We start from the raw sequence: 81,210 nt of genomic DNA on the forward strand, positions 1-81,210 counted from the left end.
AACTAGTATTTTTACCAGTCTTTTTTTCCAGAGAAAAAGACTCGATAATTTGCTGTTGCAATTCTTGAGACATTCCAGAACCATTGTCAGCAATCCGAATTAAAACCCAGCGAGAATCGGGTGCATCGGGGTTGCTTGCTTCTTGTGAAATAACTTCTGTGGTAATCTCAATTCGGGGTTTTTGAACAGTCTTTGTATCTTCTAGATGCAACTGCTGTCGCACGGCTTCATTGAGTAAAGTATCCACAATTTCGCTGAAAATATTCATCAAAACCTGATTTAACTGCCCCATAAAGCAATATACTGGCGGCAATTGACCGTAGTATTTGACGATTTCAATTTCTCCTTGAAGACGACTATTAATTAATAAGATAATACTATCTATGCAGGCGTGTAAATCTACCGGCTTGGGATAAAGTTCATCGATATGACAGAAGTTTTGTAAGCTGGTGACAAGTTTTTTTAATCTTTCCGCTCCAGTGCGGATACTAGCAAGCGATCGCGACAAATCTTGTTCTAAAAAATCAAATTCAATATCTTCTTTAATCTGATTAATTGCCTGGGAAGCTGATGGTAATTCTTTGTCGTAAGCCGCTATCAGCTTGAGTAAATCTTGGCTGTAGGTTGAAACATAAATTATATTACCCCAAATAAAACCTACTGGGTCTAAAATTTCGTGTGCTACGCCGTCTACCAAACGCCCCAGATTTGCCATTTTATCATTTTGAATCATTTGGGCTTGGCTGCGTTCATACCGCACCAGATTGTCGATTCCCCGAATTTGCCAAGAAATAATATTCAATTCTTGAACATCCAACAATCTATAAGCACCAGATTGTGTTTGTACTACAATTGGTTCTGCTAATAATTCTGGCGATCGCTTTAAGCTCAGTTGCATCGCAGTTAAAATCGATGTTGTATCAGCCAGCAGCAACATCGGTATCCGCGCATAGCTGTAGAGAACGGTTAATGGTTGCTGAACAAATAACTCTTGTCCATAGGGGCGAATCAAAAATTCCAGCAGTCGTCGCCGCGAAATCATCCCAATGAACTTTCCCTGTTCTACCAAAATTACTCCTGGTAGCAGGGGGTATTTTTCCAAAAAATGAGCCACTTCCATCCCAGTGCGGTTGATTTCCACTGGGAAGTTATACATGGGAAGTTCTTGGAGGGTTGACTCTAAACCGAGATCGCGATCGCTACCAAGAGACAAAAATGGCGGTGAGATTTGGTAACTGAATTCTTCTGACACTAGACACCCTGATTTTTACAAATATTACAAATATTAGGTAAACAATAAGTTAATATTTTACATTTTGTCACCCTCTAAATTCGGTTTCGCTTTAGGTATCTAGCACGACTAGTACCGCAAGGCGGAATTCGTAATTCGTAATTCGTAATTCGTAATTAATTGTTTGCAAGGGTTTGAGACATTTCAAATGGGTGGCTTATTTACGCCGTGCGGTACTAGCCCTTTCAAGGTGAAAATCGTTTTAATATCTTGCCCTAGGCGACTGGAAGCAACTGGCGGGCAATTTCTCATCTGGGTGGAGAATATAAAGAAGTGCGATCGCAAGCTACACTAAAAACAACCTTTACAAAGAGTGCAAAGGTAGCGTTATGACCTCTACAACCAATCCACCCACTGCTCTCACCCTTTCCCTGACCATACTCAACTTCCAGACTCTGATCGCACGTTTGTAAGCCAGTCGCTTGCGGGGGTTCCCCCCGTTGTGCGAACTGGCGCGAAAAATTGGCAAGAGCATCCTCAAAGCATCTTACTAACTGACTCGATTACACCCGTCCTCAAGCAATTAAATCCTGAAGATCAATATTGTATTGGCCAGGACTTAGGCATTTACTGGCGCTTGACTGATCCCCCTGAAAAAGGCGCAGAAGCACCAGATTGGTTTTATGTACCGAATGTACCGTTTTTGCTAAATGGGCAAACGCGACGTTCTTATGTGTTGTGGCAAGAGTCTATTGCCCCGTTGATTGTCTTAGAATTTGTCTCTGGCAATGGTGTAGAGGAACGAGATAAAACTCCTTGGAAGGGTAAATTTTGGGTTTATGAGCAGGTGATTCGTCCTCCCTTCTATGGCATTTATGAAGTGAGTAAAGCCAGTATAGAAGTTTATCATCTGATTGAAAGACAGTATCAGGTGTTACCAGCAAATGAACGAGGACATTATCCTATAGTTTCTTTGGGTGTTGAATTAGGCTTATGGCAAGGAGTTTATCAGAATGTGGAATTACCCTGGCTGCGTTGGTGGGATTTACAAGGTAATTTGTTGTTGAGTGGTGATGAAAGAGCAGAACAGGAACACGAAAGAGCCGAACAGGAAGGTCAAAGGGCAGAACAGGAACGCGAAAGAGCAGAACAGGAACGCGAAAGAGCCGATCGCCTAACTGCCCAATTGCGATCGCTCGGCATTGAACCAGAAGCCTAATAGGTTTACTATGAATTACGAATTACGAATTACGAATTAAATTTGTGGCTTAATTTGTTTAGACACAAATTTTACTGCTATCAGGGTAATCACGATGACAAATAGACCTCCCTCCGAACCGGAGTCATCCCAAAAAACTCCCCTTGGCTTTGATGAATTTATAGCGATTCTGGTTGCCTTCACCACTATCGGAGCGATTCTTTTTTGGTCATTGTCCCGCAGGGATTCTAGCTGGAACTTAAACGCGCTACTGTCGCCTTCTTCCACTCCGTCTGGTAGTGTTCAACCAAATCAACTATTGCCCTCCCCTACTCCCAAGGTAGAACCAAATGCAGTCCCTAGATTCAACGTTTTGCCATCATCTCCACCAGAGGCTGTTGTTGATCCCAAGACCCCTTCATTCCCGACTAACAGCGCAACTCCTGACCGCGCAGTGTTACCATCTGCTCAGGTAATCCCAACTCAATCCCCACAACCACAGACACCTGTATCCTCTTCAACAGGACTTGAGTCATCAATTAGATCATCAGCGTTGCCTTTAGTAACTCCGGCAAAACCAAAATCAATCATTCCACCACCAATTGCATTTAACGATGTGCCCAATAATTTTTGGGGTCGGCCTTTTATAGACGTTCTTTCTTCCCGTGGTATTCTCAAGGGGTTTCCTGATTATTCTTTTAGACCAAATCAGGCTGTAAACCGCGCCGAATTTGCTGCTATACTCCAAAAAGCTTTTGAGCAAGAACCGTCTAAGACTGCGATCGCATTTCAAGATGTACCACCAAAATTCTGGGCAACTCCAGCAATTGACGAAGCCATCAGTGCCGGATTTCTCAAAGGCTACCCGAAAAAAACCTTCAAACCACAACAAAATATTTCACGAGTGCAAGTTTTAGTTGCCCTTGTCAGTGGGTTGAATTTGAAAGCACCCACTTCCCCAAATCAGATATTAAGTGTCTTTAAAGATGCTAAAAATATTCCAAACTATGCTAATAGCAAAATAGCCACTGCTACAGCCAATGGTCTGGTAGTTAACTATCCAAATCCACAAATTCTTGATCCCAACAAAGTAGCTAGTCGATCTGAAGTGGCGGCGATGATTCATCAAGCTTTAGTAAAACGTGGCAAGTTGAAGGCAATTCCATCTCAAAGTATAGTGCGATTGCCCAAAATCTCTTCAGAACTTTCGCAGACTCCAAAACCGAACCCAAAGGGGAAATTGTCCGACAGAGGTTCGTCTCATTGAAGAAGAATGCAGAATCCAGAATTCAGAATTCAGAATCAATACTTCGGAAAGTGGCACAGTGAGCATTGGGAAATTTTCAGAGAAGTGCGATCGCCGACTTCCGGCGATCAGACTTCTGTGATTTAGAATTAGAGCGTACTCCTACACAGGAGCAAGCTAGCAAGAGCGTCTGGTAGAGAAGCGATAATTAGATATTAAGCTTCTGGAATTTCTTTACCGACAACTTGTGATTTCAGAACGGTGATTTCACCAGTTAACTCTTTCCTGGTTGAGGCTTTGAGTAAATAGCGGTAAACAAACCAAGCAGAGTAACCAATACCAATCAACTCAAAAGTAGGTGCTACCAAGGGGATATCATTCAAAGCATCTAATATTGCCAAGAGTACTTTAACCCCAACAATTGATCCCACAATTAAACCAACTGTTACCAGGGGTTGCTTATATTGATTAAAGAAGCTTCCCAGATATTCTGGCAATGTTGCTAAAAAGCTAGAAATTTGCTCTCCGTATTTTAGCCATTCGTCTTGAGACTGCGCGGGAGGCTGAAGTTTGGTGATGCTTCCCGTTTGGTTGTTGATCTCTGCCACTGTAGTCTCTTTGGATGCGGTTTCGGTAAATTCTTGTTCTGGCATTTTCACTCCCATAAATTTGACAGTTGAGTTTTTCTAATCTGGATAATTACAACCAAAAGCCTGTTGATTAGGTAATGCACTTGTGCATCAGTACAATTGGGTAAAGGGTACAAAAGGGTTTTAGTATCCTATAACCATAATCGCCACCTAATACCTACTGCATCAACTACAAGGTAGACAGTCAGTAGGAGGATATAACTCAGAAGGCAGCAGGATGTATTATAATCAACCTTCTGAGTTCTATTTTTTGGAATCAACTGGAATCCTCAGGTTGTGATTATCCCATTCCGTGTCATTTGCTCATAATCGTACTAAATCTAAGTACAAATCATGCAAAAATCAGTCTACCTCTCATTTATATAAGCCTAGAAGCCGATTTGATCTGATATTAAAGCTATCTTAAGCCGCGTTCGTCAATTAACGCATTCGTATTGATATTAATACGTAATAAAACTTTTTGTGTATTCAGATAGACTAGACTTTTAACCTATTTTATGATATGCGTACCTGGGGGACTGGGAAGACGAGGGGGATAAGGGAGATGAGGGAGATGAGGGAGAAATAATCAATGCCCAATGTCAAAGCTTTTGTTTTTTTCCTGATTGTATTAATTTTATAAGGAAGCAGTAAGGTAGAGTAGTGGCATACCTGATGGCAAGAACTCATTGCTATCAACTGTATATTCAGGAAAGTGGTGTGGTAAGAGAAGACGGTCTTAGACAGGTCTTTAGTGCAGGAAATTATTCCTTGCTGCTGCAAAAAGTAAATTCTATTCGCTGTCAGTAAGTGTACTTAGCAGCATTGCTATTTAAATCACTTATACTAGATTATAAGATTATGCTAATTATCTAGTGAGCAATGATTTGCTCTTACTATAAAAGAGGATAATCTAGATGTTAATCACCAATTGAAGTGTTTGCACAAGCTAGACTGATTTGGTGATTTTTGCGGGAAGGCAAGGAGGTTTGAGAAATGCCTTCCTCAAAAGCCAACCCCGATCGACAAAAGTTCAGAAAGCAAAAAAGTGTCAGCCGAAGAGCCATCGACAGACGAACTCCCAACCATAGAATTCCCCTCACGAGGGAAACTCAAAGCTAGTTCTTGGCGCATCCATCAAAAAATTGGCTATGGGTACTTTGTAGCGATCGGAATTGGTTTTTTTGGCTCACTGACTGGGTTAGTCATCGCCAGCTACTACCGGGGAAAGGAAGTTAGGCAATTCAATCAAGCCTATGAACAAGGGCAACTACTGAGTAATTATAAAGATGCAGTAGTCGGGGCGCAATTACATAGCTCTAACTTAGTTGCGGTATTGGAAAATTCCCAACAGCTACAAAGCAAAAAAGCCGATTTTCTGAAAAATGTTGAAAAAGCTAAAGAATTAGAGTCAAAAATTGCCGGATTTATCGATAGTAAACCTAAAAGACTAGCAGCAACAAGTTCGACTTTACAGACGTTATTGCTGGATTACAAGAATAATTTAAAAGCTTACGTTGACCAAATCGAGGTCGTCTTACAGAAAATTAACTCTCAACAAGTGCAGCAGAGGCAAATTTCTTCTGCCCGATCGCAGTTATTGACAATTATGCGTGGTGAAACAGCCGTGCGGCTAGAGCAGCTTTCGCAAAACTTGACTAACATCCTGCAAACTGCCGAAGATCAAGAGCAAGAAAAGCAAAAAGCCGTTGAGCAGGCAAAAGTAGTTGAGCGATTGATCGTGATGATCAGTATGCTGGTTTCGGTGGCGATCGCAGCCATTGTAGCTTGGCGAACCAGTCGCGCGATCGCTGAACCAGTGATCATTGTCACCCAAGTAGCTGAACAAGTTGCCAGAAAATCTAATTTCGATTTGCGAGCGCCCGTCACCACTGAAGATGAAATTGGCCTACTTGCCAAATCTCTAAATCATCTAATTGAGCGAGTATCTGAGCGAACAAAAGAACTACAACAAGCTAAAGAATTAGCCGAAGCTGCTAGCAAGGCAAAAAGCATATTTCTGGCAAATGTCAGCCACGAATTACGCACACCGTTAAATGCTGTGATTGGCTTGAGCCAACTTCTAGAAGACGACGCTACCGATCTGGGTTTATCGGGAGACTTTATTACAGATTTAGAGACAATTAACTCTGCTGGTAAGCATCTACTGCACTTGATTAACGAAATCCTCGACTTGTCAAAAATTGAAGCGGGGAAAATGACCCTCTATCCAGAGATATTCGAGATTGCGACGCTGATTCATAACGTCGTCCTTACAGTCAAACCAGCTATAGAAAAAAATGCCAATGTTTTAGAAGTGGATTTGGATCAGCAACTTGGCACCATGTACGCCGATCAGACTAGGATGCGGCAAGTGTTGTTAAACTTACTCAGCAACGCCAGTAAATTTACTACAAACGGTAAGGTGACGCTGACAGTAAACCTAGAAAAGGATGAATTCCGACCAGAGGCACCTTTGGGCATGATTACTTTTACCGTTAGCGACACAGGTATAGGTATGTCTAACCGTCAACAGCAGCAGTTATTTCAACCTTTTACACAAGGAGATACCTCCACTACGAAAAAGTATGGAGGTACAGGACTGGGGTTAGCAATTAGCCGCCACTTTTGCGAGATGATGGGTGGTGAGATTATTGTCAAAAGTCAGCCGGGAGTCGGCTCTATTTTCACTATTCGTCTACCAATGACTGTTCAGGATTGAATTGGGCATTGGGCATGGGGCATTGGTAATTCCCTCATCTCCCTCATCCTAGGGTGTTGACTTTGTGGGAAAATCGCCCAGAAAAGTTCATGCAAATTCTGTGTCGTCATTTGATGTGGAAAATACGATTTTTCTTTTTGAGAGCATGGACTGTCCAAAAACTTGAGACGACCAATCCTTAAGGTCTATATAGCTAATATTTTCTAACGCCTGCTTAACCACAGATGTTGCCAAATTCATCGTACATAAAGAAATGCTTAAAATCATCTGACCTATCTGTTTGAGAGGGCATCTAGAGGAAAAATGTTTGTATTTACCAAAAAGAGATTCAATGATATCAGAAGTTGCCAAAAAAGTTTTGCCCTTCGGAATTTGTTCGATTTGAGTTTTAATATATTCCCCAATATTTTGTGGGAAAGTTATATGCAGAAATGTTGAATTGTTTTTTAGCTCGAATTCAGCCAATATCTTGTAAAGGTAATCCACAGAAGTGCAATAAGTTCAGTTCGGATATTACCTATGCTAGTACTGCCGCTATAACAAAAGAATTATCGCAAAAAATAGAAGAGGCGATCACACGTAAAGAATATGAGTTCGCCACAGATATATTTAAAGCTGCTATTGATAAATTTCAGTTACCGGAAGACAATAATATATTTTGGATTAACCAAAAAGGTCAGAGGAATCGGGACAAGACAAAGACAGGGAAACAGTTCTCGTTCAAATTGAATGATGAGCAGAAGGCTAAAATTGACGAATTTGTTATGAAAAAGAAGAAGTTGCTTGAATCTTCTGGTAAAAAGCGGTTTATATCGCAAACAGAAGCACTGATAATTATCTTAGATGAGTTCTTTAACCCCACAGCTAGAGACGCGCTACGGGGTGAGAATTGGGGTTGTGAGGGAATGGGTGATTGATTGGGTTTGATGAGGTTAGGGCGGTTTTTAGGGTGTTGAATCCGCTTGTATTCTCTTCCTAAATTCAATTAGGGCTTGTTCCTCTGTACTAACTACAACCCTGTTAGGTTTTGCCCTCATAATTGTTAAATAATGTTGAAAAGCCTCCTCATCATCTGGATGTGTTTTTACATAAGTTCTCAGCTCGGCTTCGCTTAATTGTTGATAGTTACTCATTGAATTAATTCCTCACCGTTACTTAAAATTTCTACTTGAATTGTTTCGCCTATTAACACTACGATTCTTTGAGAGCGTGTATCGTAGCGAGTTAATTCAATTGTTCTTAATAGATTGCTTGCTCGTACACATACGCGGTAGAAGGTTTCTAGCTGTTCTATTGTAGGATGCAGTGGTTTGATTCAAACCTCCTCAGAATTTTTATTTTTTGTACTACCACCTCTAGTTTCACCTAAAGATCAAACAGTTATGCAAATCATGTGTCAAAACGTCGTAGGCTGAGGGTTACAGGGTCTACGTCTACAGTCTGCCAATGAAAATCAATCGGCACGGACGCGCTAAGGTTCTAACGCAGTCAGAGATACAGCTAATCTTCAGTCATGGGTTAGAAAATGACCGCGCTCACCCAGATGAGTAATGCTGGTATACCCCTGAGAGTAGGCTGTTGACTTTGTGCATTTTTCGGGAATTTTTGGGAAAATTATTCGTGTTATTTTTTGTTTGACCTAAAGTGCCTGTTTCAGGCACTTTAGGTCAAAAACAGGCGACACATTTTTTGCATGAAGTCTTATGGGCTAAAGGGTACAGAGTCAACACCCTACCCTCATCCCCCTCATCTAGCAATTCTCCGACGAACTAAGTAATAATACTTACTCTTCCTGTATCCAAGTCGTAACGACCCCCGACAATTTTCAATTTGCCCGATCGCACCTGCTCAGTTAAAAGCTTTGAGTGTTTCAACCGTTCAATTTGATATTGGACATTTGCCACCACAGCATTTTCAACCGCATCACCCGGCTGATTCTTGACCTTTTTCAGGGCTGGCTTAATTGCCTTAACAAAAGTACTAATATCACCGAGTAACGATTCATTTTGGACAGCTGCGGTTACAGCCCCACAACGCTCATGACCCATCACCATCAGCAGTGGAGAACCTAACAAGACAACCGCATATTCAATACTGCCGATCGCTTCATGGGTGGCAATATTTCCGGCAATCCGCACATCAAAGATGTCCCCAATGCCCTGATCAAAAACAATTTCTGCGGGTACTCGTGAATCCGCACAACTCAGAATAGTTGCAAATGGATGTTGAGCTTGAGCAACTTCCTGCAACCGCAGCGCAGTTTGATCGGGGTATTGGGGTTGATGAGCAACAAATCGCTGATTCCCCTCCATCAGCTTTTGCAACGCTGCATCGGGATTGAGGGATTCAGGGGAGTTTGAGGGTATTTCGGCAGCTTTAGCCTGTTCAACCTGCCAGAGTAAATCGCTGGCAGTTAGCATCATTCCAAATGCCCCGGTCATTCCTAACTTCAAAAAGTTACGACGTTCCATGAAATGCTTCATTGAATTTACAATTTTTTACAGAGACGCGACACATCTGACAGAGCGAATTTCCATCACATCGGAAACGTAACAAGTACCTCCGAACTTATTCAGGAGTGGTCTGATATTTTCTACAACACGCTTGAGTTCTTCTGGCATACAAAACGCCAGGATGTAAACATTATCAAGCATGGTCATGTCTAAATCTTCTGTCGTTCCTCGTAATCCTTTACCAACAACATTTCTAATTACGGCATGGCTATGTACACCCGACTTGTCTAAACTCTCTAAAATTTTGGCAAGCTCAAAGGAGTTGGCGATAATTTCTATCTTTTTAACTACGTGCATATTATTACCTCCAAAATAGGTTAATTCCGTAGAGATATAACGGAATTCCCACAATAATATTGAACGGGAATGTCACTGCTAGAGCGGTAGAAACATACAGGCTGGGATTTGCTTCGGGAACAGTCATCCGCATCGCAGCTGGGACAGCAATGTAAGAAGCACTGGCACACAATACAGCGAATAACAGCGAATTTCCTTGAGGCATACCGATGAATTTGGCAATCACCAACCCAATGCCTGCATTGAGTATTGGAATTAGTATCGCAAATAAAATCAGGAAAACTCCGGTTTTTTGCAAGTCTTTAATTCTTCTAGCTGCGACTAGTCCCATATCCAGTAAAAAGAAGGTGAGAATGCCATAAAACAACCCTTGAGCAAAGGGTTCTAAGACGTGCCAACCACGTTGTCCTGTCAAGACGCCGATTAAGAGGCTACCGACTAATAGAAAAACTGAACTATTAAGAAATGCTTCTTGCAAAACTTCCGACCAAGAAAACTCTCGTTTTTCATCGGCGGTGAATATACTCACCAAAATCAGACCAACAATGATTGCTGGAGATTCCATCAGAGCAAGAGCTGCTACCATGTAGCCATCATACTGAATACCAAGCTCACTCAGAAAAGCGCCAGCAGTGATGAAAGTAACGGCACTGATAGAACCGTAGGTTGCTGCGATCGCCGCAGCATCGTAAGTATCCAATTTCAACTTCAGGATAAAAAAGGTGTAAATTGGAACAAAACAAGCCATCAACATTGCTGCCAGGAGCGTTAGAATTACTTCCTGATTGAGTCCGCTTTTGATTAGTTCTACCCCTCCTTTAAAACCAATGGCAAATAGCAGATACAACGAAAGGAGTTTGGGTACTGGTGGGGGAATTTCCAGATCAGACTTGACAAAAACGGCAGTCATGCCTAAAAAGAAAAACAGGATTGGCGGATTCAAAATGTTGGATACAATTAAGCTAAAATCCATATCCACCCCTCTTTATACTGGTGAAACCTGCAATTAAAGAAATTTTTCATCTTTAAAAATTTAACGGTTCAATGATGATGTATCGTGTATTGCTACCCAATGTCAATTGGGTACTCAAGGAGTGAATAGTCCTATTGGTGACTATACTCTCAGTTAGGTATTACAGCGTTTTTCAAGCAAATAAACCACGGGCTAGGGAACATTGATGTATCCCTATGGGAATGTGTAGTTCAATTAACTGAAAATAGCTGTAAGCTCTGTTGACAACAGAACAAGTGAGAGTTTGCCCACCATGTTTTGATGTTTGATTCCCCGTCGCTGATTTTACGACACAACGCGCAGGAATAACTAGCGGCTAACTTTTCTACGTAGAAAAGTTAACGTATTGTCGGGACATGAGCCGGAGCAGCCAAGTGCAAAACGGAGCTAGAACAGTTTAAACTGATAAAATGCTGGAAGACCCGGAAAAACCAAAGGAAATCTGGACTGATTATGTTTGGGCTGACACTGAAGCAGAAGCTATGCAAAAATGTCAAATAAAAGCACAAGAAGCGACTGTGGAAGGGAAAGCACTGGTGAAGTTAATTGGTCAACCCAAGAAAGTAGGTAAAGGAAAACGTTACGAATGCCAATTTGAGGGGGAGATTTATGAGGCTTGAGCTTCCAGTCATTCCGAAACCTGGAGAAGTATTTTTAGCAGTAGAACTGACTGCTGTGCAAAATATGAGTCTTGCACAAACCCTGAAGTTATTGGAAGATATGGGCTACAACCCGTCTTTGCGATATCGGCAATCCCCAGATGGTAGGGTTTGTGTTTATGCTCTGCTCAGACATGATTTTGTCAATCCAGAAATCTTGCAAAATTCTGATTATCTTGGAGAACAACTAGATGCCTTAGCTGAGGTAATTGAACCTGCCGATGCTATTACATCACCTCGTGGCATTAGTAGCGCCAAAATACCTGCTGTTGTATAGAAGACATCTGGTTAAGAATATTGCTACACAATGTTTATTGACCAAGTTTCGTTAAGATGTTGTAACCTGGGCAATAGCGACTCTCTCAGGCGATCGCTTTTTCACATCCATGACTACAACCCTCGACTTTCTCAGTCACCTTAACCCTAGCCAACGTCAAGCCGTCGAACATTACTGCGGCCCGTTGCTAGTTGTTGCTGGCGCAGGTTCCGGTAAAACACGAGCGCTGACTTATCGCATTGCGAATCTGATTCTGAAACACCGCGTTAATCCAGAAAATATCCTGGCGGTTACTTTTACCAACAAAGCCGCACGGGAAATGAAAGACCGGATTCAACGGCTGTTTGCGGAACAACTGGCTATGAAACAACATGGTCAGAAGTTTGATTTGTTGACAGAATATCAACAAATGCAATTGCGATCGCAAGTTTACAAAAATACGATCAAAGACTTATGGTGTGGCACTTTCCACAGTCTATTTTCTCGCATTCTCCGCTTTGATATTGAAAAATACGTAGACGAAAAAGGACGCCGTTGGAATCGCAATTTCTCTATCTTTGATGAATCAGATGTTATAACTCTGATCAAAGAAATCGTTAATAAACAGCTAAATTTAGACGATAAGAAGTTTGACGCTCGCTCTGTTCGCTACGCTATTAGTAATGCTAAAAACCAAGGTTTATCACCTCAAGAGTTTGAGCAAGAACAACCCAATTATCGCGGACGAATAATTGCTCAAGTATACAATTTATATCAAGATAAGTTAGCACAAAACAACGCTCTCGACTTTGATGATCTAATTCTTGTACCTACTAGATTATTTCAACAAAATGAGCAAGTATTGGGTTACTGGCATCGCAAGTTTCACCATATTCTCGTAGATGAATATCAGGATACTAACCGCACTCAGTATCAACTCATCCACTTATTAGTTACTAATGGCGAAACCAGAAAGAGTGAATGGAAATGGGAAAATCGCTCAGTTTTCGTTGTCGGCGATGCAGATCAATCGATTTACAGTTTTCGGATGGCAGATTTCACCATTTTGCTGGGATTTCAGGAAGACTTTGGTGATGGTTTGGTAGATGATGACACCCGGACAATGGTTAAGCTGGAAGAAAACTATCGTTCTTGTGAAAACATTCTGCAAGCGGCTAATGAACTGATTGAAAATAACACCCAACGGATTGATAAAATCCTGAAAGCGACGCGGGGGCCAGGTGAGCAGATTACTTGTCACAAAGCCGATGAAGAACTCGCAGAAGCGGCATTTGTAATTAATCAGATTCGCACTTTAGAAAACCAAAATCCAGAGTTGAACTGGGGTAGTTTTGCCATACTTTATCGGACAAACGCCCAATCTCGCCCTTTTGAAGAATTGTTGGTGAAATATCAAATTCCTTACACAGTTGTGGGCGGAATGAAGTTTTACGATCGCAAAGAAATTAAAGATGTCGTCGCATATTTAAGAGCGATCGCTAACCCAGCTGATACAGTCAGTTTATTACGAGTCATCAATACTCCCCGGCGGGGAATTGGCAAAACCACTATTGACGCTTTGGTGAATGCTTCCCAGCAATTAGGGACAACCTTGTGGGAAATACTCAGCGATGAGACATCAGTTAATACATTAGCTGGACGGGCGACAAAAGCTGTAAATAGCTTTGCCGAAATGATTAGCCGTTGGCAAAAACAAATCGCCACAGTTCCCGTAACTGAGGTTTTGCAAGGAATAATAGAAGACTCTGGTTACGTTCAAGACTTGATGAATCAAGGCACAGATGAAGCCACAGATCGGGTACAAAACGTCCAGGAACTTTACAACGCTGCACTGCAATTTCAAGAAGAAAACGAAGAGGTTTCCCTCCGAGATTTTCTGAGTAGCGCCGCCCTCAGTTCCGATTTGGATAACTTAAAAGAAGGCCAAACAGCCGTTTCTTTGATGACTTTGCACGCTTCCAAAGGTTTGGAATTTCCAGTAGTCTTTTTGGTGGGATTAGAACAAGGTCTATTTCCCGGCTATCGATCGCTGAGTGATCCCGCATCTTTGGAAGAGGAACGCCGCTTGTGTTATGTGGGAATTACTCGCGCCCAAGAAAGGTTATTTTTATCACACGCGCGTGAACGTCGTTTGTATGGTTCTCGTGAAGCCGCCATGCGATCGCAATTCCTCGACGAATTACCAGAAGAATTATTATCTACTAAACGTCTGAGTCGTCAAACTTATACTAAAAGTGCCGCTAATCCTAGTGAAAAACAAGATGCAAAGCAGAATTGGCAAGTGGGCGAGAGAGTATTACATAAAACTTTTGGGCTTGGTGAAATCACTCATGTTTTCGGAACGGGTAATAAGATGTCTGTGGCAATTAAATTTGCCAGTTTGGGACAAAAAATTGTTGACCCAAGAGTAGCGCAGTTGCAACGAGTAGAGTGATACAGCCACAAATCCCCGACTTCTTTGAGAAGTCGGGGATCTTGTTTTTCATATTTCAATTTCTTCAAAGTGTTCAACAATGGGAGATGGATCATAAAAATGATGCAGAAGTTTTTTCCACTCTTGAAACTCAGCAGAGCCTCTAAATACAACAGTATGAGCTTCTAAATTTTCCCATTTAACAAGTAATAAATATTTACCTTTGACTTCTATGCATTTATGCAGTTCATGAGATAAATATCCGTTGATTGAGGAAATAAGACTAGAAGCTTTTTTAAAAGAAGCTTCAAAATCAGATTCTAGCCCTGGTTTGACATGAAGAATAACTGCCTCAAGAATCATAAGCTTTTTTGGTGATAATTAAACTAATCTTATATTGTTAAGGGAGAATTTATTAATAAAACCTCCCTCAACTTTTGGGGCTACAAAAATAATGCAGGTGATACATGGAAAAAAGTTCCTAGTGCTTTGGCTTGACTTTTACTAATACTTCTTTTTCCATTTATTACCTCTGAAATAATACCTTTGGAGCCAAAAATATCGACTAAATCCCTAGGTTTCCAATCATCATTTTCTAGACCCTTCCACTTGGTAAATGTTTCTGGTTCCTGACTCTTTTTGATGTGCTTCATCGGTTGAGAATTTCCTTGCGCCGAATGAGTACATCTGCTTTGACAAACTCTGGCTCATCTGCTCCAATTTCATTAGCCAATTGTTGACGTAATTGCCTAGCACCTTCAATATTTCCAGCATCAATTAGTCGAAAAAGTTCTAAAAGACTTTCCTTAATTTCCTGCGGACGTTCTGGAACACCCATGAGGTCTTCTAATATACGATTGCTGTCTCTTCCAAAGGAACTTTCTGGTCTTTTAGCAACAACACCTTCGTCTGTTTTTTCTAGAATGTAAATTCCTTCAGGCTTTACTTGGCTAATTACTTGAGGTGAATGAGTGGTGACAATAAATTGACAATTGGGGAATGTTCTTGTCAACGCCGGAATAATTTCTCGTTGCCATTTTGGGTGTAGATGTAGTTCAATTTCATCAATTAAAACAACACCACTACCTTGGAGTGGATCTGGTAAACTAGGGTTAGCGATCGCTAATCGTCTTGCTAAATCACCCACCATTGCCAACAAGCATTTTTCCCCATCAGATAGCTGATTAACTATCAGTTCTTCACCTTGTTTTTGCACAGTCATCCGCAGGGGAGAACGACGCACCCGTAAATTAGAAAAACCTGGAATTAGTGAATAAATAGATTGTCTTACTGCTTCTATCTGCTGGGTTTTAAATTCAGGGTTATCCCGCCTTTCTTCATTTTCTAAATCTTCCAAGGATCTAAACCATTGAAAGAACCTATGAAAACCAATTTGTACTCCGTTTAGCGCTTGATCATAAGCATCTATCTGTTTCAATGAATGCGTTTCTGTAATTTCCATGTCAATCCCAAGAACCGAACGTTTAACCGGGTAATAAATGGCTAAAGGCAAGTTAAAATTAGGATTTGCTTCCCACTGACGGTGAATATCTTGAGCAGCTGTGTTTAAGTCTGTATTTTCTATGTTTGGTTCTTCGCTGCGTTCTTTACTAAAGGTTGTCAAAAACCAGCTTACTTCCCTCGATTGCAGAAATATTTTAATCTCGTTATGTGTCTTTTGATGTCCGTTTGTAATATCGTCTTCGCTGAACAAACGTTTTTCGATATCTGGCTTTCCGGGAATAGATTTTTCGTATTCATTGATAATTTTAGGACCTAAATAAAAATTTACTCCTCCTTGAATCCTATTTCTCCTTCTTGACTCTGCATATGCAATCTCCCTTATCATCTGTGACAGCAGAATAGCGAGACAATCAAGAATACTAGATTTGCCCACGCCGTTAATACCAATCAGCGCCGTTGGACTCGTTTGATCGAACTCAAGCGTCAAATCACCAATTCCACGGAATGATTGCATTGTCAAGCGCTTGACTTTCATAATAATTACGCTGATTTTAATTGAATAATACCTTTATCAAAAACGCGATTATCAGTAGCGATCGCACTTATTTCTATTCTATCTTTATAGACCTCATAAGAAGCAAAACTTAAATTACTAGTTGAATACTCTGTCCACTCAGAACGCCCTACAGGACGATTACCTGCACCTGCGCCACAAATTAAATAAGTTGTACCATCAATAGCACGAGTGCGTTCGTAACTATGTTCGTGGCCATTGATGTAAAGTTGAACGCCGTATTTTTGAAATAGAGGAGTGAAAGTTTTAATAAAATCTGGATTACTCCCATACTGACCCGATGAATAAATTGGATGATGTCCAAACACCACTTTCCAGGGAGCATTACTAAGACTTAATTCTTTTTGTAACCAAGATAGCTGGTTTTTCCAATTAGCATTACTGTTAGTATCTAAAGCAAAAAATTGTACTTGATTACGTTTAAATGTATAGTAACGTCCCTTCATATTAAAGCCTACATACTTGACTTGTGGATCACCATTATCAGTACGAATATCGTGATTACCTAAACAAGCCTGAAATTTCACACCAAGCTTTAGCAAAGCTTGATAGGGACGCTCAAAAACTTCGCCTATTTTTTCAATTTCGCCGTTATTATAAATGTTGTCTCCAGCTAAAACGACTAAATCATAAGGATTTTGCTTGTGATAAGCATTCATTGCCGCAGCCACAGCATACTGTCCTTTAGCGCCAGTCCCCGTATCAGCCACAGACACAAAACGTAATAACAAGTCTTTTTTGGCTGGGTTGGCGGCTATAGCTGTTGTTGAATCCGCAATATCAGCACTTTGATGATTTCGATGAGCTAACATCCAGCCGAAAAAACCTGTACCAAAGGCGCTGAGGCTAATTAAAAATTGACGGCGTTTCAAGTTCATAATTCACCAAATTTAATAAATAGTCAGTTTAGCGGAAACAATGAGCAATGAAGTGATACATTAAGGCAAAAGAGGCAGCACCAGTAATAATGTACGTTGTTTGTCTTTGATTCGCTGCTTTTGGTGAAAGTTCCATGTCACAAGACAATCAATCAAAACCGACGGATGAGCAGGTAACTCAACCTCCCCAAAAACCTTACCAGAGAGTTCAGCCATTTTGGAAGGCTAAAATTATCCAACTTCTCCAAGGGACGATTGGGGTTTTAGAAGTAACGGTGGAGAAACTGGAGACAGCACCACCACCGGGTACTGAGGAAAAACCCAGTTTTTTCCAGCAGTTTCAGTTGCGATGGGGTGGATTGTTAAGGACAATCCGCTTGTTTATACCATCAAATTTGTCAACAAAGTTATCAGATACAGCTTTGACGGGAATTGTTACTGCAATTGCTGTAATTCTTGTTTGGACAACTACGACTCTCTTTACTGGTAAACCTACTGAAGTAGCAACAGTTCCACCAGTTGAGGAGGTTTCTGTACCGACACCAAGGATAACTACTCCACCGGAGTCAGTCGTATCAGAACCACAGCCGCCACAGCCACCAGAGGAAATTACGCCAGAACCGGAACCGGAACCAATTCCCACGCCGACACCAATCATAGAATTGACGCCAGAACAAGCCTTGATTGCAGCGATTGAAAATCAGGTAGCGGAAATTAGCGATCGCATTGCCTCTGGTCTGATAAAGTCAATTCAAGCCAACTTCCGCACGAGTAATCTAACTGTCAAAATTAATGATGATTGGTACACTCTCAAAGAATCTCAGCAGGACAAACTAGCTGCGGAGATATTACAACGCTCTCAAGAACTTGATTTTACCCATTTAGAAATTATCGATTCCCAAAATAGGCTGATAGCGCGTAACCCAGTTGTTGGTACTGAGATTGTGATTTTTAAACGGCAAACGGCAAGTTCAAATAATTCATAATTCGTAATTCAGTTTTGCAAATATACCAGACGATAAACAAGATTCTTGCTCCCTCTCCTTACCAAGGAGAGGGTTGGGGTGAGGTTTTAAAAGGCTTTTTACACTCATTGAGATGCTCCCGTAAGAATTCATCTAAAAATTTTCTTAGGACGTTTAACTTTAAGTATTTATGTTAGACAACATTTCGCTATTGCTCCAAGCTTGTGAAAACTTAAACATCAGCTATGAAATTATTCATCCTGCTGAAAACTTAGTCAAAATAAAACTGAATAGTAAACCGCATTATTTTTGTAACTTTAGCACTCCGTTAATTAATCAAGCAGTAGCACACCTGATAAGAGACAAAGAATATACTTACCATATTTTAAAAGAAAAAGTTAAACTTCCTCGGACAGTAGGTTTTCTTTCGCCTTTTTGTGATACCCAATATAAGATTTACTTAAAATTTCCAACTATTCAAGATATCGTATTAGAAATCAAAGAAAATTTTGAAACACCAGTGATTATTAAAAGGAATTCTGGTTCGAGCGGACATAATGTATTTTTATGCCAAAATCAAGATGAAATTGAAACTGCTTTAAAAGAGATTTTTAATATCAATTTTAAAAAGTATGATTATGTCGCTCTCGCTCAAGAATTTATTCACATAAAATCTGAATATAGAGCGGTTTTCTTAAATAAAGAGTTAGTTTTGCTGTATGAAAAAGATATAACTGATGCAAAATTTGAGGGTAATCTCAGTCCTCTGCACTGGAATGGTGCAAAAGCAAAGTATATCAACGATCCACAAATATTGTTAGAGATTACTAATTTTGCTAAACCAGTTTTTGAAGAATTAGACCTTGATTATGGTGGTTTAGATATCGGATTAGATCGAGATAACCAATATTGGTTAATTGAAATCAATTCTCACCCCAATTTTAGCATTTTCACTAGAGACAATGGAAAAGAGTACGCGTTGAAACTTTTTGAAAAAATCCTAATTAGCCTAGCCTCAAAATAAATAGAAGTCAGAAGTAATAAATCAGAAGTCAGAATATTTTACCGATAAAGGGATAGAGTTTTATTTAATAAGAAACTTCCAAGAAATAAATTATGCCTCTTGTGGGGTGGGCATCCTGCCCGCCTTGAATATGGGATGGGTGTCCTCACCCGTCCCACAAGAAAATTTTGGATGTTTTTCGTTTATTTGGATAATCTATTTTTTGGAAATTCCTAACCAACAGTTTAAAACGGTAAGACAGAATTATGCATCGTATAAGTAGCACATCGGGTGGATGGAATCAATCAGAGGGTTTAATTTTTCTAGAACAAACTCCAGCGCCTTTCGTGTTGATTACGGCTGCTGATACCGACATTCAAACTTTGGCAGCTGCGGTGACAAAATTACCTGCAAGCTTTCCTGCATTAAGAGTCGCCAACCTGTTGCAGTTGCAGCAACAATTAAGTGTAGATAGTTATGGAGAGCAAGTTTTGGAACTTGCCGAAGTAATTATTTTGCGCCTGTTAGGGGGACGCTCATACTGGGGTTATGGCTTAGAAGTAGTGCAGGAAATTGTACAACGTAATGGTAGAAACCTGATTGTAATGCCAGGGGACGACGCTTTTGATCCCGATTTAATTTCCCTGTCTACCGTTCCTTTGGGTGTTGTTAACCAGATATGGCAGTATTTTAGCGAAGGCGGCGTGGAAAATTTTGTTAATGCTCTGCAATTTATCGCCGACGCTTGCTTGTTAACTGCATACAATCCCGCGCCACCCCGGACAATTCCGCGTGTGGGATTGTATGAGTGGGGAGTGGGGAGTGGGGATGAGGGGGATGAGGGGGATGAGGGAGAGTTAGAATCTTGTTCATCCACCTCGGAACTGGATTCATCCACCTCAGAACTCCGTTCATCCACCTCAGAACTGGATTCATCCGCCTCAGAACTCCGTTCATCCACCTCAGAACTGGATTCATCCACCTCAGAACTCCGTTCATCCACCTCAGAACTCCGTTCATCCACCTCGGAACTCCGTTCATCCACCTCAGAACTGGATTCATCCACCTCAGAACTGGATTCATCCACCTCGGAACTCCGTTCATCCATCTCGGAACCTCAAGGCTTACAATGCCCAATGCCCAATGCCCCATGCCCAATGCCCAAAGTCGGCATCCTTTTCTACCGCGCCCATTATTTAGCGGGAAACACTAAGGTAATTGATGCTTTATGCGAAGCTTTGGTACAGAAAAATTTACAACCAGTGCCAGTGTTTGTTTCCTCATTGCGTGAACCTGATGTTCAAATTGAGTTGAGTGAATTTTTCCAACCCAAAGAAGCCGAATCAATAACTGTGCTGCTGAATACCACCAGTTTTTCTCTAGCACGCTTGGAAACCGAAACACCCCAAACCGACCTGTGGCAAAATTTAGATGTGCCTGTGTTGCAGGTGATCCTCAGTGGCGGGTCAATTGAGCAGTGGGAGTCACAGTTTCAAGGGCTTTCTCCCCGCGATATTGGGATGAATGTGGCGCTACCAGAAGTAGATGGGCGGATTATTACTCGTGCTGTGTCTTTTAAAGAAGTGCAAACTCGTAATCCTCATCTAGAGACAGATGTGGTAATTTATGAACCAGTGAGCGATCGCATTGAGTTCGTTGCTAAACTAGCAGCAAATTGGGCGCGTCTAGGTTCCAAACCACCGCAAGAACGGCGAATTGCCCTAATTCTGGCAAACTACCCCAACCGAAATGGCCGCCTTGCTAATGGTGTGGGACTCGACACCCCAGCTAGTTGTGTAGAAATCCTGCAAGCTTTACATCAGGCTGGTTATCAAGTAGAAAATCCACCTGCTCAAGGAGATGAGTTGATTCAACGGTTGACAGCTGGCGTCACAAATGACCCCGAAGGTCAAGAATGGCTTCCGGTACACCAAAGTGTTTCTTGGGAAGAGTATCAAGAGTATTTCGCTTCTTTACCGCCAGCAGTCCAGCAAGGTATTAGTGAAAGGTGGGGAGTGGGGAGTGGGGAGTGGGGAGTGAAAATTGGGGATGAGGGGGATGAGGGAGATAAGGGAGATAAGGGAGATAAGGGAGATAAGGGGAATAACCCATGCCCAATGCCCGTTTCTGGAATTCAACTCGGTAACATTTTTGTGGGAATTCAGCCACCAAGGGGTTATGATAATGACCCCAGTTTGAATTATCATGCGCCGGATTTAGAACCAACCCATGCATATTTAGCTTTCTACTATTGGGTGAGAGAATGTTTTGGTGCTGATGCTGTAGTTCATGTAGGGAAACACGGAAATCTCGAATGGCTACCCGGTAAAAGTGTGGCTTTATCCAGTAATTGTTATCCAGAAGTAGCTTTTGGCGCACTTCCCCACCTGTACCCGTTTATTGTGAATGACCCTGGTGAAGGTTCCCAAGCCAAACGTCGCGCTCAAGCGGTGATTATAGATCATCTCACGCCACCGATGACTCGTGCGGAACTCTACGGTTCTTTGCAACAATTGGAAAATTTAATTGATGAATATTATGAAGCGGACAGTTTAGATCCTTCGCGTTTGCCAGTGATTCGCGATCGCATCCACGAACTGGTGATCAAAGAAAATCTCCATCTAGATTTAGGAATCCAAAATGAAACCGAAATTTTTAATTCTGAATCTTTAATTTTGAATTCCATCGGTGGCTATCTTTGTGAATTGAAAGAAGCTCAAATCCGCGATGGCTTGCACATTTTTGGGCAATGTCCCCAAGGACGCCAGCTACGAGATTTAATAGTAGCGATCGCTCGCATACCCAATCGCCATTCTTCAGGTATTACCCGTGCGATCGCTCAAGATTGGGGTTTAGATTTCGACCCTCTCACAGCAGATTTGTCAATGCCTAGTGGTGAATGGTCGATAGTCAATGGCACAGAATGCCGTACCCTCGGCGATATCGTCGAAGTCCTAGAAGAACACGCCGCCCTCTTAGTAGAACAACTCATAATTCAGAACTCAGAAGTCAGAATTCAGAATTCAGAATTTAGAAATCAAAATTCTTGTACAGACGCGATTCATCGCGTCTCTCCCCCCAGCACAGACGCGATGAATAGAGACGCGATGAATCGCGTCTCTACCTGGATACGCGATCGCCTCCTTCCCGCTTTACAACAAACCCACCAAGAAATCACCCATTTATTACACGGACTTGATGGCGGTTATGTCCCAAGCGCTCCATCTGGCGCACCCACGCGCGGACGCCCAGAAGTTCTACCAACAGGGAGAAACTTTTATTCTGTCGATATTCGCGCCATTCCTACAGAGACAGCTTGGGATATCGGTAGAAAAGCTGCTGAAACTCTCGTGGAATATTACACTCAAGAGCATGGTGAGTATCCCAAAACATTAGGTTTATCAATGTGGGGAACTGCAACCATGAGGACAGGCGGTGATGATATTGCCGAAGCATTGGCTTTACTTGGAGTCCAACCTGTATGGGATGGTGCAGCACGGCGAGTAGTGGACTTTGAAATTTTGCCCCTAGCGATTTTGGGGCGTCCCCGTGTAGATGTCACCTTGCGAATTTCGGGATTCTTTCGAGATGCTTTTCCCAACTTAATTGATTTATTCGCTCAAGCAGTATCAGCAGTAGCAGACTTGGATGAACCGCCAGAACAAAATCCCCTTGCAGATGCAGTTCGCCAAGAAACTGATTTGTGGACTAAACAAGGATTAAGTTTAGAAGCAGCAGTGGTGCGATCGCGCTATCGCATCTTTGGTTCTCGTCCAGGTGCTTACGGCGCCGGACTCCAAGGTTTAATTGAATCACAAAACTGGACAGACGACCAAGATTTAGCTCGCGCCTACATCAACTGGAGTTCTTACGCCTACTCCTCAGGAAGCCGAGCAGGGGGAGATGAGGGAGCAAGGGAAGCAACAGTAACATCCCCCTCATCCCCCTCATCCCCCTCATCCCCCTCATCCCCCTCATCCCCCTCATCCCCCCACTCCCCACTCCCCACTCCCCACTCCCCACTCCCCAATACCGAAGCCTTCGAGCAACGGTTGGCGAAAATGCAAGTTGTCCTGCACAATCAAGATAACCGTGAACATGACCTACTCGATTCTGATGATTATTACCAATTTCAGGGTGGTTTAACAGCTGCGGTGCGTTCTCTACAGGGGAAAAATCCCCAAACTTATTTTGGTGATAATTCCATACCCGCCCAACCACGCGTTCGCCAACTGAAAGAAGAAATTGCACGGGTATATCGTTCTCGCGTAGTTAATCCCAAGTGGATTGCCGGAGTCATGCGCCACGGTTACAAAGGTGCCTTTGAAATGGCAGCGACGGTAGATTATCTATTCGCATACGATGCAACAGCTAAATGTGTCGAAGATTATATGTATCAAGGCATAGTAGAGGCTTATTTACTCGATCCAATTGTCTCGGAATTTATTCAGGAAAAGAACCCTTATGCTCTGCGTGATATTGCTGAAAGATTATTAGAAGCACACAAGCGCAATTTGTGGGAGGATGTAAATATCGGAACACTAGAAGCTTTGAGGAACCTAGTACATCAAGCTGAAGCAGTTATCGAAGAAAAATCAATGGTGTAGGAAACAAATATGGAAAATCTTGCGTATTTGCACCTAGCTTTCGCCTACGAAGACAGTACACCCAGTGAATTGGTCTCCCTCAGTTCTTTGTTTAAGGACGCAGCTGCACCAGACTGGAATCGGCTTTCTGGTAGGGCTTGGAAGTATATGATGCCCCTTGCTCTGTCTTTGTCCATTCTTAGCGCCGTCAGCGGCGTTATGGCACTGGAAAAAGGCGATCAAGGTCCTTCTGTCAGAAATCTCCAACAACAGTTGAAACGAGCAGGCTTTTATCAAGCTTCTGTTACCAAAGTATATGACGTATCTACAGAAGAAGCTGTGCGGCGCTTCCAAAAGGCCGCTGGTTTACCAGTAGACGGCATTGTGAAAGCAAGCACCCTGCAAAAATTAGAAAATTGGCAAGCGAAAAAGCCCACAACTGCGGCTACACAAGCTAAAAAAACTACTGCTGTAAGTACACAAGCCAAAAAACCCAGCACTACTAGTTCAGCTAGTTCAGCCACTAGCAAGCGCCGCAATTCCAACTACCTTGCGAAGGGAGATGAAGGTGAAGATGTCAGGGTTTTGCAAGAACGCTTAAGAATCGCAGGCTTTTATTACGGAAACGCCACAGGGATATTTGGCCCAATTACCGAAGAATCTGTCAAGCGGTTCCAAGATTCTTACAAATTAAGCGTTGATGGAATTGTTGGCCCAGCAACAGCGCGTAAATTGCCGGGAGTTGGCATCGGTGATGGAGAAGATGCTCCCAAAAAGATAGTCAATCGAGATAAACTCCGTGTAGGCGATCGCGGTGAGCCAGTTAGAATTGTCCAAGAACAATTGATCCAGGCAGGATATTTAGAGGGAGAGCCAAATGGCTACTATGGCCCCTATACTGCCGATGCTGTACGGAGATTCCAGGCAGCTAATTTCTTAACAGCAAGTGGCGTTGCTGGCCCAACTACGCGAGCTAAGTTATATAGCTCAGTTAATACTGCTAGCAAAAGCGAATTTAATACCCTAGAAATCCAAACGCGACTACGGGAGCGGGGTTTTTATAAAGGCAAGCTGAACGGTGTGATGGCAGATGACACCAAAAAAGCAATTAAACAAGCCCAGGAATTTTACGGCATCAGTCTCAAGGATCTTAAGAGCGGACGCTTTTAACAAACAGAATTCAGGAGTCAGGGGTCAGAATACAGTTGGGTATTCTGTACGACTAGCCGATGAATCAAGGGGTTTAAGTCCCCCACTCATGGTTACGTAGCTCTGCCGAAGTATTGATTCTGACTCCTGAATTCTGACTCCTGAATTCTGACTCCTGAATTCTGACTCCTGAATTCTGACTCCTGAATTCTGACTCCTGAATTCTGACTCCTGAATTCTTCTTTAGCTTTTAACATCCGCTTTGGTGTTCTTAGTATCAGTCCGCAACTGCTTGCTTGCCTCCAATAACAGTAAATTACGAACTGCTCAAAATTCCACTTATTTGGTTAATTTGAGTAGTTTCGTTTTGTTATCCACCCAAGTGCTAAAGCGGCATCAGCGCCCGTTGGCACTTGGGACACACTGCATGAATGGTCATTTGACAGTCAAGCAGGTGAAAACCTTCTTTTTGAGCCGTTTTCGACCCAATTTTTAAAATTGAGTCGTTTTTAAACTCAATGGTTGAGTTGCACCTGACACAAATTAGGTGATGGTGATGATGGGGATAAGGCTGGTTGATCTCATAATGCTTATGTCCCTCGCCCAGTTCTAATTCCCTTAAAATTCCCATCCTTGCCATCAACTTCAAAGTCCGATAAATAGTTGACAGACTGATCCCTTCACCATCAGTTTCTAGCCGATGATAAAGATCCTCCGCACTCAGATGTTGACCTTGCGGAAGTTCTTGAAAAATGTGTAGAATTGTTTCGCGCTGGGGAGTTAAACGCCAGCCTCGTTCGTTCAGTTCTGCCTTGAGTGAAGTAGTTGTGTAGACAGTCATACTAATATTTCTCAACAAAGCTCATTAGTTGAGAATATAACAAATCTTGGGAGCAATTTGCAACAATCATTAACTATTGAGAATATTTACTAAATATTTAAGAACAATTGATCAATCTTGAGCAAAATTCAACTAATAAGCTGTAGTGCATTTAATTTGCATACAGCTAATAGTTAGGATACTTATAACGATTGCATCCCTTGACTTTGAATTTTGAATGAATGAATTTTGAATTGCTTAGTTGATCCCCACCTTCAAGATATCTGAGCAAAAGTCTAGGGAAACTCTTGTGCAATTAAATGCAAATTATTTGCTACAAGCTTCTAAAAGGCTTTTGAACTGGGGATCAAATCAGCCTTTTGTCCCTAGTTCCTCGTTCCCATACTCCGTATGGGAATGCATTCATTGAGTCTCTGACTCAATTCTGACTCAATATTTAACTGGAGTCAGCAGCCATTCCCATGAAGAGCATGGGAACGAGAGACTTTGAAGAGGGTTTTAACCTGGGATAAAATCAGTTTTTTGTCCCTAGTCATTTGCCAAGTATAGTTTTCTAATGACAAATGACTAATGACAAATGACTAACTTAGAGACTCCAAATAGTCGCGGATGAGATTGCGGCGCTTGGGTTGACGTAGCTTTTGCAAAGCCTTGGATTCAATTTGCCGAACTCGTTCCCGCGATAAGTCGAGCGCGCGGCCAATTTCTGCTAAAGAATAAGGATGGCCATCTGCCAAACCAAACCGCATCAAAATTACATCGCGCTCCCGGCTAGTCAAATCTGACAAAAGATGATGCAAATCTCTTTGTAAAGATTCTCGCATTAACATCTCTTCTGGGGTTACACAGTCAGTTTCGAGTAATTCGCCTAACTCAGTGTCTTTATCCTTGCCTACTTTGGTTTCCAAAGAAACGGAGCGAGGCACCCGCAACAAAACTTCTCGTACTTGGGTCGGTGTCATCTCTAACTCAGTTGCTAAATCTTCTAGAGTCGGGGTGCGACCTTTTTCTTGAGCAATTTTGCGTTGGGCTTTTTTGATTTTGTTTAACTTTTCGGTAATATGAACCGGTAGGCGGATCGTCCGACTAGAAGTAGCGATCGCCCGTGTAATTCCCTGACGAATCCACCAGTAAGCATAGGTACTGAAGCGATAACCCTTAGTGGGGTCAAATTTTTCTACAGCCCGTTCCAAACCGAGTGTGCCTTCTTGGACTAAATCCAACAATTCCAAACCGCGATTTTGATACTTCTTAGCAACAGACACAACTAGGCGAAGATTAGCCTTAATCATGTGTTCTTTTGCTTGGAGTCCTTGGGACTGAACTTGCTCCAACTCTTCTACTGTCAACTTGCCAATTTCAGCCCAGCGACGTTTGCCATCTGCCAAAGTTGGTCTAAGATCCGATAAAATTATGTCAGCAGTGGCAGCCCATCTTTCCAAAGACGGGCGATGTCCGAGTTCGGAAGTCAAACGTTCTTGAACTTCAACTAACCGAAGATAGGGCGTAATCACTTCATCCCCTTGCTTGGCGGCGTTAGCAAGCACTATCCGCATCCGCAAGTAGCGTTGGACTTTTTGAGCTTCTGAAACCTCTTCATCGCGCCCTAACAAGCGAACTCGACCAATTTCCTGAAGATATAAACGTACTAGGTCTGTACTACGACGGTTATTGTTAGCAGCAAAGTTAGCGTGGTCAACAGAAGCCATCTCCAGCTCCTGTAGGTCATCTGCCGATAACTCACTTTCATCAACAGTGAGATCGGAATTCAAAGCCTGGCGGGACTTTTTGGTGTTGTAGGGGGCATCTGCATAAAAAGATGTTGCTGGCATAAAGATTGTCTCAATGGCTCCAGGTAACAATAGATTACGGTCAGCTTAGATTACGGTCAGCTATTCAACTGTTGCTATTGTTCCCGCGATTCACGATGAACTAACACAGTTGAAGGTTCCATTACAATTTTTTTACAAATTAAGTGTAATGGTTCTATTGGATACACTATTACTGAACTTAATCGGCTAGTAAACTTTTGATTCAACCAATAGCTATTCAAATCCGCAGCTAGGTTTTCAATATTTAAACTACTTAGTTAACATTTCAATCTTCAAGGGTCGTGATAGTAACTTTTGTAACACCGTATAAACATACTTCAGTGAATATCATGCTTTATAATTGGCATAGTCACATTTACATGGCTACAAAAGTAATATCCTGACGATTTACCAATTTTTTCTCAGGATTATTAAGTTATAAGTATAACTAATAGATGTCGGGGTAAGTGATTAGTATTAACGGCAAAAGTTTTATTGATACGGAGATAGAAGACGCAAAGAGTGGGTGATGTGTCTTCTTCCGTGTCAGTCTTAACTCGTTAATTTCAACTTGACAGACCACTAGAGTCTGTCCCATTAATTTTGATGGATAAGAGAACGAACCGCAAAGGACGCAAAGAGCGCGAAGTAAGAAGGAAAAAAGAGAAATTGAAGAATTTATTTACTCGTCTAAGTTTCCTTGACAGACCACTAGTACAGCACAGGGTAAATAAACCACTCATTCCAAATCAATAAAACGCTTACGCTGTATACCTGTTTGAATTTTGAATGAGTGAATTTTCAATTCCGCCTTGCGGTACTAGTAGTTGTACTCTGGCTTGATATCTCGCAGCATCAGTTCATCAAGTGCTTGTCGGGGTGTGATTTCGCCTTGAAGTAACCGATAAACTTGCTCGGTAATCGGAACAGCAATGTTTTGTTGCTTGGCTCGTTGCATCAAAACTTGGCAAGTGTTCACTCCTTCAGCAGTTCCTTGTAAATTTGCAAGAGTTTCTGTAAGTGACTTACCACTAGCTAGCTGGTAGCCGACTTGGTAATTGCGACTTAAGGGACTATTGCACGTTGCTAACAAGTCTCCTAGACCTGATAAACCATAAAATGTTTCTGTCTTTGCACCCCAGTCATTGCCGATGCGAACCATTTCTGTAAGTCCACGGGTGACTAAAGCAGCTTTGGCATTGGTTCCCAGTTGTAAACCATCGCACACACCAGCTGCGATCGCAATCACATTTTTCAGTGTTCCCCCCAGTTCCACCCCCAAGGGATCGGCATTGGTATATACCCGGAAACGTTGAGACGAAAATACTAACTGCACTACTTCCGCAGCTGTGGGAATATTACTGGCTACCACCGTTGCTGCTGGTAATTCCATTTGAATTTCTTTCGATAAATTAGGCCCAGACAAAACAACCACTGCATGGTTAGGGAATACTGTTTGCCAAATTTGTGACGGCGTGCAGGTGGTTTGGGGGTCTAAGCCTTTCGTCGCTGTGACAAAAATTGTCTCTGGAGAAAGGGGGAAAGAGTGGACTTGCGAAGCAACATCTCTCACACCAATCATTGAGATAGCAGACAGAACTATTTGGACATCTTTTAAAACTGCTGGGAGAGTTTGGGAACCCCGACGCGACCAGACGCGCACCTGATGACCATTCGCCGTTGCGAGATTTGCCAGAGATGCACCCCAAGCACCTGCACCCAGAATTGCTACAGATTTTGGATTAGTCATTAATCAAGAGTCTCACCAATCTAAAATCTAAAATCGTTCGACTGAACGCTCACGACAAGTCTAAAATCTAAAATTGGCTGCGGGGGTAACGTTCCATTAATTCCCTGACTTGTTCAGCATGATATGAGCTTCTTGTCAAGGGTGAAGAAACAACTTGTAAAAATCCTATTTCTTCGCCGAATGCCTTCCAAGCAGCAAATTGTTCTGGGTTGACAAATTCATTTACTTGCAAGTGTTTTTGACTGGGTTGGAGGTATTGCCCAATTGTCAAAATGTCGCAATCCACAGTTCGTAAGTCTTGCATAACTTGGCGGATTTCGGCATCAGTTTCACCGAGTCCAACCATGATGCCGGATTTAGTGTATGTGCTCTTGAGAAGTTGGCGAGTTCGCTGCAATAATTCTAATGTGCGATCGTAGTTTCCTTGGGGACGCACCCGGCGATATAGGCGTGGGACAGTTTCGGTATTGTGGTTTAATACCTCTGGCGCAGCTTGTAGAATCAACTCTAGAGCATTCCAATTACCGCATAAGTCAGGAATTAGCACCTCAATTGTGGTGTTGGGTGAAACAGAGCGAACCGCATTAATACACCCCACAAACTGAGATGCACCACCATCAAGCAAGTCATCTCGGTTTACAGAAGTGATTACTACATGATTCAGTTTTAGGCGGCGAACAGCTTGGGCCAGTCGTGCAGGTTCCGTGGGGTCTAGTGGTTTGGGTTTTTTCTCAAAATCAATATCGCAGTAGGGACAAGCGCGTGTACAAGCCGGGCCCATAATCAAAAACGTAGCAGTCCCAGCGTTGAAGCATTCACCAATATTCGGACAGGACGCTTCCTCGCAAACTGTATTGAGGGCTAAATCCCGCAAAATTTCTTTAACGTTACCGATGCGCTCACGCCCAGGTGCTTTCACCCGCAACCAGTCTGGTTTTACAGTCACAATCCGCTTTTACCATTAGAGTTATACAAATTTAATCGTAGCAAGCAAAGCCTTTGATGAAGTGATCATATATTCATATATATAGATATAATTCTCTGATTTGGCATCGGTTGTGATATTCTTAATTTATAATGCCATTTTTATGGCGGGATGTGGCGCAGCTTGGTAGCGCACTTCGTTCGGGACGAAGGGGCCGCTGGTTCGAATCCAGTCATCCCGATTTTTTTTGTCGAATAACTAATTATTTGTCGTCGTTAACAAATTAATGTCGTGATTAACGAATTAATATCGCTGTTAACAAATTAATGTCATCAAAGTTGCTCTTGCAAGCGTTAACAAATTAACTAGAAGCCCGTCCAAGCACAAAATCAATCACAAAACATTGAGCTAAAAGGTCAAAGAACATCATCGCACAGAAATTCGCTGCTGTTGGTCTGTTCCGATTTCGTCTCTTGGTGAACTTTACCAACCCAAAATCTGGGCTGGACTGCAAAGTGTTGTCATGGTTGTTCGGGAGCGTCGTCTTTGGAACAAAACCACTCGTGAGGTTCAATTTTATCGAACAGCAATATTGGCGCCAGTCGTCAGAATTCAGTTGGGTATTCTGACCGAAAAAGCGGATGAATAACTGGGTTTAAGACCCCCACCAAATCTATGATTTGGTGGTCAACTTTCGTAGTGGCGAGTCCCAATCCCCGACTGAAAGATTGGTGAATTCTGAATTCTGGATTCTGCATTCTTCTTCAACTTTCTTCTTTACACAGTGATGCTCAACTTTTAGGTCGAGCTATCCGCAAGCATTGGGGGATTGAACCCCATGAACAGCAGAAAGTGTGGTTAACGGCAGTGGAACAAGCTGGCGGGAAAGGTTAATAATCAAGAGTTAAGTTGATGTGCAGCTAAATTGTATAACACGAAAACCCAAAAATATTGTAGTGCGGGCATCTTGCCCGCGTCCAATATACAAATTAAATACGCAACAGCTTAGGAGTAGAGAATTACAACCTAACTTTTCACGGCATCTGGAAAACCTCACTTCTATTTCTCTCTCCTAAAAGGAGAGAGACTTTGAATTTTCGCCCAACCCTGGTAGGGAAGGGGGTTAGGGGGTTAGGTCAATCGTTAGCTTTTCCACATAACGTGAAAAGTCAGAATTACAACCAATTGCCCAAAAGAACATAAGGTGCCCAGAAATATGGACGATTTTCTTTAGCTAAAATTGCAAGTTGGGCGCGTTGCAGAGCTTGGGCTTTAGTTACCCCAGCATCCAACTGTCGGTACAATTCACCCATAAAGTCGCTAGTAGATTCATCATCTACTGTCCACAAAGTTGCGATCGTACTGCGTGCACCAGCCCGCACCGCAACTCCAGCTAATCCTAAAGCAGCTCGTTTGTCTCCTGCGGCGGTTTCACAGGCACTAAGAACTAGTAATTCAATTGTTTCTGGTCGGCTTTCACTCCTAGCTCGTAGTAAATTATCTAACTGTCTAACCTTCAGTAGAGTATCCCAGGTAATAATATAGGTTTGTTCAACATCTGAACTAAATTGCCCGTGAGTAGCCAAGTGTACTACTGAAAAAGGAGTAGATTGAATTTGCTTTTGCAGATTAGTTTCAGTAAAATCCTGATTTAAGAGTTCTTTACTTGTTTTAACTTCAGACTGGACTTGTTTTAATTCCTGTGTCACATTTGAGAGTTCGGGAAAGAATTTACCTTCAATCAAGCGTTCTTGCTCGACTCCAGCCACTAAAGCGTTTAGCCGCACGTTGTGTAAAGGTTTGGGATCAACAAGTTGCAAACCAGGGGTCAAAGAAATAGCATACTTTTCTATCAAATATTTCTGCTGTTGTTTATCGTAGAGAATCGCCATTGGGATATTCCGCAAAGAACCATCTAGTACAAATATCAAAGTTTTTATACCTTTGTTTGCTAAATTTGATTCCGTGGGTCTAATTAGCCAATCATATAACTGTTGTGAGTGCTGCTTAACATCTGGCTCCCTGGTAATATCGGGTAAATATTTCTGTAGTTGTTCTACAGTGTTTTCTAATACATCTTTAGGTATTTTAGTAGTATTGCAGATTGGATCTTGCCCTGGCAGTCTAGTAATAACTTCTAGTCGGCTATCTAAAATAATTGGATAGATAACAGCTGTAGATTTTTCCTTTTCAACTAATTTATCAAGGTCAACTCTTGGTAACAAACAGGGCGAACGAAAGAAGTTATCTAATTCCGCTAACTGGAGAGATTCGATTACCTGACGCGCTAACTGGAGATTATCTGACTTTTTTTGAAGAGTATTTTCCGGTTCTTGCAACAGTAAATCAACGTACTGTCGATACACAGGTTCTATGCTCTCGCGGAAAGAAAATTGGACATCAGGATTAATCGCAACTAAATCGTTACGAAGAGATTTGAGAGCGTTATAAGCTTGATGATAAGCAGCTGTTGCTGCTGGAATATTGGATTGCTTTTGCAGTATCCGTCCCATTTGCCAATGCCATTGATAGGCAATGTCTTTAGCATCAATAGACTCGGCTTTGATCAAGGCTTGCTGTGTGAGACTTTTGGCATCAAAGAACTGTCCGGTTTTTTCGTACAGTTCGCCGAGAGTGCCAAGGGCATAAGATTCGGTTCGCTGATCTTTTAAACTCTTAGCCACTTGCACAGCTTGCGCTAGCATTTGAGCAACATCTTTTGGCTGAACTTCGTTCTGGATCATTTTGCTCAGAGTCTGGGCAAAGTTAATCCGGTAGTTAACAGCCGTCCGACTTGGAGGCAAATTATCTATCTGAGACTGAATTTGGGGTAATAATTCTTTGGCTGTGCTAAATTCCTCTTGCTCTACCAATAGTCTTAATAGATTCAGTTGAGCTTGGAGGCGCACAGTAGGTGTTGCAGATACAATCTGCCCCGCTTGTTGATAGTATTGGATTGCTGTTTTAGTGTAATCCTTGGCGCTGATTGAGTTACCCAAACTAACTTGAGCATATGCTTGAGCGCGGGCTGTATTACCTAAACTCAGTAAAGCATTACTTTGGGCGATCGCACTTCCCACTCTCCCAGCCACAGAATAACTTTCTTCTAAAATTTCCTGCGATTTGCTTAAATAACCCAAACTTCGCCAAACATTCCCTAAGCTATACAATCCTGTGGCTTTCAGAGGAGAATCTGATTGTTTTTGGAGAATTTCTCGTACCGAGGTTAAGGTTTGCTCTGCTTGCAGATAATTTCCCATAGCTTGCATTGCTTGGGTTTGATTAATCCGATTGCGAATCAGTGCTGATATATCATCAAAGTGTTGATAAATTTTAGCCGCTTCTTGCCAAGTTCTCAAGGCTACTTCAGTTTGTCCCTGTGCTAATTCCAGACCACCTCGAACATCTAAAGCTTGGGCTAAGATTTGCGTTCGCCCTTGGGAAGCATCTGAATCTTTGAGAGTTTGTAGGAGTTTAATGCTTTGTGCGATCGCTTCAGTTGCCTCTTGCCATTGTCCTAATTGCTGATACGCTAAAGAAAGATTGCTCAAAGCTATAGCTTTGTTTAATGCATCATTAGTAGCTTGAAATTCATTAGCTGCTTTTTTTAAAACTTTTATAGCTTCTACAAACTGTCCCACTTCATAAAGTGCTTGGCTTTGCTGCACTAAGCTATAAGTCTGGGTTTGGTTGACAGCAGAGGTTGTTGCTAAAACAGCAGGCAATACGATTTTAGATGTTGCAAAATTAGATAAATCAAAAAAAGGCGAGAAAGATATGCAAAGAAATGTAGTCAGTAATCCTAGAAATAAATGTTTTGATAATCTCATATAAATTCCTGAATATTAATTTAAATTTGATATCTATACTTTTAATCAATCCTCTTGAAGAAGAATTCAGAAGTCAGAATTCAGGAGTCAGAATTCAGGAGTCAGAATTCAGGAGTCAGAATTCAGGAGTCAGAATTCAGGAGTCAGAATTCAGGAGTCAGAATCAATTCATTTGGGGTCACAATCCCCAAATGAATTGAAGATCACAAAACAAGAAAATTTGGTGGGGGTGCAAAAACGCTGGTTATTCATCCACTTTTTCGGTGAGAATACCCAACTGAATTCTGACGACTGACTCCTGAATTCTGTTTCGATAAAAACCTTGTAAAATTAAAAAGGGTTATATTGTACAAAAAAATATAACCCGTTTTCTTGCCACGTATTGCCTTGAGTCTGAACAGAAACTAAAGGAATACCCCACTCAACAGCAGCAGTAAAGTTATTACCCTGTAACCAACGCAAACCTAAACCAACAGAAGCTAGGGTATTAGTATTATTTTTATCCTCACTCGACGAATTATTCCAAGAAGTGCCAACATCAACAAAGGGAGTAACTTGCAGAACTCCATTCCACTGAGACACACGCACAATTGGTAGCCGCAATTCAACAGAAGCAAGAGCGCCATTATCTGCTAACAGGAAATCTTGACGATACCCCCGCACACTATTTATACCACCTAAAGCAAATTGTTCCGAAGCTAAAAGCGTTGTAGAAGCCAATTGCACATCGCCACGAATTAATAGCAAAGTATCAGGAGCTAAGAGGCGTACCCATTGTGCCTGTCCTTGCCAAGCGAAAAAGCGGCTATCAGGGGCAGTCTCATTGATTGTTGCATTGAACGCACCAATTCCCAAACTAAATTGAGAACGAGCGGCAATTACTTCTTGGCTATTGCGACTCGTCCATTCTTGAAAAAATCGCAATGCAGATACTCTGGTGCGTCCTTCTTCGTCAGCGCCTGGTGAAAGTATAAAAAGGGGGACATTATTCTCTTCCAGTAGAGAGGAAGAAATATCAGTTTCTCTGCGAGAAGCGGTTATCCCAAGAGCGAATTCTTGGTTAGGAGTTTGCACTAAAGGCTGGCGGAATGTGAGTTCGTAATTTTGGGAAGCTGATTCAATATCTAATTTATTGAAGGGACGTTCAATGACATTGGCCGATGTAGTTCCATAGTTGAAGGTGAGAGTGCCATTGCGAGGATTGAGGGGTAAGCTGTAGCTGGCATCTATGGTATTACTGCCGTCAGTATTGCTGTACGCTAACGATATACTATCTCCAAATCCGAGTAAATTGGCTTCGTTTATTTGCAATTCGCGTCGAAAGCTACCAACACTGGGGGAGCGCCCATTGTCCAGCACTGTTTGTAGATTGAATGTATCTGCCTCTGTTACCTTGATAGCCAGTATATTAGCACCAGTACGTGAGCCAGCAGACAGTTCAGCAGACAATTTTTTAATTAAAGGATTGAGTTGCAATAGTTCCAGGGACTCTAGCAGGCGTTTTTTATTCAAAGGAGTGGATGCGCCTAAAGCTATACGGCTGCGAATATAATTTGGGTTGAGTCGCCTAGTTCCAGTTATTTGGATATCCTCTAATTTACCTTCAATTATCTGGATTTGGACAACACCAGTAGTGAGAGTTTGTTCAGGAATATAAGCGCCAGACGTAACGTATCCCGCATTAATATAAAGTTCGGTAATTTTGGAACGAGCTTCTAATAATTGTGCAAATGTTATGGGCTTGTTGATAAACTCAGCAAGTAGCTGATTTAATTTTTCTAGGCTGAATACTGTATTGCCAATCACTTCAAACTGCTTAACAGTGAAGATTTGTGATGTTTCGGGGAGTGGTTCATCTGGCGTGGGTAATGGTTGATTGGGTTGGAATAGTTCGGATGGAGGGGGTAGTTGCGGTGGCAAAGAGGGTGTTGTTGGTGTTCTGGGAGAAGGTGGTTGGACATCCTGCGGCGGCGGGAGTTGCGGGAGCGAGGGAGAATTGTTTTGGGGTAGTTGTACGCGATTGACTGTTTGCGCCTTACTGGGTGTAATTGTCAGCTTACTGAGCAACATCAGCGAGCAGGATGCTGCAAAAATATGAGTACCTTTAGCTACCATGACACTGAATAGGGTTTTGTCTGGAAGTGCGATCGGTAGCGGTGGATGAATTAGCACTGAGAACTATTTGTCCTTTGGCGTTTAGCACTGCACCTGTGGCCTCAACAATACGTTTGGGAGTGGAGGTAGTCGGTTTACTGGTAATCGGTGGAAAGGAACGGTTGTTATTACTGGGTTTAAGAGACACCCAATCTATTTGTGGCGCATCTGGAGTGAGAATGTCTTTGGGATTGGGTGGTAAACCGCCGCGTCCGGCGATCACAAATCGGTTTTGGGTATTACCTGGACTGTAGCAACCTTGGGCTACTTTGGTGTCAACAGGTATTGTTGGCAATTCAACCAAGCCACTGTTGGGATCAATATCGGGCGTGTTGAGTTCTACAGTACCACTCAGATCAGGACTTCCCCCAGTAGCGGTAATGTCACTTGTGCTATCGGATGCCACATCTCGGAACTGTGTACCAAAGATACCTTGGGCATTAATTAGCACGTTTCCGCCACGGAAGTTAGCAGAATTGGCACTGATATCGCTATTTTTAAAAGCAATGAGGAAATCTGTGTCAATATTGATGTTGCCGCCAGGAATACCAAAACCTTTGGCGTTGGTGGTGATAGAACTTTGATTGCCTAATAACACTAAGGGCGATCGCATAAAGATATTTCCACCTCCTCCTGTAGTGTCAGCAGTGATTTTGGCAGCGTTGTTGAGATATATCGAGTTAGCCTTAACTTCTAAGTCACCCGCAGGCCCTAAGCCAGAAGTACTGGCTGCCAGTGCAGCACCATTGGTGATAGTTACGGAGTTGGCGTTAACTGTTATATTGCCACCCTTTCCAGTTGAGCCTTCACCGACAGCAGTTGTCAACAGGCTTCGACCTACAATGTCGTTGGGTTTTGGGCTTTCAAGCGAAGTCCCACTCAGTTCTATAGAAGAGGCGTGAACATTTAAGTCACCTGCATTTCCGGCATTAATTGTAGAAACCGATGCTTGCGCTCCACCCTGAATTAATAACCGTCCAGTGTTAATAGTCAAGTTTTCAGCATTTCCTTTATTTGCAGTCCCAGAAATTACACCGCTCGGAAATGGACGATCTTCTACGAAGTTAGAGACTAAAGCTCCACCAAATCCAATCAAATCTTCTATTTGAGGGGCGGACAACCCTTGTTTTGAGGTGCCAACAAGTTCTACTGAATCAGTGGCGTTAATAAGCAATTCGCCTCCCTGTCCAGAGCTAGAAGTACCTGCCGAGATAATTCCTCCATTGCTGACCATCAGCTTCTTAGTATTAATAACCAATTTGCCAGCATTACCAAGTCCCTGTGTTCCAGAAGCCAAAACGCTAGGAATATTATCTGATGAGGTGCCACTAAGTTCTACTGAATCAGTGGCGTTAATGAGCAATTCGCCTCCTGTCACAGTCAATTCCCCTCCTGGTTTCTTGTTACCAGTACCAGTTATTACCCATGCACCATCACGGACAATTAACCGTTTAGTATCAATGGTCAAGTTGCCCCCAGATGCCCGACCGTCAGTATCATTACGCAATGCACTAGGAAGCTTACTTGTAACACTAAACAGATAGAATGGAGAATCATTAGCTGAAGTACCAGTGAGTTCTATCAAGTCTGCCTTCACGGTTAAATTTCCTCCTTTTCCTGTGCTTGTTGTAGATGCCGATGCCACTGCCCCATTAGAGAGAATTAACCGCCCAGTTTTAATGGTCAGGTTTCCGGCATTTCCACTTGCAGTAGGTAGAAGGAAACTTAGATAACGAAGATTCTTGGGTAGAAGAGTATTGACATCAACAGAAGCGGAAACCAAGCCAATAGGAACAGGTAAATTGGGAGAATAACCGAAGAACTTAATCGGAACATTGATGTCAATCGTACCGTTTGATAAGGAACTGCCAGTTAGTTCTATTGAGTCAGAGGCATTCACAACCAGATCCCCAGCATCACCACTAGAAATAGTAGCAGTCGTTACTATTCCATCTTGAATAATCAATTTTCCTGTATCCACGCGTAAGGAACCACCTTTTCCAGAACCAAAAACGGCGTTGTAGATAGAGCTATTTTCGATTCTCATTGTTCCTTTGGCGCTGATGGTGATATCTCCAGCTTGCGCGTTATCGGCTCCTGCAAATGGCCTGATGCCAGCACGTAAGCTACTTCCATCGAAAATATCTATATTCTGGGCATTGATGGCAATACTGCCGCCACCACCAGAAGCAACATCCACTCCAGCGCCGTTGGTAAGCGATACTGAAGCTGGCAATTTGTCAGACGGAAAATTTAAGCTCAGATTATTACCATTTACATTTAGCCCAACTATCCCTTCTCCCGCTAAACCTCCTAACTCTACTCGCCCACCAAGAGCATTTAGGGAGCCACCATTCATGTCTACATTGCCACCAACTAGCAGCAAACTAAGATTATCTCCGACACTTAGATTAGCTGAGTTATTTTGAATTGGCGCAGCAGCAATTTGATTGAATAGAAAAGCGGAAGGATTGATTGTTAACAGTGAAGGATTAGTCGGATTTGTTGCACTAAAAATTCCTTGATTGCCAAATGCGATCGCATTAGCTGTAGTCGCTACAAAAGAACCACCAATATTTAATTGAGCGTTCTGTCCAAAAATAATTCCCGACGGATTTATCAAAAATAAATTAGCATTACCCGACGTGCGAATTGACCCATCAATATTAGAAACTGACCCACCCGTAACTCGACTAATGATATTTTGAATATCTATAGCGGTATTAAAAGAAGCAGTGCCACCAGTAGGAACAGAAAACTCAGAGAAGCTGTGGAATAAATTACTTCCTGCTTGTGTTCCTCCATTAATATTGAAGATGTTCCCATTCCTTGTGACGCTGGAGTTATTAGGTAAGGTGTTATCGGGGGTAATTTGAGCAAAAACACGCTCTTGTAAGGAAGCAATAAACACGCTCCCTATAACCAAGCAACTTCCTAACCCTACAAACTTCCTACACCATAACCACCATACCGGAGTTTTTATTGATACACTAGCTGAGTTTTCACAGCATTTGGAAAAGTCTGTTTGATTGATGGGCGATCGCCAGTATATGCTTGGAGAAGAATTTTTCAAACCTCGTTCTCGCTGAACGAAGTTTAGGGCAATCTGCTTGTTGCAAGTTGGCGCATAGGACGCACTTTGCGGCTTGATTTTATTTTCCCTAATCTTTAAAGTCCAATAATAAATTTTATCTAGGCTATGAATATAAAGCATTGAATTATTGACTTAAATTACTCTTGATATCTTACGAATAATCGTGATGTGATGGTTCGGACATTGCATTATAAAAAAACAGAAAACTCTCCAATAGCATTAAATGGAATGTTGAACATTGCAATGTCAATCAAATTACCCGGAACCTGGATCAAAGAAGTAACGCCCTCCACAATACCAATTAAGTCTCCCGATGATGTAGAGATGTTTAAACTTCCGTTTACTACTTGAGAAGTGTAGTTCTGTGGTGATCCTTCTAGCACAATCATGTCACTGGCTCGGTCAAAGTTCTGGATGAGAGCATAATCTGTATTACCGCCACCAACGTAAAATTGTTGAGGCGTGGAGCTTAATGAAGACAAACTCGGATGGCCAAGGAGGAATACATCTGTCCCTTGGGTGCCAATTAGGGTATCAATCTGACCGACTCCAGCAACTGTTGATCCATTTGATAAAACGTCGAAACCAATTCCAGCAATGAGTTTGTTACCTTCACCAAAACCAGCTATAGTATCATTTCCATTGGTTCCTAAAAAAAAGCCAAAGCGATTCTTTTCAAATTGTCCAAACTGTTCATACTGTTGTAATCCTGAGCTAAAAGAGCCAGCATTAACAGCCGCCTGTACATCAGGGTATCCTAGCAAGTAAGCCTGCTCACTGAACATAGCAATAGCCTCCAGATAATAATAGGAATTTCAATGAAAAAAGTACTATTTGATCGGGGTCTGGTAGTTACTTCTATTAAGTTAGAAGCTTATAAATATTGGAAAAAGTGCTATCTGAAGTTAATTTAACAAGCGCACAATCGCTAGCTAAAGCACCCCAAGGAGCAAAATCTAAACCACCAGCCATTTTACCCTCCACTAATCACAGCACTAAACTTCAATTAACTAAAAATCAATTTATTAGCTGTTTATTATTTTATAATGAAACTGTAAAATTGAGAATAGAATCCCTTTGTTGGCATGATTACGTTTCCCTTGGCTGATCCCCTGCTTCTTTTTGACATAGCACGCCCAATAAATCAGTAAGTCCACCGTGTGACTAGTCTGATTTTTCCAAGTTGTAATCCTGTACAATTGGCTCTTTTGCAAAGTCTTGCAAGCCAACTGCATTTAATAAGTCAACCCAATCTTTATTAATATTTGCATTCTGCGGATTGGCTTGGCGCAGTTGACCTAAATTAGTTAGGGCATCGTACCAAATATTATTAGCACTATAGGCAATGTACTCCCTTAGTTTTGCTGCTTTTAATTGACTATCAAGAGCCTGAGTCAGCACCTGTCTTTCCACAAACCCATCTACATAAAAATTGTCAGATGTTTTTTCCGGATCACCACAATAAATCTTAAAGTACCAGTGATATTTTTGATCTGCTTTTAAAGAATATTGCCGTTGTGGTGGCGGAGTAATGCTAATAATACCAGGTTTTCCAGATAGAGCAAGAGGTATTCGATAGACATTTTGTACATCTTCCAGATGTAACACAAATTCTGCGGAACGGGCAGTTTGTGGTAGTTCAGGAACATAAAACCAAAAAGTTGGATATTCTGCAACTGTTGATGCTAAGAATGATTTCCCTCTATCACCAGGTACTAAAGCAGTAAGACGTGTCAGAGAGCTAGGACACTCAGGATTACGCCCAGCCCCTGCTCTGCGCCGACCTGTAGGTGCGCCGTTTCGAGGCAATTTCGGTTGCTGAAAAGATTGGAAGTCCGAATTTTTAACAGTGCTTTGAATCGAATTGGGAAGCTGTGCCTGCACTGATTGCGAGTAACTCATAAAACTAACGAATACCAGAGGAATTACGCAAGCACGTTGAATTGGTTGGATTAATAATTTTTTTCTAATCATGATCAAAATTTAATTGTTTTCTCTTACCAAGATGGGAACGTCTAAACCATGAAATTACCGTTACTTGGGTAGCTAGCAAAGCTAATGCTGAGGGGATGAGTGGCACCCATCCAGCTAATATAAAAATGCCAAAACATAACCCAAATAGTGTTAAAAGTGTTACTACCACCGCAAGTCCAAGGTGCAGTGGTTTTAAATAACACCACGCTGTAATACCTCCTACCAATGACCATCCCCATACCCAAAGTGTCTCCATCCATCCAGACCACCACCACAACAAAGGTCTATGATCTAAAACTGCGCTTAGGATTTGACTTAGCATCTGCGCCTGTACAATCACCCCCAGTGTTTTGTTTTGCTTCGGGTTGGAATTAGAACTGAATGGTGTTTTCCAATAATCATTTGTATTGGTGGGATCAGAAAGACCAATAAGAACAATCCGGTCTTTAAGTAATTTAATTGATTCTGATGGGATTTTATCATCTAACACATCTCTCAAACTAACTTGCTCGGCAATTTTTTCAACAGAAGAGAGAGAACGATAATTTAACAATATTTGATAACCAGATGCATCCACTTTTTGATAACCGCTACTGTGTCCGTTTAATTGTTCAAACACAACATCACCAATCTGTAAATAACCTTCTTTGGTAACAGTTGATGTTTTGCCTTCTTTGTCTAAATAATGAAGTGCTAGTTGTAGACTAAAAGCGTATTCTGTGGTACATGGGTATTTTGGGGGAGGAGTCAAATGTAAAAGCTGGCGACGAACAATAACTTCATCATCTGTAACAAAATCACTAAAACTCAAGCGTTCCCTTGGAACTCCATCAGGTGGTGGAATACCATCACTATCACCATCATCATCAGTAGTAGCAACTTTGCACACAAAAAATAGACGATTATCCTGCTGATAACGAGTAGCTAAATTTGGATATTTCGGATCTACAATACCATCACGGTAAATATCTAAACCAATAGTTCGTGGTTGATACTTATTTAATTTCTCCAATAGTTGAGCAAGTGCTTGGTCAGATAATGACCATTGCATTTGCATTCCTTGATTCTTTTGGTATTGAATATCTGCTTCATCAATAGTAATAATTAAAATCCGCTCGTCAGGTTTTTCAGTGACAAGTTGCGATCGCAATTGCATAAAATGGTCAAAAGCCTGTAATTCCGATGTTTGCAGATAACCCCAATATCGCACACCCATGACCAAAGTCGTTACCAACAAGCTTGCTAGCAATATTGCGAAAACACTCTTGGTGGTGATCATCTTTCGGTGCAGATGCCAAGTCATTGGTGCTGACAAGGGATTTTGGCAAATTACTGGCAACCAAGTTGCACAAGGATATTTATCTTCTATTCCTTCCAGCCTTTTTCGCGCCTCACGCAGTGCAGAGTATAAAGATTGCCCACTAGAAAATTCTGTTAAAAAATGTTTTAAAAATTCCTGTGCTACCAAATCTGGTACTGGTTCGCGCATGACAATCACTTGAGGAATGTGTAAATCCTCTAATGCTTCTGCTAAACCTAAGCCATCGCAGGAATTAAAAATTGCCAAGCGTAATCCGCTCTCAATTGCTTTCTTGAGTCCATGTTTTAATTTATCTAGAGTAATTGTCGTAGTTTGATTAATTTGTAAAACTCCTGTTTCTTGACTGTAACTATGTCCAGCAAAAAATAGAATATTCCAACCTTTTCCCCAAAGTTCGTTACTTAATTCTTTTCGTTGTGGCTCAACCAAAAAACTTATTTTGGCTGGCGCTGATAGTTTTTCTAAAAATCGCTTATCCTGGCTAATATCAATTCCTTTACTATTACCAAAAATCGCTAACATTTTAACTTTATTTTCTTTAGTATATATTTGATTCGGTCGTTGTGGTTCTAAGGAGCTAAGTGCTACTTCGGCCTTTGGATAATCATCAAAAAAATCCCACAAATGCCAAGGAATGCGCCGCAATAAATTATCACTAGTTGCAATCATGAAGCAAATTTCTTCATTTGGATTTAATTGCGTGCGTAACTTTTGGTCTATTTTGCGAAACTGCTCCGAGTTGAGCCAAGTATTAATTTTAGAGGATAATTGCTGACATAAATCGTGAAATTCAAGTTCCGAAAAATTTGTAACATCAGTCTCTTCAATCTCTAGACGTACAGACCAACCATAATAGCGGTAGAGAGCGGAGTATAATATTTGCCAATTTCGATACAGTTGAGTAATTTCTGGCGCTGCTGGTAAACTACCACGAAATTGCATCGCCCGATGATCATTTGTCAACCCAAGTTGAACTGTGACATCAGGGAAGCCTTTGTAGAGATCACCCTTACCCAAATTTAAGACAACTAACTTACTCATGGCACTCCGACAAAAAAGTGTCAGATAACAAAAGTCTCCTTGATTGTGAAATCACCATTAGACACTTGTATATTAAAGCTTTCTCCAGAATACCCCCGAAATCGTTTTAATTGAATGAAGTTATCATTACTCCGCGATACAACAGGTTCTTGAAGAACCTCTCCTGCTTCTGATAGTAAATTCATTATCAGGTGAGATGGCAAATATTTGTTTCCATCCATTGGATGTAGCTGTACTAATATTTCTACTTTATCTTCAGAATACGGTGCGATGCCTTTGGCGAGCGCAGCGATCGCAACTAATAGCACTACAGATTGGTTTCCAACTTGTAATCCTAAATCTATTATTTTGGCTCGTGCCACATTAGCTTCATTAAAGGATGAAATACTTCTTAAAGCAAACTTTTCCTCATTTATACTGCCGAAAACTTCTTCTAGAGCTATCCAACTATTTTCAAACAGATTCTCAAACCATTGGTTTAAGTTTACCCGTATCTGGCTAGCGCTGAGTGCAGGGTGAGCAACAGCGTCAGGAATACAGTCGAAAAGGTAATTAAGGGGTTTTAGGCTTGCTAGTGGTATTTGTTCTGAAGCAGAAGAAATATTAACTGTTCTGATAAATCCTAACAACTGCGCTTCATTTAACCGTTCGCTAAACTGGACAGCCACATAACCAATTCTATTTTCCATCACTTCAGGTGGGAAGTAAATTGCTGTTTCTCCAGGTAGAACTGGACGACACTCTAACTTCCCAATGTTGGGAAGAACTAGATCGGCAACATCAAATAAAGCTCGTTTAAGAGGATGCCAACTATCACCTGCCTCTAGAGCAGTATCAATCTGCATCCATTTCAAGTAATTATAAACAGCATAAACTGCTAGTGTATTCAAATATGTTTTTTTCCCTTTTTGAGGTGTAGTTTGTTCAACAGCAAACTGGCGGGCGATCGCATGGGCTTCTTGTCCAAGTGTAATTTTTAAACAAAGCGTTTCTGTGCTACTCATGGCTGTTAATTAGATTGATATCCGAGTTGAATGGCAACTTCTTGCAGGAGTGGTATTGCTTTTAATTTCCAGTGGGATACTAGAGTTTGGTAATTGATTTGGCACTCGCGAGCAATATCAGCAAGTGTATCTGGTGGATTCTTAAAGATGAACAGCAACCTTTGGCTCAGTACTTGACAATTGCATTCGGGGTGTTTTCGAGGATAACAGTTTTGTAGTTGTTTGTGTGGGTCTTGCTCAATGTAATACGCTAAATTAGCTACCAAGCGCTGTTGTGAGTCCCGTTGTAATTGTTCTAAGTAAATTTCTAATCCACTTAGAACATACGGGTTAGATGGTGTCCCTAATAGTCGTCCTTCTTCTGACACTCGTTCTAACCAAGTTGTGATCTCTGCCTCAGCATCCGAAATGCTTTCATCCAAGGAAAGATGAAGTCTTTTTCTTCTTAAGGAAGATGGTAAATTTAAATCTTTGATGCGCCAGTAAAGGTAGCTTTTGAGCCATTTTACTAGATCAGATCGCACTGAAGATGTACGCGGTTGAAAGTTTCTGATATTGTGGCTAAACCACTCCAAACTTTGGTTTAAGGCATCTAAAAAGTAGTCGGGACAGTCTATGCTTGAGTATTTTCTAAATTCTGGTAGTCCCTGAATTAAAATCAGAAGCCGACTCATAGCTTTTCGCCATTCCCGGCTGCCATCTGGGTATTGACAAACTGCTGCAATCAATTGGCGCAGGCGTTCATCCTGATCGTCCATAAACAGTAAACCAAAAAAAAGTATAGTAGACACGAGACAGCAGCACAGTTAGCACCGCTTTATTTGACCTTACTCTTATATCAGTGAGGAATCAAAAAATTATGAAAACTTTAGAATTGTATTTAGTTCTCCCTTAGATACCGCACAGATGAAGATCAGAGAGATTATTTAAGGCAAGTTGTTCAAAGTATTGCATTTTTCATAGTTAGCCAATTTTTCACTGATATAGAAATAGGACTTAGGGACTGACAAATAAAAAAATACTCAACTACTTCTTGTGGGGTGGGCATCTTGCCCGCCCGTATAGAAAGGCGCTCATGTTGCCCACCCCACAAGATTGGGTAATTTATTTGTTGGAAGTCCCTTACGCAAACAATAACCGAAACCCTTATTTTTAGGTAGGGGCAATTCATGAATTGCCCCTACAGCGTGTACTTTTACGTAAGTCCTAAGAAATAGAGGCTTGATTTTGAAAGAGATTTTGGAAACTCCGTATTATATTCAGTAATTGCCAGGAGTGGAAGTATGGTTTCTAGCAATGGGATTTTAGAACAACGCAATTTTCAAGTCACACTGCCGCATATCCGGGATCATGATATAAGCTATGTCTACGACGAGCTTTGTTTACGCCAGCAGGGTTTCTTGGACTTAGAGAGAACCAATAGAGCCTTAGAGTCAAAAGTGCAAGAGCTTTTAGCTGAATTAAGCGCTGCTAAAGAGTATTACGCTGCCCAGATCCAACAAGTTCCACCTTCACCTGAAACTGCGAAATCGCTAAACCCTCAATCGATATTTCCTTCTGATTCTCATCTGAGCCAGGTTTTTGAGTACATTGAAGCAAATTACCATCAACCAATTAGTTTACAAGATGTAGCTGTTGCAGTTGGTTACTGTCCAGCTTATTTAACGAACTTAGTACGCCGACAAACGGGACAAACAATAAATCATTGGATTATCGAACGCCGAATGACAGCAGCACGTAGTTTGCTCTTAGAAGGTAATTTGTGCGTTAATCAAATTGCTGAAGCTGTTGGCTATCAATATGAAGCTCATTTTTTCCGCCAGTTTCGCCAATATCACCAAACTACACCCCAAGCTTGGAGAAAGGCACAGCGTACTGAACCGAACAGCAAAAATTACAGCAGAATTCAGAATTCAGGGGTCAGAATTCAGAAGTAAAACAGCTTTTACCGAACAGAATTCAGGAGTCAGGAGTCAGAATTCAGAATGAATTCTCACCGAAAAAGTGGATGAATAACCGGGTTTAAGACCTCCACCAAATTTTCTTGTTTTGTGGTCTTCAATTCATTTGGGGATTGGGAACCCAAATGAATTGATTCTGACTTCTGACTTCTGAATTTTGAATTCTGAATTCTGCATTCTTCTTCAATTGTACATTAACAAACGTTTCTAAGCGTTTTCAAGATGAAGCACTTCCATCGGTTATTTAATCCACTTTGCTGGCCGATCGCTGCGAAAATTTCCGCAGCATTAGTTTCGGCGGTACTTATACCGATGAGCTTTACTGCCTACTACAATCTGCGGCAGAGCTTAAATAGTGTGGAGGCTGGAGAATATCGCAAACTGGAACTGTTAGCCACTAGTACTGCTAGTCGTCTCGACCAGTTAATTATTGATATCGGGCGTATTGTTGTGCAAGTTAGCAGCGATCGCAATGCAGTAAATTTCCTAACTGCTAGCACCTCTGGAGAACGAGAAGGCTTCCGCAATGATCTACAACAAACGCTAGAAAACGTCTCCCGCTCTAACCCGGACTTTGATGCTGTTTTTATAATGGATAAAGAGGGTGATGTCGTTGCGGCTACCGATTCCAAATTCTTTGGTAAAAACTACGCCTTTCGTGAATATTTCCGCTCCAGCATCCAGGGGAACTCTTATGTATCTAGTATCTTGGTGGGTGAAACGACGAAACGGCCAGGAATGTTTTTCTCTCACCCAGTGCGATCGCTCAGTGGTGAAATTGTCGGAGTATTGGTACTCAAAATTAAGGGAGCAGATATCTGGGCAATTATCAATGATTTACAAGTAGGCTCCCAAAGCTACGTATTTCTAATTGACCAGCAAGGAGTGATTATTAGTCATGCTGATCAATCTCTCCTATACCATAGCCTTATCCCCTTACCCCAGAATATTTTAAAACAGATTGTGGCCGATAGGCGTTATGGTCTGGAGCAGATTCAGAGCTTGAACATTCCAGAATTAAAGGTGATGGTGAAAGCAAAACTTGCAGGTCACGCTACCTATCGCTATCCACCACACCAGATGCCCAGGATAGTTGGCTTTGCTCCCTTGGAACAACAACCTTGGGTATTAGGAGTAAGTAAGCCAAAAGCACAATTTGCTGCTCCCTTAAATCATCTAATCTGGCTGCACGGCAGCAGTGTGCTGATTATAGGCGGAATCACAGCAATCATTGCACTACTCCTAGCACGGAGAATTTCTCGACCGATTCACGCCCTCACAGGCGCAGCCCAAGCACTAGAACATGATGATTTTGATTCTTATGTACTGGAACTGCATCAGAGTTTAGCGAAATCAACTCATAGCCAAGATGACATCGGTCAATTAGTCCGTGTTTTCTTGAAGATGGCTGAAGAAGTCAGAATGCGACATCAGAAGCTGAAAATGCAAGTCCAAGAACTTCGGATTGAAATTGATGAAACAAAAAGAGCCAACAATGTTGCGGAAATTACGGAAAACGAACACTTTCAGCAGTTACAAATAAAAATCCAAAAACTCAGAGAACAAGCAGTAATTGTGAGCGAAACGGAGACTGATTACTACCGCAGATTGCAGAGTAAAGTGCAATCTCTCAAAGAGCGATCGCTCACCAGTGAGGTATAAATAATGCCATCAGACGACGAATTAATTTCATGGGAGGAAGTGCTGGCGGGTTTACCTGCTAGACGAGCGAACACCATACTATTTTTAATCGAGAGTCGGACAGCGCAGATAGTAGCGCGATCGCTGTTGGAGTTTTCTCTAACAGAACAAGCTGCCAATGAACGCGATTTAGCTTTCTTAGAAGCATTTGCTCTAGGAAATGCCCCACCACTCCACCCCACAATCCAGCACTTGGAACGCTACGCCAGTCAATGGGCATCCTTAGTGCCGGAAAACCCTAGACTCAAAGCTGCTATTGCTCATGCTCTAGGACAGAAATACACTTTCACCGATCAAACAGTCCCTCAGATTCGGGCAGTTTTGGGTTTGGATGAGAAAGCGGTACAGGTAGCTTACTCTCGACTCTACAGAGAGCAACTATTGACTATCTTTGCATCTAAAATGCCACTGCTCGAACAGTGGCGCTGGATGAGTGCAGCTGTTGCCCAACGTTTAGAATCTCTGCCACCCTTCTGGCTAGCCTCCATACTCACCGTTGCTTTGGGTCTTCCCCAAGCCTTCTTAGCCTTGCCGATTGCGGTCGCCGATGTCGGGCCATTAGTTACTATTGCCTTTTTGCTGATCATCGGTGCGATCAACATCCTGACGATGGCTTGTATGGCAGAAGCCGTTGGGCGTAGTGGCGACTTTCGTTATGGCAATTCTTTTATCAAACAATTAGTATCTAATTATTTAGGAAATACAGGCTCATTTATACTTTCGATCGCAGTTGGCATCCGTGTTTTTCTGATTGCATTGGCTTGCTATATTGGTTTATCGGTAACGATGGCAAGCTTCACACCTATACCAGCAGCATTGTGGGCAGTGTTGCTGTTTGGTGGGGGATTGTACTTGCGATCGCAAAAATCCTTAAACTTCACCGTTGCTTTGATGGTATTTCTGGCAGTAATTAACGTTAGTTTGCTCCTCGTTCTTTCATTGCTGGCGTTGGGTCATGTTCAACTAGAAAACCTGTTATATGTGAACTTGCCCTTTGTTGATGGTCATTCTTTTCAACCGCAGATACTACAACGGATTTTCGGTGTGAGCCTGATGCTCTACTTCGGACATGTCTATGTAGGAGAATGTGGTAAAATTGTACTTCCTCGTGACTCTAGTGCCACATCCTTGATTTGGGGTAGTGTAGCGGGAACAGCTTTTTTAACTATTTTATTTTGCATTTGGGTATTAGCAGTCAATGGAGCGATCGCCCCACAATTACTAGCTGGACAATCAGGCACAGTCTTAAAACCACTTGCTCTAGAAGTAGGTTCCATCGTCACAGTTTTAGGAGCAGTTTTAGTCACCCTACTTTTGGGAATGGCTTGGCTGCGTAGTTCCAGTCTCTTAGTGAACTTAGCTAAGGAATGGTTGCCAGTTCCACCCAAACCTGTTTTGAGGTTGCCTCGCCACCAAGGACTATTAATTCTACACCCCTCTGGTGAATCCAGTCACGTTCCCCATATTGGTTTGACTTACTTGGGACAGTCAGACACTCAATCTAAGTTTCGTCTGGATATTCAATTAAGTGGCAAAGTTCACTCTGTAGAAATTGTAATTACTGAACATTGGGACATTAAAGAGGTATTCAATCAATTCCCCGACTTACGCAAATGGGATACTCGTTTGCTTCTCCAGGTAAGTTCAGCTAACCAGGATAGTGTCTATCTACAAGTCATTTCACCTATGCTCTTAGTTTATGAAGGAGGCTTAAAAGCTGATACCGAAAATTTTGCTTTTAAGTATCAGAATCAGACAAAAAGGTTTTGGACAACCCTGCTCAACCAAAGTTGCTTCTTCCTATCCATTAGTCCGTTAGTGGTGGTTTTCCTGCTAACAGAGTGGCTTTTCCTCGCGGGTACGGAATCCTTTACAGATGTACTCGCCTTTGCTGGTGTACTTGGTAACTCCCTCGTTGGAGGTATTTTTCCAGTTTTATTGTTGGTTTCTAGCCGACGCAAAGGAGAGCTTATACCTGGAGTAGTCTTGAATATTCTCAACCATCCGTTGTTCAGTATAGGTGTATACAGTTTATTCTTAGGCATCCTACTCATCCACGGTCTATTCATTTGGGAAAATTCTCTAGCGCGGATCATTGCATTGGGTATTGCTGTGCTATCTCTAGGAGCAACTCTAGTTATGAAACATTATGGAGCCTTCGCTTCTCGTGTGGTTGTAGAACTACAAGAAGATCAACACCCAAGAGGAAATTCCATATTCACAATCACTGCTGGCGGAAAACCCAAAATTGCAGAAATACTGTTGGGATATGCCGATGGTGAGCAATACCATCAAGCAGCCAGTGTCGAAATTCCATCACTCTCATCTCTGCAATATGCCACCTTCCGCTTATCAAACAAGCAAGAAAAAGAACTGAGAGTCTGGACACATAGAAGCAACTCCAAGGTTGACTCTAAAAATTTGCCTGCACTTGTGGAAGTCGAAAATGGAAACAAGAATATGCAGTTTAACTTGCAGTTATCCAGTGGACGAGTTTTGCTACCACTTCTTAGCGATCGTTGCTGGTTGAAATTTACCTTTCCAGAGGCATTACTTGGAAAATGAGGGACAAATCAATTCAAAATTCAAAATTCAAAATTCAAAATTCAAAATTAAATAACTCCTGCCTTCTCTTTCACAATGCCCCATGCCCCATGCCCCATGCCCACATACTATTAATTAAGAGGTAACTTATGTCACAAATTATTGCAGTTCATTCATTCCGTGGTGGCACTGGTAAATCAAACTTGATTGCCAATATAGCAGCTACCATAGCACTCCAAGGGCAACGTGTGGGTATTATCGATACTGACATTCAATCCCCAGGAATTCATGTTATTTTCGGTCTGAAAGAGGACAAAATGGAACGCGCCCTCAATGATTATTTGTGGGGGCGATGTGATATTAAAGATGCTGCCTACGACGTTACTAATACTTTAATTGCAGAACAGGGAAATACGGGTAAAGTCAAAGGTAGTCTATATCTAGTACCTTCTAGTATTAAGGCTGGTGAAATCGCCAGAATTCTCCGTGAGGGTTATGATGTAGTCCGACTCAATGATGGCTTTCAAGAACTTATTCGCAGTCTAAAACTGGATTACTTGTTAATTGATACACATCCAGGGCTAAATGAAGAAACTTTACTTTCCATTGGTATTTCAAATGTTCTAGTGATTCTCTTACGTCCTGATAATCAAGACTTTCAAGGTACTGCGGTGACAGTAGACGTAGCTCGCAAGCTCAGAGTGCCAAAAATGATGTTAGTAATTAATAAAGCGCTACCAGGCTTGAATTTTGCAGATTTGCAACAACAGGTAGAGAAAATTTACAACGTACCAGTAGCCGGAATTTTGCCTCTTTCGGAAGAAATGATGCAGCTAGCAAGCGTTGGTCTTTTCTCTCTACGTCATTCTGAACATCCCATCAGTCATACAATCACAAAGATTACTGATGAGATTGCTGGTTTAGTCATTAGTCATTAGTCGAATGGCACTAAGTTAAGATACAGCCCCTGCCCTGACTGGTTCCCAGCCTGGAGGCTGGGAACCCATTCTGGGAGGCTCCGCCTCCAGTGGCTTGACCAGAGGCAGAGCCTCTCAGAATTCGTTCCCAGCCTCCAGGCTGGGAACGAGGCTAGACAAACCTTTGGGCTTTTCTTAGTGCCATTCAGTCATTGGTCATTGGTCATTAGTTTTACTTCCTCTGCTTCCTAATCGCCTATGATTGCTACCCAATCATTTCGTACTGATATCCTTGTCTCTTTCCAAGCTACTACTGCACAGATAGAGGAGCTATTGGCATACAACCAAAATGTATTTAATAACAACACATTAACTGATCTTGTCAACTTTCCTCTTCCGCCTGAGCCTCATGTAAGCACTTGGGAAGAATACACTCTTGCTGCAAGAGTTGTAGGAGCATTTGAGGTACTTAAACAACGCTTGGTTCAGTTCCGATTTCCCATCCTAGAGGGTATCAGTCAGACACAAGCGTATCAGGCTGCCACTCGTAGGGGTGTAACCGTGGATGGCATTGTAGAAGCAACTGGTTTGGTTTTGCAACAACCTGAAAAACTTCAATTAATACTACATCAAAGTTTAGCTGGAACTATCCCAGTATTATTGACTGGAAACCGAGAAGACTTTGTTTCTCTGGTACAAGCTCTAACAATGCGAAATGAACCCCAGCCAGTCCCGGACTCTATGGGAGCTTGTATAGTTAGCGGGTTTAATAACTGGGATAGAATTCACCAGTATCGCCAACTATGGGCAGATGAAAATTGTGCCAATTGCTCAGATAGTAGTTGGCTGGCAGAGTTTAGACGGCTAATACCACAAAAACAACTGTATCAAGATAAATTTATTATTTTGAGTGATGGTTTCTATAGCAACATTTCAGCCAATGAAATGGGACTTGACGAATCTCAATGGCAACAACTATCTGTAACAATTCGCCTGGAACATGAATGCACTCACTACTTTACACGTCGCTTGTTTAACTCCATGCAAAACAATATATTTGATGAGCTAATTGCTGACTACAGGGGTATTGTAGCCGCTATTGGGTGTTATCGAGCCGATTGGTTTTTGCGTTTTTTGGGATTAGAATCATTTCCCAATTATCGAGAAGGAGGTAGACTGCAAAATTACCGAGGTAATCCGCCACTTTCCGATGGGGCTTTTGGAATTTTACAAGCATTGGTGAAAGTAGCTTCGGAAAATTTGCAGACTTTTGAGACTAAATACGTGGGTAAGTTAACAGACACTAAGATTCAACTTTTGATGTTAATGACATTGACCCATTTAACATTAGAAGAATTAGCTTCTCAAGAGGCGCATTTTCGTATTCAACAAACCTTAGAAAGATTGCAGACTAATTAGTTAGGACTTATGCAAGTATAGCGTTTCCTAATCACATGAGGTACATCATAGCCCCCTCATCGCTTGCGGGGAGGGGGTTGGGGGTGGGGTTCAGTACCTGCTCAAGCGGGAACCGCTATATCATCGGTTGTTCATTGATGATATTAATCATCAAAAAATTCCAAATATTTGATAAGAAGGTATTAGTGATGACAGAAGTTTTACTTAAAGAATTAACTAACAGTGATATTGATTGGATGATTGCTACTGGTCATCAAAAAGAAATCGCTGCTGGTACTTTACTCATTCAACCAGGAAAAGCTGCCGATTCTTTACATATTTTACTAGAGGGAATATTAACAGTTAGCATCCCTCAACCAGATATTAATCCTCTAACTCGTGCTTTTTCAGCCATCGAAGGAGATGAAATCTTAGATCGTGAGATCGCGATTTTATCTAGTGGCGAGGTGGTGGGAGAAATTCCCTTTGTAAGTAATCGTCCAACAGCTACTGCTGTAAAAGCTGCCGAAAAGTCGTTGGTAATGTCAATTCCTCAACAGCAATTGGCGGAGAAATTGCTGCAAGATGTTGGTTTTGCCTCTCGCTTTTATCGAGCGATCGCTATTATGCTAGCAGATAGAATCCAATCTACTATCACTCAACTGGGACATCGCAACCTAGCACAAGGTCAGCCTCTGAGAGATGTACTGTTTATTTTGGCAGAATTGCATGATAGTGACATCGATTGGATGATGGCTTATGGAAAATCGCAACAAATTCCCGCTCATACTATACTCATCCGCGAACAAGGGCCAGTAGATGCGCTGTACATTCTCCTAGATGGAAGTATGTCTGTGTCTGTCTCTTTGAATGAGCGGAATCCTTTAGCTCGTGCTTTTGCTGCAATTGAGGAAAGTGAAATTGTCGGTAGAGAATTAGCCAGATTATCCAAAGGCGAAGTCATGGGAGAAACAGCCTTCATTGATGGTCGTTTACCTTCTATGACTGTTAAGGCGATGGAAGACTCAGTTGTATTATCGATTTCCCGACAGCAATTAGCTGCAAAACTACAGCAAGATGTGGGTTTTGCATCTCGTTTTTATCGCGTGATTGCGATTTTACTCTCCCAGAGATTACAAGGAATGCTCACTCGCGTAGGTTATGGTAGACGGGTTTATAGCCAAGGTTTACCGTTGGCTAAAGATGTGGAATATGAGGATGAGTTGAATGATAGCGTTTTAGATGGTGTTGCGATCGCAGGGAAAAGATTTGATTGGATGTTAGCACGGTTAAGGGTGAGTTGAATTAACTAGGTCGGTGCAATTAAAGCTAACTGGTCGTCAAAATTGAATACAATTTCGTCAGTGTAAATAGTCTGAAAAATAGCTGTTTTAAGGAGAATTATTGACATGGTAACAACTCAAAATCACAAAATAATAACTCAATTTGAATTAGCACAAATAGTTAGACGTGCGACATTTATCTTTGAGCGGCTGCGTCATCAAGACATCAATGTAAACTGCTCCTCATTCAACGAAAAAGAAGCAAAAAGACACATAGAACAATGGTGCAAAGTTGTTGCACAGGGAGATTGGGAAAAATTTAAACAGCGTCTAGAGTGGGATAATTTAAATCTTCAAAAAGTGCATCAGCTACTCGGTTCAGAACCGATTCTGGATGAGAACTCTTTACCAAAATGGGCAAATACTTTAACTGAAATTATCCAAACTGCATCATCATTTAACTGCAAAAATATATCACCGAGTCCGATTGATGTAGCAAATCCTTATCCTTTTGAAGATATACTACTACCTCTGGTTTCTGTAGCGCGGCAGAAATTACTCAAACTTCTTGGTTTATCCTCAATATCTCCTGAAAGTTTATTATTATATAAACTCAGCGAATCAGCATATCTGAATTTGGAAAGGGCTTTACTCGATAGACTGTTTAATATTACTGCGAAAACTTTAGAGTTTGAATTTTCTCATTCTCGTCCTTTGGGACAAAACTTACTAAACCTAGTAATAAAAAATAAAATAGGCACATCTAATAAATCCCAATACAATACTTTTGTAGATAAATTATTGTCTGATGGACTACTGGGATTTTTCCAAAAATATCCTGTACTAGCAAGGTTTATAGCCCTAAGTATTGATTTTTGGGTAGAAGCAACTGAAGAATTAATAGAGAGACTTAACTCTGACATTACAGAAATACAGCAAGTATTCAATAATTCAGAAACGATTCGATCTAATCAAGATAAGGTCATAGAAATTAAATCTGGTTTAGGTGATTTACACAATAATAATCGCTCGGTAACTCTCCTGATATTTGAATCTGGTTTGCAGGTGATATACAAACCAAAAAGTTTAGGCATAGAAGTTGCCTATGGGGAATTTTTAGAGTATTTAAATCAGCAATTCGATGCAGTAAGTTCACCGGAAATTGAATATCCTAATTTAGCCTTCAAAGTTCTAAAAGTTTTGAATCGAGAAACCTACGGTTGGGTCGAATATGTAGAACAAAAACCCTGTGAAAATGAAGAGGCGGCGCAGCGTTTTTATATCAGGGCGGGAATGTTGCTGTGCCTGCTGTATGTTTTGGGGGCGACTGACTGCCACAACGAGAACTTAATTGCCTGCGGCGAACATTTGGTGCTGATTGATATGGAAACTGTGATGCAGCACCAAGCAAAATTGATGGCGGATTTCCAAGATGAGAATGCAGCTACATTGGCGACTAATCAAATATTCAATTCAGTCTTGAGTACAGGACTCTTGCCAATGTGGCAATTTGGTGAAGATAACTCCATCGTCAGCGATTTCAGTGGGCTAGGAAGTGTTGAAATTCAGCCGATAGCAGTACCGATGCCCGTTTGGAAATTTATTAACACCGATGATATGTACCAAGGGTACGAGAAAATTGATCGACCCGTGGAAGCAAATATACCTATCTTAAACGGAGTGGCGCTTTCACCTAATAACTACATTAATGAGTTAGTAAGCGGGTTTGAGCAAATGTATCGTTTCCTGATCAGAGAACGGGAAGCATTGTTAGGATCTGATAGTGCCTTGGCTGCATTCCGCTTCCAACAGGTGCGATTTATTTTTCGCCCCACAAAAATTTACGGGATGGTACTCAATAAAGCTATGACTCCAGAAGTTCTTCGTGATGGAATTGACTGGAGTATAGAAGTGGATATTCTCAGTAAATCTTTTCTCACGACGGAGAAAAAACCTCAAGCTTGGGCAATTTTGTCATCAGAATTTAGGGGAATGGCACAGTTAGATATTCCCTACTTCAGCGCGATCGCTGCGAGTGATGCTCTACCACTAGGGCAAGAAAAAATTCTACCTGAGTATTTTCAGTCATCTTGTCTATCCCAAGTCATGACTCGGCTGCAAAAGCTTGATGATGCTGAGTTGGCGCAACAATTAACAATTATTCAGTTGGCTTTCTATGCCAGACAAGCGCGGAGTTTGCAAACTGATCCAGGTAAATCCACAGAGATGGAGCCAGAAGACTATGCTGCTTCCTCGTTGACATCCGAGCATTTACTCTCAAAAGCACAGGAGATTGGTGTTGAAATTCAAAACAGAGCTATTAGGGGAGTTGATGGCAGTCTGACATGGATTAGTTTAACCTATGTTCTAAATGCCGAACGCTTTCAACTCATGCCACTAGGCTATAGTCTCTACGATGGCAATTGTGGTATTGCTTTATTTTTAGCAGCTTTAGCTCGTGTGACTAACAACGCCCAGTTTCGAGACTTAGCATTAGGAACTTTACAGCCTTTACAATCATCTCTGCAAACCTCTGATCTAAAAGACATCTCTAGTTTTGCCAAGGAACTTGGTATTGGTGGTGCTACAGGAATTGCTTCCATAGTGTATTCTCTAGTCAAAATTAGCGAATTCTTAGATTTACCCTCACTACTTGAAGATGCCCAGCGAGTTGCTAACTTGATCGCAGAGGAATTAATTGCCAGCGATCGCAAGTTTGACATTATAGGGGGAGCAGCAGGAGCAATTTTAGGACTATTGGCACTGTATCAAAAAACAGAACACACAGCAGTTTTGCAGCGAGCAGTAGACTGCGGTCAGCACTTGTTAAAGTATTGTCACGAAGCCTATACCCTAAAAACTACAACTTCTAAACCTTTGACTGGTTACTCTCATGGTGCAGGTGGTATCGCCTATTCACTGTTGCGACTTTATACAGTGACACAGAATAATGCTTATTTAGATGCAGCTCGTGATGCGATCGCCTATGAAAACCACTTTTTCTACCCCACGGCTGGTAACTGGCGGGAAATCACTCCTATCTATAACCCTACCTCCCCACCTGTTTTTTGGTCAACTTGGTGTCATGGCGCTCCTGGCATTGCTTTAGGACGCTTGGGCGGTTTGTCGATTGATCCAACAGAACAAATTCACAACGATATAGAAATAGCCTTGCAAGCTACTCACAAGACTGGTTTGCAAAATATAGATCAACTCTGTTGCGGTAATTTCGGGCGTAGTGAAGTTATGTTAGTGGCAGCACAAAAATTCAACAGTTCTCAGTGGCATCAATCTGCCCAAGAATTAGCAGCGATCGCGGTAAGACGGGCAACACAAACAGGAGATTATGAGTTGTTTGGCAACTTACCTAAGTCTGTGTTTAGTCCTTGTTTTTTCCAAGGGGCTGCTGGCATTGGCTACCAACTATTGCGTTTAGCTTACCCACAAACTTTTCCCTCAGTCCTTCTGTGGGAATAAACTCTTGCCAATCCACTTAAGTTGATGTGCAGCTAAATTGTATAACACGAAAACCCAAAAATATTGTAGTGCGGGCAACATGAGCGCGTCCAATATACAAATTAAATACGCAACAGCTTACCTGTTTTTGTGAACAACTATATAGATACCCGACTTTCCTAAAAAATCGGGTATCTGAATTATGACTAGCATTTAATTAGCTAAATACTGGAGATAAAGGCATTTTTATAAAAATAAATGCCTTTTTTATTTTTATAAAAATATCAACTACAAAAATAATAGTCAAATCTAAAAATATGTGATTGTTTGTATTTGAGCAAGTATCTAATATTAGTACATACAACATTAACGGGTTGCGAGTTAATCTGAAACCTGAAAGTTATAGCTTTAGTAGATGTTGTAAAACTAAATTTCTTTCACACAGGTACTAACATCATGAGCAAAGCAAATCTAGAACAGTTTTATATCTTGGTTCAAAATAGCGAACAACTGCAACAGCAGCTAGGAGCTATTCAAGACAGCCAAATATTCAATGAAACAGCAGCGCGTCTGGGTCAAGAAAATGGCTACAGCTTCACTGCTGATGAAGTTGATACTTTTTTAAAGGAGAAAACACAGGAGAGCAATGCTGAACTCAGCGACCGAGAACTGGAAGCAGTAGCTGGTGGAAAAGGAGGACCTTGCCCACTAAATACTAAATTTACAGCTTGTTTCTTAGTAAGCGGCTGTTGGGGTAGCAAGTGTTAGAGCTAAATAAGCTGCTAAAACTTATCTACTGTTAGTTTACTTGAAAACCCTCTTGTACAAATATAAACAAGAGGGTTTGAATCTCCTATATATGAATTATCTGAAAATGATACATTCAATTACTCTCTGAATCATATTTTACGAGAATTTAGATTTTCAATTTACGAACCTTTAACTGAAGAAATAATTTTGATTATTATGGAAATGATAAATGAGATTGACCTACTTACCGAAGAAGAATGCTGTAAAGTCAGTTTGATAGTACATGAATTAAAAGAATTATGGATTCAACGGCATCCCCAGTTACCTTTTTACACACTAGGTCTGGCCAGTCCTTATGATGTACCTCAAGATAAACAAGGGTATTACAATAAAGCAAAAGACTACAATTATATTCTGCAAAAGCACTTTGGTTGGTTATATGAGCGGTTGTCCAATACACTTGAAAAAAAACTAGGAAGACTGGCTTTATTTCCTGAAAATCTAGCTTTACCAGGATTTCATATTTTTCTGGGACATAAAGCATTTGAAAAACCACTAGGTGCTGTTCATTGTGACAAATCTTATATGTTTCATTGGCAGCCTTCAGAAAAAGTAGACTTTGATAATCCTATTTCTTTCACACAAGTAATTAGACTACCAAAGTTAGGCGGTGGGATGTATATATGGGATTTGAAATATGCAGAAGTTAAAGGACTTAATCATCCAGAAATTGAACAAATTGCTAATTTAAGAAACAAGAGCTTTTATCCTTACAAGGTGGGTAGACTATTTTTACATTCTGGACATACAGTTCATCAAATTGCTCCCATAAAAAATATACAGCCAGAAGACGAGAGAATTACTCTTCAGGGACATGGAATTCTATACAACAATACTTGGCAACTCCATTGGTAAAATATTACACATTTGATTTACACAATCTCAATCACTAAAAAGCTGAATATTTTTGAAATAAATTTGTATTGCTGAAGAGGTGGAAAATGTACGCCCTGGATATTTTACAAAATACAACAGCAGCTAAGTATGAAAAGTTTACCTTTCCTGCTTTTCAGTATGTGCTGCAAAATTTAGAAATTGAAAAATCTATTATTGCGATCGCAGCTTCCGATCTAGACCAACCGCTTGGTTTAGTCATAGCCGAAATTCGGCAAGATGATCAATCGGGGGAGGTTCATTCCATATTTGTTGAACCAACACATCGCAGTACTGGAATTGGAACAGCTTTACTTACCCGTTTAGAAGCGGAAGTAGTTAAAAGAGGGTGTACAAAGATTGAAATGGTATACACCACAGGCAAGCCGACAACACCTGCTTTAGAGCGTCTCCTCCAAAAATGCAACTGGACATCCCCTCAAACCCGAATGCTGCTGTGTAAAGGTGATGCACAAACAATAATGGAAGCAAAGTGGATGAAGAGATATAGCTACCTTCCTGCTGGCTATAGCATCTTCCCCTGGTTAGAAATTACTGATCAAGAACGACAAGCCATTCAAAAACAACAAGAAGTTCAGCCCTGGATACCCAAAGATTTAATTCCCTTTCAATACGAAAAGAAATTAGAACCATTAAATAGTTTAGGTCTGCGTTACCAAGGGCAAGTAGTAGGATGGCTGATTAATCATCGTCTTTCTTTAGACACTATCCGCTACACCTGTGCCTTTGTCAGAGAAGATTTACAGAAAATGGGGCGAGTGATTTCTCTATTTTCTGAGGCAGGTAAACGCCAAGTTCAAGAAAAAATACCTAATGTTATTTGGACTACTCCGATTATGCATAAATTTATGGTGGCATTTATTAAAAAACACTGGACACCTGATTTAAATGATGTTGACGAAACTAGAGGTACTAGTAAATTATTGAAATAAATTGAAAAACAAGATGTTATGTCTAACAATAGCTGAATTTTACAAGCAACTTCTTCAAACGACGCTCGATTCTTATCGACAAGGTTGTACAAAATCTAGTGAAATAGAAAATACTCAAAATTTAGCCGAGCAAAAGTTGCAAACCTTGCTTCAGTCACGTTTGCCACTAACAGACCAACAGGTAATAACTAAGTTTGCTTATGCTCGAATTCAAGGTTTAAATGCCGTTCGTCAAGGAGATTTTATTGAGGCTGAACGTGCATTTATACAAGCACGTATACCCCTTGAAACGGATAAACTTTCGGCTGAAGGTAGTTTACTTTATAAGTCTTTGCTAGAACAATCACAATCTTACCTTGATTATTGCAGAGGTGATTTTGTCAAAGCTCGTGAGCGAATTTTAGAAGCCATTAGGAATGATGTGATATTGGAAGAAGAATATGGGTATGAAATTCTGTTTTTACATCGGATTCATTTAGTTCATAATCTTGTGCGTATTGACGCACGAAGTATGTATTTTAAAGATGCTATTGAATTAGCATGTAACATTCTCAACTACCTGCAAGGAGCATCGGATAATTTACCAATTCCAGTCTCTTGGGGGAGCGAACGTGTCGCCCGCCAGTCTCCAGAGAATATTGCTACCATGTTTGCGGCGATAACTAGCGAAATTGCGATTATTTTAGCGGGGCAAAAACGTCAGATGGCGCATGAGTTGTTTGCGATTATATCTAATGGTATACAGTTAGAAACTAATAATAAAAGCTACTGCTACCCTAGTGAATTTTCTTGGTTACTTGTTAAACAGGCATTTATCAATAGTGATTTTACAACTTTTCTGAAACTAGCATCTGACTTTTTGGCAATTGGACGTGGTACTACTCCTTTATTGTGGTACGCAATTATTATCGATTTACTTAGTGTGTGCGATGAGTTGACTCTTCCAGAATCTAATTTGATCCGAGAAGAGATAGAGAAACAAGCAACGACATGGAAAAACTTACCCCAAAAGTTTTCTTACCTACTAAACGAAGCAAGGAGTTGTTAATTCAAAGAAAATGCTAGACCAAAAACGCACCCTTTTCCGCAAAGAATCCGTAGAACGCTTATCTTCTCCTGAAAGACTAGACCAACTAATGCAGGTAGTTAGCCCCAGAAGCTGGCTACCCTTAGTTGCTATGGGTTCTTTTGTTGTCATAGGTATTGTTTGGAGTATTTATGGACGCATCCCCATGACTATTGAGGGTAAAGGGGTACTCATTTTCCCACGTAAAGTTGTACCCTTAGAATCAAAAAGTTCAGGACAGTTAGTTGCTCTCAATGTCAAAACTGGGGATGTAGTTAAAAAAGGACAAATATTGGCAACCCTTGACCAAGCGCAACTCCGCAAGCAACTGCAACAACAGCAGGCTAAACTTGCAGAACTAACGACACAAGACCAAGCAGTGAGCGTACTTCAAGGTCAGGGAAGCGCGAGTGAGAAAAATACTATTCAGCAACAACGCCAAAACGCTATTGTACGCATACAAGAACTACAAGCCCTGACTCCTGTACTCAGAAAAAGAAGTCAAGAATCAATTCAAAAACAACGCCTGCAAGTTCAGCAAAGAATTACAGAATTGCAAGCTTTAACTCCTGTACTCAAACAAAGAAGCCAAGAATCGCTCACTCAGCAATCTGAAAGTCTGACTAAACGTATTCAAGCGGCTCAAGCTCAACTTAAAGTTCTCAAAGAAAAAGTAGAAGCTTATAAAGGTTTATTACAGGAGAAAGTCATTACACGATACCAATTTTATGATTTTCAAAATGAATACTTCAAAAAAGTTGAGGAAATTGCTCAATTAGAAACTGAGCGAAAAGAACTAAAAGTCAAAGACAGCGATACACAAGAAAGATATATCAATACTCAAAATGAAATTGCTACAAATATTTCGGAATTAACCAAACTAGAAGTTGAAGAAAGTAATGCTCAAGAATCTTATCTGAACAACCTCAATGAAATCTCCCAACAGCGTGCTAATTTAAAAGATTTGGATAGCCGAGAAACTAATTTTGCTAAACAAACCTTGCAAGATTTAACTATTAGAAAAAACGAAATTCAAGAAGTCAAGCGAGAGATTGCCAGACTAGAACTAGAACTCAGCAATAACAGTGAGATTATCAGTCCATATTCAGGAAGAATTCTGGAAATAACTGTTACTCCTGGACAAGTAATCAACGCAGGAATCCGCTTAGGGAATATCGAGGCGGAAAATTCAGCCGGAAAGTTAGTTAGCATCACTTATTTTCCAGTGGCAGAAGGTAAGAAAATTCAAACGGGGATGAGCCTGCAAGTTACCCCGCAAACGGTGAAGCGGGAACGCTTTGGTGGCATCGTCGGTACTACAACTATCGTCTCTGGATTTCCTACCACTAAAGAGGCCGCTGCTAGCGTTGTGGGTAATGCAGAATTAGTATCAGGCTTGGTATCCGATAAGCAGGACGGAGTTATCCAAGTATACGCCGACCTAGAACAAGATTCCCAAACTTTTAGCGGGTACAAGTGGTCTTCTTCCACTGGACCCCGAATGCAAATATCTTCTGGAACTACTACCGTTGTGCGGGTCAAGGTGGAAGAACGCGCTCCCATCACCTATGTCTTTCCTATTCTGAGGTCTTTTACTGGTGTCTATTGATTTTACCTTAGCAAAACCGACTTTTGTTTGGCAGTACTTAGTAAAACTACTGCCAAGTATGGATATACGGGTCAAAACCCCCACTGTTTTGCAAATGGAAGCTGTGGAATGCGGTGCGGCAGCTTTGGGGATTATTCTTGGTTATTACGATCGCATTCTACCCTTAACTGAACTGCGTCGAGAGTGTGGTGTCTCCCGCGATGGGAGCAAAGCATCCAATATGGTCAAAGCAGCCAGAAGTTACGGACTCGAAGCCAAAGGCTTGAAAAGGGAACTGAAGCAGTTACAAGCCTTGCGCCCTCCCTATATTGTTTTTTGGCATTTCAACCACTTCTTAGTTGTAGAAGGATTTGGAAAAAACCGGATTTATTTGAATGATCCTGCGAGTGGTCCGCGTACCGTGTCATACCAAGAATTTGACGAGGGCTACACTGGGGTAGTTCTGGTTATGGAACCTAGCAAAGAGTTCCTTAAAGGTGGTCACAAAACTACTATTGCTGTATCTCTATGGGAACGGTTGAGAGGAGCTTTTAGTGCTTTAGTTTACTGTCTAATTGCGGGTTTTTTATTAACGCTGGTCGGACTGGCAGTGCCAGTGTTAACCCAAGTATTCGTAGATGATATTCTAGTGCAGCAAAGGCAGCAGTGGTTACGTCCGTTGCTGTTAGTAATGGCAATTACAACTATACTCCAAGGAGCGCTTACATTTCTGCGGTTGAAGTATCTGCGGCGGCTGAAGATTAAGCTGGCTATTGGAATGTCTAGCCGCTTTCTCTGGCATATTCTCCGCCTACCTGCGAGTTTCTACGCCCAACGCTTTGCTGGAGAAATTAGCGATCGCACTCATCTCAATGACGAGGTTGCTAATGTGCTTTCAGGAAAATTGGCAACTACGATCATTGATGCCATCATGATTATTTTTTATGCCTTAGTCATGGTGCAATATGACTGGGTATTAACTTTGATTATGGTGATTTTTGCTGCCATCAACGTCTTAACATTACAGTCAATTTCCCGCCAGCGCGTCGATGCAAATCAGCGACTCATGCAGGAATATGGTAAAGCTGCTGGTATTTCCATAGGCGCTCTACAAAGTATAGAAACTATCAAAGCATCTGGTTTAGAATCAGATTTCTTTGCTCGCTGGTCGGGTTACTATACCAAGGCGATTAACTCCCAGCAGGAATTGGGGACAACAAACCAAATATTTGCTGTCTTACCCGTACTTTTATCTGCGATTTCCTCAATGCTGTTATTAGTAATTGGTGGATTGCGGGTGATGGATGGACATCTGAGCATTGGAATGTTGATCGCCTTTCAAGCTTTAACCCACAGTTTTCAAGAACCAGTTAACAATCTTGTCAACTTTGGGACAACTCTGCAAGAGTTGGAAGGTAATTTAGTCCGCTTGGATGATGTGCTAGATCATCCAATTGAGGGGAGTAGGGAATGGGGAGTAGGGAATGGGGGAGATGGGACAAATTATTCTTCGCTCATCCCTAATTCGCAATGTAAATTGCAGGGGTATGTGGAATTGCGAGATATTACCTTTGGCTACAGTCGCCTAGAATCTCCACTGATAGAAAACTTTCACCTATGTATTAAGCCAGGACAGCGAGTTGCTTTGGTAGGTGGGAGTGGTTCTGGTAAGTCTACCATCGCCAAACTCATTAGTGGACTCTATCAACCCTGGACAGGGGAAATTCTGTTTGATGGTACATCTAGAGAACAGATTCCCAAGCATTTGCTGACCAACTCTGTCGCTATGGTAGAGCAAGATATCCTGCTGTTTGGCGGAACAGTCAGGGACAATTTAACCCTTTGGGATTCTACAGTTCCAGACAATAACTTGATGAAAGCTTGTAAAGATGCAGCTATTGAAGATATCGTTCTTTCTATGTCTGGAGGTTTTGATGCAGAACTGAGCGAGGGTGCAGCCAATTTAAGCGGCGGACAGCGACAAAGGTTAGAAATTGCCCGTGCTTTGGTGAATAACCCCTCAATTCTGATCATGGATGAAGCTACTAGTGCCTTAGATGCAGAGACGGAGAAAATCATTGATGAGAATCTGCGGCGGCGGGGTTGTACTTGTATTATTGTGGCACATCGTTTAAGTACTATCCGCGACTGCGATGAAATCATTGTTTTAGAGCGAGGAAAGGTGGTACAACGCGGTACTCATCAACAATTGTGGCAGATTGAGGGGGCTTACTCGCGGTTAATTCGGACAGAAGGGGAAGCGATTTTGTGAAGGTAGGGGGCAGGTTAGTTAATGAAGTCGGAAGTCGGAAGTCGGAAGTCGTAGAGACGCGATTAATCGCGTCTGTACTTTTGTAACGGGGATTTAGATTTAGATATCAAAACTTAAAGCCGTGCTTCTAGCAGGGGGTTTTAAACCCAATTTTTTGATAATTTATTTTCTGGAATTCTCTAATTCACAATTCCAAATACAGGTTTTTGACTATTTTTGATTTTTAATCAGAGTGAGGGAACTATGGGTGGACAACTCTACCAAGTTAACGGTAATGAACCAATACTTTTAAATGACCCTTTTCGGGTTTGGGTGGTTCAGTCTGGCTGTGTGGCATTGTTTGCAGTCACACTGTGTGATGGTGTAATTGCAGGTACTCGCCGTTATCTGTGTAGTATACATCCAGGTGAAGCACTGTTTGGAACTGATGCTAGTTCTAGTCGCCAGATTTTAGCAGTGCCGATAGGTGCGACAGAATTGCTACAGCTACAACGGGAATTTTTCGGTGATTTAATTGCTAATACTTTGGTAGAATCTTGGCTTAGGCAAGTTAGTAGTACATTGTCCCAAGTCGCTACCCCTGCCATTCAAATTAAAACGGGCGCAAATGGAAGATTTTCGCTCTCCAATGGTCAAACTTGCCAAGCAGAAGCCGATGTTGTCATCTGGTTACAAATTAAAGCGGGAACTCTGAATTTTCTGGGATTTGAGCAAGTTACCCTAAGCAGTTCCACAGCTACTTTCCCCCTTAGCGATCAAATCTGGCTAGAAGCTGTAGATACTGTTCAATTTGCCACTATTACTACTTGTGACATTGAGAACGCAGATATTATTTGTAGAGGAATATCCCAGTTTAATATTCAAATTTTACAATGCATTGATATTTTAGATCAGCAAGAAGCCGCAGCCGAACTAATTCGCAGGCGCGATCGCCAAAATCTCAACCGTCAAGTTACAGTCGAGGCTCTGGGCGAACTAGCATCAACCCTGAATCAGCAAGTAATCGATGTTTTTCAGGATGGTACGCCTTTATTAGTAGCGGCTGGTGCGGTGGGCAGAACTATGGGGGTAAAAATTCGTCCCCCGGCGCGTTCGGAAAATCTTAAGCGAGTCAAAGAACCATTGTTAGCCATTGTCCGCGCCTCCCGAATTCGGATGCGGCAAGTGCTGTTGCGAGATAATTGGTGGAAGAAGGATTGTGGATCTCTGATCGCTTACACTCAAGACAATCAACCAGTAGCACTACTACCAGTTTCTGCTACTGCCTATGAAATGTTTGACCCAGTAGCACAAACCCGTGTGCAAGTAGATGAGCGCATAGCCTTAACCCTCTCTCCGATAGCTTATATGTTTTATCGGTCTTTACCCGAACAGGCATTTAAAGCTCTAACTTTAGTCCAATTTGCCCTGAAAGGACGGGTTAAGGATGTACTGACAATTTTATTTATGGGTATTGCGGTGACATTGTTAGGAATGTTTACCCCCCAAGCTACGGCGATGATCATGGATAGTGCTATACCAGATAGCGATCGCGGCTTATTACTGCAAATTGGCTTAGGGCTGTTGGTTGCGGCTGGCGGTACAGGTTTATTTCAGATCGCGCAGGGGTTTGCCCTACTGCGGATAGAAAGTGCTGGCGATGCTTCTACTCAAGCTGCAACCTGGGACAGACTGCTGAATTTACCAGTATCATTTTTCCGTCAATACACTACAGGAGACTTACTTTCTCGTGTCACTTCCGTGAGTGCAATTCGCCGTCAATTGGGTGGTAGAACCCTGATGAATCTCTTCAGCAGTTTGTTTACACTGTTTTACCTGGGTCAATTATTTTACTACAATTCTAAACTAGCTTTAGTTGCCGTTGCCGTGGCAATAATTGCGATCGCACTCACCACAATTTCTGGGTTGCTGCTGGTGCGCCAGGTACGCCCCCTACTGGAACTGAAGGGAAATATTTTTGGGCAGACAGTACAGCTAATTAATGGTATTTCTAAACTCCAGATCGCCGGCGCACAGGAACGGGCTTTTGCCGAATGGAGTAAAAACTACAGTCAACAAATCAAGCTGGAATTAAAGACACAGCAAGTGGAAGATGCTGTAGCACTGTTTAACGCAGTGATGCCCTTACTTACCAATGGAGTACTATTCTGGTTTACGATTCAACTGCTAGAAGAGTCTAAGAATGCAGGAACTCTCGGCGTATCACTAGGGACTTTTTTAGCCTTCAACGCGGCTTTTGGCAGTTTTATTCAAGGAACTACAAACCTCAGCAACACAGTTACCGAAGTTTTACAAGTCATCCCCCAGTGGAAACGTACCCAGCCAATTTTAGCCAGTATCCCAGAAGTCAACCTCAGCAAAGCTGATCCTGGCAAACTCCAAGGGCGAATTGTTGTAGACCATGTTACTTTTCGTTATCGTCAAGATGGACAAATCACACTGGATGATATTAATCTCTATGCAGAACCAGGAGAATTCATTGCCCTAGTTGGCAGTTCGGGCAGTGGTAAATCGACTATGTTGAGATTACTGTTAGGTTTTGAGACTCCAGAATCAGGGGCAATTTACTATGATGGCCAAGACCTTTCTGGATTAGATGTGGATGCAGTCCGCCGACAATTAGGCGTGGTTTTACAAAATAGCCAGTTGACTTCAGCTTCCATCTTCGAGAATATAGCCGCAGGCGCTCAGATTACCCTAGAGGAAGCCTGGGAAGCAGCGCGTTCTTCTGGTTTGGCTGATGATATCACTGCCATGCCCATGCAAATGCACACTGTAGTCAGTGAAGGCGGGGGAAATATTTCTGGGGGACAACGCCAGCGACTGCTGATTGCTCGCGCACTTGCATTAAAACCCCGAATTTTATTATTCGATGAGGCTACCAGTGCGCTCGATAATAGAACTCAGGCAATTGTCAGTGAAAGCTTAGATAAATTGCAAGTCACCAGAATAGCGATCGCTCATCGGCTTAGTACTATCCGTAACGCTCACCGGATCTATGTACTCCAAGCAGGTAGAGTTGTACAACAGGGAACTTTTCAGGAGCTAGCTGCTGTTGAAGGTTTATTTGCCCAGTTAATGACTCGGCAAATGGCGTAGGGGAGCAATGTTTATTTCCGCCGTGCTGTAGGTGTCCAAGTCGCATTTGGCAGGGGACAGGCTTAGTAGTTGCTCTGATAGCCTTAACCCTAGATCATCAAGACAACATAAGTATTATCCGTCTTTCAATGTCCCAATTAATTAGCGATCGCCTGAAAATTTCCTGATTCACACGTACTGCACTTTTTGTCTACTTTGTCAATGCGTAATATCATGTCCGGGTAATTAGTTATGATTCCCATAGTCATTGCACCCCACCCCTTAATCCCCTCCCCGCCGGCGGGGAGGGGAGACAAAGCACAGCGTTGGCGGGGTGGGGTTCTTCGGGTTTAATAAGTAATCAAGCGGACATGATATAAGTTCTATTGGTGTAAAATTTTAGTCCAATGAAAATTAGGGTCGGCTGTTTGCCCACCCTATAATTCTTCTTAACTGAACTGTTTTAATCAATTAACGGAAGTTACCAGGATTTAGACGAGCGCCGTTAGGCTGAGACTGACGACCAATTGCTACTCCATTCCGCAAATTGTTTCCAGTACCACCATCTTGGCGATCGAGGAAAGGTTTCAGATTAATCCCATCTCTAGATGAAGTAACCCGATTATTACCACTGCCTAGAAGTGTGCGTCCTAAATTATATAATTCGTTTCCTCCACTACTGCGATCGCCATAAGTGTTAACCGCTATAGTCTGTTGTCCACTGTCAGCAGTAGTCAAGTTCTGAAAAATGCTATTGCGGATAACATAGGGGTCTTTCCCGCGCGGTACTGTCAGCACAATTCTACAGGTTGGGTTAGCTTGAGTTGTGACGCAGACAATATTTTCGTTATTTTCTACAGCTGTCTGGAGTTCTTGTAAGCCATCTGGACGATAAAGTTCTAAACGACTGGCGATCGCTGCACAACGCCTTTGTGCATCCCAACCACCACCCAAAGCCGCAGGCGCCGCCCAAGGAAAGAATTGTCCTGGTTGACTTTGTGGCTGATACATAACGGTGTACTGATTATTGGAAGTCTGACAGGTAAAGCGAGTTGTACCGTCAGCTGAGGGTGAAGGTGGTACGCCTGTCGATGTGTCTATTGGGACTGGTGCTGATGTACCATCTGATGGGACTGTTGGTACTACTACACCATCGCCAGTAGAATCAGATTGCGCCATTGCTGCCCAATTGCCCAGACACAAAGATAAGCCGAGAATACCCAAAGACATAAATCGCAGCAGTTGTGATGACATAAATCATCCTCCAGTAGAAATAGGTCGGGAATTGATAGTTTAAGTGACGAATAATTCTGTTTTTTGATTCATCAAAAACGCTATTTTTTTCCTCTCTTGCTTTTTTCTCTTCGACTAGCTTTTTCACCCATGCTGGAATTTCTGCATAACGCGCCACTCCTTCATAGACACCCCAGCAATTCTTTGCTTGAACTGAGTAACTCAAATACTTGAAAATTTTGTCTATATATGCTATGGCAAATTATTTGGATCAATACCTTGAGATTGTAAATAGGCAATGAGCCGTTCTTTTTGCTGACGTTCCTGTTCAATTTGTTCCACTGCCCAAAGTAACAAATTACCTGCTTCATCCCACCAGCGCAACCAGTAACCAGTTCTGGCTTCTTTTGTTCCTTGCCAAGTTCCCAGAAATAAACCCATTGAATCAATCCAATGACGACCATTTTCATCAGGTTGCTTTAACTCATAGCGGCTGTTTTCGAGTTGGTAAAATTCTAACAAACCGCCATTTGGGTCAAAAATCAGGTAAATTGGGACTTGAAGAATCTGCTCGTAAAAAAACCATTTTCCTGGTGGATAGGTGCGCTTAAAAGAGTATTCTCCACCCTCAGTGTCAGATAGAAATTCCATCACAATTGCCGGAATATCACCCTCTAAATTTGGTGTATAGCTTTTGCGTTCTGCTAAAATCTGATTTACCGATCGCACATAAACCCAGTCGGGTGCTTTAGCAACAAATTGCCCGTTTATCGTCGCACAAAGTCCAAAATTCGAGGCTATCAACATCTGCGGTTGGATGAAACCACTTATTTCAAGGCTTTCGCGCAAAGCACCAGCCAATAGTGGCTGACCTGTATTTTCCACTGGTTCATCCTCTAGGTGAAAATCTGCGGGCAATGCTTCCCAAGATATTACGAGTTCTGTTGAAGATTTAGCTTTACCGAGTTGGGTTGCCATAAACATCCCCTTTGATTGATTTGTCTTTATTTTATGGCTGACCAGTGGCTTGTTGTCAGGCGATGCCTGCGGTGGGCTACGCCTACGCAATATGTTTTGCATGAAAGCGTACTACACTGGTGTAAGTAGCCTTGTTTCTGCTATTGTTTGAGCGATGACAAAATCATCAATAATTGAGGCGGATATTGATGATGCAGAAACATTTGTATAGTTAATTATGGTTGTGAATTATTTTAGATATTTGTGCTGAGATATTGGTCATCAATGTTGGGTTTCGTTCCTCAACCCAACCTACTAGCGATCGCACTGATTCATTCGCGGCTATCGCTACGGATGCTCCCATCAGGTATTCTGGTGTAACGAAAGATAGCACCACTCAAGTCAGCACCACTCAAGTCAGCGCCACTCAAGTCAGCGCCACTCAAATTAGCGCCACTTAAATTAGCGCCACTTAAATTAGCTCTTCGGAATCCACAATCTCCCAAATCAGCCTCACTCAAGTTAGCTCCAGCAAGATTTACCTCGTTGAAACCGGCTTGATAAATACTCGCTTTACTCAAGTCAGCGCCACTCAAATTAGCTCCGTCAGCAAAGAATTGGTTCATACTGGCTCTACTCAGGTTAATGCTACTTAGATTAGCCCCACTAACATCCACATCATCCAATCCAACGCCAACGAAATCTCTCTCCCCAGCAGTATATCGCTGGAGCAACTCTTTAGCATCCATAACTCAACTCCTACATCAATCAACTCATATCAAGATAACCCACTCAACTTCTGGTCTATATTATTTGACCCACCTTCAATATCAACTTCCAAATCCAAGACCTTCCCACCAGAAAACTAGCAGAAGCCACCGCTCCGACTTCTCTGTGCGTTAAAAAAATAACTTTTAAAATTAAATACTTGGACACTACCAAAACAAGTTATAACTATAAAAAACGAGATAATTATATAACTTTTGCAAGAAGAACCAATAACGCCACCAAAAGAAATAATTTTTAATCCCTATTATACCCAGCAGAACGGAGCAGCATATTTAGGTGATAGCCTTAAACTTATTAAATTTATTGATGATAATAGTATTAATTTAATTATCACATCACCTCCATTTGCGCTGACACGAAAAAAAGAATATGGTAATGAAACTGCTGAAAAATATATTGAGTGGTTTCTACCTTTTGCCTATGAATTTAAAAGAGTACTGGCAGATAATGGCTCATTCGTACTAGATTTAGGTGGCGCTTACTTACCTGGTAATCCCGTGCGGAGTATCTACCAATACGAACTTTTGGTTAGATTATGCAAAGAAGTAGGTTTCTTTCTTGCTCAAGAATTTTACCACTATAATCCGGCTCGACTGCCAACCCCTGCTGAGTGGGTGACAATCAGGCGGATTCGTGTGAAAGATTCAGTAAATACAGTTTGGTGGTTGTCTAAAACACCGAATCCTAAAGCAGATAACAGAAAAGTTTTAAAGCCCTATAGCCAAAGTATGAAACAATTACTCAAAAATGGTTATAAGGCAAAATTACGTCCTAGTGGACATGATATTTCTGATAAATTCCAAAAGGATAACCAGGGTGCAATTCCGCCGAATTTGCTAGAAATTGCGAATACTGAATCGAATAGCGCTTATTTACGACGCTGCAAAACAGCAGAAATTAAGCCCCATCCAGCCCGTTTTCCTCAAGGGTTCGCCGAATTCTTCATCAAATTCTTAACTGATGAAGGTGATATGGTTTTAGATCCATTTGCAGGTTCTAATACAACTGGATTTGTTGCTGAAACTCTGCAACGCCGATGGATATCTTTTGAAATTAATCAGGATTATGTAATGGGAAGTCGTTATCGATTTAGCCAATAAACAAATTAAGTAAAGAGTCAGGAGTGAGGAGTTAAGATTTATCGAACAGAATTCAGGAGTCAGGAGTCAGAATTCAGAATGAATTTTGACTGAAAAAGCGGATGAATAATCGGGTTTAAGACCCCCACAAAACAAGAAAATTTGGTGGTCTTCAATTCCTGCGCGGTCTGAATCCCCAACTGATTGATTCTGACTCCTGAATTCTGACTTCTGAATTCTTCTTCAATTAAATTTCTCCATTCACCTGCATTTGATGAACTTGATCCGCTAGCTCTTGACGAGCTTGATCGTCTAGTTGATCAATTGCTAACATCCCCATAAGAATAACTTCTTTCAGGGTCAAACGTGTCGAATGTGCCTGTTTTTGCACAATCTCCTTAATAATAGGACTCACACCAATCGCTGTACTAGCTCTAGCCACGGAATAAAAGGAAAACACTAATGATTCAGCCTAAATATTAGCACTTTAAATGAGGTTATTCTCTAGAGGTAAAACTTAATTTAAATGTGTTTCAAGTCATACTTCAATGAGTAAACATAAAAATTACCTATATAGAAAACAACGGTTCTAAGTGCTGGGCATTGTCATACTTATCGACAATTTAGATAAAACCCTCAATCATCGCATCAAACGTAAGAGTTTACTTTTGGATGAAAATAAATTTAACTTTTGTCATCCCAGCATAACAGGTATAGTATCTAACAGGGCTATAGATGACTCCAGAGTTATCCTAAATCTGTTTGATTGCGAGTCTAATCTCTTTTTTGAGTAAGTTCTAAAATTCTCAGCATGGCAAACCTGATGCTTGCTCATTGAGGGCACAGCATCGTATGATATCAATATTCTCAACAGTTAAACTCTAGTCATGCCAGGTTCAAAACGGATGCATTTGCACCGCTCAATTTCAAATGAGAAATAAAAAGGTGTAGACGTGAAACGGCTTTTCGTCAGACATCGCCTCAGGGTCTAGCAAACTCTGATGCGATCGCACAATTTACTGAAATCTGGAAACCTAAAATCAAATGGTTATTTCCTATATTAGCAACATCAAAAGCAAAAACTTCTGTCTGAGATACTCAAAAATCACTCACTAATCGCCGACTTTGCAAATACTTGCAATATTTGTGACAACTGAGTTATGAAAAGTGGTCGGCTGATGATCACAGTGCTTTCAGTAGAAATATTCTCAAAAATCAGATTTGTATACCACCAAGTTAGCCGTAGTTTAAAGAGATCGTAAATTGTCAAATATAATATCGTGAACACGCTTTACAGAGCTACACAGTGTAAATAAGAATAATAACTTAACCAAAGTAAAATTTTCCTGAATACAGGCAACTAATCCTGTCATAGGGAAAAGCAGTGAGTAGAGGAGAGACAAATCGATGAAGGACCCTTATCTGTTGGCAGCAGGTTTGTTAACAGGATTGGCAATACCCGCATCGGCTCTTCCACATCTGTCGATTGTCCTGCCACAAAATTCTAGATTCCTGTGGGATTTAAAACAGGGTTCGCAGGCAATAGTCAGTACAAAAATTATCAAGAGCGTTGATCTCTCCTTACCAGAACTCAGCGGCCAAGTGTTGCAACCCCTAAAAAGTTCGCAGCCAACAGTGGGTGAGGAAAATATCAACAGCGTTAATCTCTCCTTAGCAGAAACCGACAGTCAGGGATTACCAGCGCCAACAGCGTCACTACTCAACTCCAGCGGCCAAGCAGGTAGTCTCTCACTGACATCGGGCAATCAACTTTACTACCAAAGATTGGCGGCTCTGAAAACAGGTCAGATTTATACACGCGTAGATAATGATAATTTGAAATCTTTGTGGGAGTCGATCAAGAAACGTCAACTAACTTATGACGACTGGAAAAGTTTACTAGCTTTAGAAGCTAGAGCGATCGCTCAGGGTCAAGGTGTAAATCATCTAAGTATCTTAGTTGGTGATTCTTTGAGTATGTGGTTTCCTAGAGAAAAACTGCCTCCTGGTAAGTTGTGGCTGAATCAAGGCATATCTGGAGATACTTCCAGTGGCGTTTTAAAAAGATTGGGGGCATTTTCGGCAACGCGGCCGAATGTGATTTACATCATGGCTGGAATTAACGACTTACGCAAAGGCGCTAGTGATGAAACAATTTTGCGTAATTATCGCCGAATTATCCGCCGCCTCCGGCAGACTCACCCACAAGCCCAAATCATTGTCGAATCAATTTTGCCTACTCGCCTACCAAAGGTTTCCAATAGCCGCATTCGTCAGATAAACATCCAACTAACCGTGATTGCTAAACAAGAAGGCGCTAATTATCTAAATATTTATAGCTGGTTTACGGATATGGAAGGCAATATGCGCCCAGAGTTGACCACAGATGGGTTACACCTGTCTCAAGAGGGATATGATGTGTGGCGATCGGCACTACAGCAGATAGAATACAAGGTTACTCAGCGTGAGAATTGAGCGATCGCATTGCCAAAACTTGCAGCGATCGCATCACCATAAGTTATGAAATTGCGTAGACAGGCTGCCAAATAGCGCCTGTAAATATAAATATTTGTAAATTCAATAGTAAATTTGCGTAAGTTCCTCAGAGAGGAATGAAATTAAACCTGTGCAAATCGCTCAGAGAAATCAGCGATGCCTACGCACTTAGTGTAAAAACAAAGGAGAATATTATGGAAAACCGTCTGGAAGTGCAAAACATTCAAGGCGACGAATTGTTTATGGAGCTAACCCCAGAAGAACTACAAGAACTAGAACAGTTGAAAGGAGGATTAAGTTTACCCGACCCAAAAATCATCTTGCATCCGCCTCTTCATATTGGGACTCCCTTTCCCTTTCCCCTCGGCGTCCTCACGTTGAAGGAGCTAGGCGCAAATCCAGCTAATATCTCAACTAAGGAGCTAGGCGCAAATCCAGCTAATATCTCAATACAAGGGACTTAAGCCCCTTGTTATAAGGTAGGCAAACTGACGCCACAGTGTACTAGATTTCCCTAAGCAGGGGTTTGGATTCTAAGACTTCTTGTAGGAATCAAGGAAGAGGAATAGAGATGGAATTTTTCTTTTCTCCTTACCTTTTAACCCCTTTACCTAACTCTGGCAAAAGTATCTTTTGCAAAAGTTTCATAGAGTTTTAGATCAGAAAGAGTAATTGGAGTCGTGTAAGCATATGATACTTACTGGAAACTTTAACCGCATCCTACAAATCCACCCGTCCAGACGGTGCAATTTGCGCTGTCTCCATTGTTACTCTTCTTCTAGCCCGGAGGAGCGTGACCAACTCAGTGTCCCGCTCCTTTTACAAGCAATTACCGATGCAAGTGAACAAGGGTATACCATTGCCAGCTTTTCAGGAGGAGAACCCCTTGTCTACAAACCTCTGCCGGAACTCCTAAAACAGGCTCATCAATGCCAGATGCGGACAACGGTTACTTCCAACGGCATACTCTTGGACGAGCGACACTTAGAGCAGCTGACTGGAGCGGTTGATCTACTCGCCATTAGTCTTGATGGAATGCCAGCCTCTCATAACCGTATGCGTTCTTCAGAGCAAGCTTTTGAAAAAATGGCGGCTCGACTGGAAGGGGTTCGTCAATCGGGTATCCCATTCGGGTTTCTTTTTACACTCACAAAACAAAATTTTCGGGAGTTAGACTGGGTTGCAAACTTCGCCTTGGAGCAAGGAGCGAAATTATTGCAGATTCATCCACTTGTGGAAGTCGGACACGCTACTCAAAGCCTCGTCGGGTCTAGACCCAATACCAGCATCTTATCCTATGCTTACCTAAAAGCCACCCGTCTGCGAGAAGCCCTTGGTGAAAAGCTGTTTGTTCATATTGATTTAACTCACCAAGATTTGCTGCGTTCAAATCCCGGTAGCTTTTTTGTAGACGAATTGCTAATAAATCAGCAAGACTACAGCTTTGCTCAACTTGTGTCACCCCTAATTATCGAAGCAGATGGGACAATCGTGCCAATGCAACATGGTTTTGACCGCAATTATGCTCTAGGAAATCTTAATGAGGCATCTTTGGGCGAACTTACTAAGCATTGGCGTCAAGAGCGCTACTTTGCTTTTCGAGAACTCTGCCAACGCGTTTATCAAGAGCTAACAGCACCTGCCGATCTGCCGATTACGGATTGGTATGAGACACTGATGCAGTTGGCGAAGACAAGTGAGGCAGGTGAAAACAGCAAAACGGTGTCTACAGTCCAGGAAAATGCTATAGTTTAACGCCCAAGGCTTCCCGATTCAAAACCTGATTCAACTTACCACTGCGATAACCTTCCAAATCTAAGGTTACGTAGATAAATCCAAAATCTTGAAATGCCGAAACTAATGTTTGTAAATCGTTAGTCAACACAAACTCTTTAATTTGTTCTGGTGGTAATTCAATGCGTGCTGTATCCCCTTCCGATCGCACGCGCAAATTCTGCCAACCTAGTTTACGCAGAAAAATTTCTCCTCTACCGACTCGTTGCAACTTAGTTACAGTAATCTCTTCACCGTAAGGAAAGCGGGAACTGAGGCAAGGTTGAGCGGGTTTATCCCACCAAGATAAACCGAGTTGTTGCGAAAGTTGGCGAACTTCTAATTTCGTGACACCGACTTCTGCTAAAGGCGATCGCGCCCCTCTTTCTTTCGCCGCCTGAATTCCTGGGCGATAATCATGCAAATCATCAGCATTCACCCCATCCACTACATAGGGATAACCCAACTCTAAAGCTAAAGGTTTGAGAGTATCGTGCAACTCACTTTTGCAAAAATAACAGCGATTAACAGGGTTAGAGGTGTAATTAGGATTTTCCATCTCGTGAGTCTGGACGATTTTATGAGGAATCCCAATAGTTGCAGCTTGAATTTTGGCGTCTTCTAATTCTTCTGGTAATAGCGAAGGAGAAACAGCAGTCACAGCCAAAGCGCGATCGCCCAACACATCAAAAGCAATTTTGGCAACCAAAGTGCTATCAACGCCCCCAGAGTAGGCAATCAACGCCTGCTCCATTTCTTTAAATAAAGCTCTTAACTGCTCAAATTTTTCTGTCAGCATCATTTCCCAATCCTGCCAAAACCTTATAGCACCTAACAATTTCTATTTTAGTCATTAGTTACGGGGCATTGGGCATTGGGCATTGGGTATTGGGCATTGGTTATTAATTCATCTCCCTCATCTCCCTCATCTCCCTCATCTCCCTCATCTCCCTCATCTTCACCACTCCCCATCAACCTCAGTTGGCGCTTTGCTGTACTTGCCCACCAGACTTTTTAAAAGTGGTAAATCAATCGGTTTAGAAATATAGTCATTTACTCCAGCTGTTAGACAAACCTCGCGATCGCCTTTCATTGCCATTGCAGTTTGAACAATGATCGGAATCGCCTCATATTGCCGATTTTCTCGCAGTTGTTGCACCAACTCAAGCCCATTTCCATCTGCTAGGTAGACATCCATTAAAATCACCGCCGGGTTTAACCGTGTTAGAGCTTCCCACATCTTGGCAGCATTTTTGACCCAAGTCACCTGATACCCCAATTTATCCAGATAAATTTGCATCAAATGAGCGTTGGGTAAATCATTTTCTACCAGCAAAATATCTACACAGGAACTAGGGGTGAAAGGCAGAGAAGATGAGGAAAATTTTGCTTCCCCTACTCCCTCATCTCCTCCCACTTGGGCCTCTTGCTTAAAGGGAAGTATCAGGGTAAAACGGCAACCGTGATCTACTTCCGATTCCACTTTCACAGAACCACCGTGAATTTCGGCGAGTTTCCGAGTCAGTGCTAAACCCAAACCAGTACCTTCAACGTCACCAGCTACAGCCTTGGCAATTTGGAAATAGGGTTGAAACAGTAAAGCTTGGTCTTCTTGGGAAATGCCACTGCCAGTATCCCAAACTGTAAAATGCACAAATTCACCTTTGGCAGCAACCTGTAAACCAACACTTCCAATACTTGTAAACTTTAGGGCGTTGTGGAGTAAATTCCACAGCATTTGCTTGAGTCGTAAAGGGTCGGCTACTAGAGTTGTAATCTCAGGGTCAATTTCTAGGCGCAGTCTCAAACCCTTATTAGCGGCTTTCTCTTTCACCAGTGCCAAAACATTGCTACACAGCAGTGGTACATCTACTGTTTCACACTGTACTTCTAGCTGGTTTGCTTCAATTTTAGAGAGATCCAAAATATCATTAATCAGAGCTAGCAAGTCCTTGCCGCAAGACTGAATGATATTTAAATACTCTTGCTGGCGTTCTTTAGTTGGTTCGTACCCTGGGGCTAAAAGCAGGTAGGTAAACCCAATAATAGAACTAAGCGGTCTGCGAATTTCGTGACTGGTATTTGCTAAAAACTGATTTTTCAGTTGATTGGTATGCTCCAATTCTTGATTAGAGCTACTTAAGTGTTGATACCGTTGCTGCCAAGATCGGATGTGTCTAAGTTGTCGCAAGGCTGTCGTACATTGCTTGGCAGACCTTGCCATCAATTGCGATCTGAGTTGAGCTTGTGATTCGATCGGTGACTTGCGATCGCAGCTTCGGGGCGCTGCGGCGATAATTAGCCAGCCCATGATCCTGCCAGAATCATCAGCCAACGGCCAAGCGCTCGGTGGTTGTTGATTCTCAAGCTGTTGCAAATCTTCGACTTCTATAACCTCTTGTAATCTCAACAGCAGCTTTTTTTCTGCTGTCAGCACTTCTAGAAATAAAGGTTGTGAGTTTGCGGATGGAGAACGAGAAACATAGCAAACTGTGGCAACAGTTTCTTGTGGTTGAAACAGAGCGATAGCTACGCTAAAATCTATCAGCGCCAGATTACTGCTCTGAATAGCACTGTTAATCTCGTTAACCACAGTTTGGAAAACTTCCCCTTGTGCGGCTTCTGCCTGTGAGACAGTGTTACAAGCAGAAAGCAGGCAATCATTAAGGCTACTTTGCAACTGGTTCAAGCTGCTCTCCAACCACAGCTGTGTGCGAAGTTGCTCAATTGTTGTCAAAAGTTTTGGCGTTGCATCTATCTGTGAGTTCTGGTCTGGTAAGCTTGAATACTGCTGCATGGTCAATTAGACCGTTGAACAAGTTTAGCTTCACATAAAAATCCAAACAGGATTCTATGTATATTAGCGGACAACTCTTTATTTATTTATAAACCATGATTTTTATTTAGAAACCATAACTTATGTTGTTATCAACCATAACTTATGATGTCCAGTTTAGCCGCTAGACCATAAAAATTATTGTATGAATCACTGACCTAAAATTTTTTAAAGCAACTTAAGACTTATGGATACACAATTCGCCCAACTAATCGTTAATGGGATTGCGGTAGGAAGCATTATTGCTCTAGCCGCAGTCGGACTTACTCTTACCTATGGAATTTTACGGCTATCTAACTTTGCTCATGGTGACTTTTTAACTTTAGGAGCCTATCTGACTTGGCTGATTAACTCTATTGGAGTGAATATTTGGCTGTCGATGATTCTGGCGGCGGCGGGAACAGTATCAGCAATGCTGTTATCGGAAAAGTTACTGTGGTCAAGGATGCGCTCTATCCGTGCTACTTCCACTACGCTGATTATTATTTCTATCGGACTTGCCTTATTTATTCGCAATGGGATTATTTTTATCTGGGGTGGCAAGAACCAAAATTACGATTTACCTGTTACCCCAGCTTTAGATATTTTGGGTTTAAAGGTGCCGCAAAATCAATTATTAGTATTGGGGTTGGCGGTGCTAGCAATTTTGGCGCTGCATTACCTGCTACAAAATACCAAAATTGGTAAGGCGATGCGAGCAGTTGCTGACGATCTGGACTTAGCTAGGGTTTCAGGTATCAATGTTGACCGAGTAATTTTCTGGACTTGGCTAATTGCTGGTACTCTTACATCATTGGGCGGCAGTATGTATGGGTTGATTACAGCTGTGCGTCCGAATATGGGATGGTTTTTAATTTTACCATTATTTGCCTCAGTAATACTTGGTGGGATTGGCAACCCTTACGGTGCGATCGCGGCAGCTTTTATTATTGGTATCGTCCAGGAAATCAGCACTCCTTGGCTGGGTTCACAGTATAAACAAGGTGTAGCACTGTTGATCATGATTTTGGTGCTGCTCATTCGTCCCAAAGGTTTATTCAAAGGGACGATTTGAGCAGCACCACTCCACTTCTAACTATTGAATAATGTGGAAATAGTAGGCTGCTACCAGTAAGTTGATAGCCAACAAGAACAGTGCCCAGCCCGTGCGAAAGGCGTAGGGAGGTTTAGCTCCACTGTCGGCAACTGGGGAATTTTTAGCTTTAGCAGTCATAATTCCGATTCTCCTAATGTCAAGACTTTTTAAGAAATACCAAACTGGCGTACCAAATATTCAAATTCTTTAAGAATATTTGTGTGAACTTGAGAATTGGGGAGTGGGGAGTGGGGAGTGGGGAGTGGGGAGTGGGGGGAGACAAGAGAGAGATTTGTTGAATAATTCTTCCTCATCTCCCTCATCTCCCTCATCTCCCTCATCCCCCTCATACCCCCTCATCCCCCTCATCCCCCCTCATCCCCCCTCATCTCCCTCATCTCCCTCATCCCCCCTCATCCCCCTCATCCCCCCTCATCCCCCTCATCCCCCTACTCCCCACTCCCCACTCCCTCCTCTCCAGCATGATAGGAACTGCGAACCAGCGGCCCAG

At 41.8% G+C, this 81,210-nt stretch carries 64 protein-coding genes, 1 tRNA gene and 2 pseudogenes (1 of these 67 cut by a window edge); 35 read left to right on the plus strand and 32 right to left on the minus strand.

Annotation, left to right across the window (positions count from 1 at the left end; genetic code table 11):
* Window positions 1–1,252: the 5' portion of a sensor histidine kinase gene (locus V7K27_RS28320; RefSeq protein ID WP_334951710.1), read on the minus strand. 107 nt of this gene lie to the left of the window's left edge; the window shows 1,252 of its 1,359 coding nt (coding positions 1–1,252); it begins with the start codon at window positions 1,250–1,252; its stop codon lies off the left edge, out of view.
* A 368-nt stretch (window positions 1,253–1,620) separates the two neighbouring features.
* Here V7K27_RS28320 and V7K27_RS28325 point away from each other — a divergent pair.
* Both V7K27_RS28325 and V7K27_RS28330 read left to right on the plus strand, forming a co-directional pair.
* A pseudogene (locus tag V7K27_RS28325) lies at window positions 1,621–2,450 on the plus strand (Uma2 family endonuclease).
* Between the two features lie 94 nt (window positions 2,451–2,544).
* Window positions 2,545–3,696: an S-layer homology domain-containing protein gene (locus V7K27_RS28330; protein WP_334951712.1), complete on the plus strand. Its 1,152-nt coding sequence runs from the start codon at window positions 2,545–2,547 to the stop codon at window positions 3,694–3,696.
* A 194-nt stretch (window positions 3,697–3,890) separates the two neighbouring features.
* On the opposite strand, the gene V7K27_RS28335 is transcribed toward V7K27_RS28330, so the two are convergent.
* A complete protein-coding gene (locus V7K27_RS28335; protein ID WP_334951713.1) occupies window positions 3,891–4,328 on the minus strand; it encodes a CAAD domain-containing protein in 438 nt (145 codons plus the stop codon).
* A gap of 1,024 nt (window positions 4,329–5,352) precedes the next feature.
* On the opposite strand from V7K27_RS28335, the gene V7K27_RS28340 reads away from it, so the two are divergent.
* A complete protein-coding gene (locus V7K27_RS28340) occupies window positions 5,353–7,026 on the plus strand; it encodes a sensor histidine kinase (protein WP_334951714.1) in 1,674 nt (557 codons plus the stop codon).
* 87 nt (window positions 7,027–7,113) lie between these two features.
* Here the strand turns inward: V7K27_RS28340 and V7K27_RS28345 are convergent, their stop codons facing one another.
* Window positions 7,114–7,377, minus strand: a complete 264-nt coding sequence (locus V7K27_RS28345) for a hypothetical protein (RefSeq protein ID WP_334951716.1) — start codon at window positions 7,375–7,377, stop codon at window positions 7,114–7,116.
* Between the two features lie 80 nt (window positions 7,378–7,457).
* On the opposite strand from V7K27_RS28345, the gene V7K27_RS28350 reads away from it, so the two are divergent.
* Complete coding sequence (locus tag V7K27_RS28350) at window positions 7,458–7,943, plus strand: hypothetical protein (protein WP_334951718.1); 486 nt, start codon at window positions 7,458–7,460, stop codon at window positions 7,941–7,943.
* A 27-nt stretch (window positions 7,944–7,970) separates the two neighbouring features.
* On the opposite strand, the gene V7K27_RS28355 is transcribed toward V7K27_RS28350, so the two are convergent.
* Entirely contained in the window at window positions 7,971–8,159 is a 189-nt protein-coding gene (locus tag V7K27_RS28355) for a DUF6887 family protein (protein WP_334951719.1), read from the minus strand.
* Entirely contained in the window at window positions 8,156–8,341 is a 186-nt protein-coding gene (locus V7K27_RS36610) for a DUF6888 family protein (protein WP_442947655.1), read from the minus strand. The genes V7K27_RS28355 and V7K27_RS36610 overlap by 4 nt, the downstream gene beginning before the upstream one ends.
* 329 nt (window positions 8,342–8,670) lie before the next feature.
* Between V7K27_RS36610 and V7K27_RS28360 the strand changes: the two genes are divergently transcribed.
* Window positions 8,671–8,799: a hypothetical protein gene (locus tag V7K27_RS28360; protein ID WP_334951720.1), complete on the plus strand. Its 129-nt coding sequence runs from the start codon at window positions 8,671–8,673 to the stop codon at window positions 8,797–8,799.
* On the opposite strand, the gene V7K27_RS28365 is transcribed toward V7K27_RS28360, so the two are convergent.
* Genes V7K27_RS28365 through V7K27_RS28375 form a run of 3 tightly spaced genes read right to left on the minus strand, consistent with a single transcriptional unit; the run spans window position 8,796 to window position 10,809 of the window.
* Entirely contained in the window at window positions 8,796–9,497 is a 702-nt protein-coding gene (locus V7K27_RS28365; RefSeq protein WP_334951790.1) for a carbonic anhydrase, read from the minus strand. The two genes, V7K27_RS28360 and V7K27_RS28365, sit on opposite strands and share 4 nt — an antisense overlap.
* 27 nt (window positions 9,498–9,524) lie before the next feature.
* On the minus strand, window positions 9,525–9,836 hold the full coding sequence (locus V7K27_RS28370) for a P-II family nitrogen regulator (protein ID WP_334951721.1): 312 nt from the start codon (window positions 9,834–9,836) through the stop codon (window positions 9,525–9,527).
* 4 nt (window positions 9,837–9,840) lie between these two features.
* Complete coding sequence (locus V7K27_RS28375; RefSeq protein ID WP_334951722.1) at window positions 9,841–10,809, minus strand: sodium-dependent bicarbonate transport family permease; 969 nt, start codon at window positions 10,807–10,809, stop codon at window positions 9,841–9,843.
* Window positions 10,810–11,258: 449 nt separating this feature from the next.
* Here V7K27_RS28375 and V7K27_RS28380 point away from each other — a divergent pair, with 449 nt between their 5' ends.
* The 3 genes from V7K27_RS28380 to pcrA all read left to right on the plus strand — a co-directional run bounded on the left by V7K27_RS28380 (window position 11,259) and on the right by pcrA (window position 14,218).
* Complete coding sequence (locus V7K27_RS28380; protein ID WP_334951724.1) at window positions 11,259–11,468, plus strand: hypothetical protein; 210 nt, start codon at window positions 11,259–11,261, stop codon at window positions 11,466–11,468.
* On the plus strand, window positions 11,458–11,784 hold the full coding sequence (locus V7K27_RS28385) for an acyl carrier protein (protein ID WP_334951726.1): 327 nt from the start codon (window positions 11,458–11,460) through the stop codon (window positions 11,782–11,784). The genes V7K27_RS28380 and V7K27_RS28385 overlap by 11 nt, the downstream gene beginning before the upstream one ends.
* Window positions 11,785–11,893: 109 nt before the next feature.
* Entirely contained in the window at window positions 11,894–14,218 is a 2,325-nt protein-coding gene (pcrA, locus tag V7K27_RS28390) for a DNA helicase PcrA (protein WP_334951728.1), read from the plus strand.
* Between the two features lie 48 nt (window positions 14,219–14,266).
* Here pcrA and V7K27_RS28395 read toward each other — a convergent pair whose 3' ends face one another.
* From V7K27_RS28395 to V7K27_RS28410, 4 genes and pseudogenes are all read right to left on the minus strand, one after another.
* Window positions 14,267–14,560, minus strand: a complete 294-nt coding sequence (locus tag V7K27_RS28395) for an antibiotic biosynthesis monooxygenase family protein (RefSeq protein ID WP_334951730.1) — start codon at window positions 14,558–14,560, stop codon at window positions 14,267–14,269.
* Window positions 14,561–14,640: 80 nt separating this feature from the next.
* A pseudogene (locus V7K27_RS28400) lies at window positions 14,641–14,778 on the minus strand (helix-turn-helix domain-containing protein); the annotation flags it as partial.
* Window positions 14,779–14,846: 68 nt separating this feature from the next.
* The gene (locus V7K27_RS28405; protein ID WP_334951732.1) at window positions 14,847–16,196 is read right to left on the minus strand and encodes an AAA family ATPase; all 1,350 of its coding nucleotides are present in this window, start codon (window positions 16,194–16,196) and stop codon (window positions 14,847–14,849) included.
* 5 nt (window positions 16,197–16,201) lie between these two features.
* On the minus strand, window positions 16,202–17,113 hold the full coding sequence (locus V7K27_RS28410; RefSeq protein WP_334951734.1) for a metallophosphoesterase family protein: 912 nt from the start codon (window positions 17,111–17,113) through the stop codon (window positions 16,202–16,204).
* 134 nt (window positions 17,114–17,247) lie between these two features.
* Between V7K27_RS28410 and V7K27_RS28415 the strand changes: the two genes are divergently transcribed.
* The 4 genes from V7K27_RS28415 (at window position 17,248) to V7K27_RS28430 (ending at window position 24,837) form a co-directional block, all read left to right on the plus strand.
* A complete protein-coding gene (locus V7K27_RS28415) occupies window positions 17,248–18,099 on the plus strand; it encodes a hypothetical protein (RefSeq protein ID WP_334951735.1) in 852 nt (283 codons plus the stop codon).
* Between the two features lie 169 nt (window positions 18,100–18,268).
* Window positions 18,269–19,102, plus strand: a complete 834-nt coding sequence (locus V7K27_RS28420; RefSeq protein WP_334951736.1) for an ATP-grasp domain-containing protein — start codon at window positions 18,269–18,271, stop codon at window positions 19,100–19,102.
* Between the two features lie 245 nt (window positions 19,103–19,347).
* Entirely contained in the window at window positions 19,348–23,688 is a 4,341-nt protein-coding gene (gene cobN, locus V7K27_RS28425) for a cobaltochelatase subunit CobN (RefSeq protein ID WP_334951737.1), read from the plus strand.
* A gap of 9 nt (window positions 23,689–23,697) precedes the next feature.
* Window positions 23,698–24,837 carry a peptidoglycan-binding domain-containing protein gene (locus V7K27_RS28430; protein WP_334951738.1) on the plus strand — a complete coding sequence of 380 codons (1,140 nt, stop codon included), beginning with the start codon at window positions 23,698–23,700 and terminating at the stop codon, window positions 24,835–24,837.
* A 364-nt stretch (window positions 24,838–25,201) separates the two neighbouring features.
* Here V7K27_RS28430 and V7K27_RS28435 read toward each other — a convergent pair whose 3' ends face one another.
* The 4 genes from V7K27_RS28435 to lipA all read right to left on the minus strand — a co-directional run bounded on the left by V7K27_RS28435 (window position 25,202) and on the right by lipA (window position 30,164).
* Window positions 25,202–25,657, minus strand: a complete 456-nt coding sequence (locus V7K27_RS28435; RefSeq protein ID WP_334951739.1) for a Fur family transcriptional regulator — start codon at window positions 25,655–25,657, stop codon at window positions 25,202–25,204.
* Between the two features lie 581 nt (window positions 25,658–26,238).
* Window positions 26,239–27,489, minus strand: coding sequence for an RNA polymerase sigma factor SigC (gene sigC, locus V7K27_RS28440; protein WP_334951741.1), 1,251 nt, complete (start codon window positions 27,487–27,489; stop codon window positions 26,239–26,241).
* 799 nt (window positions 27,490–28,288) lie between these two features.
* A complete protein-coding gene (locus V7K27_RS28445) occupies window positions 28,289–29,218 on the minus strand; it encodes an NAD(P)H-dependent glycerol-3-phosphate dehydrogenase (protein WP_334951742.1) in 930 nt (309 codons plus the stop codon).
* A gap of 67 nt (window positions 29,219–29,285) precedes the next feature.
* On the minus strand, window positions 29,286–30,164 hold the full coding sequence (gene lipA / locus V7K27_RS28450; RefSeq protein WP_334951743.1) for a lipoyl synthase: 879 nt from the start codon (window positions 30,162–30,164) through the stop codon (window positions 29,286–29,288).
* A gap of 146 nt (window positions 30,165–30,310) precedes the next feature.
* Between lipA and V7K27_RS28455 the strand changes: the two genes are divergently transcribed.
* Together V7K27_RS28455 and V7K27_RS28460 are read left to right on the plus strand one after the other, a co-directional pair.
* Window positions 30,311–30,384 (plus strand) — tRNA-Pro (locus tag V7K27_RS28455).
* A 282-nt stretch (window positions 30,385–30,666) separates the two neighbouring features.
* Entirely contained in the window at window positions 30,667–30,792 is a 126-nt protein-coding gene (locus V7K27_RS28460; protein ID WP_334951744.1) for a hypothetical protein, read from the plus strand.
* Window positions 30,793–31,318: 526 nt separating this feature from the next.
* Here V7K27_RS28460 and V7K27_RS28465 read toward each other — a convergent pair.
* The 8 genes from V7K27_RS28465 to V7K27_RS28500 form a co-directional block, all read right to left on the minus strand.
* Window positions 31,319–33,973 (minus strand): CHAT domain-containing protein, encoded by a 2,655-nt coding sequence (locus V7K27_RS28465; protein ID WP_334951746.1) that lies wholly within the window; start codon window positions 33,971–33,973, stop codon window positions 31,319–31,321.
* Between the two features lie 330 nt (window positions 33,974–34,303).
* Window positions 34,304–36,088 (minus strand): ShlB/FhaC/HecB family hemolysin secretion/activation protein, encoded by a 1,785-nt coding sequence (locus V7K27_RS28470; protein ID WP_442947656.1) that lies wholly within the window; start codon window positions 36,086–36,088, stop codon window positions 34,304–34,306.
* Window positions 36,078–39,341, minus strand: a complete 3,264-nt coding sequence (locus V7K27_RS28475; RefSeq protein WP_334951747.1) for a two-partner secretion domain-containing protein — start codon at window positions 39,339–39,341, stop codon at window positions 36,078–36,080. The genes V7K27_RS28470 and V7K27_RS28475 overlap by 11 nt, the downstream gene beginning before the upstream one ends.
* Window positions 39,342–39,409: 68 nt before the next feature.
* Window positions 39,410–40,006: a hypothetical protein gene (locus V7K27_RS28480; protein WP_334951748.1), complete on the minus strand. Its 597-nt coding sequence runs from the start codon at window positions 40,004–40,006 to the stop codon at window positions 39,410–39,412.
* A 379-nt stretch (window positions 40,007–40,385) separates the two neighbouring features.
* The gene (locus V7K27_RS28485) at window positions 40,386–41,195 is read right to left on the minus strand and encodes a DUF928 domain-containing protein (RefSeq protein ID WP_334951749.1); all 810 of its coding nucleotides are present in this window, start codon (window positions 41,193–41,195) and stop codon (window positions 40,386–40,388) included.
* Window positions 41,188–43,557, minus strand: a complete 2,370-nt coding sequence (locus V7K27_RS28490; protein ID WP_334951750.1) for a CHASE2 domain-containing protein — start codon at window positions 43,555–43,557, stop codon at window positions 41,188–41,190. Before V7K27_RS28490 ends, V7K27_RS28485 begins: the two co-directional genes overlap by 8 nt.
* Before the next feature lie 20 nt (window positions 43,558–43,577).
* Window positions 43,578–44,561: a DUF1822 family protein gene (locus tag V7K27_RS28495; protein WP_334951752.1), complete on the minus strand. Its 984-nt coding sequence runs from the start codon at window positions 44,559–44,561 to the stop codon at window positions 43,578–43,580.
* Window positions 44,562–44,566: 5 nt separating this feature from the next.
* Window positions 44,567–45,319, minus strand: coding sequence for a hypothetical protein (locus V7K27_RS28500; protein ID WP_334951753.1), 753 nt, complete (start codon window positions 45,317–45,319; stop codon window positions 44,567–44,569).
* Between the two features lie 525 nt (window positions 45,320–45,844).
* Between V7K27_RS28500 and V7K27_RS28505 the strand changes: the two genes are divergently transcribed.
* From V7K27_RS28505 to V7K27_RS28570, 14 genes are all read left to right on the plus strand, one after another.
* Complete coding sequence (locus V7K27_RS28505; RefSeq protein WP_334951754.1) at window positions 45,845–46,498, plus strand: helix-turn-helix domain-containing protein; 654 nt, start codon at window positions 45,845–45,847, stop codon at window positions 46,496–46,498.
* Window positions 46,499–46,744: 246 nt separating this feature from the next.
* Window positions 46,745–48,184 (plus strand): PDC sensor domain-containing protein, encoded by a 1,440-nt coding sequence (locus V7K27_RS28510; protein ID WP_334951755.1) that lies wholly within the window; start codon window positions 46,745–46,747, stop codon window positions 48,182–48,184.
* A 3-nt stretch (window positions 48,185–48,187) separates the two neighbouring features.
* Window positions 48,188–50,788 carry a hypothetical protein gene (locus V7K27_RS28515; protein WP_334951756.1) on the plus strand — a complete coding sequence of 867 codons (2,601 nt, stop codon included), beginning with the start codon at window positions 48,188–48,190 and terminating at the stop codon, window positions 50,786–50,788.
* A 128-nt stretch (window positions 50,789–50,916) separates the two neighbouring features.
* Window positions 50,917–51,705, plus strand: coding sequence for a MinD/ParA family ATP-binding protein (locus tag V7K27_RS28520; protein ID WP_334951758.1), 789 nt, complete (start codon window positions 50,917–50,919; stop codon window positions 51,703–51,705).
* Between the two features lie 237 nt (window positions 51,706–51,942).
* Window positions 51,943–53,103 (plus strand): DUF7005 family protein, encoded by a 1,161-nt coding sequence (locus V7K27_RS28525; protein WP_334951759.1) that lies wholly within the window; start codon window positions 51,943–51,945, stop codon window positions 53,101–53,103.
* Between the two features lie 188 nt (window positions 53,104–53,291).
* Complete coding sequence (locus tag V7K27_RS28530; protein ID WP_334951760.1) at window positions 53,292–54,386, plus strand: cyclic nucleotide-binding domain-containing protein; 1,095 nt, start codon at window positions 53,292–53,294, stop codon at window positions 54,384–54,386.
* Between the two features lie 105 nt (window positions 54,387–54,491).
* On the plus strand, window positions 54,492–57,842 hold the full coding sequence (locus tag V7K27_RS28535; protein WP_334951761.1) for a type 2 lanthipeptide synthetase LanM family protein: 3,351 nt from the start codon (window positions 54,492–54,494) through the stop codon (window positions 57,840–57,842).
* A 435-nt stretch (window positions 57,843–58,277) separates the two neighbouring features.
* The gene (locus tag V7K27_RS28540) at window positions 58,278–58,589 is read left to right on the plus strand and encodes a Nif11-like leader peptide family natural product precursor (protein ID WP_334951762.1); all 312 of its coding nucleotides are present in this window, start codon (window positions 58,278–58,280) and stop codon (window positions 58,587–58,589) included.
* A 189-nt stretch (window positions 58,590–58,778) separates the two neighbouring features.
* Entirely contained in the window at window positions 58,779–59,486 is a 708-nt protein-coding gene (locus V7K27_RS28545) for a hypothetical protein (protein ID WP_334951763.1), read from the plus strand.
* 86 nt (window positions 59,487–59,572) lie between these two features.
* A complete protein-coding gene (locus V7K27_RS28550) occupies window positions 59,573–60,457 on the plus strand; it encodes a GNAT family N-acetyltransferase (RefSeq protein ID WP_334951764.1) in 885 nt (294 codons plus the stop codon).
* A gap of 13 nt (window positions 60,458–60,470) precedes the next feature.
* Entirely contained in the window at window positions 60,471–61,505 is a 1,035-nt protein-coding gene (locus V7K27_RS28555) for a hypothetical protein (RefSeq protein ID WP_334951765.1), read from the plus strand.
* A gap of 10 nt (window positions 61,506–61,515) precedes the next feature.
* Window positions 61,516–63,132: an NHLP bacteriocin system secretion protein gene (locus V7K27_RS28560; RefSeq protein WP_334951766.1), complete on the plus strand. Its 1,617-nt coding sequence runs from the start codon at window positions 61,516–61,518 to the stop codon at window positions 63,130–63,132.
* A gap of 58 nt (window positions 63,133–63,190) precedes the next feature.
* Window positions 63,191–65,383, plus strand: a complete 2,193-nt coding sequence (locus tag V7K27_RS28565; RefSeq protein ID WP_334951792.1) for an NHLP family bacteriocin export ABC transporter peptidase/permease/ATPase subunit — start codon at window positions 63,191–63,193, stop codon at window positions 65,381–65,383.
* Between the two features lie 243 nt (window positions 65,384–65,626).
* Complete coding sequence (locus V7K27_RS28570; RefSeq protein ID WP_334951767.1) at window positions 65,627–68,482, plus strand: NHLP bacteriocin export ABC transporter permease/ATPase subunit; 2,856 nt, start codon at window positions 65,627–65,629, stop codon at window positions 68,480–68,482.
* Between the two features lie 450 nt (window positions 68,483–68,932).
* On the opposite strand, the gene V7K27_RS28575 is transcribed toward V7K27_RS28570, so the two are convergent.
* The 3 genes from V7K27_RS28575 to V7K27_RS28585 form a co-directional block, all read right to left on the minus strand.
* Window positions 68,933–69,715: a COP23 domain-containing protein gene (locus V7K27_RS28575; RefSeq protein ID WP_334951768.1), complete on the minus strand. Its 783-nt coding sequence runs from the start codon at window positions 69,713–69,715 to the stop codon at window positions 68,933–68,935.
* 231 nt (window positions 69,716–69,946) lie between these two features.
* On the minus strand, window positions 69,947–70,672 hold the full coding sequence (locus V7K27_RS28580; RefSeq protein ID WP_334951769.1) for a Uma2 family endonuclease: 726 nt from the start codon (window positions 70,670–70,672) through the stop codon (window positions 69,947–69,949).
* Between the two features lie 311 nt (window positions 70,673–70,983).
* Complete coding sequence (locus V7K27_RS28585; protein WP_334951771.1) at window positions 70,984–71,400, minus strand: pentapeptide repeat-containing protein; 417 nt, start codon at window positions 71,398–71,400, stop codon at window positions 70,984–70,986.
* A gap of 234 nt (window positions 71,401–71,634) precedes the next feature.
* Here V7K27_RS28585 and V7K27_RS28590 point away from each other — a divergent pair, with 234 nt between their 5' ends.
* Window positions 71,635–72,540 carry a DNA-methyltransferase gene (locus V7K27_RS28590; RefSeq protein WP_334951772.1) on the plus strand — a complete coding sequence of 302 codons (906 nt, stop codon included), beginning with the start codon at window positions 71,635–71,637 and terminating at the stop codon, window positions 72,538–72,540.
* Window positions 72,541–72,766: 226 nt separating this feature from the next.
* Here the strand turns inward: V7K27_RS28590 and V7K27_RS28595 are convergent, their stop codons facing one another.
* Window positions 72,767–72,979, minus strand: coding sequence for a hypothetical protein (locus V7K27_RS28595; RefSeq protein ID WP_334951774.1), 213 nt, complete (start codon window positions 72,977–72,979; stop codon window positions 72,767–72,769).
* A 947-nt stretch (window positions 72,980–73,926) separates the two neighbouring features.
* Here V7K27_RS28595 and V7K27_RS28600 point away from each other — a divergent pair.
* The 3 genes from V7K27_RS28600 (at window position 73,927) to V7K27_RS28610 (ending at window position 76,770) form a co-directional block, all read left to right on the plus strand.
* A complete protein-coding gene (locus V7K27_RS28600) occupies window positions 73,927–74,994 on the plus strand; it encodes an SGNH/GDSL hydrolase family protein (protein WP_334951776.1) in 1,068 nt (355 codons plus the stop codon).
* A gap of 215 nt (window positions 74,995–75,209) precedes the next feature.
* Entirely contained in the window at window positions 75,210–75,479 is a 270-nt protein-coding gene (locus tag V7K27_RS28605) for a hypothetical protein (protein WP_334951778.1), read from the plus strand.
* A 226-nt stretch (window positions 75,480–75,705) separates the two neighbouring features.
* Window positions 75,706–76,770 carry a radical SAM protein gene (locus V7K27_RS28610; protein WP_334951779.1) on the plus strand — a complete coding sequence of 355 codons (1,065 nt, stop codon included), beginning with the start codon at window positions 75,706–75,708 and terminating at the stop codon, window positions 76,768–76,770.
* Here the strand turns inward: V7K27_RS28610 and larE are convergent.
* Entirely contained in the window at window positions 76,760–77,587 is an 828-nt protein-coding gene (gene larE / locus V7K27_RS28615; protein WP_334951793.1) for an ATP-dependent sacrificial sulfur transferase LarE, read from the minus strand. The two genes, V7K27_RS28610 and larE, sit on opposite strands and share 11 nt — an antisense overlap.
* Before the next feature lie 75 nt (window positions 77,588–77,662).
* On the opposite strand from larE, the gene V7K27_RS28620 reads away from it, so the two are divergent.
* Window positions 77,663–77,806, plus strand: coding sequence for a hypothetical protein (locus V7K27_RS28620; RefSeq protein WP_334951780.1), 144 nt, complete (start codon window positions 77,663–77,665; stop codon window positions 77,804–77,806).
* On the opposite strand, the gene hrmK is transcribed toward V7K27_RS28620, so the two are convergent.
* The gene (hrmK, locus tag V7K27_RS28625; RefSeq protein WP_334951781.1) at window positions 77,747–79,585 is read right to left on the minus strand and encodes a hybrid histidine kinase/response regulator HrmK; all 1,839 of its coding nucleotides are present in this window, start codon (window positions 79,583–79,585) and stop codon (window positions 77,747–77,749) included. The two genes, V7K27_RS28620 and hrmK, sit on opposite strands and share 60 nt — an antisense overlap.
* A 226-nt stretch (window positions 79,586–79,811) precedes the next feature.
* On the opposite strand from hrmK, the gene V7K27_RS28630 reads away from it, so the two are divergent.
* Window positions 79,812–80,678 carry a branched-chain amino acid ABC transporter permease gene (locus V7K27_RS28630; protein ID WP_334951783.1) on the plus strand — a complete coding sequence of 289 codons (867 nt, stop codon included), beginning with the start codon at window positions 79,812–79,814 and terminating at the stop codon, window positions 80,676–80,678.
* A 21-nt stretch (window positions 80,679–80,699) separates the two neighbouring features.
* Here the strand turns inward: V7K27_RS28630 and V7K27_RS28635 are convergent, their stop codons facing one another.
* Together V7K27_RS28635 and V7K27_RS28640 are read right to left on the minus strand one after the other, a co-directional pair.
* A complete protein-coding gene (locus V7K27_RS28635) occupies window positions 80,700–80,837 on the minus strand; it encodes a photosystem I protein PsaX (protein ID WP_334951784.1) in 138 nt (45 codons plus the stop codon).
* Between the two features lie 29 nt (window positions 80,838–80,866).
* The gene (locus V7K27_RS28640; RefSeq protein ID WP_334951785.1) at window positions 80,867–81,013 is read right to left on the minus strand and encodes a hypothetical protein; all 147 of its coding nucleotides are present in this window, start codon (window positions 81,011–81,013) and stop codon (window positions 80,867–80,869) included.
* On the opposite strand from V7K27_RS28640, the gene V7K27_RS28645 reads away from it, so the two are divergent.
* Window positions 80,995–81,210 (plus strand): hypothetical protein (locus V7K27_RS28645; protein ID WP_334951786.1); only part of this gene is annotated, 216 nt, incomplete at its 3' end. The genes V7K27_RS28640 and V7K27_RS28645 overlap by 19 nt on opposite strands.

The sequence above is a fragment of the Nostoc sp. genome, from assembly GCF_036919575.1.
GTDB lineage: Bacteria > Cyanobacteriota > Cyanobacteriia > Cyanobacteriales > Nostocaceae > Nostoc.

Coding starts and splice junctions, on each gene's coding strand:
- V7K27_RS28330 (WP_334951712.1), top strand. CDS start 2,545: ATGACAAATAGACCTCCCTCCGAACCGGAGTCATCCCAAAAAACTCCC.
- V7K27_RS28335 (WP_334951713.1), bottom strand. CDS start 4,328: ATGCCAGAACAAGAATTTACCGAAACCGCATCCAAAGAGACTACAGTG.
- V7K27_RS28350 (WP_334951718.1), top strand. CDS start 7,458: ATGTTGAATTGTTTTTTAGCTCGAATTCAGCCAATATCTTGTAAAGGT.
- V7K27_RS28355 (WP_334951719.1), bottom strand. CDS start 8,159: ATGAGTAACTATCAACAATTAAGCGAAGCCGAGCTGAGAACTTATGTA.
- V7K27_RS28365 (WP_334951790.1), bottom strand. CDS start 9,497: ATGGAACGTCGTAACTTTTTGAAGTTAGGAATGACCGGGGCATTTGGA.
- V7K27_RS28370 (WP_334951721.1), bottom strand. CDS start 9,836: ATGCACGTAGTTAAAAAGATAGAAATTATCGCCAACTCCTTTGAGCTT.
- V7K27_RS28375 (WP_334951722.1), bottom strand. CDS start 10,809: ATGGATTTTAGCTTAATTGTATCCAACATTTTGAATCCGCCAATCCTG.
- V7K27_RS28380 (WP_334951724.1), top strand. CDS start 11,259: ATGCTGGAAGACCCGGAAAAACCAAAGGAAATCTGGACTGATTATGTT.
- V7K27_RS28385 (WP_334951726.1), top strand. CDS start 11,458: ATGAGGCTTGAGCTTCCAGTCATTCCGAAACCTGGAGAAGTATTTTTA.
- pcrA (WP_334951728.1), top strand. CDS start 11,894: ATGACTACAACCCTCGACTTTCTCAGTCACCTTAACCCTAGCCAACGT.
- V7K27_RS28395 (WP_334951730.1), bottom strand. CDS start 14,560: ATGATTCTTGAGGCAGTTATTCTTCATGTCAAACCAGGGCTAGAATCT.
- V7K27_RS28405 (WP_334951732.1), bottom strand. CDS start 16,196: ATGAAAGTCAAGCGCTTGACAATGCAATCATTCCGTGGAATTGGTGAT.
- V7K27_RS28410 (WP_334951734.1), bottom strand. CDS start 17,113: ATGAACTTGAAACGCCGTCAATTTTTAATTAGCCTCAGCGCCTTTGGT.
- V7K27_RS28415 (WP_334951735.1), top strand. CDS start 17,248: ATGTCACAAGACAATCAATCAAAACCGACGGATGAGCAGGTAACTCAA.
- V7K27_RS28420 (WP_334951736.1), top strand. CDS start 18,269: ATGTTAGACAACATTTCGCTATTGCTCCAAGCTTGTGAAAACTTAAAC.
- cobN (WP_334951737.1), top strand. CDS start 19,348: ATGCATCGTATAAGTAGCACATCGGGTGGATGGAATCAATCAGAGGGT.
- V7K27_RS28430 (WP_334951738.1), top strand. CDS start 23,698: ATGGAAAATCTTGCGTATTTGCACCTAGCTTTCGCCTACGAAGACAGT.
- V7K27_RS28435 (WP_334951739.1), bottom strand. CDS start 25,657: ATGACTGTCTACACAACTACTTCACTCAAGGCAGAACTGAACGAACGA.
- sigC (WP_334951741.1), bottom strand. CDS start 27,489: ATGCCAGCAACATCTTTTTATGCAGATGCCCCCTACAACACCAAAAAG.
- V7K27_RS28445 (WP_334951742.1), bottom strand. CDS start 29,218: ATGACTAATCCAAAATCTGTAGCAATTCTGGGTGCAGGTGCTTGGGGT.
- V7K27_RS28460 (WP_334951744.1), top strand. CDS start 30,667: ATGGTTGTTCGGGAGCGTCGTCTTTGGAACAAAACCACTCGTGAGGTT.
- V7K27_RS28465 (WP_334951746.1), bottom strand. CDS start 33,973: ATGAGATTATCAAAACATTTATTTCTAGGATTACTGACTACATTTCTT.
- V7K27_RS28470 (WP_442947656.1), bottom strand. CDS start 36,088: ATGGTAGCTAAAGGTACTCATATTTTTGCAGCATCCTGCTCGCTGATG.
- V7K27_RS28475 (WP_334951747.1), bottom strand. CDS start 39,341: ATGCTTTATATTCATAGCCTAGATAAAATTTATTATTGGACTTTAAAG.
- V7K27_RS28480 (WP_334951748.1), bottom strand. CDS start 40,006: ATGTTCAGTGAGCAGGCTTACTTGCTAGGATACCCTGATGTACAGGCG.
- V7K27_RS28485 (WP_334951749.1), bottom strand. CDS start 41,195: ATGATTAGAAAAAAATTATTAATCCAACCAATTCAACGTGCTTGCGTA.
- V7K27_RS28490 (WP_334951750.1), bottom strand. CDS start 43,557: ATGAGTAAGTTAGTTGTCTTAAATTTGGGTAAGGGTGATCTCTACAAA.
- V7K27_RS28495 (WP_334951752.1), bottom strand. CDS start 44,561: ATGAGTAGCACAGAAACGCTTTGTTTAAAAATTACACTTGGACAAGAA.
- V7K27_RS28500 (WP_334951753.1), bottom strand. CDS start 45,319: ATGGACGATCAGGATGAACGCCTGCGCCAATTGATTGCAGCAGTTTGT.
- V7K27_RS28505 (WP_334951754.1), top strand. CDS start 45,845: ATGGTTTCTAGCAATGGGATTTTAGAACAACGCAATTTTCAAGTCACA.
- V7K27_RS28510 (WP_334951755.1), top strand. CDS start 46,745: ATGAAGCACTTCCATCGGTTATTTAATCCACTTTGCTGGCCGATCGCT.
- V7K27_RS28515 (WP_334951756.1), top strand. CDS start 48,188: ATGCCATCAGACGACGAATTAATTTCATGGGAGGAAGTGCTGGCGGGT.
- V7K27_RS28520 (WP_334951758.1), top strand. CDS start 50,917: ATGTCACAAATTATTGCAGTTCATTCATTCCGTGGTGGCACTGGTAAA.
- V7K27_RS28525 (WP_334951759.1), top strand. CDS start 51,943: ATGATTGCTACCCAATCATTTCGTACTGATATCCTTGTCTCTTTCCAA.
- V7K27_RS28530 (WP_334951760.1), top strand. CDS start 53,292: ATGACAGAAGTTTTACTTAAAGAATTAACTAACAGTGATATTGATTGG.
- V7K27_RS28535 (WP_334951761.1), top strand. CDS start 54,492: ATGGTAACAACTCAAAATCACAAAATAATAACTCAATTTGAATTAGCA.
- V7K27_RS28540 (WP_334951762.1), top strand. CDS start 58,278: ATGAGCAAAGCAAATCTAGAACAGTTTTATATCTTGGTTCAAAATAGC.
- V7K27_RS28550 (WP_334951764.1), top strand. CDS start 59,573: ATGTACGCCCTGGATATTTTACAAAATACAACAGCAGCTAAGTATGAA.
- V7K27_RS28555 (WP_334951765.1), top strand. CDS start 60,471: ATGTTATGTCTAACAATAGCTGAATTTTACAAGCAACTTCTTCAAACG.
- V7K27_RS28560 (WP_334951766.1), top strand. CDS start 61,516: ATGCTAGACCAAAAACGCACCCTTTTCCGCAAAGAATCCGTAGAACGC.
- V7K27_RS28565 (WP_334951792.1), top strand. CDS start 63,191: ATGGATATACGGGTCAAAACCCCCACTGTTTTGCAAATGGAAGCTGTG.
- V7K27_RS28570 (WP_334951767.1), top strand. CDS start 65,627: ATGGGTGGACAACTCTACCAAGTTAACGGTAATGAACCAATACTTTTA.
- V7K27_RS28575 (WP_334951768.1), bottom strand. CDS start 69,715: ATGTCATCACAACTGCTGCGATTTATGTCTTTGGGTATTCTCGGCTTA.
- V7K27_RS28580 (WP_334951769.1), bottom strand. CDS start 70,672: ATGGCAACCCAACTCGGTAAAGCTAAATCTTCAACAGAACTCGTAATA.
- V7K27_RS28585 (WP_334951771.1), bottom strand. CDS start 71,400: ATGGATGCTAAAGAGTTGCTCCAGCGATATACTGCTGGGGAGAGAGAT.
- V7K27_RS28600 (WP_334951776.1), top strand. CDS start 73,927: ATGAAGGACCCTTATCTGTTGGCAGCAGGTTTGTTAACAGGATTGGCA.
- V7K27_RS28605 (WP_334951778.1), top strand. CDS start 75,210: ATGGAAAACCGTCTGGAAGTGCAAAACATTCAAGGCGACGAATTGTTT.
- V7K27_RS28610 (WP_334951779.1), top strand. CDS start 75,706: ATGATACTTACTGGAAACTTTAACCGCATCCTACAAATCCACCCGTCC.
- larE (WP_334951793.1), bottom strand. CDS start 77,587: ATGCTGACAGAAAAATTTGAGCAGTTAAGAGCTTTATTTAAAGAAATG.
- hrmK (WP_334951781.1), bottom strand. CDS start 79,585: ATGCAGCAGTATTCAAGCTTACCAGACCAGAACTCACAGATAGATGCA.
- V7K27_RS28630 (WP_334951783.1), top strand. CDS start 79,812: ATGGATACACAATTCGCCCAACTAATCGTTAATGGGATTGCGGTAGGA.
- V7K27_RS28635 (WP_334951784.1), bottom strand. CDS start 80,837: ATGACTGCTAAAGCTAAAAATTCCCCAGTTGCCGACAGTGGAGCTAAA.
- V7K27_RS28640 (WP_334951785.1), bottom strand. CDS start 81,013: ATGAGGAAGAATTATTCAACAAATCTCTCTCTTGTCTCCCCCCACTCC.